General features: G+C 34.4%; 126 protein-coding genes, 1 tRNA gene and 1 pseudogene (2 of these 128 only partly in view). 47 read left to right on the plus strand and 81 right to left on the minus strand.

Annotated elements, in window-relative coordinates; genetic code table 11:
* Positions 1-97: the 5' portion of a hypothetical protein gene (locus tag OEM44_05245; protein ID MDH3516204.1), read on the minus strand. It extends 71 nt beyond the left edge of the window; 97 of the gene's 168 nt are visible here — the first part of the coding sequence; its start codon is at positions 95-97; its stop codon lies off the left edge, out of view.
* Between the two features lie 193 nt (positions 98-290).
* On the opposite strand from OEM44_05245, the gene OEM44_05250 reads away from it, so the two are divergent.
* Positions 291-413, plus strand: coding sequence for a hypothetical protein (locus OEM44_05250; GenBank protein MDH3516205.1), 123 nt, complete (start codon positions 291-293; stop codon positions 411-413).
* Between the two features lie 184 nt (positions 414-597).
* Here the strand turns inward: OEM44_05250 and OEM44_05255 are convergent, their stop codons facing one another.
* The 6 genes from OEM44_05255 to OEM44_05280 form a co-directional block, all read right to left on the minus strand.
* Positions 598-834, minus strand: coding sequence for a hypothetical protein (locus tag OEM44_05255; protein MDH3516206.1), 237 nt, complete (start codon positions 832-834; stop codon positions 598-600).
* Between the two features lie 90 nt (positions 835-924).
* On the minus strand, positions 925-1,953 hold the full coding sequence (locus OEM44_05260) for a hypothetical protein (GenBank protein MDH3516207.1): 1,029 nt from the start codon (positions 1,951-1,953) through the stop codon (positions 925-927).
* A gap of 379 nt (positions 1,954-2,332) precedes the next feature.
* Positions 2,333-3,208: a Fic family protein gene (locus OEM44_05265; protein ID MDH3516208.1), complete on the minus strand. Its 876-nt coding sequence runs from the start codon at positions 3,206-3,208 to the stop codon at positions 2,333-2,335.
* 191 nt (positions 3,209-3,399) lie between these two features.
* Positions 3,400-4,884, minus strand: a complete 1,485-nt coding sequence (locus tag OEM44_05270) for a DM13 domain-containing protein (protein ID MDH3516209.1) — start codon at positions 4,882-4,884, stop codon at positions 3,400-3,402.
* 70 nt (positions 4,885-4,954) lie between these two features.
* Positions 4,955-6,787: a YncE family protein gene (locus OEM44_05275; protein MDH3516210.1), complete on the minus strand. Its 1,833-nt coding sequence runs from the start codon at positions 6,785-6,787 to the stop codon at positions 4,955-4,957.
* A 182-nt stretch (positions 6,788-6,969) separates the two neighbouring features.
* The gene (locus OEM44_05280) at positions 6,970-7,548 is read right to left on the minus strand and encodes a hypothetical protein (protein MDH3516211.1); all 579 of its coding nucleotides are present in this window, start codon (positions 7,546-7,548) and stop codon (positions 6,970-6,972) included.
* 144 nt (positions 7,549-7,692) lie between these two features.
* Between OEM44_05280 and OEM44_05285 the strand changes: the two genes are divergently transcribed.
* The gene (locus OEM44_05285; GenBank protein ID MDH3516212.1) at positions 7,693-7,911 is read left to right on the plus strand and encodes a CbtB-domain containing protein; all 219 of its coding nucleotides are present in this window, start codon (positions 7,693-7,695) and stop codon (positions 7,909-7,911) included.
* Positions 7,912-7,930: 19 nt separating this feature from the next.
* Positions 7,931-8,662: a CbtA family protein gene (locus OEM44_05290; GenBank protein MDH3516213.1), complete on the plus strand. Its 732-nt coding sequence runs from the start codon at positions 7,931-7,933 to the stop codon at positions 8,660-8,662.
* Positions 8,663-9,695: 1,033 nt separating this feature from the next.
* Here OEM44_05290 and OEM44_05295 read toward each other — a convergent pair.
* Complete coding sequence (locus tag OEM44_05295; GenBank protein MDH3516214.1) at positions 9,696-9,866, minus strand: hypothetical protein; 171 nt, start codon at positions 9,864-9,866, stop codon at positions 9,696-9,698.
* Positions 9,867-10,006: 140 nt separating this feature from the next.
* On the opposite strand from OEM44_05295, the gene OEM44_05300 reads away from it, so the two are divergent.
* Positions 10,007-10,726 (plus strand): hypothetical protein, encoded by a 720-nt coding sequence (locus OEM44_05300; protein MDH3516215.1) that lies wholly within the window; start codon positions 10,007-10,009, stop codon positions 10,724-10,726.
* 12 nt (positions 10,727-10,738) lie between these two features.
* Here the strand turns inward: OEM44_05300 and OEM44_05305 are convergent, their stop codons facing one another.
* The 3 genes from OEM44_05305 to OEM44_05315 form a co-directional block, all read right to left on the minus strand.
* On the minus strand, positions 10,739-12,646 hold the full coding sequence (locus tag OEM44_05305; GenBank protein ID MDH3516216.1) for a hypothetical protein: 1,908 nt from the start codon (positions 12,644-12,646) through the stop codon (positions 10,739-10,741).
* 252 nt (positions 12,647-12,898) lie between these two features.
* Positions 12,899-13,204: a hypothetical protein gene (locus OEM44_05310; protein ID MDH3516217.1), complete on the minus strand. Its 306-nt coding sequence runs from the start codon at positions 13,202-13,204 to the stop codon at positions 12,899-12,901.
* Between the two features lie 37 nt (positions 13,205-13,241).
* Positions 13,242-14,342 carry a hypothetical protein gene (locus OEM44_05315; protein MDH3516218.1) on the minus strand — a complete coding sequence of 367 codons (1,101 nt, stop codon included), beginning with the start codon at positions 14,340-14,342 and terminating at the stop codon, positions 13,242-13,244.
* Between the two features lie 135 nt (positions 14,343-14,477).
* Here OEM44_05315 and OEM44_05320 point away from each other — a divergent pair, with 135 nt between their 5' ends.
* From OEM44_05320 to OEM44_05355, 8 genes are all read left to right on the plus strand, one after another.
* Positions 14,478-15,002, plus strand: a complete 525-nt coding sequence (locus OEM44_05320; GenBank protein MDH3516219.1) for a hypothetical protein — start codon at positions 14,478-14,480, stop codon at positions 15,000-15,002.
* 1 nt (position 15,003) lies between these two features.
* On the plus strand, positions 15,004-15,129 hold the full coding sequence (locus tag OEM44_05325) for a hypothetical protein (GenBank protein MDH3516220.1): 126 nt from the start codon (positions 15,004-15,006) through the stop codon (positions 15,127-15,129).
* Between the two features lie 161 nt (positions 15,130-15,290).
* Positions 15,291-16,106 carry a hypothetical protein gene (locus tag OEM44_05330; protein MDH3516221.1) on the plus strand — a complete coding sequence of 272 codons (816 nt, stop codon included), beginning with the start codon at positions 15,291-15,293 and terminating at the stop codon, positions 16,104-16,106.
* Positions 16,106-17,683, plus strand: coding sequence for a hypothetical protein (locus OEM44_05335; GenBank protein MDH3516222.1), 1,578 nt, complete (start codon positions 16,106-16,108; stop codon positions 17,681-17,683). The genes OEM44_05330 and OEM44_05335 overlap by 1 nt, the downstream gene beginning before the upstream one ends.
* Positions 17,684-17,864: 181 nt before the next feature.
* Positions 17,865-18,068, plus strand: coding sequence for a hypothetical protein (locus OEM44_05340; GenBank protein ID MDH3516223.1), 204 nt, complete (start codon positions 17,865-17,867; stop codon positions 18,066-18,068).
* 158 nt (positions 18,069-18,226) lie between these two features.
* Positions 18,227-19,639: an MBL fold metallo-hydrolase gene (locus OEM44_05345; protein ID MDH3516224.1), complete on the plus strand. Its 1,413-nt coding sequence runs from the start codon at positions 18,227-18,229 to the stop codon at positions 19,637-19,639.
* A 146-nt stretch (positions 19,640-19,785) separates the two neighbouring features.
* Positions 19,786-20,292 carry a DNA starvation/stationary phase protection protein gene (locus OEM44_05350; GenBank protein ID MDH3516225.1) on the plus strand — a complete coding sequence of 169 codons (507 nt, stop codon included), beginning with the start codon at positions 19,786-19,788 and terminating at the stop codon, positions 20,290-20,292.
* Between the two features lie 232 nt (positions 20,293-20,524).
* Positions 20,525-20,863 (plus strand): hypothetical protein, encoded by a 339-nt coding sequence (locus OEM44_05355; GenBank protein ID MDH3516226.1) that lies wholly within the window; start codon positions 20,525-20,527, stop codon positions 20,861-20,863.
* 13 nt (positions 20,864-20,876) lie between these two features.
* Here the strand turns inward: OEM44_05355 and OEM44_05360 are convergent, their stop codons facing one another.
* Positions 20,877-21,245, minus strand: a complete 369-nt coding sequence (locus OEM44_05360) for a hypothetical protein (protein MDH3516227.1) — start codon at positions 21,243-21,245, stop codon at positions 20,877-20,879.
* Positions 21,246-21,440: 195 nt separating this feature from the next.
* Here OEM44_05360 and OEM44_05365 point away from each other — a divergent pair, with 195 nt between their 5' ends.
* From OEM44_05365 to OEM44_05380, 4 genes are all read left to right on the plus strand, one after another.
* On the plus strand, positions 21,441-22,355 hold the full coding sequence (locus OEM44_05365; protein MDH3516228.1) for an NAD(P)-dependent oxidoreductase: 915 nt from the start codon (positions 21,441-21,443) through the stop codon (positions 22,353-22,355).
* Between the two features lie 528 nt (positions 22,356-22,883).
* Entirely contained in the window at positions 22,884-23,585 is a 702-nt protein-coding gene (locus OEM44_05370; protein MDH3516229.1) for a hypothetical protein, read from the plus strand.
* A 281-nt stretch (positions 23,586-23,866) separates the two neighbouring features.
* On the plus strand, positions 23,867-24,154 hold the full coding sequence (locus OEM44_05375) for a hypothetical protein (protein ID MDH3516230.1): 288 nt from the start codon (positions 23,867-23,869) through the stop codon (positions 24,152-24,154).
* The gene (locus OEM44_05380; protein ID MDH3516231.1) at positions 24,154-24,930 is read left to right on the plus strand and encodes a 2OG-Fe(II) oxygenase; all 777 of its coding nucleotides are present in this window, start codon (positions 24,154-24,156) and stop codon (positions 24,928-24,930) included. Before OEM44_05375 ends, OEM44_05380 begins: the two co-directional genes overlap by 1 nt.
* A 404-nt stretch (positions 24,931-25,334) precedes the next feature.
* On the opposite strand, the gene OEM44_05385 is transcribed toward OEM44_05380, so the two are convergent.
* The 3 genes from OEM44_05385 to OEM44_05395 form a co-directional block, all read right to left on the minus strand.
* Positions 25,335-26,267: a transcription initiation factor TFIIIB gene (locus OEM44_05385; GenBank protein MDH3516232.1), complete on the minus strand. Its 933-nt coding sequence runs from the start codon at positions 26,265-26,267 to the stop codon at positions 25,335-25,337.
* 554 nt (positions 26,268-26,821) lie between these two features.
* On the minus strand, positions 26,822-27,613 hold the full coding sequence (locus OEM44_05390; GenBank protein ID MDH3516233.1) for an adenylate/guanylate cyclase domain-containing protein: 792 nt from the start codon (positions 27,611-27,613) through the stop codon (positions 26,822-26,824).
* A gap of 226 nt (positions 27,614-27,839) precedes the next feature.
* A complete protein-coding gene (locus OEM44_05395) occupies positions 27,840-28,022 on the minus strand; it encodes a hypothetical protein (protein ID MDH3516234.1) in 183 nt (60 codons plus the stop codon).
* A 544-nt stretch (positions 28,023-28,566) separates the two neighbouring features.
* Between OEM44_05395 and OEM44_05400 the strand changes: the two genes are divergently transcribed.
* Entirely contained in the window at positions 28,567-28,695 is a 129-nt protein-coding gene (locus tag OEM44_05400) for an endonuclease Q family protein (protein MDH3516235.1), read from the plus strand.
* A gap of 136 nt (positions 28,696-28,831) precedes the next feature.
* Here OEM44_05400 and OEM44_05405 read toward each other — a convergent pair whose 3' ends face one another.
* The 4 genes from OEM44_05405 to OEM44_05420 form a co-directional block, all read right to left on the minus strand.
* Positions 28,832-29,272, minus strand: a complete 441-nt coding sequence (locus OEM44_05405) for a hypothetical protein (GenBank protein ID MDH3516236.1) — start codon at positions 29,270-29,272, stop codon at positions 28,832-28,834.
* Between the two features lie 148 nt (positions 29,273-29,420).
* The gene (locus OEM44_05410; GenBank protein ID MDH3516237.1) at positions 29,421-29,558 is read right to left on the minus strand and encodes a hypothetical protein; all 138 of its coding nucleotides are present in this window, start codon (positions 29,556-29,558) and stop codon (positions 29,421-29,423) included.
* Positions 29,559-29,830: 272 nt separating this feature from the next.
* Positions 29,831-30,451: a MarC family protein gene (locus OEM44_05415; protein MDH3516238.1), complete on the minus strand. Its 621-nt coding sequence runs from the start codon at positions 30,449-30,451 to the stop codon at positions 29,831-29,833.
* Positions 30,452-30,727: 276 nt separating this feature from the next.
* A complete protein-coding gene (locus OEM44_05420) occupies positions 30,728-31,117 on the minus strand; it encodes a hypothetical protein (protein MDH3516239.1) in 390 nt (129 codons plus the stop codon).
* 107 nt (positions 31,118-31,224) lie between these two features.
* Between OEM44_05420 and OEM44_05425 the strand changes: the two genes are divergently transcribed.
* Both OEM44_05425 and OEM44_05430 read left to right on the plus strand, forming a co-directional pair.
* Positions 31,225-31,632 carry a hypothetical protein gene (locus tag OEM44_05425; protein ID MDH3516240.1) on the plus strand — a complete coding sequence of 136 codons (408 nt, stop codon included), beginning with the start codon at positions 31,225-31,227 and terminating at the stop codon, positions 31,630-31,632.
* A 157-nt stretch (positions 31,633-31,789) separates the two neighbouring features.
* Entirely contained in the window at positions 31,790-31,951 is a 162-nt protein-coding gene (locus tag OEM44_05430) for a hypothetical protein (GenBank protein MDH3516241.1), read from the plus strand.
* A gap of 215 nt (positions 31,952-32,166) precedes the next feature.
* On the opposite strand, the gene OEM44_05435 is transcribed toward OEM44_05430, so the two are convergent.
* From OEM44_05435 to OEM44_05460, 6 genes are all read right to left on the minus strand, one after another.
* Positions 32,167-32,961: an adenylate/guanylate cyclase domain-containing protein gene (locus OEM44_05435; GenBank protein ID MDH3516242.1), complete on the minus strand. Its 795-nt coding sequence runs from the start codon at positions 32,959-32,961 to the stop codon at positions 32,167-32,169.
* Positions 32,962-33,484: 523 nt separating this feature from the next.
* Positions 33,485-33,706: a hypothetical protein gene (locus tag OEM44_05440; protein ID MDH3516243.1), complete on the minus strand. Its 222-nt coding sequence runs from the start codon at positions 33,704-33,706 to the stop codon at positions 33,485-33,487.
* Entirely contained in the window at positions 33,690-33,821 is a 132-nt protein-coding gene (locus OEM44_05445) for a hypothetical protein (protein ID MDH3516244.1), read from the minus strand. The genes OEM44_05440 and OEM44_05445 overlap by 17 nt, the downstream gene beginning before the upstream one ends.
* A 77-nt stretch (positions 33,822-33,898) precedes the next feature.
* Positions 33,899-34,111, minus strand: coding sequence for a hypothetical protein (locus OEM44_05450; protein ID MDH3516245.1), 213 nt, complete (start codon positions 34,109-34,111; stop codon positions 33,899-33,901).
* 277 nt (positions 34,112-34,388) lie between these two features.
* Entirely contained in the window at positions 34,389-34,850 is a 462-nt protein-coding gene (locus tag OEM44_05455) for a cyclin domain-containing protein (protein ID MDH3516246.1), read from the minus strand.
* Positions 34,851-35,219: 369 nt separating this feature from the next.
* Positions 35,220-35,555 (minus strand): hypothetical protein, encoded by a 336-nt coding sequence (locus OEM44_05460; protein ID MDH3516247.1) that lies wholly within the window; start codon positions 35,553-35,555, stop codon positions 35,220-35,222.
* Between the two features lie 288 nt (positions 35,556-35,843).
* On the opposite strand from OEM44_05460, the gene OEM44_05465 reads away from it, so the two are divergent.
* Positions 35,844-36,026 (plus strand): hypothetical protein, encoded by a 183-nt coding sequence (locus OEM44_05465; protein ID MDH3516248.1) that lies wholly within the window; start codon positions 35,844-35,846, stop codon positions 36,024-36,026.
* 633 nt (positions 36,027-36,659) lie between these two features.
* Here OEM44_05465 and OEM44_05470 read toward each other — a convergent pair.
* The 11 genes from OEM44_05470 to OEM44_05520 form a co-directional block, all read right to left on the minus strand.
* Positions 36,660-36,833, minus strand: coding sequence for a DUF1059 domain-containing protein (locus tag OEM44_05470; protein ID MDH3516249.1), 174 nt, complete (start codon positions 36,831-36,833; stop codon positions 36,660-36,662).
* A gap of 192 nt (positions 36,834-37,025) precedes the next feature.
* Positions 37,026-38,972, minus strand: a complete 1,947-nt coding sequence (locus OEM44_05475; GenBank protein MDH3516250.1) for an ATP-binding protein — start codon at positions 38,970-38,972, stop codon at positions 37,026-37,028.
* 43 nt (positions 38,973-39,015) lie between these two features.
* Positions 39,016-39,327 carry a hypothetical protein gene (locus OEM44_05480; GenBank protein MDH3516251.1) on the minus strand — a complete coding sequence of 104 codons (312 nt, stop codon included), beginning with the start codon at positions 39,325-39,327 and terminating at the stop codon, positions 39,016-39,018.
* Positions 39,328-39,500: 173 nt separating this feature from the next.
* Entirely contained in the window at positions 39,501-39,923 is a 423-nt protein-coding gene (locus OEM44_05485) for a hypothetical protein (protein ID MDH3516252.1), read from the minus strand.
* Between the two features lie 62 nt (positions 39,924-39,985).
* Positions 39,986-40,870, minus strand: coding sequence for a hypothetical protein (locus tag OEM44_05490; protein MDH3516253.1), 885 nt, complete (start codon positions 40,868-40,870; stop codon positions 39,986-39,988).
* A 41-nt stretch (positions 40,871-40,911) separates the two neighbouring features.
* Positions 40,912-41,595 carry a YIP1 family protein gene (locus tag OEM44_05495; protein ID MDH3516254.1) on the minus strand — a complete coding sequence of 228 codons (684 nt, stop codon included), beginning with the start codon at positions 41,593-41,595 and terminating at the stop codon, positions 40,912-40,914.
* Positions 41,596-41,655: 60 nt separating this feature from the next.
* Positions 41,656-43,128: a hypothetical protein gene (locus OEM44_05500; protein ID MDH3516255.1), complete on the minus strand. Its 1,473-nt coding sequence runs from the start codon at positions 43,126-43,128 to the stop codon at positions 41,656-41,658.
* Positions 43,129-43,191: 63 nt separating this feature from the next.
* Entirely contained in the window at positions 43,192-43,992 is an 801-nt protein-coding gene (locus OEM44_05505; GenBank protein ID MDH3516256.1) for an SIMPL domain-containing protein, read from the minus strand.
* Positions 43,993-44,613: 621 nt separating this feature from the next.
* The gene (locus OEM44_05510) at positions 44,614-45,087 is read right to left on the minus strand and encodes a pyridoxamine 5'-phosphate oxidase family protein (protein ID MDH3516257.1); all 474 of its coding nucleotides are present in this window, start codon (positions 45,085-45,087) and stop codon (positions 44,614-44,616) included.
* Between the two features lie 77 nt (positions 45,088-45,164).
* On the minus strand, positions 45,165-45,563 hold the full coding sequence (locus tag OEM44_05515; GenBank protein ID MDH3516258.1) for a VOC family protein: 399 nt from the start codon (positions 45,561-45,563) through the stop codon (positions 45,165-45,167).
* A 134-nt stretch (positions 45,564-45,697) separates the two neighbouring features.
* Positions 45,698-48,256: a hypothetical protein gene (locus OEM44_05520; protein ID MDH3516259.1), complete on the minus strand. Its 2,559-nt coding sequence runs from the start codon at positions 48,254-48,256 to the stop codon at positions 45,698-45,700.
* Positions 48,257-48,417: 161 nt separating this feature from the next.
* Between OEM44_05520 and OEM44_05525 the strand changes: the two genes are divergently transcribed.
* Positions 48,418-49,173, plus strand: coding sequence for a hypothetical protein (locus OEM44_05525; protein MDH3516260.1), 756 nt, complete (start codon positions 48,418-48,420; stop codon positions 49,171-49,173).
* A 173-nt stretch (positions 49,174-49,346) separates the two neighbouring features.
* On the opposite strand, the gene OEM44_05530 is transcribed toward OEM44_05525, so the two are convergent.
* Positions 49,347-49,571, minus strand: coding sequence for a hypothetical protein (locus OEM44_05530; protein MDH3516261.1), 225 nt, complete (start codon positions 49,569-49,571; stop codon positions 49,347-49,349).
* Positions 49,572-49,867: 296 nt separating this feature from the next.
* Positions 49,868-53,008: a type IV secretory system conjugative DNA transfer family protein gene (locus tag OEM44_05535; GenBank protein ID MDH3516262.1), complete on the minus strand. Its 3,141-nt coding sequence runs from the start codon at positions 53,006-53,008 to the stop codon at positions 49,868-49,870.
* Between the two features lie 703 nt (positions 53,009-53,711).
* Between OEM44_05535 and OEM44_05540 the strand changes: the two genes are divergently transcribed.
* Genes OEM44_05540 through OEM44_05550 form a run of 3 tightly spaced genes read left to right on the plus strand, consistent with a single transcriptional unit; the run spans position 53,712 to position 57,659 of the window.
* Positions 53,712-54,590, plus strand: coding sequence for a hypothetical protein (locus OEM44_05540; protein ID MDH3516263.1), 879 nt, complete (start codon positions 53,712-53,714; stop codon positions 54,588-54,590).
* A complete protein-coding gene (locus OEM44_05545) occupies positions 54,590-55,774 on the plus strand; it encodes an electron transfer flavoprotein subunit alpha/FixB family protein (protein ID MDH3516264.1) in 1,185 nt (394 codons plus the stop codon). Before OEM44_05540 ends, OEM44_05545 begins: the two co-directional genes overlap by 1 nt.
* Before the next feature lies 1 nt (position 55,775).
* On the plus strand, positions 55,776-57,659 hold the full coding sequence (locus OEM44_05550; GenBank protein ID MDH3516265.1) for an NAD(P)/FAD-dependent oxidoreductase: 1,884 nt from the start codon (positions 55,776-55,778) through the stop codon (positions 57,657-57,659).
* 1 nt (position 57,660) lies between these two features.
* Here OEM44_05550 and OEM44_05555 read toward each other — a convergent pair whose 3' ends face one another.
* From OEM44_05555 to OEM44_05565, 3 genes are all read right to left on the minus strand, one after another.
* Entirely contained in the window at positions 57,661-58,335 is a 675-nt protein-coding gene (locus OEM44_05555) for a hypothetical protein (GenBank protein MDH3516266.1), read from the minus strand.
* A gap of 293 nt (positions 58,336-58,628) precedes the next feature.
* On the minus strand, positions 58,629-59,192 hold the full coding sequence (locus tag OEM44_05560) for a class I SAM-dependent methyltransferase (GenBank protein MDH3516267.1): 564 nt from the start codon (positions 59,190-59,192) through the stop codon (positions 58,629-58,631).
* A gap of 296 nt (positions 59,193-59,488) precedes the next feature.
* Complete coding sequence (locus tag OEM44_05565; GenBank protein ID MDH3516268.1) at positions 59,489-59,866, minus strand: helix-turn-helix transcriptional regulator; 378 nt, start codon at positions 59,864-59,866, stop codon at positions 59,489-59,491.
* 63 nt (positions 59,867-59,929) lie between these two features.
* Between OEM44_05565 and arsM the strand changes: the two genes are divergently transcribed.
* Positions 59,930-60,688 (plus strand): arsenite methyltransferase, encoded by a 759-nt coding sequence (gene arsM / locus OEM44_05570; protein MDH3516269.1) that lies wholly within the window; start codon positions 59,930-59,932, stop codon positions 60,686-60,688.
* A 16-nt stretch (positions 60,689-60,704) separates the two neighbouring features.
* The gene (locus tag OEM44_05575; protein ID MDH3516270.1) at positions 60,705-61,118 is read left to right on the plus strand and encodes an arsenate reductase ArsC; all 414 of its coding nucleotides are present in this window, start codon (positions 60,705-60,707) and stop codon (positions 61,116-61,118) included.
* Between the two features lie 233 nt (positions 61,119-61,351).
* Here the strand turns inward: OEM44_05575 and OEM44_05580 are convergent, their stop codons facing one another.
* The 14 genes from OEM44_05580 to OEM44_05645 form a co-directional block, all read right to left on the minus strand.
* Positions 61,352-62,023, minus strand: a complete 672-nt coding sequence (locus tag OEM44_05580) for a hypothetical protein (GenBank protein ID MDH3516271.1) — start codon at positions 62,021-62,023, stop codon at positions 61,352-61,354.
* Between the two features lie 65 nt (positions 62,024-62,088).
* Complete coding sequence (locus OEM44_05585; protein MDH3516272.1) at positions 62,089-62,721, minus strand: winged helix-turn-helix domain-containing protein; 633 nt, start codon at positions 62,719-62,721, stop codon at positions 62,089-62,091.
* A 3-nt stretch (positions 62,722-62,724) separates the two neighbouring features.
* Positions 62,725-63,858, minus strand: a complete 1,134-nt coding sequence (locus tag OEM44_05590; GenBank protein ID MDH3516273.1) for a hypothetical protein — start codon at positions 63,856-63,858, stop codon at positions 62,725-62,727.
* Positions 63,846-64,574, minus strand: a complete 729-nt coding sequence (locus tag OEM44_05595) for a hypothetical protein (GenBank protein ID MDH3516274.1) — start codon at positions 64,572-64,574, stop codon at positions 63,846-63,848. The genes OEM44_05590 and OEM44_05595 overlap by 13 nt, the downstream gene beginning before the upstream one ends.
* A 316-nt stretch (positions 64,575-64,890) precedes the next feature.
* Positions 64,891-66,159 carry a dicarboxylate/amino acid:cation symporter gene (locus tag OEM44_05600; protein MDH3516275.1) on the minus strand — a complete coding sequence of 423 codons (1,269 nt, stop codon included), beginning with the start codon at positions 66,157-66,159 and terminating at the stop codon, positions 64,891-64,893.
* A 233-nt stretch (positions 66,160-66,392) separates the two neighbouring features.
* Positions 66,393-66,950, minus strand: a complete 558-nt coding sequence (locus OEM44_05605) for an AbiV family abortive infection protein (GenBank protein MDH3516276.1) — start codon at positions 66,948-66,950, stop codon at positions 66,393-66,395.
* A 174-nt stretch (positions 66,951-67,124) separates the two neighbouring features.
* Positions 67,125-67,589: a phage N-6-adenine-methyltransferase gene (locus OEM44_05610; protein MDH3516277.1), complete on the minus strand. Its 465-nt coding sequence runs from the start codon at positions 67,587-67,589 to the stop codon at positions 67,125-67,127.
* Positions 67,586-67,864 carry a hypothetical protein gene (locus OEM44_05615; GenBank protein MDH3516278.1) on the minus strand — a complete coding sequence of 93 codons (279 nt, stop codon included), beginning with the start codon at positions 67,862-67,864 and terminating at the stop codon, positions 67,586-67,588. Before OEM44_05615 ends, OEM44_05610 begins: the two co-directional genes overlap by 4 nt.
* Positions 67,865-68,032: 168 nt before the next feature.
* Positions 68,033-70,231 carry a phage/plasmid primase, P4 family gene (locus tag OEM44_05620; protein MDH3516279.1) on the minus strand — a complete coding sequence of 733 codons (2,199 nt, stop codon included), beginning with the start codon at positions 70,229-70,231 and terminating at the stop codon, positions 68,033-68,035.
* Positions 70,228-70,374 carry a hypothetical protein gene (locus tag OEM44_05625; GenBank protein MDH3516280.1) on the minus strand — a complete coding sequence of 49 codons (147 nt, stop codon included), beginning with the start codon at positions 70,372-70,374 and terminating at the stop codon, positions 70,228-70,230. The genes OEM44_05620 and OEM44_05625 overlap by 4 nt, the downstream gene beginning before the upstream one ends.
* Positions 70,371-70,763 carry a hypothetical protein gene (locus tag OEM44_05630; GenBank protein MDH3516281.1) on the minus strand — a complete coding sequence of 131 codons (393 nt, stop codon included), beginning with the start codon at positions 70,761-70,763 and terminating at the stop codon, positions 70,371-70,373. Before OEM44_05630 ends, OEM44_05625 begins: the two co-directional genes overlap by 4 nt.
* Positions 70,764-71,006: 243 nt before the next feature.
* Positions 71,007-71,165: a hypothetical protein gene (locus tag OEM44_05635; GenBank protein ID MDH3516282.1), complete on the minus strand. Its 159-nt coding sequence runs from the start codon at positions 71,163-71,165 to the stop codon at positions 71,007-71,009.
* A complete protein-coding gene (locus OEM44_05640; GenBank protein MDH3516283.1) occupies positions 71,162-71,401 on the minus strand; it encodes a hypothetical protein in 240 nt (79 codons plus the stop codon). The genes OEM44_05635 and OEM44_05640 overlap by 4 nt, the downstream gene beginning before the upstream one ends.
* Before the next feature lie 154 nt (positions 71,402-71,555).
* On the minus strand, positions 71,556-71,714 hold the full coding sequence (locus OEM44_05645; GenBank protein ID MDH3516284.1) for a hypothetical protein: 159 nt from the start codon (positions 71,712-71,714) through the stop codon (positions 71,556-71,558).
* Between the two features lie 167 nt (positions 71,715-71,881).
* Between OEM44_05645 and OEM44_05650 the strand changes: the two genes are divergently transcribed.
* Complete coding sequence (locus OEM44_05650) at positions 71,882-72,265, plus strand: hypothetical protein (protein MDH3516285.1); 384 nt, start codon at positions 71,882-71,884, stop codon at positions 72,263-72,265.
* Here OEM44_05650 and OEM44_05655 read toward each other — a convergent pair.
* A complete protein-coding gene (locus OEM44_05655; protein ID MDH3516286.1) occupies positions 72,259-73,176 on the minus strand; it encodes a hypothetical protein in 918 nt (305 codons plus the stop codon). The two genes, OEM44_05650 and OEM44_05655, sit on opposite strands and share 7 nt — an antisense overlap.
* Positions 73,177-73,739: 563 nt before the next feature.
* Here OEM44_05655 and OEM44_05660 point away from each other — a divergent pair.
* From OEM44_05660 to OEM44_05670, 3 genes are read left to right on the plus strand one after another with little or no spacing between them, the layout of a single operon-like run.
* Positions 73,740-73,913 carry a protein translocase SEC61 complex subunit gamma gene (locus tag OEM44_05660; GenBank protein ID MDH3516287.1) on the plus strand — a complete coding sequence of 58 codons (174 nt, stop codon included), beginning with the start codon at positions 73,740-73,742 and terminating at the stop codon, positions 73,911-73,913.
* A gap of 5 nt (positions 73,914-73,918) precedes the next feature.
* Positions 73,919-74,374, plus strand: coding sequence for a transcription elongation factor Spt5 (locus tag OEM44_05665; GenBank protein MDH3516288.1), 456 nt, complete (start codon positions 73,919-73,921; stop codon positions 74,372-74,374).
* Between the two features lie 35 nt (positions 74,375-74,409).
* On the plus strand, positions 74,410-74,889 hold the full coding sequence (locus tag OEM44_05670; protein ID MDH3516289.1) for a 50S ribosomal protein L11: 480 nt from the start codon (positions 74,410-74,412) through the stop codon (positions 74,887-74,889).
* A gap of 12 nt (positions 74,890-74,901) precedes the next feature.
* Here OEM44_05670 and OEM44_05675 read toward each other — a convergent pair whose 3' ends face one another.
* A complete protein-coding gene (locus OEM44_05675) occupies positions 74,902-75,333 on the minus strand; it encodes an Lrp/AsnC family transcriptional regulator (GenBank protein ID MDH3516290.1) in 432 nt (143 codons plus the stop codon).
* A 190-nt stretch (positions 75,334-75,523) separates the two neighbouring features.
* On the opposite strand from OEM44_05675, the gene OEM44_05680 reads away from it, so the two are divergent.
* Both OEM44_05680 and OEM44_05685 read left to right on the plus strand, forming a co-directional pair.
* Entirely contained in the window at positions 75,524-76,186 is a 663-nt protein-coding gene (locus tag OEM44_05680) for a 50S ribosomal protein L1 (protein ID MDH3516291.1), read from the plus strand.
* Positions 76,179-77,045, plus strand: coding sequence for a 50S ribosomal protein L10 (locus tag OEM44_05685; protein MDH3516292.1), 867 nt, complete (start codon positions 76,179-76,181; stop codon positions 77,043-77,045). Before OEM44_05680 ends, OEM44_05685 begins: the two co-directional genes overlap by 8 nt.
* On the opposite strand, the gene OEM44_05690 is transcribed toward OEM44_05685, so the two are convergent.
* From OEM44_05690 to OEM44_05700, 3 genes are all read right to left on the minus strand, one after another.
* Complete coding sequence (locus tag OEM44_05690) at positions 77,042-77,686, minus strand: trimeric intracellular cation channel family protein (GenBank protein ID MDH3516293.1); 645 nt, start codon at positions 77,684-77,686, stop codon at positions 77,042-77,044. The two genes, OEM44_05685 and OEM44_05690, sit on opposite strands and share 4 nt — an antisense overlap.
* A gap of 82 nt (positions 77,687-77,768) precedes the next feature.
* Positions 77,769-78,080: a 50S ribosomal protein P1 gene (gene rpl12p / locus OEM44_05695; protein MDH3516294.1), complete on the minus strand. Its 312-nt coding sequence runs from the start codon at positions 78,078-78,080 to the stop codon at positions 77,769-77,771.
* A gap of 67 nt (positions 78,081-78,147) precedes the next feature.
* Complete coding sequence (locus OEM44_05700) at positions 78,148-78,657, minus strand: hypothetical protein (GenBank protein ID MDH3516295.1); 510 nt, start codon at positions 78,655-78,657, stop codon at positions 78,148-78,150.
* A gap of 301 nt (positions 78,658-78,958) precedes the next feature.
* Here OEM44_05700 and OEM44_05705 point away from each other — a divergent pair, with 301 nt between their 5' ends.
* From OEM44_05705 to OEM44_05730, 6 genes and pseudogenes are all read left to right on the plus strand, one after another.
* On the plus strand, positions 78,959-79,837 hold the full coding sequence (locus OEM44_05705; GenBank protein MDH3516296.1) for a hypothetical protein: 879 nt from the start codon (positions 78,959-78,961) through the stop codon (positions 79,835-79,837).
* 242 nt (positions 79,838-80,079) lie between these two features.
* The gene (gene alaS, locus OEM44_05710; protein MDH3516297.1) at positions 80,080-82,767 is read left to right on the plus strand and encodes an alanine--tRNA ligase; all 2,688 of its coding nucleotides are present in this window, start codon (positions 80,080-80,082) and stop codon (positions 82,765-82,767) included.
* A 12-nt stretch (positions 82,768-82,779) separates the two neighbouring features.
* A complete protein-coding gene (gene leuS / locus OEM44_05715; GenBank protein ID MDH3516298.1) occupies positions 82,780-85,656 on the plus strand; it encodes a leucine--tRNA ligase in 2,877 nt (958 codons plus the stop codon).
* Between the two features lie 178 nt (positions 85,657-85,834).
* Entirely contained in the window at positions 85,835-86,065 is a 231-nt protein-coding gene (locus tag OEM44_05720; GenBank protein MDH3516299.1) for an Lrp/AsnC family transcriptional regulator, read from the plus strand.
* Positions 86,066-86,504: 439 nt separating this feature from the next.
* Positions 86,505-86,666: a hypothetical protein gene (locus OEM44_05725; protein MDH3516300.1), complete on the plus strand. Its 162-nt coding sequence runs from the start codon at positions 86,505-86,507 to the stop codon at positions 86,664-86,666.
* A 122-nt stretch (positions 86,667-86,788) separates the two neighbouring features.
* Positions 86,789-87,028 (plus strand): annotated as a pseudogene (locus OEM44_05730) (Lrp/AsnC ligand binding domain-containing protein).
* A gap of 916 nt (positions 87,029-87,944) precedes the next feature.
* Here OEM44_05730 and OEM44_05735 read toward each other — a convergent pair.
* From OEM44_05735 to OEM44_05755, 5 genes are all read right to left on the minus strand, one after another.
* Positions 87,945-88,373, minus strand: a complete 429-nt coding sequence (locus OEM44_05735; GenBank protein MDH3516301.1) for a universal stress protein — start codon at positions 88,371-88,373, stop codon at positions 87,945-87,947.
* Positions 88,374-88,428: 55 nt separating this feature from the next.
* A complete protein-coding gene (locus OEM44_05740) occupies positions 88,429-89,247 on the minus strand; it encodes a mechanosensitive ion channel family protein (protein ID MDH3516302.1) in 819 nt (272 codons plus the stop codon).
* Entirely contained in the window at positions 89,247-90,026 is a 780-nt protein-coding gene (locus OEM44_05745) for a DUF432 domain-containing protein (GenBank protein ID MDH3516303.1), read from the minus strand. The genes OEM44_05740 and OEM44_05745 overlap by 1 nt, the downstream gene beginning before the upstream one ends.
* Positions 90,027-90,433: 407 nt before the next feature.
* A complete protein-coding gene (locus OEM44_05750; protein MDH3516304.1) occupies positions 90,434-90,631 on the minus strand; it encodes a hypothetical protein in 198 nt (65 codons plus the stop codon).
* Between the two features lie 190 nt (positions 90,632-90,821).
* Positions 90,822-91,028, minus strand: coding sequence for a hypothetical protein (locus OEM44_05755; protein ID MDH3516305.1), 207 nt, complete (start codon positions 91,026-91,028; stop codon positions 90,822-90,824).
* 83 nt (positions 91,029-91,111) lie between these two features.
* Between OEM44_05755 and OEM44_05760 the strand changes: the two genes are divergently transcribed.
* Positions 91,112-91,345, plus strand: a complete 234-nt coding sequence (locus OEM44_05760; protein ID MDH3516306.1) for a hypothetical protein — start codon at positions 91,112-91,114, stop codon at positions 91,343-91,345.
* Positions 91,346-91,651: 306 nt separating this feature from the next.
* Here the strand turns inward: OEM44_05760 and OEM44_05765 are convergent, their stop codons facing one another.
* Both OEM44_05765 and OEM44_05770 read right to left on the minus strand, forming a co-directional pair.
* Positions 91,652-91,831 (minus strand): hypothetical protein, encoded by a 180-nt coding sequence (locus OEM44_05765; GenBank protein ID MDH3516307.1) that lies wholly within the window; start codon positions 91,829-91,831, stop codon positions 91,652-91,654.
* A 199-nt stretch (positions 91,832-92,030) separates the two neighbouring features.
* Positions 92,031-92,633 (minus strand): nitroreductase family protein, encoded by a 603-nt coding sequence (locus OEM44_05770; protein ID MDH3516308.1) that lies wholly within the window; start codon positions 92,631-92,633, stop codon positions 92,031-92,033.
* Between the two features lie 301 nt (positions 92,634-92,934).
* On the opposite strand from OEM44_05770, the gene OEM44_05775 reads away from it, so the two are divergent.
* Positions 92,935-93,948 carry an NAD(P)/FAD-dependent oxidoreductase gene (locus tag OEM44_05775; GenBank protein MDH3516309.1) on the plus strand — a complete coding sequence of 338 codons (1,014 nt, stop codon included), beginning with the start codon at positions 92,935-92,937 and terminating at the stop codon, positions 93,946-93,948.
* Here OEM44_05775 and OEM44_05780 read toward each other — a convergent pair.
* Positions 93,945-94,649, minus strand: coding sequence for a YkgJ family cysteine cluster protein (locus OEM44_05780; GenBank protein ID MDH3516310.1), 705 nt, complete (start codon positions 94,647-94,649; stop codon positions 93,945-93,947). The two genes, OEM44_05775 and OEM44_05780, sit on opposite strands and share 4 nt — an antisense overlap.
* A 39-nt stretch (positions 94,650-94,688) precedes the next feature.
* On the opposite strand from OEM44_05780, the gene OEM44_05785 reads away from it, so the two are divergent.
* Both OEM44_05785 and OEM44_05790 read left to right on the plus strand, forming a co-directional pair.
* Positions 94,689-95,006, plus strand: a complete 318-nt coding sequence (locus OEM44_05785; GenBank protein MDH3516311.1) for a hypothetical protein — start codon at positions 94,689-94,691, stop codon at positions 95,004-95,006.
* A 45-nt stretch (positions 95,007-95,051) separates the two neighbouring features.
* Positions 95,052-95,156 (plus strand) — tRNA-Gln (locus OEM44_05790).
* Positions 95,157-95,169: 13 nt separating this feature from the next.
* Here OEM44_05790 and OEM44_05795 read toward each other — a convergent pair.
* From OEM44_05795 to OEM44_05840, 10 genes are all read right to left on the minus strand, one after another.
* Positions 95,170-95,769: a 30S ribosomal protein S7 gene (locus OEM44_05795; protein ID MDH3516312.1), complete on the minus strand. Its 600-nt coding sequence runs from the start codon at positions 95,767-95,769 to the stop codon at positions 95,170-95,172.
* A gap of 7 nt (positions 95,770-95,776) precedes the next feature.
* Positions 95,777-96,214: a 30S ribosomal protein S12 gene (locus OEM44_05800; GenBank protein MDH3516313.1), complete on the minus strand. Its 438-nt coding sequence runs from the start codon at positions 96,212-96,214 to the stop codon at positions 95,777-95,779.
* Between the two features lie 3 nt (positions 96,215-96,217).
* Positions 96,218-96,682 (minus strand): NusA-like transcription termination signal-binding factor, encoded by a 465-nt coding sequence (locus tag OEM44_05805; protein MDH3516314.1) that lies wholly within the window; start codon positions 96,680-96,682, stop codon positions 96,218-96,220.
* A gap of 63 nt (positions 96,683-96,745) precedes the next feature.
* On the minus strand, positions 96,746-97,069 hold the full coding sequence (locus tag OEM44_05810; protein ID MDH3516315.1) for a ribosomal L7Ae/L30e/S12e/Gadd45 family protein: 324 nt from the start codon (positions 97,067-97,069) through the stop codon (positions 96,746-96,748).
* 75 nt (positions 97,070-97,144) lie between these two features.
* Positions 97,145-98,854, minus strand: a complete 1,710-nt coding sequence (locus OEM44_05815) for a tetratricopeptide repeat protein (GenBank protein ID MDH3516316.1) — start codon at positions 98,852-98,854, stop codon at positions 97,145-97,147.
* 51 nt (positions 98,855-98,905) lie between these two features.
* Positions 98,906-100,096: a hypothetical protein gene (locus OEM44_05820; protein ID MDH3516317.1), complete on the minus strand. Its 1,191-nt coding sequence runs from the start codon at positions 100,094-100,096 to the stop codon at positions 98,906-98,908.
* 49 nt (positions 100,097-100,145) lie between these two features.
* Complete coding sequence (locus OEM44_05825) at positions 100,146-100,376, minus strand: ribonucleoprotein (protein ID MDH3516318.1); 231 nt, start codon at positions 100,374-100,376, stop codon at positions 100,146-100,148.
* Positions 100,377-100,385: 9 nt separating this feature from the next.
* Entirely contained in the window at positions 100,386-104,177 is a 3,792-nt protein-coding gene (locus OEM44_05830) for a DNA-directed RNA polymerase subunit A' (protein ID MDH3516319.1), read from the minus strand.
* Positions 104,177-107,524 carry a DNA-directed RNA polymerase subunit B gene (locus OEM44_05835; protein ID MDH3516320.1) on the minus strand — a complete coding sequence of 1,116 codons (3,348 nt, stop codon included), beginning with the start codon at positions 107,522-107,524 and terminating at the stop codon, positions 104,177-104,179. Before OEM44_05835 ends, OEM44_05830 begins: the two co-directional genes overlap by 1 nt.
* Positions 107,525-107,776: a DNA-directed RNA polymerase subunit H gene (locus OEM44_05840; protein MDH3516321.1), complete on the minus strand. Its 252-nt coding sequence runs from the start codon at positions 107,774-107,776 to the stop codon at positions 107,525-107,527. It abuts the gene before it with no gap.
* A gap of 177 nt (positions 107,777-107,953) precedes the next feature.
* Between OEM44_05840 and OEM44_05845 the strand changes: the two genes are divergently transcribed.
* The 4 genes from OEM44_05845 to OEM44_05860 all read left to right on the plus strand — a co-directional run bounded on the left by OEM44_05845 (position 107,954) and on the right by OEM44_05860 (position 111,507).
* Positions 107,954-108,778 (plus strand): PEFG-CTERM sorting domain-containing protein, encoded by an 825-nt coding sequence (locus tag OEM44_05845; GenBank protein MDH3516322.1) that lies wholly within the window; start codon positions 107,954-107,956, stop codon positions 108,776-108,778.
* Between the two features lie 61 nt (positions 108,779-108,839).
* Positions 108,840-109,694, plus strand: coding sequence for a PEFG-CTERM sorting domain-containing protein (locus OEM44_05850; protein ID MDH3516323.1), 855 nt, complete (start codon positions 108,840-108,842; stop codon positions 109,692-109,694).
* A 62-nt stretch (positions 109,695-109,756) separates the two neighbouring features.
* Positions 109,757-110,626: a PEFG-CTERM sorting domain-containing protein gene (locus tag OEM44_05855; protein ID MDH3516324.1), complete on the plus strand. Its 870-nt coding sequence runs from the start codon at positions 109,757-109,759 to the stop codon at positions 110,624-110,626.
* Between the two features lie 107 nt (positions 110,627-110,733).
* Positions 110,734-111,507, plus strand: a complete 774-nt coding sequence (locus tag OEM44_05860; GenBank protein MDH3516325.1) for a PEFG-CTERM sorting domain-containing protein — start codon at positions 110,734-110,736, stop codon at positions 111,505-111,507.
* Here the strand turns inward: OEM44_05860 and OEM44_05865 are convergent.
* Genes OEM44_05865 through larC form a run of 3 tightly spaced genes read right to left on the minus strand, consistent with a single transcriptional unit; the run spans position 111,497 to position 114,685 of the window.
* Positions 111,497-112,666: a cysteine desulfurase gene (locus tag OEM44_05865; protein ID MDH3516326.1), complete on the minus strand. Its 1,170-nt coding sequence runs from the start codon at positions 112,664-112,666 to the stop codon at positions 111,497-111,499. The genes OEM44_05860 and OEM44_05865 overlap by 11 nt on opposite strands.
* Positions 112,663-113,463 carry an ATP-dependent sacrificial sulfur transferase LarE gene (larE, locus tag OEM44_05870; protein MDH3516327.1) on the minus strand — a complete coding sequence of 267 codons (801 nt, stop codon included), beginning with the start codon at positions 113,461-113,463 and terminating at the stop codon, positions 112,663-112,665. The genes OEM44_05865 and larE overlap by 4 nt, the downstream gene beginning before the upstream one ends.
* A complete protein-coding gene (gene larC, locus OEM44_05875) occupies positions 113,450-114,685 on the minus strand; it encodes a nickel pincer cofactor biosynthesis protein LarC (GenBank protein MDH3516328.1) in 1,236 nt (411 codons plus the stop codon). The genes larE and larC overlap by 14 nt, the downstream gene beginning before the upstream one ends.
* 89 nt (positions 114,686-114,774) lie before the next feature.
* Between larC and OEM44_05880 the strand changes: the two genes are divergently transcribed.
* Positions 114,775-115,343: the 5' portion of a malate dehydrogenase gene (locus OEM44_05880; protein MDH3516329.1), read on the plus strand. It continues 346 nt past the right edge of the window; the window shows 569 of its 915 coding nt (coding positions 1-569); its start codon is at positions 114,775-114,777; its stop codon lies off the right edge, out of view.

Here is a 115,343-nt window from a genome sequence, read left to right on the forward strand (position 1 = left end):
GTGCAGAGATTCTACTTGAATGATTTACAAACTTGTGAAGCAAGAATCCTAATGGTGTAACAAAAAACATGTTCCAATAGTTTGCAAAATCCTCCAAACGACAAAGTAATAATCAAACAGAGTTTGATACAAAATGAAAGCAGATCCCGAAAGAACTTGATAGATTGGGCAATAATTTAGATCCAGTTAGATGTAAAACTGATTATTGTAAACATTATTCTTTATTGACCTAGATCGAACCAAAAATCAATAAGATAATTCAAATTGTCTTTGTATGAGAGGATAGATCCATGGGCGAACTATTAAGATTCAGAGGTTTGTGTACAAAATGTCATTCTTCTGGTGTTGAACTTGTGTTAGATGATGAGACACTTGAGGCAGTTTGTGATGAGTGTAGAAATAATACAAATTAGTTTATTCATCAGTAAGATCTAAAACCCATGATTCTATCCACACATTGTAGTGTCTAATTCTATTCCAAAATGGTAAAATCAAATCATAGAGATCCAAGATATTTAACTAAATGTAGTTTTTAAAAGGAATTCATTAAAAGACATTACAGATGATTTTCTGTTTAAAAACAACCCGTGATATCTCTTAATTTTGGATAGTAGAATCTTGATGTCTGTATCTGGTCTGCTGATATTTACTAAGCATCCAATACATTCCAATTTCTAGATCCAATTTAGCATTATGCATATAATCAGCTACTACTGCTTTTCGTTCTTTGAATGCAGGTATGGAGTTTGCTTGTGAAATAGTTTGTCTTTCTTTTACTGGCTTATTTCCAACCAGATTCTTTAGAGCCTCAGATTGGCTGATGTTTTTTTGCATTAGTTGCATGAATGCTATAACGTAGAAAAATATTTGCCAATACCCTTTACTTTGTGGTATGCCATAATCGAATTAAAAAAGAAAAGGAGGTTATTTTGTAAGAACTATAGAGTAGCTTACAGTAAATGGTGTATCTTTCATGGTATGTAGTGCCAGTGCGTTACCTGAGAACTGTACTGAACCTGCAGCCTTTGATTCAACAAGTACTAATCCATAGTGTGTTTTACCATCTGTAGTCCATGTTGGCATGTCTGCTAGGTCACCTTTTACTATAGGACCAATTAGACTCACAATCTGAACTGGTTCAGATGCATCAAATGTGATGTATCCTCTGTATGGTTTATCATTTGGAGGTAACAACAATGCAAGCTGATGGGTCTGATGTCCTATTCCTGGGTCTTGTGAGGATGTAGTGGTTCCCATGATAACATTTTCACCATCTTTTACCAATTCTGTGTATGTGACAGAGTAGGTTACAGTAAATGGCTTAGAGTTTGTTGTATGCAATGCTATTGCATTACCTGAAAACTGCCAGAATCCTGCAGCCTTTTCATTATCTACCAATGTGAGGCCAAACTTTGTGTTACCATCAGTACTCCAAATTGGTTGTCCTTTATCCATACCTGCCTTTAGAGGGCCGTGTAATGCTACAAGCTGAACATTTTCAGATGCAGTATAGGTAAGATGTCCGCGATACGTGTTCGTATTTTGAGGAAGGATTACTGCCAACTGATGTCCTTCATGTCCTTGACCAGGATCTTGCACAGATGTAATTGTACCAGTTACTGTTTTTGGGACTTTTAATGAAGATTGTACTTCAGCTGTCTTCATTGTTTCTTCTTTATTGTCTTTCTTTGGAACTTCTTTAGCTTTTTCTACAGCTTCTGTTTTCTTTTCTTGTTTTACTTCTTCTTTCTTTTTCTCAGGAGATTTTACTTCTGATGGTTTTTCAGAACATAATCTATCGCCACAGACTTTTTTTGAATTAATCACACTTAATGAAGTGCCTTTACTTTTTACAGCATCAGCTGATTGAATTAATCCAATAGGGCCTGTAACCGTTCCTGTGAACAGAACTATAACTGCAAAAATTGCCATAATAGTTGTTTTATTTGTCATTATAATTTGCCGATTATAGCAGTAATTAAAGGGACTGAATTTAGTTAAGAGTCAATTTAACTTCTTAGTGAAAAATACAAGTTTTCACATAATGATGATACTTGAGGAAATAAGACCTTGTTACTAGGCCAAAATTACAATTTGATACTCCTTGGATTTTTGTCCTTCTTTTTTATGCTTATACGATAAACAATACCCAAAATATCCTGTAACACCTGGCTGCCATAACCGCTCTAATTATTGTTACAAGGTATCATGACTATCAAAGCCAGACAGTTAGAATACATGTAAAATCTCATTATTCATAAAGTTGGCATCTAGAATAAACGATGTTCTCATAATCTTGAGATGGTAATCTTTTTGTAATTAATTACAAATGTCATTTTAGAAATTTTTTATTGTCTCTGAGATATTTTGAGATAAACCATTTCACAAAGATCATCTCGTCATTTTTTACATATGATGATTCTAGTTTGTTGATGTAGGTCTGTTTTTCTTTTGGGTCAATGTTTGACATTGAATAATGATTCTTGTGTAAAATAAAGATCATCAACAGTCTTCCAATTCTGCCATTCCCATCAATAAATGGATGAATCAACTCGAATCTTTTATGAAATCGGGCCGATAGCTCAACTGGATTCATTATTTTCTTTTCTTTGTTGTACCATTTTATCAAATTGGAAATTTCATCTGAGACGTCACACCATGGAACATATTCAGTCTTTCCAAGATATGGTTGCACATCTTGTCTTCTAAAACTACCTGCATTGTTAGTATCAGTCTTTTGATATAGTTTGTTGTGCCAATTCAACATTAGTTTTTGATTAATATCATTATCTGTAACTAACATATCATCAAACAATTCTGCAAGCTGTTGAGCTTCGATAATATCTTCTAATGATGTATCCTTTGGAGACAATCCTGTCTCCAATAATTTACGGGTTTGACCCAATGTCATAGTACTTCCCTCAATTTTTTGGGTACTGTAAGTATGAATTATTTTAAATCCGTGATTCTCATTTTTAATAATTTTCTTGTCTGCAGTTTTGATATGTTCAGAATAATTTTGATGAATTTTTTGGAGTGAAATTCCTTTATCTTCTCTGTAACATTTTAATTCAAAATCCATTATTTTCTGATCTATGTCTTTTGGGATTTTGGTTCCAAGATATTTTTGTTGGGGGTTTTCCCTAGAGGAATATTTCAGATAGTAACGGGTTTGTCCTTTTTCCTTTCTTTTTATCAAACTTGTCATGACATATGTATGTCACTACAACATTATAAGATTTACAAATTATAGTGATTTTGTAGTGACATATAGGTGTATTTTTTTACAAATTAGTATTATGATTCTTCACTGCAGTACATTTAGGATTGGCTATAATCATCAAAAAATGCGGTTAGTGTAGTAATACTTTCATAATACCAAGAAAAAACTTTTCAAAATTATGGATTTTGCGGAATTGTTAACCAGAATGGGATTTTTCCTGTCTGAATTTTTTCTTTAATGTCAAAAGAATCAGAATCAATAACTAGAATCTCATTGGTTGTAGTTATTCCTACATACACTTTGGAACCATCCTCACTAGCTCGTATGCCATGTGGTCCCTGACCCACACTAATCTGTTTTATCAGTTCTAATGATTCTGCATCAATTACGTTTACCTTGTCTGCACCAATTCCAGACACATAGATTCTTGTTCCATCATTTGTGACATCTATCCCGTGATGTCCTGTACTAACCTTGATTCTCTTGATTATTTTCTTGTTTTCCAGATCAATTACTGCAACGTCACTAGTGCCGATGTTTGCAGTGTACAGGTATCTGTCATCAGGAGACAAGTCTAGATTATGTGGTAATTTCTCGACTGCAATGTAATCTGTCACCTCTAGATTACCTACATCAATTACTACAACCTTGTCTTCTCCCTGCAATGTAATATACGCTGTATCTCCTCCTTGTGAAGTAAACCTAATGTTGTGAGGTATTTTGCCTACCTCGATTTCTTTTGTTACTGTAAGTGAATCTACATCTATTACACTGATTGTTCCAGAATTTTCATTTGCAACAAAAGCCAAGTTTCCATCAGGATGAATCTTTACACCTTTTGGAGTTTGACCAACAGGTATCATTGATACAAGATTTCCAGATTCAAATGCATATACAGTATTAGAGCCGCTGCTAGTTGCCAAAACTAGTGAACCATCAGCATTGGAATCAAGGTATGTCATCCCTGATCCTGCATCTAATCTTGTATTGTCTAGCATACCCACCTGGTTGTCACCTTGCAATGTAAAAAACAAGTTTTGATTATCTTGCATTGTGTTAACATCTGCAGATACTAGTTTTGCCTGTCCAAAATGAACACCAAAGGGCTGACAATAAATCACAATGGTATCATATTTTTGCCAATTGACATCATCAAGCAGATAATTCTGGCTTCCCTTACTTCCTTTTAGTTTTTCAAGATGTAGTCCAGTTTTGACATCTCCATTATTGGTAAGATACACTCTCAAGTCAGGCCCATTTGTAACCTGAAAATCCTCAAATCTCAGATATACAGAATCTGAAACCTTGAGGATCTTTGCAATACCTGAAGCATCATGGCCTATCAGTCCTTGAAACTCTCCTACATGAAGCACTTGAAGATCATCAGAATCTGTCATCTCTTCAGATACACTTGTTGTCATAGTTGCAGCCTTTTGCATTATCATGTCTTGTACTTCAGAAGACATGGAATCTATGATTGGTTGACGTGCAGAATCATCCATTGATACAAATTTCTCAAAAGTTAGACCTTCTTCCATATCATTTAGTTTACCTGGAAGTGATTCATCTATACTTGTTTCATAAAATAATGGACTAGAAAGTCCTCCACCTATTGCTACTACAACGCCAACTATTATTGCAATCCATACGCCTTTTTTCACAAGTTTAGAAAGATTTTGGATTAATTATACATTTTAGAATCATAATCAGGATAAAAAAAGAAAAAAAAGATTATTGGATTGGATTTTGTTGCTCTAAAGTCAACTGATCCTTCCACACATCTGGTAGGTTCTGAACCCAACCATTGTATGGTATTGGAATCGCTAATACTCCTTGTCCTCCCATTCCATTACTTCCAACGATTGTATCATCGATTGCAGTAGTGGGCAATGAAACCAAGGATATACGACCTGCAATCAATGCATCTGATGCATCACCATCGTTGTCAGGATCTGCATCTACTACAAGTAATTCATTTGAGAACTTGCTTGAGACATATGCATAGTATCCCCCATCTTGTTTTGCTCCAAATTGAACCCCGTGACATCCAGGATCACATGGAAGCATAGCTACCAATTGATCTGTATCAGTATCAAGTATGGTGATAGTTCCTGTCAAAGTATTTGCAGTGACCATATAGTTTCCATCAGGACTTACTGGAGTCTGTATAGGCAATGCACCTACTGGACCTGTTATTGTACCGCTGATTGGGTCATAGTTTGCAATCAGGTTAACTGTACCAAGTACATCTCCAGATGAGGTTTCAATCACAGTCATTGTACTGTCAAGCAAATTTGCAACATAGTACTTGCTTGAATCAGGCATCATACCTGTTGCAATAGGATGAGAACCTACATCAGCTATTGCAGTAACAGAGTCTGAATCAAAGTCATAAATTGTTGAATCAGAATCAAGAACATTTGGTGTTACCATTGTCTTTCCATCATGGCTCATCCAGTGAGCATGTGGATGTCCTCGTCCAATGTCAATCTCTCTTTCAATTCCTTTTGCCAAAGGTTTTAGCTCAACTACAGATCTGCTGTCCTCCTCTCCGTTTAGCGTGACGTGAATCTGGTCAGTATCAACTCTAGTCATGACATGTGCGGGAGACTCACCAACGCTGATGTTTTTGACAAGATTTCCAGTAACTCTGTCAAACACTGTTAGTTTTGAATCAAACCATTGTGTTTGGTATATGAGATTCTGGTCTCTATCAGTCCACATGTTGTGAGGGTTGTTCATTTCAATCTGTGGTAGGGATACCTTTCTTTCTGGCTCCCATGTCTGAGCATTAATTACAGTAGCAGTACCTGGTTTCTCTTTTCCTGATGTTAGCTCAAATTGAGTGTCAACCCATACTTCGCCTACTCCGGGAGTTGATGGATTAAACAATCCTTCTAGGAAAATGTCATTTCCATATCTTGCATCCAAAACTTCAGGCAGATTTACCACGGCTCCACCAGTTATTCGAACATCCACATCTGGGTATGTTACATGCCATGGTGCAGATGATGTATAGTCTTGCCAGTTGTCAGGATTAGTTGCAATGAAGAATGTTCTCAATAGTCTTGTTGCAAGATCACTGCTTGTAGGAACCGTAATTCCATTAATTGTGGTTATCTCTTCTCCAAGATCAAGTCCTGCAGTTGAGGGGTCATCAATTATTACAGCTCCGAACATGTATGGGTGAATCTGGCAAGTAAATACGTAAAGGCCAGGAGTCTCCAAATCAACCTCTTCACTTCCCTTTTGTGCTTTTGTCTCAAAAGGCATGTTTGCTGCACCTGTAGGATATAGCAAACTGGTGTATGTGTGAACAGTGTTTGAATCTCCTCTAAATTTCACCTCTACGTCAGGAGTCGATACTGCAAGGGATCGAGTTCCTGCAATATCATTACCCGTATCAAACCAGTGTCCTGGATTATCAGTAACGTCAAACTCTATGCGATCCTCTCCGCCTGCTTCTGCACTGTTGATTGGACTAATTGTGAATAGTGCAACAGTCAGTACAGATAGTATTGCGGCAGTAAAGTACATTGATTTTGTTTTCTTTGTTAAAGTCATTGGTACAACTGTACAAAAAGAGTAATTAAGATTAGAGGTTATTCTATAATTGTAAAATATATCTTTGTTTACTCTTATGTGTAGAAACTTGAGCATTTATTAGAATTTTTTTAGATATATGCTTTATCATTTGTCAGAAGAAGATATTCTCAAGTAAGTCTTTTACACATGTAATTTTTTAACTAGTGTCTTTCATGAGACGCTAATGTCCACAACACAGAATTTATTGCAGATATCTTTGCGACAAATTTTTCATCAGAAGATCCAATGATGACAAGATCGTTTTCTTCTGGTTTCAGATTCTCTAGCAGAATCTTTTTTGTTTTTGGATCATCTTGTAGACAATCCTTTGTCTCTTTAGGAAAAACAAACCGATTCTTATCAAATGCTAATGTAGTTGCGCCTTTTGCCCCATACAGTATTGCATAGTCACGTTGCTCCATTCCATTGCCAATATTCATTGCATAATCTTTTAGAAGAACTGCGTGGTTATGTTTTTCTCTTGCAATGTTACACGGTTCAATAATGCATTGAGATGGAATTACATCAAAGAACTTTTTTGCAAAACGTATTCCCTTTTGTGTCAGAAACGTTCCTGCTCTGATAGAATCTGCAAAACCAGATTGTTTTAGATGCAGCACCAATGTTCTTGCAGCGCCTTCCCCAATGTGCAGCTCTTTGCAAAATGTTTGCCTGCTTGTGTATTTTTGTTTTGATAATAATTCCAAAGCCAGTAAAACATGTGGTGTACTAAACGTCAAGACTCTACTTGATCTCTTTCTTGTCACAATGCTTTGCAATATTTTGATCTGGTTGTGCAATTATGCCTAGTTATTCATTTTAATATATAAATTGGATGAATTATCCAATCGTTTAATAGCAAGAACAGTTTTTTGAACAATTACATGTCATCTTTACCAAGGCAGATTGCAAAGACAGACCGACATATTCCTGTTTTTGCAATTGCTGTCTTGGCTTTGATTTTTGCATTTGGTTTGTTTATTGTCGGTTTTGATCAAGGACACATCTTTAGTATTGCATTTGGTGAGCAGGCATTTGAGGATCTTTACATTCACGAGCTAACACACGACATGAGACATGCTGCAGGATTTCCCTGTCATTAAACTATAGAGGTGAAATGATTTGAGGACTGTCATATTCATTGTAATTGTCTTGGTTTCAGGTGCATTGGCTGGAACTATTCATGGAATGGCCAACCTTGCAATTGTAGAGCCATATCTTGATGAGGCAATAGGAATTGAAAACCAGAATATGTTTGCAGCAGGTGAGGAGGAAGACACTCCAGAGTTTTGGGTAGAGTATGACTCTTACAGGAACTGGCAGAAAGGCGGGCAGATACTGGCAGGTGCAATACTTGGAACATCAATTGGTGCACTGTTTGGAATTGTTTATGCGTTGTCAAGAGGAGTGTTACCACAAGGCAACGACATGAAAAAAATCTTTGTGTTGGCTGCAGTAATGTGGTTTTCAATGTACATCATTCCATTTTTGAAATACCCTGCAAACCCACCAACAGTAGGAGATGGGGAAACTGTAGTGCTACGTGCAATTTTGTATTTATCTTTTATTGCCATCTCAGGATTTGGTGTCGTTGGATTTTATCAGGTTTACAAGAGATTAGAGAAGAACAAAAAGTTTGTAGCGTTTGCAGGTTATGCTGCATTTATTGGAATCGTGTTTGTATTGATGCCACCAAACCCAGATGAGATTACAGCCCCCATGGATTTGGTCAACGGGTTTAGAGCAATGTCAGTTGTTGCAGTTACAATATTCTGGATAGCACTTGCCTTTATTATGGGTGCATTCTGGCATAAATTTAAGCCTGATTCTGAGGCCAAGGTGGAGAGACACTAGTCTTTGATTTAAGACTGATTTACGAAATTTAGCCTTTCGTTTGAGCCTGAGAAGAGAGTTACAGCAAGGACATGCTATTCCCTCATACCACAAATAGACATTGCAAGATGTGCATCGCTTGGCATTGTCTGAATACATTCTCTTCTCAGACCTGTATCTCTCACAAATTCCTCTACAAGTCATGCTGGATGATAATCAGATACAAAAAGACGTCTACAATCTGGACACAATTTTGAATTTTTTAGAATATAGTATGAAAATGCTTTACTGCAAGCAATGCAACACCTAATGGAAACTCCAAGAGACACAAATCTATTTTATTTGTACAAAAATTAAAACAAGATCCTCATTCTTTGATTTTATTCTAACGTCTTGGAATTATTATGATTGTGTTGATGCAACCTAATCTCATCAATGTTTTTGCAGTATTTACAGATTGTAGATACTACCATATTGCATTGTGGATAATTTTTGTATTCTTGTACATCACAACCACACATTTTACACAATTCATTTTTTAACATGTTGAAAAATATTTCAGAGATTATTTCATCAGATCAGCAATTCTAATGAATTTTAAACAAGATTTAGAGTCAAAAAACGAATTACAAGATAAATTGAACCTGCAGATGAAAAAAGTATTCATTAATCAAAAAATGATCAACTCACCCTAATTAAAATACAAATCCTAGAAACTGTTTATCAATTATGTTTTAGAACATTTTTCACACAGTACAGGTTTGTCTGTAGTATAAACTAGTTTTGCATCTTTCTCTGTAATTCCACACTTGAAACATTCTGCAACTCTTACCATTAGTATTTCTTGGTTTTTCCATTATTTCTCTTTTTCTAAATTTCGGATTGTTTCTCCAATAGTTCTGGGTTTTCATCAATCATTTCTTTTATCTCCTCACCAGTTTAGAATTCCTTACATCTTTTGGAAGTGGAGATACTACTGCAGCCATACAATCAACAATGACACAAATTAGTATTAATTTTTCATTGAATTTACATTTAGGATCAAGTCTGAAATTTACTGACTCTGCTCTATTTTGACATACTTTCTGCCAATTACAAACTTTAACTTTTCAGGATTTTCTAAAAACTCCAAGATAGGCTTTGGAATATTGCACTGAGTCCCTCTAGCATCATTATAATTGATAGATACTACAAACTCTTTTGCGTCTTTTTTCCATTTGGGCATATTTTCAGCGGTTTATCTCCAGTATTTATACTATCCACGTGGTTAATAGTAATAATTATATAATATCCTCGTGGATATAATAGATATAATATGAACAAAATCAATCAATGTCTTTTTATGCAAATGGAGTGTAATTATTCATGGGTAACACATTGACTCAAAACAATCCATACGTAAACAGATTCGAGGATATGCTAAAACCATTACAATCCAAACTATCAAAATTAGAGATAAAGTTGAATTCTATTGATGGTAATCATCCAGACAAACAGCAATCTACATTAAATGTTTTAGAAGAAATTAACAAAACCAAACAATATATTCAGATTGCTGAAAAGAATTTGGAATGTGCTAAAGAAATGATTCATGTAAGATCAGACAAAATTCCATCTAATGTTACATACCATAATGCTTGGAATGATTGTTGGTATGATGAGGAAAGAAAATTGTATGTGACTCATTGTAAATATTTCAAAGAATTATCTGATTCTAGAGAAAGATCTCATCAAATTCAATATGAAAAAGAAACTAATGATGATGGAATTGTCGCATTGGCAGACAAAGTTAAATTTAGATTTGGATATCCTTGTGTAATACAGAAAGATAAAGAAGAGAATCCAGTTTGGTATTTACTTCCAACTTTAACAGATAGTATGCTCACGGAAGAGATTGTTGTTACAAGATTAAGACCAAAATCGCATGAAGAATCTATTCTTTATAGAACAGAATCTGAACAATGGATAACAATTGGTACACAAGGATTACGATTATGTGAGAAGGAAAATGAGATTTCTGACAAATTGGAATTGTATCCTAAAGTTCCACTTGAAGAATTAAAGATGCTTTACGAGAAAAAATAAAAAATTTCTTATTTAAAAGTCTCCACTACTGTTACCAGAAACAGTTTCAACTTTGTTGATGTTACCTTTCATACTCTCAAACATCTTTCCAGCAGAACTTGGATGCTCATGCAATTGCTCCAATAATTTAGCATCTGCTTTTGCCTGAACATTTGGATTAAACCTCTCAAATCCCTTTATCTGATTGTGTTGCATATCCAAGTATTCTTTTTGTAATGATGGATTCTCCATTATGTTGTGACCAGTACTCACATATTCCATCTCATTTACAATAATTCCTGGATTCATGAGAATTGGTGCTGTTTGGCCAGTTTGTGGAATTACCGTTTTTTCAATGACTTGAGTGTATCCACTAGGCTCTAGTGATTTTAGATGACTATCCATAAAGTTGAGATTGTGATTTACAACTCCAGTCTGGCCAATTTCTGCACCCTTGGCATTTCCTGTTTCTAGTATGTTACCTGCAATTGGTCTTCCTATTTGCGGAATGTGCATTGCCTGAGTTGCAGCTTGTACTCCACCTGCTGCAAGTCCTGCAGTTCCACCTGCTAGTCCTGCTTTTGCATATGTCTTGAATTTCTCACCAAATGACATGGGGTTTTGCTCTACAGTATTGCCACCAAAAGCCATTGGTTGTGCACTTGCATGAGAAGATCCATTGCTAGTAATGCCTCCATCACTATTACTATTGCTACCTGCCAAACCCATCTGACCTGAAGATATAGGACCTCTTCCTAATCCTCCTAAAACATTAGCTCCTGCTGCACCTGCAGATCCTACCATTCCTGCTCCTGCCATAGTTGTAGCAGCTCCTGACATCTGGTTTGCAGCATTCTGTATTCCCCCAAGCGCTCCTTGTCCTGCTACTGCACCAACGACAGAGGATGCCATGATTGCAGTTGACATCATCTGCCCAACCTGTGTTGTAAGATTGCCTAGCATTGGTGCAAGCATTACTGGAACAAACACAGCTAGAAATCCTACTGCCAGACTTGCAAACCAGTCCTGCATTGCAGGCAATGTAGTAGAATCAAGATATGCAAGTCCAGTAGTCAAAACAAGTGCTGAAAATATAGGAGCCATGGAAAGACCAACCAGATTGGTAGTTATCATGTCCTGTAATTTTCTAAATATTGGAATCATTCCCAAAGTCAAAACTAGTGGAATTGACATTGCAAATACCATAGTCAGCATCATACGAATTGTAGATATTACAAACATCATTGCAGTCATGAACATTACTGCAAATCCCTTGAATAACCCCAAGAACACATCTTTCATTACTCCCTGTGCAAATGCTCCAGGATCAACAAATGCTGCTGCCCATTCTTCAGGATTAAATGCACCTGCAGGTATTGTACCGCCCATGGAATTCCATAGTGCAGCAGTTCTAGCAGCAGGATCCACTCCAGAGTTAAACGGATCAAGCAAAAACAATGAAAAATTTTCAATTAACATTGCAAAAATATCCCAAAGAAATGGAAATACTGCAAAAAATGGAACAAACAAGATAACTTTTCTTAAAATTTGCCAGGCAGTACCAGGTTGAATCCATTTTATTGATTCTAACATTAAAACTAAAACAGATACAATTCCCACTGCAATTAACACCAAAAAGGAGATCATAAAGAGAATCCAATACAAATCAATTCTTTCATTTGTCTGTGGGTTGCCTTCACCATCAAGAATCATATCACCTGTTACGCCATCATAGTCAAAGAATGTCGGCATGTCTGTAATTAGTTGAGGTACCAATGAACCACCTAGTGCAACTACAACTTGTGAAATAGTGATTAGTGCTGCTAAAATGATAATGCCAATTGCAAGCATCAAGGGAATGGTAAATACAAATCCGTGGTGAGAGGATCTCAGATTTAGTGTATTTTTAAATAAATGATATTTTTGATTGTTGGTTTTCAATACAATATAGAATATGGATTTTATTTAAGGAGTAAAGTAGTGTGATGAATAATTCAAATCAGATTGGAAGTACAACATACATGGGGCTATCTTGGATTTTTACTAGGACTAAGTTTTTCTGATTTGAGTACACAGTCATTTAGAAATTTTTATCTCCATTTTATTCAATATCCAAACTATGATTTATGAAGAAAAATTCTCAAGAAATACTTTCATGAAAAAATGTAAGCGTATTTCCTGAATCAAGGCAACTTAATCAAGAACAACTCTTCGAATATTCTCAAAAGGATTGAACTCTCTTTCTTGTTGCACTAAGTACGTTCCTTCTGGGATGTGTATGGTTTTATGCTCCTGATGTACAAGGTCTGCGGATGTTTTGACTTCAAAATAAAGAGCATCAATCTCTTGCTTGTATACAATAACATTTCCTTGTAACTGATGTCTGTGTCCTGTTTTTTCTCCTTCTGCTAAGATGTTCGTATTTGTCGGTTTTAAATTTTGAGGGATTTCCTTTATCTTTCTTATCAACAAATCCCCATGTCTTGCAATCCACACCATTATTTCACCTCCTTTTCATTTTTTATCAAAACGGACTTCATGTCTCAATATCCAAATTGTCGTATTCTTTTGGCGTAAGATGAAATTTCCATGCCATTGCATTGTCTGCAAAATGTATGTTGTCAGGTACAAAACTAAAGTATATTCTGTCAGTAGATGGACATTTGTACTTTAGAAGTTTGATTGATCTTCCACTGATGAGATTGTTCCTTAACACGTATAGTTCGTTTCCACGTTTTGATCTGTTCAAGAGTTCTGCATCAAGTTCATCAACCACAGTATCATATCCATACAATTGTATGGCAACATGTCTCTGCTCAATATTTTGAATTTGGAGCATCTCTTTGATCTTTAACTCCCTCCGGGTAACTTTCTCCCAAAGATTTTTCTCAAACATAACACCATGAATGAAATAGTCATTTTGGTCACCTTGCCAATGCATGGCAGCTTCTGATACTGAGTGTAATCTACCCTGATTATCTTTCTTTATTTTTTTAGGAGTACTACAAAGTATGGCAACATCCTTGAAAAATGATGCATGCCAAATGCCTCTCATCATCATGTTGGAATAACGAGTAAAGTCTTCTTTTATCGTGCTGTCATCCAAACATCCTATCCTGTCAAAAAAAGAACCAGTCATAATCCAAACTTCGGTGGAGAGGCCAAAGTCAGTTTGATGTGCCATGACTCCATTTAGATAATTCTGTCCGCTGCCGTTGAGTACATCTAAAACATCTCGTATTATCTTGTTTGTAAAGACCTGTTCAAGTTTTATCAATTCAAGTATCACGTCATTGTCAACGTTCTTTTCGATCAGTTTGGTTGTGTTTCTGACAAGTTTTTTTCTGAATTTTTTGTGTATGTTCTGATTAATTGGATGAGACAAAGAGAGAGTTTTCCTACTGGATGTAAATGAAGGTATTTTTTGGTATTCTGCAAAAGAATCAGCTGTTACAATTTTAGGTTTAGAAAAACCTGCAATGTCATACAGCCAATCAATATCTCTTTCTGTTTCTGGATTTGCAGGATTTTTGCCTGATACAGTAACTAATTCAAACCATTCTCGTTTTAGATCTGCCAGAATTCTTTTCTGATCAGAGTCAAGCTCAAGTATCTTCTTTTTCCCAAACAATTTCATACTATTTTGTTATCTTTTTTGAAACTAAAACTTGCATAGGCAAATTATCTAAAACTAGTCAAATTATCTATCAATCAGTATATTCTATTTCATTGCATTAATGTTATGATGTTCTTATGGGGAATACTTGTAATTTTGGCACTGGGTATTTTTTTGATTTTTCAGCCGTATGGAGACGAATACAAATTACTGTACTTTCCAATCGGAGTTGGTTTAGGATCATTGTTGATAACAGTAGATGATTTTGTTACACAGCGAAGGTTGTTTAAACGAAAAAGATGTTACAGATGTCATAGAATCAATACAGAACTAACCCATGTAATTGAGCATGGGTTGACAAAATATTACTTGTGCAATGACTGTCCAAAAAAACATCATTTTCTACTACGACGTGGAGGTTCAATAATATCTGCAGTTACTGTGATTATCTTCTTTGTGGAACCTATCTCGGCTCACATAATTTTCATAATAGGAATGCTGATTTTCAATATAAAAAGAAGTGATTATGAAAACAGATTGTATTCCGAACAAGGTCGTTGCTATGACTGTAAGAAAAATAATGATACAGTAAGACTAATGCAAACTCAACACATTCCAAAATACTTTGTATGTTTTGAATGTCCTAGGAAATATGATGCCATTACAACTTCGGAGGGATAGTTTGACTGAAAAGATCGACAGCATTTGTTCTTTTTGCGGTAACAAAGTACAGAGATATTGGGATTTGAGATATAATGGAATGCGAGGCAAGTGTGATTATTGTGACTCAAACTGGCCTGAATCGTGAATAATTTATGAATCACTAGTAATATTTGCTATTAGTAGATGAAGTTACTACTTATTGTCTTTAGGAACTTTGTCTAGTGTTATTTATGGTCGCAATATCAGAATTGTGCTTTATTTGCTTGACAGAAATTCAAATTACAGGATCAAATAAGGGTAAATAATATGGACAGTGATGAATACAAATCCACGCCTCACATGCCATTTTTTATCTTAGGCAATGGTCATAGATATGATCTTATCAGGCTATTGTTGCAACATGATAATCTAAAACCAATTCAAATGGCTGAAAAACTCGACATACCTCTACAAAATTTTTCAAGAGAAATTAGCACTTTGTACAAGCAATGGGGTTGGTTAACAAGAGACAAAGATGATAATTATCACCTAAAACCATGGGTCAAAACTATGTGCAAAGTTTTGTTTTCCACATCATCATTTATTACAAAAAATATTGAATATTGGGAAGATCACGATTTCGGAGATATTCCGGATTCACTCCTACAACAAATCGGAGTTTTTGATAATACTTATCACATAAGAGGTAAAACCAAAATTGCTGATAAATGGAAAAAGATATACAAAAATGCTGGTGTTTACATTTACAACACGTTTTACGAGGCAGAGTACTCAAAAGAAATAATGGATATAGTTTATGAAAAACTCAAAAATGGCATTCACACTAGAACAATTTTTTCTGATGATTCTCACACATTGTTTCCAGATGATCACGGAGAAGTTACAAAAAAATTCTCCAAATTTAAGACAAAGGGGCAAATAGAACAAAGAACAAAGAACAAAGTTTCAGTATCTGTGGTAATGACAGAAAAAGAGGCATTTGTCATGTTTCCAAGGATCAAAGGACAGACAGATATTGAAGAGGCGTTTTACAGTGGCGATAAAGATTTTCATTTATGGTGTCAGGAATATTTTGATCATTGTTGGAATAATGCAGAACAATTCAGAAATGGAGACAAATGATGTCTTCTCACATTGATTTTATATCGGTCATAGGATTCGATATCGTAAGATCAGCTGATCCTAGAATACCAGGTGAGATATTAAAAGAAAGAAAGAAAGCATTCCGTAATTGTTTGCATGATTCAAAAACATATCAGACCTTATTGCATTATGCAAACGAGATTGGTACAGGTGATGGGGAATTTTTCATTGTAGATACAAAGGATTCTACAAAATTACTTGACATTGTAAAAGAAGTACAAAAAAATCTAGAGAAATACAATGAGTCTGTAAAAAACTCTGATTGGCACGTCATGATTAGAACGGGAATAAATGTGGGGCCTGCAGAAGTTAAACGAGAAGGGGGGAAAATAATCTACACAAGTGGGAATGCCATAGATTATACTAAACGAATAATGGATATTGGTCAAGAAAGTCATATTCTTTTAACTTCTAGTGCAGTCACAACAATTTTAGCTATCGATCATACATATCATGATAAAATTCAGTATATTGGAGAATATCCATCAAAACACGGAGAAAAATTCAATGTACATAATTACTTTGATAAAGAAATCGGAAATCCAAAAAATCCTCCAAAACATGATCTATCTTTAGATGGAATCAGTGATGAATTCAGGAAAAAAATAGAAAAGGAGATCAAAGAAAAATATGAATCCAAAATTAATGAAAATAAGGAAGAAAATACCAAGTTTATAAAAAAGCTGAAATTCACTTATCTTGGAATTATTGTTGCAATTGTTGCAGTTTCAATAATTTCGCTTGCCATACTATATTCAAGTAATATGAATTCAGAATTATATCTAGATGATATCTACGATAATCAATACAATACTGTCAAAGTATCCATAACAAATAAGATTCAAAGTTTTATTGATGCATCACATATTTTAGAAAATATCGTCACTATGGGTTACATAGAAAATGAAAATAAAACCTTGTTTATCGATAAAAAAGTAGGGGAATTACAAAACTCAGATTTATTTGCAATAAATAAGAAGCCAATTCAGAATTCTCTTTATTTTTACATGTTGAGTCCATCCCCAGAATGCAAATTTCTTCTATATCCATTTAAAATAGACATGAGTAGAACCAACGCAGTAGGGTTAGAATCATGTGATCTTGTAAATCAAGATTTGTTTATTACAAACAACTATCCTTCTACAGGGTCTGGAACTTTTGTAAATACCGTATCTCAGAAGATAAGATTGACTAATGGAGAAGGGTACGATTTAACCACTGGTATTGCTATTGATTGGGATAGCATTTCTGAAGATATAAGAAGAACCAGCATCAAATCATCTGATGTAAAATTTGTACTTGTTGATAGAGAACAATTTCTCATCATGGAGTGTACGTTTGATAAATGCAAGAGTATGAAAAGCTATGCTGTAGAAAACAGTCCAATAACTAAAAACTCTACGTATGTCAAATATGATCCGATAAACTATGGTGATTATGTGCTTTACAAAGATGAGGTATTCCAGGATAAAGAATTTCACATGTATGATACATTACGAAATAGAATCTTAGATGGTTGGAGACTCATCATGTACGTAATACCATCAGATCCATGATATTTTAATGAATTAATTTGTAAAAAACATAACAAGAACTAATGAAATCAAGCCTGTTTTAAGAGAATCCTCAACATACTGTTGAATTTTTGACTGTTGTTATTTTGATAGGCATACAATGAGATTATGTTGTATGGGAATACTTTGAAGGTATTACTGCTCCTTTTGGTTTTTGTACCGTTTGTGCGGATTGGAAAGACCATTAAAAATAACCCCCGCCATTATAGGACTATCGGTAGATTCTATGACTTTTGTATTTGTCATATTTCCAGTAATGTTTATTCTTCCAGGATTTGTCTCAGCCATGTCTTTGATATTTGTTGGATATTACATCAACAAGTGGTCAGAGCAATGGAATCAGCAATGTTGGATAGTTAGAAAATGAAAACTAGATTTTTGATAATTGGTGTGATTTTGTCTCTTGTGACTATTAGGAGATAAATCTGCTGGAATCAAGGGATTGGTATAAGTAAATAATCAAAAACCCCAATTTTCAAACTCCAATAATTTTGAAATAAATACTAGATAGATAAAGTAATTCTTGTGAAAACTGGATTTTTTGTGATTTTGGTTTTTTCTGTAATGCTTGCTATTTCTATGAATGATAATTCTATTTTTGCATCCCATAATTCATCTCATCATGAAGAAAAAACATCGATGAAAAACAATGAGAAATCCACTCATCACATTCCCTACAAAGGCGTATGTGCACCAGGTTTTACATCATTAGGAGAAATCTGCGTTCTCAATGACAGATGTGGTCCTGGAGCATATCCAGGTAAGGTTTGTACAATGGATGGTAAGACACAACCATACCTAAAACCCATACATCAGGGACATGCAGGAATCTCTGCAGATAACATAATCTGTGCAGAAGGAAAACATTTGATGTTCAAACAGCATGATGCATCTCCTGCATGTGTAAATTCCCATTCTGTTGAAAAATTAAAACACAGAGGATGGGATATTGAAAAACCAGGAATTGCTTGCACCAAGGAATACAATCCCATCTGCGGTACAGATAACAAAACATATGGCAACATGTGCATGCTGAATGCAGAACATGTTGTAATGAAGCACAAGGGAGAATGTATGATGCAATCATCAACACCTGGAGTCTTTCCAGATGTGTTGAAATTTACCAAAAATGCTCCAACCATAGATTCAGAGAAAGGATATAGCGTCATAGAGATTGCAGACGGAGTATACTGGTTGATCGGAAGTGGTTACCAGACAATGTTTCTAACTACAGGGCAAGGAGTAATTGTAATTGATGCGCCACAATCAATTGGAGAAAAATACATTGCTGCAATAAACGAGGTAACTGATGAGCCAATAACACACATGATATATTCACACCATCACCAAGACCATACCGGTGCTGCAGGACAGATATTTCCTGCAGATATACAATACATCTCACACAAGCAAACTGCAGATGTATTGATGCAAGAAAATGATCCAAATAGACCAGTCCCAACTGTTACATTTGATGATGACATGCACACATTATCTGTAGGAGACAAAACATTGGAACTGTATTTTGTTGGAAACTATCACTCAAACGGTGACCTCATAATTACAATTCCAGATAGCAACATTGCAATGGCAGTGGATTTGCTAAGACCTGGAATCACACCATATCGAGCATTTGCTGTGACTCCTGACATGGACCAGTATCTGCAAACTCATGACATTTTGATTAATGATTTCGATTTTGATGTATTGGTTTCAGGGCATACAGGAATTCTTGCAACAAAGGATCACATCAAGCAGAACAAACAGTTTGCGATGGATGTAATGAACAATATCAAAGAAGCAGTAACTCTAGTTGGTGCAGATAATGCTGTTGAAAAATGTGTTAAAATAACTACTGAACAATGGCAAGGAAAACTCAACAATTTAGATGAGTACATGACAGAGCATTGTCAAGCCATGAAAGACTATGTAGGATAAAGTAAAAACTAAATCCATCAAAGTAAATTACTTGAAATTTTAAAACTAGATTGAATTCAGTCCAATACAACCCATGTAAAAGAGAAACTCCTGAAAAGATCACTGGACAAAATTGTTAATATGTGGTAAGTGATATTTCTCATACAATGGCACAGACAACAGATACACCAATAGAAAAAAATTTAGACATAGGAATTGCAGAGCAAGACCGTGAAGGACTAGTAAGCATCCTCACATTACAGCTTGCAGACGAATATGCGCTGTACACCAAAACAAGAAACTACCATTGGAACGTAACTGGACCTCATTTCAATGACTACCACAAGTTCTTTGAAGGACAGTATGGCGAGATTGAAGTATTTATCGACGATATTGCAGAAAGGGTGAGACAACTTGGCGGCAAAGCCATAGGAACACTTGATGAACTAAAGTCACACACCAGATTACCTGAACATCCAGGACAATACCCATCAGACAAAGAAATGCTATCTAACCTGATTGCAGATCATGAGACAGTTATCAGGAATTTGAGAGTAGATGTAGAAAAGTCTGCTGAAAGTTTCCATGATGCAGGTACGAGTGACTTTCTTACTGGTTTGATGGAAAGTCATGAGAAGATGACCTGGATGCTAAGGGCAACTGCAAATTCCTAATTTTTTTATTTTAAGACCCACATAGAAATAAAGGAATATCAAAAAATTGGATCAAGTTAATCTTTTCTCTAAACTATGTTATTTTAGACGTTTGTAGATTTCTTTGAATTCAGCTGCCCACGTCAAAAAAAAGAGAGTGATTCGGTTTAGAAGAAAAATCTCAATGAAAAAACAAAGTATCAATTTTGTTTAAGAATCAGTAATAAATGCAAACAAATTATTCATAGTAGCGATGAATGAATTGGAATTTTTCATGGATGTATCACCAGGTTGGTGGCTTAAGGCTAGAGAGGATGAGATTTTTCTAAAAAAATATGTCTTTGAAAAATTTGAGTATGACTATTATCCAAGAATTATCACCCAAGGAAAAAAGAAAATAGATTTGGATAAATCAGACCAACCAATTAAAAAACGTATTTTAAAAAATCTAGGGCTTGGAAATTTTAAGTATGAATTTTTACCCGAAGATGAGAGCATGAAAGAAAGCTATTTGATTTCAAATGGATCTGTTCATTTTCATCCAAGAAGGAAAAGAACTAACTCTCGTATTTTGATCAAAGTCAAAATTTAGATACGCATTGAAATCATTTTGTCTTCAATTCCAGATTCTTTCGATTCTTGAAAGCCATCATGTTTGTAATTAAAAGCAAACCCTGTAGCAGGTATCCTCCAACAATTAAGACTACTGCATTTTCAAGAGGCTGAAAGGTACTCATTATTTCAATATGTTTTGGAGAGGCAGTATTTCCAATGATCACAATTATTGCAATTATCATATTTGGGAAAAGCGTGTATTTTAATCTCCACAAGGAGAAGACAGTCAATACAACAAATGCAGATTCAAGTGCAATTGCATTTGTGATAAATTTTGGGTTGCCTATTGGAATACCAATAATACCCATTATAACTATAGAAACTAAAATCACAACGATTATTTTTTGTTGCAGATGCATCATCTACAAAAAATATCTAAGATAATATTAGATTGGCGATATAGTGAATGTGTCATCTCAATTCACGAAATTATAGGCAATACTATGACAAATGTATAATATCAAATTTTTGTTGCAAGATAGAAAAGATTCGAAAAGTTAGCACCAGATGTGATTCTTTTGAAATATTAAATGAGGTTGTTTTAGAAAGGCTACATGGGACAAATTCTAGTTACAGGTGCCACTGGTTTTATTGGTTCAAGACTTGTGTCTGAATTGGTCAGAAAAAGATATTCTGTATCAGCACTTGTCAGAAATGGAAAACACACAGAAGTAAAAACCGATGAAATTGTAGGAGATTTGACTGATTCAAATCTTAATTTTGAAGGAAGAGATTTTGACTGTGTCTTTCATTTGGCATCCCATACACCATTAGAGAAAAATTCCAAAATTTTAGAAAATGTGAATCTCAATGGAACAAAAAATCTTTTTGAAGCAATTAATGGAAAGACAAAGTCAGTCATATACATCTCAGGCTTGGGTGTATTTGGTGATTCGGGCGAGAAAATAATTGATGAATCTTACCCGCACAATGCAAATACCAAGTTTGTCAAAATCAGACTAGAAGCTGAAAAACATCTGAGAAAGAAATGTCAAGACAACGGGATTGATTTTTCTGTAGTTTATTTTGGAGATGTATACGGCTCAAAAGGATGGTTTTATGATATTCTAGTCAAAAGACTACAAAAAAAGTCCTTCAGGTTACCAAGTGGAGGGAAATATTTCAAAGGATTTGTCAATGTAGATGATGCAGTTGGAAGCATGATTGCAATAATGGAAAAACAAGCATTTGGGGAATCATTCATTGTGGCCGATTCCACCCCTGCACTTTTCAGAGACTTTGTCAACTTTACTGCTGATGAATTGGGGTTAAAGCATCCAGGAAATGTTCCAACATTTTTGGTAAAGGCAGTTTTGGGATCTGATCTGGTTAAACTCCTTACTACATCAATGAAGGTATCCAACAAGAAAATTTCAAAGATATATTCTTTCAAGTATCCTAGCTACAAAGAAGGAATCCCCAAAGTAATTTCTGAATTAAAAGAAAAATATCCTTTATTGAAAAAATAAAAAGATTTCATCCTTTACTATACTTTAAAACAAATTCCACAACGATATTTGAATTAGAGTGAGTCAGCAGATATCATTAAAACAAATAAAACAAGTCATATGCTGGCAATCACACTTTGAGATATCCTCAATTGCCAAGTCAGGGCAGAAATATTCTTCATTGCACTTGTTGCAGGTGTGAATCAAAGCTAAATCCTTTTGATCATCTGTTTCAGGAATACTACTAATCTCACTTCTGCTGCAAATCTTTTCAAATCTATGTTGATTCATTCTAATCATTAATTTGACATTATTTTTAATTCCAAGTATCTAAAGTGTATCTATCGATAATTTGTTAGAGGCATAATTTGGTTTGATTTGAGTGCTAAGACTACCTTTAATGTTGATTCTTCAAACAAAAATGGAATTACCATAAGAATAAAAGTGCAGGTTGTGCAAATTCCTGACAAATTAGACATTTTCTTGAAATTACCACCATGCAAAAATTAATAGAGACCCTTATAACGGATAAAACTTTGAAATCATTACTTGGCTAAAATTTCAAAAATAAAAATTACAATTCCAATACTTGCTGCTGCAAGCATTTTTGCAATTGCTATGATTTCATTTTCTCCAATTAATGCTAGTGCTGAATATGGTCAATCCCAAATCCCAGAAATTTCTGGAACCATTGCAATCTCTGAAGAATCTGATGGTTATTCTGATAAAGCAATAATTGCACTAAGTGTCGCAATGGCAGTATCTGAAAATTCTGTTGAAAACGCAAAGGCAATGTGGGGCAAACTTGATGTTGTTCAGGGATTTCTTGTTTACAAGGTTGGCGTATTGGCAAATGATAATATTTTTCATAAGGTTGTAGTTGATGCCGGAAATGGAGAGGCACTATATGTTTCAGAGGGAGTATCAAAAGATAGTTGGAAACATTCCAAACATTCTGATAAAGAATCAGACAAAAAATGGAAAGATCATTATGCGGATTTAACTCCAGAAGAAATAGAGACTAAAAAACAACAATGGGGTGAAGTTAAAGATGCATTCTTTGCATTATCCCTTGATGAAAGAGCAAAGATGATCATGCATTTTATGTCTATGAAAGTCCAGCTCGAATCATTGTCCGATGAGCAAAAAGACGCTAAACGATTTGAAATGAAGTCAATGATGCAAGAACTATTGCCTTTATCAGTAGAAGAAAAAACTCAAAAATTACGTGAATACGTAAATTCACTTTGAGTGAGATTTGTATAGATAACAATTTTTTATAATATACAAAATTTTCATCTAGGTAAACCCCAACCACTACATTCAAAAGAAATTTTCATAAAAAAAAAAGTACACAGATCTGAGCGAATGCTTTAATCATTTGGTTCTCCTCCCCTACGGCCTCATTGTAATTGTAAAAAATTTGAATATCTCAAATGTTTTAAAATCAATTATTTATGAGTAAATTATTCTAGTGCCAAAATAATTATCATGTAAGATATTCTAATATCTTAATAAAATCAAAACAAATCATGACTGACATAATATGGGGAAATGGTTCCAAAGTATTATCTGCCAATTCTTTTCTCCTTAATGTGACTCATAGAAAACAGGGAAACAAGCAGGATTATTCAGACTCTGAAAAGATAATTATGACATCAGCTGATCTGCCGGGATTGCCTCAAAATCAAAGCGATTGGGATGAGGAATCGCTGAAAACTTACATAATTGATGCATTTCTCAAGTGCGAGATAGAACAAAGAGATGAATCAGGAGTTATTTTGGCAAAAGTGTCCCACTCAGGGGCTGGTGGATACTAGTGTGGGAACCATTAGTGGTAAACTATTCACAACTCGATAAAGTTAGTTTTGAATCTATTCTGTCAGAGAAAATTCCTGCAATAGTAATTCGTAATTTTTACGATAAAAAAAATTGTCAAACTATAGCAAGTAGAATAAAAAATTACAATCATAGTGATTTTCAAAATGGGAAATTAAAACACATAGGCCCTTACCTAATGTCTAACACAACCAACAAGAAAAAATACTTTGAGGATGCAAAAGATGCTCAAAGGGAGTTTGAGAAGATCTTTGATGGGATAAAAAATCCAATAACGCATATCTATGAATCCATCGGTGACAAGTTTCCAGACCATTCTATTTCTCTTGCCAGGGAATTCAAAAATGATTATTCTCCAGCTATAATTCGAATACATGAAAAAGGAAAATCCATCCCAATCCATAAGGACAATGTCAGATATGAAGGAAAAGAGTATGCATTATCAGACGTAGATCATCAGATATCATGCATACTTCATCTGCAAGAATCAGAGAGCGGAGGAGATTTAGTCATGTACAACAAGCAGTGGAAAAAACAGGATGAGAGGTTTCGAAATATTGATTTTGGCTACACGTCAAGACTGATAGACTCAAGTCAAGTCTGCAAGATGTCCAACTTTAACGCAGGAGATCTAGTTGTTATGAACCCTAACTATTATCACAAAGTCACAGAAATAACTGGAAATACTCCGAGGTTTACTCTGGGTATGTTTTTGGGATTCTATAGGAAAAATTGTAAAATTGTTACATGGGCTTAAAATCATATAGTTATCATTAGTTCAATTCACTTTCTTATTCATTGCAAAAAAAATTATCTTTTTTTTAATTTTACAGTTCCAAGTGGGTATGAAATCCATTCACAAAAACATACCCCAATACAACTTGTATGGGAATATAGTTAGTATTATTACTTTCATCTCCAAGTGAAAAAACAAGATTAAAAAATACTCTCAAAAATTACATAGAAGAATTTATTTTATTTAATTTAGATGATTGAAGGTTTTTCTTTCCGTATGATTTGTCAACTAGGTTTTGCCTACAAACCTTGTAACGGCAGCTGCAGATTATTATCCAGAAATATAAACTATCTGAACAATCATTTGGTAGTTTATTTTTCACTCAAATAGTATTTTACTGTGTATGATAATTACCAATGATTATTTTACACTATGGTTAATGCCTTGTTTAACACAACGAGCGCCTTTCTGATCGAGGGTGAAGAGACATGAGTGTTCTTTGCAATTTTTATTTGTGAAATATTCTCGCCATTTGCAATACATGCAAGATACAGTGCGCCTGCGCATACTACTGCAGGTTTTGAGCCAGACATTATTCTCAAACTGTTTGCCCGTTGGAGAATCTCAAACGCATGTCGTTTTGTTTTTTCCCCAACATTCAGAGCACTACAAAATTTTGAAAGGCAGTCAAGAGGATTTGCAAGTTCTGGTTTTAGGTCTAGACGCCTGATCATCATCATATAGCATCTTGAAACTTTCTTTTTTGTAACATTTAGTGTGTCTGAAACCTCATCAAGAGATCTTGGTATTCCCTGTTCTCTGCATGCAGCATAGATTGAGGCTGCCATGATTTCAGGAGTACCCCTTCCTCGGATTAGACCTGCAGAAGACGCCTTTCTGTATAGGAATGCAATGTGTTCTGCAATAGTGTTTGAGAGCCCTAGTTTCTGCTTGACTCCATCTAGCAGCAAAAGTGCAGATATAAGATTCCGTCCAGTCGACTTTGTTTTGCTTCTACTGTCCCACACCCTCATGCTCTTGAATCTAGAGATGGTTTTGGAGGAGATTCTCTTTCCAGTAAAGTCGACATTTCTTGCACCAATGTTGGTGTAAAGTCCCTTGTCATATACTGTCAGTGATGATTTGGGGCCTGTCTGTGAGTTGTTCAAAAAACCATCAAGTGTATGCGTCAATATAGAATCAGAATTGCTAATACCTTCTGTAAGTACCTGGCCACAAGGTCTGCATATTATCTCTCCTCTTTCATCATCTGTAATCAATCCTTTTTCGTCATGATCACAGATTAGAGATGTGGATCCGTTTCCATTCTGAATTTGTTCTATTTTTTTAATTACCATTATCATCATCTGAAATAAACTATTTTTTTTAAATCTGTAAAAGAAATTTCTATTTTATTCCCCTAAGTTGTGACATCTATTACGTTGATGTAGTACTTAAACATGGTATTCATAATACAATGGTAGAATCAAAACACAAACCAGTTGATTATGTTTGGATTAAAGTCAAGAGGTTCATGTCTTAATAGGTTGAACATACAATACATTATGAGTGAATTCGTGATAAGTACAGCTGCGCTGTATTGTGTTTCATTGCTTCCTATTGGAATGCAGGTCTGCTTTCATGGGAATTCACTCGATGCAAGTTGTGAATAAAATCAATAGGGATCACTTGTTAATCGCGTGTAAACTGATTTTGTTAACATTTGAAAGTTGTGGATAGAGATTTGGTGTAAAGTAAATTCAATCCATAATTGCATGAAACTGACTTGCTTGATGATTTCCAATGAGGCATATTTTCAAAGGTTAATTTTAACATCAAATTGTATATGGTGGTTTTTTGCATTAAGGCATTAATCGACTGATTTGAGAAAATAAAATCAATTTGACAAAATTCACTGGGTTTTGTACCTGTAAACGCGGTAAATTTTATCGTGGTCATCTGAATAATGCTGTAAAGGATAATCCAACTCGTCTGTCATGTCTGAGAAAAACCCTTGCATGTATGGGTCTAGTTTATCATATGTGTCTTGGCCCACTATGATCTGATTTGGTTTTGCCAAATTTTGTATCTTTGATGCCACATTCATTGTAGGTCCTAGCAAATCAACATATGCCTTTTGTTTATCAGCACCATATCTGACTACTGTATTATTCCCAAAATCAATGCCGATTTTTACGCTAATCTCAGAAAGCCCTACTTTTTCAATTAATATGGGATTGATTCCTTGTTTTACGACTTTTATCATAGATTCTGCACAGGCCACCGTATTGTATATTGCAGGTATTTGGTCTGCCTCGTTTTCTATAAAATATCCTATCACCGCATCACCGACAAATTTTAGAACATATCCATGAAACTGCTCAATCACATAAGACATTTCCTGAGAAAATGAGCTTATTATTATAGATAGTTTGTCTGGTGGCAATGTCATACTCATTTTTGTAGAGCCAACAATATCCACATAAAGTACTGCCATGTTTATCTGCCCAAATACATTTTTTCTCAGGAATTTTTCAGACGAATCAATCACTCTCGTATATTGATATCCTTTTTCCAATGCCTTGTTGATTCTGTCTCGCACATTTTTTAACAGCGTGTCCGAATCAATTGTTTTATCCGGATTTTTGCTCAAGAGCATATCTATTATGTTAGGGGTGTGTTCTTTGTCTGGTTTGAAACTCATTAATTTTGTAATGTTTATCTAGTATATACGCCATAATCTTCTTTTATTTTTTCAGAATTGAAAAAACATGAAGTATTCAAGATAGCAGTAGTAGTCAAAACTATTTCAAAATAACAGTGTGTAGTTTGATTGGCATTGAAGCATATTTCAGAGCTAAGATATCTTAAGCCAGACTAGAGAAAACATACTTTATTCTAGTTTTGATGTTTTGCAATAATCTATAATCTTAGTCATCTTCCCAACTATTCTCCAAATATTGTGGTGCTGCAGAATCAATCTCTTTTGATTTAATCATGGGAATAAATTTGTGACAATTTGTGCATTCGTACATATCCTTGAGTCCTGCCATCCTGACTTTTGCATCATGAGGACAAGCATCTTGAGTGAATACTACTACTCCGTATGCCAAAATTGTTCCTTAAGGCTCCCAATGACAATCGCAGTTACAGCCTCGCTGGCAAGACACTCTCTTGCAGTCCGAACATATTTTTTGACCGTGTGATTGCATTGTATTCATAATATCAATGGTCCTTTCATCCTAATTAACCTAAAACAATATGAAACGCCATAACAAAATTGGTGTAATGCCAGTAAAGTAATGGTGGAATCTGCATATCTGCAAGAAAGGACTGAAATGACACTCAGATACGTATTGTTGTATTGTGATTGAAATTTTCTGTCTTTATAAGCCAGTAGCGACCTAGTTAAACATGATAAAAAATATTTTTGCAAGACTAAAAGGAAAACAAGAAAAGACATCAAATGACGTAAACGTGTTTGAAGAATCTGGAAAAGAGAAACCAGAGGATGTACAAAAATAAATGGCATACAGATGCAAGCAATGCAATTTTAGGTGGGATTCATGGGAAGGCAATTTTCAAAGAGTGTTAGACCATGAAAAAACTCATTTGAAAGAAAAGGCAATACACATTGCGGGAAAAATGGTATAAGAAATGATTGCAGTTGATGATTTGAGATCCTGTGAAAATTGTGGTAACGTGTTTTTGAAAAAAGTAGCAGACAAGTTAACAAGCAGATGTCCTGCATGCAATGTGTGGAAGAAGGAAATTATTCCTCAATGAAGTTAAGCATGTATTCTTATCTCAAGAAATTGCTGCATAAATTTCTGCACCACAATGTAGAAAAAAAGCATTATTGGTGGACTGAACAATAAACATACAGAATCCCATCAGCGTAGGACAATGTATGTTTCACAATTCATTTGATTGTGATTTTATATTTGCAAAGCAAGTCAACAAATAACTTCAGATCTTTTTTGTGTTCCTTTTTTGCCTCGTTTGATTCCTTGAGCAAGTCTTTGTAGTCATAGTCTGAATGTGATTTCATTGATTCCAGATTTACCTCGTTTTCTGAAATCCTTTTTTGGATTTGTTTGATCTTGTTTTCTCCGTATTCGATTATGGAGTTAATCTTCTGCATATGCTCGTCGGGACTTTGCTTTGAATTATCCTGCAGTTCAGTCATATTTGCAACTATTTCCTGGTTTTGCAGGATCTGATTCCATTCCTCAACAGTTAACGGATATTTTAGCATGCAAACTTCAGTCTCATCACGTATGTCTTTGTGCATGTATTCTGTAGTGTGTATTACCCTCTCTTCAGTCAATTTTGTTTTGTCAGCAGTATGTTCAAAAGTCATTATATTATACAATTATCCCCGATTTCTTTTGCTTTTTTTGCAACACATGAGGAGTATAATGTTTCATAGATCATCATACCAAACATCATTTACAAGTGTCAATTAACCATAATCCAAAAAGATATCTTCATGCTAGCGAAATGTTCCATCATTTTTGTTGACTTGTTCTGATATCTTTTTTTAATTCGTCATAGGATTTCAAATATTCTTTTTTCTTCAGATTCTCCGGAATTGTCTTGTTATTCTTGTTTACTTGTGGTTTTTTTTCTTTTTTTGATTTTGTCATAGTGTAAGTATGCGAATCTAGCATATATCGTTGATCTATTTGTCATGAGTACATAATCTCTTGAATTAAGCTTGTTTAATGCAAATAGAGGACTATCAAACCGCATCAAGAAAGTTGAGAAAAAAACTAAGGACAAGTTAAAAAATATAGAATTGGAAACATAGTAGAAGAAAGATTTCCATCAGTAAATGGAATTTAAAACCAAGCAAAACTAGATAGGAAAACCGACAAAAGAAAATCTCACAAATCTATTTAATGAAACTCAAAAGAATCTATTGAAAGATTTCACTTATTCCATTTATCATAAACTGAATTGCAAAAGCGGCCAAAAAAATCGCAAAGACCCTGGTCACAATTAATGATCCACGTTTTCCCAGAATTTTGTTAATCGGTTCAGAAGATAGCAACACAAGATATGTTATTGCAGTTACAATCAGGATTGCAATAAAAGTCACCAGACCTCCAGATGATTGAAATGATATTAGCGCAATAGTCAATGCCCCTGGACCAGAAAGCAACGGAAATGCCAATGGCACTATCCCTTGCTCTTGGTCTATTTTGCCTCCACCCATTCTCCATTCGCCATGGGTCAGAAATTCAATGGCAACTATGAATAACAGTACCCCTCCTGCTATCATGAAACTGGAGATTTGAATCTCGAAAATTGAGAGAATTTCATTTCCTGCAAATGCAAAGACTAGCAACAAAATTACCACCACCAGAACGGTATTTTTGAAAAGTGATCTTTTCTTGCTCTTTTCCATATTTTTAGTCACGCCAATTGTAATTGGAATGGTTCCAATGGGGTCAATCACCACAAAAAGGATGATGATCGTTCGGATTAGATCTATAGAAAAATTTTCTGGGATAAAAAACAGGTTCTCAAATGACATTCATTACTTACAATGCAATCAAGTCTATAAAGCAACCAGCATTTCGTGTTGTGAGTTATCAAACCAATACAAAATAGTTCCAACCAGTTGGGATTTAGTAATAAAACGATGGTTTAATCCGTATAGATTAAAGCAATATTCAACATTTTAAAACATATTTTTTAAATCCTTTTTATTTGCTATATCAGCATCAAGATCTATCTTGTCTTTGTGTCTTTAGATTTTGTCCTTAGAACATAACTGTACCACGGATAATATTTGCCATGATTTTGCGGTTTAACCGTTTTGCTCCAAATCTTTCAGAGTTTGAATTATCTCGTCTATTATTGATTCAACCTTTACAGTCGGTTCAGCAGAAATCAATACAAGATGATTGTTATTCATCGGAATCGTAATTATTGTAATATTCTTTCTTTTTGAGACGATATAGTCAAGAGGTCCCAAAGAGTCATCAAGATCCTTTTTCATGAACAACTCCAATGCATGCTCCATACACATCTTGTATTGGTTTATCTCTGCGATTGGAACAATTCCCTTTTTGTAATCGCCTACAACGAGATTACCCATGCTGTTTATGACTCCAACAAATCTAATTTCTGGAAAACTCAAAATGTACTTACTTACAGATTCCCAATGAGGTGTTTTTTCAAATGTTAATTTTGACATCAAATTGTATATGGTTGTTGTTTGTATTAAGGCACGAAGCAGTTGTGTTTAAACCAAACCAAATCAACTTCCAGTTACCTTAATGCCCACACTAACGGCATAGCTTTATGCAACAACTAAAACTTGTAGATCAAGAAAAATTTCTGAACAGCATCCTGAATATTTCGGGAAATATCAGATATGTTATGGTTTATGATTTGCAAGGAAATATAATCCATAAACGAATTATGGATGGGGTTTCTGATCATCTTAATGATAAAGAAAACATAATTGCATTAAAACACACCATTGAATCATGGAATTTTAGAAATTCTGTTTCAGAAAAAATTGGAAATGCAAAGTATACTTTACAGGTATATGATAATCTGATGAGAGTAATTTTGCCATTTGGTAGTAAAATACTTCTGATTGTTACCTTAGATAATACAGGCAAACCAAATGAGATTATCGACCGTATTCAGACAATATTGTCTGGTGGGAATACTAAATCAAAAGGAGGCGAAAAGAAGTTTTGAAATTAAAACAGCTCAGCATACCCAGACATGAAAAAACATACTATGCGTTTGTACTAGGATTATTGGCAATTGCCATCACAATGGCACTAGTAAACCAATAATTTCCATTTTTTTCATACACGTAAAATCAATCATGGCAGGATATCTGGGGGATAAATTGAATATGGTTGCTCATCACTTGGCGATGATGAAACCTGAATGTAAAATCTACTATGTAAAAAAAGTAGATAGAGTTTACTTTGTTCCAGACACATTGGATCAATCAATAAGAGAAAAATTTGTTACATGCAAATACTGTAATAGTGGTATACCAATCTAACTAAGACAAATTTTGTAATGGGTGAAATTATGATTCTGTATATCTTGAGTTTGTTGTATGCCAACATTACTTTAGGAAACCATATAAGCAATATTGACGTAATGTAAGTAACGTAGTGGTGTGAGTTTGCATATCTGCAAAGAAGGACTGAATTAACTACTCAGCTACGTATTGTGTGATGACTGATACTCTAATAATAATAAAACAGGAAAACATTATTCTTTTTTGTAGGCAAAAACACGGTAAATTTCACGAGAGTCTTTTGATGTGTACGCCCAATCACTCAAGCTGTCAGTGGTATCTTCAAACATTTCTTGTATACTTGGATGCAGTCTGTCATGGATGTTCTTTCCCACAACAATCTGGTTTGGTTGTGCAAGTCCCTGGACCTTTGCTGCCATGTTCATAGATGGCCCTAGCAGGTCAACAAGTGACTTTTTTTCATCTGAGCCATATTGTACCACAGTATTTGCACCAAAATCAATTCCAATCTTTATGGCAAGTTTAGGTAAACCCGTATCTTCCTCACCTAGAATTTTATTGATACCATCCTTTACCACTCTTAACATTGATTCAGCGCAACCAGCAGCATCATCTGCTGCTTGAAGGGAGCTTCCCTTGCCAACAAAATATCCGATAACTGCATCTCCGGAAAACTTTAGCACAAATCCTCCACACTGACTAATCACATATGACATCTCCTGAACAAAAGAACTGATAACAGTTGAGAGTTTTTCAGGTGGTAATCTTAGACTCATTTTCGTTGAACCGACAAGATCAACATAGATTACTGCCATTTCGACTTGCTCATACACATGTTTTCTTAGAAACTCTTCAGAAGCATCAACAATTTTTGAATATCTGTAACCATTTTTCAGAGAATCATGTATGCGCTTTTGAACTTCTTTTATCAGGGTTTCAGAGTCTAGGGTTTTATTCTCTGATTTGCCTAAGAGCATATCTACAATGCTGTGTGGTTTATCATCGTCTTTTTTTGAGCTTGAAGACACATTTTCAGATAAGAAATGTAGAAATTTATATTTTTATTATGTAATGGAAAATTCAAAGGAATCAGATTATTATCTAATGATTTATTGTTTATGGTGGTGGTGTTGTATCTTCTTACAAAATAATTAGCAGATAACATTTTTTATCATAGGTTTTAAAAATGCAATTTGTTTTGTATTTTTCCAATTTGGTATTGGATTGAGAAATTCTTTTTTCTGCTTAAATAATTTCAAACTATTTTTGATGGCATACTCTAAGACTATTTTGAGAATTCAACTACCAGGTTAATCTGTTCATTAAATTTTTGTCTATATTTTGATAGTTTTGGTTTTGTTCTTAGCATCATTTTACAGCAAGGGCAATATTGTCCATCCCGTCTAACAAAGATTTCACATACATTTTGCATCTTTTCTGACCCGAAGGTGCATTAGGATAATGTTGTATTCCCCCACTTGATCTTGTATCTATTGCATATCTCTTTGCAAATCATTTTACTTTGCAAACCATTTTACTTTACAAATCATTTTACTTTCCAGCCCTTAGTGCAATTTTTTCTTTCAGTCTTTCTTTGTAGAGTCTATTTCTAGACTGTAGTCTTAGTCTGCAGCCACAGCACGGACACCAAAAACCATCCCAGTTCAGAAATACAGTGCATGAATTGCATCTTTTCTGACCTGAAGCATAGCGACCCTCTTTAGGCTTTATTGCCTTGTGTCTAGTGCATATGCCTTTACAATGAAATGACATAAACACCTCCTCCTCTTTCTTCTTCTTCTTCTTCTCCATCATGTATGAAGAATTTCTCTAGTCGTGTTTTTGAAATATTATCATAAACACCAAAACTCGTTTTAGATTTTAGCATGCAAACATCTATGCCATTAGAGAAATCTATATGATAAATACTCAAAACAGTGGCGGCATTTTTTATTTTTTTTAAAATCATAGTTTATTTGCCAACATTTTGTTTTTGCCAGTTTTTGTTTTGACTGATCTAGGTCGTGTTCTTAATATTATACCACAACAAGGACAAGAGAAACCATCCCAGTTTACAAATAATTCACATACATTGCATCTTTTCTGTCCTGAAGCATATCTGAATTGGCTTGATGTCCACTTTGCCTTGTATTTGTGACAAATTCCTCTACACGCCATTTATGGAGATCTCCTTTTTTGCAGATTTTGAATGGAGGAATTTTTCTTTGTATTTTGAACTACGTGGTGCTAATCTTAGTCTGTTGTTGCAGCATGGACATCTCAACCCATCCCAAAAAAGAAATACACCACAAGAGTTGCACCGCTTCTGACCTGCTGTGTACCGTGTTGTGTTTCCAGGCATTAAGGCCTTGTATTTAATGCAAACATGATTACATGAAACACTCAATACAAAAAATCCTCACAATAGTTTTGTTTTGATCTACATCCAATCAACTCAATGCCTCAACTCATAAAGATCTCTGGATAAAGCATAGATGTCATTCTTCTCTGCCATATTTTTTTGTAGTAAATTCACATTTTTTTGCAAAGTCTTTTTGGATACAGGTAAATCAATATCTGAAAGGAAACATCTTTTTATTTTACATGCAAGAAATATGGAAGCACATGCAACACCAAGTTTGTTTTTTGGAATATAGTTTGTATTTTCAAATGTTGTAATGACTAAAATTTTTGCCAACTTGCAAACATGTTGATTGATGTTCAACTTTGTTCCAATTGATTCTATATCGTTTAATACATTTGGGATAAACTCATAATTGTGAAGATCAATTTGTAATTTTCCAGTTACAAGGTTTATCTGAGTTGCACATTTGTAACAATACCGCTTTGTCGTAGTTGACGTTGCAATGACATCATTTTCCTTAAAATTACAAAGACATTTTGCACAGTTAGCCATACCCTGATTTTGGAATTTAGTCAAGTTACCCTTGGTTAGAACATAGACTTGTTTGGAATGTGACAATCTCTTGCGAAACTTACCTCAAAATACTATCATCATCATCATTGAAAACCTTTTTTGCTTAGAAAATTATTTACCAATGAATGGTAATGATTGTCAATTCTGATGATCTAATTTTATTAGTCATGAGGGTGTAAAGGTTGGGAAAAATGATCTTGCAGATATCTAATAGTTTTTCTTCGAAATTTTTGGAAGAAATAGTTTGCATGTCATATAGAACAAAAATAAAGAATTATCAAACAATGATGTGATTAGCTGATTGATTGAACTCTTGGCAAAAAAAGCACACCCTATGTTACCTAGATCTTACTTGTTTTTCTCATGTGCTTCTTTGAGTTTTAGTACATCCTCAATAAAAGAGTCATTGATTTCTGGCTCAGTTGTGATATACAACAAATGTGCATAGTTCAGAGGAATGGTGAATCGTTTTATCTTGCCATATTTTGCCATTGCATATTTTCCATCACCAATTTTTTCAGAAAACTCGCTTCTAAGAAACCATGAATCAAGTGCATGCTGTATTGATTTTTTCTGCTCTGTCTCACTCAGATGATTTTTGATGCCTTCTCTTTGACCACCAAACACAACCGTTCCTGACTTGTCAAGTATGGTCACAAACCTTGTCTTTTCATCAAGATTCATGATAGAGTTGTAAAGGGTATAGTAATCTTTGATATTTGAAATCACAAAATATCATTTATTTTGTATCTTAAATAATTTTTATAAATTAATTTTCAAATAAATCAGGTACATCAGGTTTGTCTAAAAATATTATTTTAAAATATATCTGAAATTATCTATTGCCAATAATTACCATATATTGGTAATTATCATCAAACATGCCAATCCACAACATGTTTTTCAACTAGTATAAGTTACGGATTAGGAGAATATCTCAACTAGTTAGAAAAAATATGGAGGAAAAATTGATTGTCAAAACAAAGTAGAAGAAAGATCAAAGTAAAAAAGAACATACTTGCAAACCTAAAAAGATCTGGTTTGGCTACATGTGCTGTTTGTGAAAGAGATTTTGAAGAAAATGACACAATAGTTGCCAATTCAATAAGAAAGCGTTACTGTATGGATTGTGCAATCAAAATCAATATATTCTAAAAAAAAGTTAGAATTTTTTAAATTCTTTACTCAAAACTGGTTAATAAAAAAAATAATTGACTTGTTTGTATGTGAGTAGCATTTGTAAGTACTTTGGATGGGTTGTAGTAGGAGGGGAGAAAATAGTGGGATCAAGCCCACAATAATTAAAGGAATCTAGTCCTCGTAAAAAATCCAGGACAATCCCTGTACTTCTTCCCAGCTACTTGATTTGTTTTGATTAGGTTCATTGCTCATGGTATTGTATTGGTACAATTTGAATAAAAGCAAAACGAATGATTCGTTCATCTCATTCATCAGGTTATTTGTATGAACTAATAACTTACAAAAGATAATTTGAAAGGATGGGCAGAAGCTGGCCCGATCCCTTGTATGGTAGATAATGGTCGGTTTTTGGTTAAACGGTTAGAAAATGACTCCTCCGCATAATCCCAAATTACTAATTACAAAGTTTGCATAAAAGAGAGACGAATAATTCCTCAGTATGATCTAAATACTATTTCTGTAAAACTAGGACATAGATATATTGGATCTTTCACCAGATAACTGATCGTTGCTGGTCTTAAGATTCAACATTTTATAAAAAAATAATTTTTTTAGTATAAAATGCACTTGAATGCCAAAAAAATAGTTCTAGACCTCTTTTATCAGAGATTTTACTTTTTTCTCAAGATCTGGAGTGATGGTATCATGTCCGTGTAGTTTTGCATGTTCTGCAATCTTTTTCATCAGATCCTCTTCAGTATTCTCAGTTGCGCTCCATGAGCACTCTGAATGAACGTGTGAGCAGCTAAATGTTTTTGCCATAATTATGATTCATATCCATTCTATTTATCTTCAATTATGAGGAAGATAAGTAGTCTGCAAATAATTATCTTCAAAAAAAAGCCGTTTATACTCTTCTTCAAACATACATGACCTGTAAGCAACTTTGAGGCTACAAGATCTCAGATACTACACACCATAAGCTTGTACCATCAGTGATTTTTAGAATAGAGATTACTCCAGAGGTGTCGTATCAAACATCTCTTTTTCCTGTGCAGTAGGCTCAAACTTTGTAAATACTCGATGCTCTTCAGTTAGGAATAATGCCTGACCTTTACTGAGTCTCTTAAGATTCTCAGTTTCCTTCTCAGATAAATTAAGAACTTCTTTTGCCTTTTGTGCTGCCTGTTCATTTAGACCCAGCATTATCTTGGTTGCAATATTATCAATGATCTTGCCAATTCCTCCTTGTGATTCTTCAGAGATATCCTCTACTCTCTGAGATATGAACACAAACATGATGTTGAGTTTTCTTCCCATTCTCACTATCAGATCAATGTATTTGGCAGTATGTGGCATCTTAAACATGCGCCATGCCTCATCAACAACTAGAATTTTTCTAGTCGTTACAGGCAAGTCATGACAAATCTTAAAAATTTTATTTAATAATAATACGAGAATCATTGCTTCTGAATCAGTTGCAGTTGCACCACCCTCCATTGATACAACGATTCTCTTCTGAGTGTTGAGTTTAGGGTAACCAGACATGACTCTAGATAATGGTCCATCAATTAGATGATCAAGGTATTCTCTATCTTTTTTTGAGAGTTTTTTGTAAAACTCTTTGATAGATGAGGCCTTGTCACAATACTTTTGAAATTGAATACGTGTGGTATCAGGTGCGTTTGTGATTTCTGATAAAATGTCAGCTGCATCCTGTGCATCAAGTATTTGGAATGGATCTAGCCCCAACTCTTCATCACTTTTTGTTATGTTTAGTGTATCCATTCCAAAAAAATTAGCAATTCTGCCATACTCGTTTGTAGGATCTATAACATACACATGTGAATCAGGAAATTTCTGGTTCAGTCTATTTAATAGAATCTTTGCTGTAAATGATTTTCCTGAACCTGATGTTCCAATCACTGCAATGTTGTAATTGGTTCTTTTACCAATATCAAAAATTACTGGGCCTTTAGAGTAGATGTTTCTGCCCAACAGAACACCATTTGGAATTTCAAGCATGTCACCTGATGAGAAAGCATAAAGAATTGCACAACTACCAAGATCAAAAGTTAATTTTTTTCCAAACCCTTCCAGTAATACAGCTGCTTGTTTTGCAGGAACAACAGTAAATGATCCTTTCTCTCTTTTTGTAGTTTCCTTGAATTTTGTCTCAGCTTCTTTTAGTTTCTTTTTATCCATAGCTGCCACTGTACAATTGATGGTACACTCGTACAATCCCGTCTCTTGTCTGTCCAATAACTTTAGTGTGGAATCTGCCTTGTCATGTAACTTTTTAGAATTGTAATTTATTTTTGAATCCTCTGCAATTACACTCTTGAATCTATTTAGCCTAACTGCTGCATCCTTTTCATTTACGGGGTTCATCCAGATTTGTACCTGTGAGCAGGCAGAAAATATGTTGACAATCCATGAGGCGTATCTAGTTGCAGGTAATTGATACAAACAATAGCATTTGGCGTGAATTGTATCAAATTCTGTATTGATATTATCATCAGAATCTGAATTTGTCTCTAATAGTTCCAGTCCGTTGAAGAATTCCTTTTTTATTCTCAGGTTTGGTGGTCTCTCACCTGCAATGTATTCTAGTTTGATCTGCTCTAGTGTGTCAGATAGTGGCTCCATTGACTCTAGATGAACCTGCATTACAGGCATTGCCCTTAGTTGACCCTCAATTACTATGTTCATTATTTTTTTAAATATTGTAATTTTGATTTTATCTTCTATTACACGCAAAATATCCAAGAATTGTCCAATCTTTTTTGTTTGGTTTTCAGGTGATAGATTAACAAAGTTTGTTGGAATTATTCCATAACTATACTCAAAAGAGTTTTTCAGTTTTGTATCTGGTAATTTGTATAGTCTTTTTTTTATTTTCTTTGGAGTAGATTTTTTCTTTGCATTTGTTTTATTTTCAAATAGACTTGGCTTCTTCACAAAATAAAATAATTCATTTCTTTAAAAGGAAGTAAATTATATTTTATTTTTTTCCAGTTTGAGAAAAATTATTTCCAAGTACTTGCTTGATTGTCTTTTTATTTTGGTACCATGCAATAACATGTAACACACCAACTATTCCTCCAAGTATGGCAGAACCCGTCCAGTCCATCTTAATTGATGAACCTGCTTCTCGTATTGTAGATATTATAGGAAACAACATGATAAAGAATACTTCAATGAATAGTTGTAACATTACTGCAATTGCCGAATGCAGTTTAGTATACAAAATTCTAAAAAGAAAATTTGCCTCATGTCTTTTTATTTTCTCTTTTATTGACAAGGTACTTTTCATATCTAACAACAAAGACAAGATCCAAAATAGATAAAGAACAATCATAATTGTATAAGGAATTTCAGGTCTTTTCCAAACAAAATAAAAAAAGAGAGGAGAGAACAGCAATGAGAAAAACAAACTCTGATAGATTTTGGCTCTTGCAAACCACTCTCTGAATATACCAATGTTTTTCATTTTCTTTTATATGCTGTATCTAATATTGCTGTGTTTTTTGCAGGAGTGATTACATCTGCTACAATTCTATACCTTAGAGTCATTATTGCTCCAACGAGAATCATACCAACTGCCACTACCACAAGTAAGGTACTTACAAGATCGGCAACTATCGTCCTGACATTATCAGGCAAAAATACAGAGCCGCTAGCAGGTGGGCCTGTTGCTATACCATCACCGTCTACTTCACAGTGCAAAGTGGTGGTATCTGCAAACACAGATTCAGGCACGACACAAAGGTGGTTAATACTGACACCCAGAACGTTTGGCACGACTATAGTGACTATAATCAATGCAAAGATTCCGGCAATCAGCATGACTACAAACTTACCGATACCTCCTTCATCGCCCTTTGAGTCTTGGCTTCGAGTCTTTAACATAGTTCTCAAAAGAGAATAATGCTTTGCTTAAAAGGGACAAAAAATTATGTGTAAATCTAGCATTAAGATACAACGAGTGTCTCTTTGTTGCGCTCATCGATTACCATTACAGAATATTTTGAATTATTATAATTATCATTATGTAGTGGAATTGACACAGATTTGTCTTTGCTGTTTATTGTGTAATCTGTTGGAATAATCTTTGATCCATTCAAGTAAACTGTTATGATTTGAGGAATCATTTCATTTTGATTGTTGTTGTTTTTTTTCTTTGTAAACAGACTAAATATTTTATGTAACATATTTTGTTTTGGGAAATCAAAGTGATTATTGTCTTGGAAATTTGATATGTGTAAAACATTGTTTGACTGCAATGTTACATCTACTGAATATCTTTTCTCTTCTTGGAAATCATTTACTATATTGTTATCATAATTATTATTATTATTATTATCATCGTCATTAATTGTTTCTTCTTTTTCTTCTATCTGTTTATTTTTTTTATATGTTAATTGTTTACCAAACAATGACTCTATTTGATAAATTATTCGCCACACAATATTCTTGTTTTCAGTAGGAGTTTCTTTGTTTAATTGTATACTACTATCAACATTATCAGAATTTACAGACTTCTTTTTCTCATCTAGCATGTATTGTGGTTTTTTTGAAAGAGATGTTCCCCTTATCAAAAATAAAATCATACTTTTTATTATCTGGTCTAGTGTAAGGACTTTAGTACTAACCATTCCCAGCGCAACAAATATTCCAAAGACAATGACAGGATACAAAATTTCACCGGTAACTGAATATGCAATTACTGCGCCAATCATTCCTGCAGATAACATTAGTAGTTGCCGTAGTGAGACCTTACCAAATGGCAAAGATAATGCCTTTTGGTGCATTACAGATACGTTCTCAAATACTACTAACTCTATTTCTTGGGTCACTGTTATTTCAAATTATGATAAATGGTTTGCTTAAAAGTAGGTCACATGCCAAGCGGAGCAGTTACTAGTGAAGATATTATCATGACCAAAATTACAAGACCAAATGCCTTTGCAGTACTAAACCCACTTACTATCTTGAGTCCCTTGATTGAGACGATAAAAATCCACACAACAAACACAATTGCAACAAGTACCAACAAACTAGCATATCCTAATACAGGCATAACCAAGGAGAGTATCTCATCGTCACTGGCATCAGATGACATTAGATATGAAGGCTCTATTGCAACAAGGGAGCCCCACATGAGAAACACCAATACTGATATCACAATCATCATCGGAATGACTGGAACATAGGCATAAAACATCACAGAAAATACCTTCTTCCAGTTTGTGTTACCACCTAGTTTTTTTCCAATGAAATAAAACAACACATTTGAGATAATTCCAGTTATTATGCTAATTCCCACAAATAGTACAATGTCTGAGCCGCTTGTAGGAATATCAACATCGATGTCGTTTTCCTCAAAGGTTTCATAGTATGCATCATCAAGTGGCATCATAACAAATGGTGCAATCACAAGTAGGCCAATTACTGATGCGATAAGAAAAACCCCGATTGAAGATGCAAAGTATCTCTCCTCATTGTCTCTGATTTGTGCAAACGCAGAGTTTGGTGCAGTGATTACTTGTAAGAATACATTTAGATCAAAAGAAAACGACAAGATTAACAGTCTAGATTTAGAGTGTGTTCATAAACATTTTGGTTGTTTTATGATATTGTTCTAGTCTAAGATATTTGTAATGTTAATTGTAATAGAGTCATCAAATAAAATGGTCTTTGCTTTTGGAATTTGTGCTTTAGAGTAGATGTCATCTTTTCCAAATATATCATAATTTTCTTTTTTGTTTTTCTTAAATTTTTTGAGATAGACAAAGATGACTACTGTAGTTGTTGATACTAGTACAATTCCAATAACCAAAACTAACAGAGTCATCAAACTTGATTTCGGTTTGATTCTGTCTTCTTTTATTGTTACATCAATGTTGATTGTATCTGTGACATAATGATCATCATCATCGTGTTGATCCTTTGCGTTATCAACTGAATTATCGTTATTGTTTTTGATTGTATCATCAGTATTTATGATGTAACCATTATTTTGACTATTTGGGTTATCATCAGTAGAAGAATCGGTATTGTTATTATTATTATTATCAGGAAAAGTTAACTTAATTGTTCCAAACTCAATAATGATATTATCTGTTATATCATCATCATCTACTATAACATCTAGATTAATTGGATTATTGTTTTTTATCGTATTACTTGCATTAAAAAATGAAATTAACTGAAACTCATACTCCTTGAATGGCTCCACAATATGTGATGGACTAAAATATACTGCCTCCACAGGAAATGGAATATTTTGGTTTACAAGAAAGAAATTTGTAACATTGTTTGTGTCTTTTTTTGTTTGTTTTTCTATTACTTTATCAATAATATCAATCTCGTATCCTACCTTTGATACATTCAGTATGCTAGATATTGGTTCTAACCTGTTATAAATTGGCAGAAATGATTTCTGGACAAACAACTCTACTGTCTCAAATTTTAGATCATCATCTAATACCATCATGTATGGATTGATTTGTTTAGAGCCATGATATTCAGTCACCTCGCCCCACTTGATTCCCTCTTGCAGTAATTTTGATTCTTGTGCAGTATACTTTAGAATTGAGAATAGTGTATTTTCTATAGAGTCAGATAATCTAACAGTATCAAGATGGTAACGATGATTATGATTATCATTATGGATGATATCAGATGACTTTATGTTCCATGAATTAGCATCGATGTGAAATATTGACTTTCTAATCTCACCTGATGAATAGTCAATGATTGCAACATCAACAATCCAGGTATCTCCACTAATCTGATTTTCATCAGAAATTACGCGATCAATAAAGTTCAGATGTATTGTATAGCACATACTGGAGTTGTGCTCTAGATTCTTTGTAAAATAGTGATATGATTCAGCAGAATAGTTCTGTATGAAATTAAGATCACAAATCTTGTAGGTAAAAGAATCTCCTATCTTTAGGTTTTTTCCCAACTCCCACATGTTATTTTTTTGATTAGATACTTGGTCATTGTAAGAAAGAGAATAAGCATTTGGAATTATCACATCAAATGTCAATCCAATTATTAATACAAAAACAACAAACAGCGGCAGATAGATCTTTGTCTTTTTCACAAAAGACTATTGTGATTTATTTAAAAGAAGAAGAAAAGAAAAGAAAAAAATAGATTGGAAGGCTTAGTTGCTTCCAATCAGAAATACTACGTTTGCAGTTGTACTGACATCTTGATCAGATGAGAACACGGGTGTTGAAGCAAATGATCTTTCCATGCGTTCATCAAATGCCATGTTAAACATTGGCATTGGAGGTGGAGTCATTCCAAATTCTGATAGTGACACTGCCTTTACTCCTATAATTGAATACTCTAGTGGAGCAAGTGCATTTTCAGCTTTGGTCTTTGCATGTAGAATTGCTTGTTCAATTAACTCATCTTTGAGCTGCAGATGTTTTTCAGGTGACAATGTAAATGATACATTGTCTACTCTGTTTGCCCCTGCAGTTACAGCACCATCTATGATGTCAGCTGCCAAATCTAACTTTGTAGTCTCAACAGTTATGGTGTTTGTCACGCGATATCCTGTCAAGTCTTGCTTCCATCTTTTGGTAATTGGATCCTCATATCCATCGTATACAGGATAGATGTTGAATCTTGATGTGTTGATTTCATCTTCGACTATTCCAGTCAGATTGATTGCCTCTATGATTCCAGTCATTGCCTGGGAATTAGCATCAAGTGCTTGTTTTGCAGTAATTTCTTGGGTTTCCACTCCAAAGGTAATTACCAACAAGTCAGGCTCAACTGTGGTAGTTGCAGTGCCTGTAACTGAGATTGTTTTTTCCTCTGAGGATGTAGGTACCTCTTGAGCCAGTGCTTGACTGTTCTCCAGAGACATAGATCCTGCAGATGTGATAGTCATGACAGCAGCTATCAATACTGCTGCACTAATCACAAATGTCGTTGATTTTGTTGTTTTCATTGTATTAGAATAGGATAATCAGAAGATAAGGTTTGATTAAATTACAATTATACCGTAAATATTATAAGCTAAAAAAAATGAAAATGAAAAAAAATTATTCGTTACTATTATCATCAACGAATATCCAGGACAACCCCTGTATTTCTTCCCAAGTTGAATTGTTATCTTGATTCATGGTGTGACATTACAAAATTTGTATATAAAATTCAAGAAGGAATTGTTCATACAAATCATCAGTAAAGGTCATAAGAATTTTAAGATAAGAGTTGGGCCAAAGTTGCCCAACTCGGTATGGGACGTAAACTATCTGGTCGGTTAACAGATGAATAACTACTCCATCGTATTATGTACGGATAAACTATACAAAATTTGCATAAAAGGTAAACTGAGGAATCATCAGCAGGTCCTAAATACCATAATATCAAAATCAATTCAGTTGGAACTGTCACCGAGACAACAAACCATAATTCATCTCCCGTGCATCATGTATCGTTGTCGGTCTTAAGTTCCAATGTTATTGTTTTCTTTTTTTTGTTGTTTGCATTTAGAATAGTTTGATCTTAATTGTTCCAACATCATTCACAAAAGAAATATTACAAATTCTTTAAAACCAATCAAAAATTAGAAAGCATTACTGTGATCCCATGTTGCAAAATATTTTGGTTTTAGTTCCAAGAGTACAGAAGAGCCATTCTTGACTCCATCTAGCAAGAACTTTGCCACATTGTTTTTCAAATCTCCAGTATATTTTACCATAATTTTCTCTGCAATTGGAAGCATTGTAGAGATATCTTCAATTATTGTTGCCACGGCTTTGCCTCTGACTCCTTTGTATGGGATTTTCTCGTCATCTATGCAGAAATATACCGTATTTTTGCCGTTGCGAATGTTTTGAGCTTTCTTTGTAGTCTTGCTAGTCTCAACATACAGCTTTTCATTTTCATAAAGATACCAGACTGGATGGACATTTGGTTCGCTTTTTTCATCGATGGTTCCTAAAAGCAAGTTTAGAGTTGAATTTCTCAGAAAATCACTTACTTGTGATGAAGATAATGTTGAGCCAATTCCAGGACTTGCATGTGTAATTTTGATCATATTTCTTGCTTGCATTTGTCTTTATGATATAAAATATTACTGGAGCAAACTGCTTCAAATCATACTGGAAATTAAAACTATAGTCCGCCACCAGAGATTTCACTTAGCTCAATTTCATATCCGCTAGGATCTTTGATGTATACTGACCGTGATTTTTCAAATTCCACAGGACCATCATAGAGAACCTCTACATTCAATTCCTTGCATTTTTCCATAATATCTTCAAAGTTTGCAATATGAAAACCAAAGTGGGCAATTCCTCCACTATTTGCAGACATTTGAGGATCCTCATACAGACAAAGCTTGATAGAGTCATTGCCAATAATTTTTGAAGGAGCATCCAGCTTGTTTGGAGAATTATCTTCTTTTCTCACCTCAAACCCAAATAGATCTTTGTAAAACTGTATGCTTTGCTCCAAGTTCTTGACGTTCATATTTACATGATCCATGGATATGGCTTTGAGAAAATCACTCATAACATGTCTTCTAATCAATGTAATTAAGAATTTTTCTAAATTCATTTAATTAAAAAAATTAATTTCATCAAGATGAATTTCAGATAAAAAAATATTTTTTTGTCAATCATAATAATAATAGAGTTTATGATATATCATTGAATAGTTCTCCACAATTTCTTGTAGATTTTATACAAAACCCATCCAGTAAACATCAAAACCAATAGTATGACCATCCATTCGTATAACACCAAATCAAATATTGATGTGATCGGGTTGGGGGGTGAAGGATTCAGTACAGCTTCATCAATTTCTGGAAGTGTTGCAACAGATTTTCCACTCCAGATGTTAGTTGCAGTAATGTTTAGTTGTATTAAATATTCTGATTCAGGTAATGACACAATGCATGTTCTGCTAGATTTTATTTGGAAACATGATGGCAAAACATTTTCTCCATCAGTCTCACCACTGTCATATACAATACCGTTAATCTCTAATGTTTCTATTGTACCAAAGTTCTCATCATACTTGTAAATTAAAACACGTGGATTTGCAGGATCTCTTTTGATATCAAGTGTATTAGAGTCATCCATATTGATTTGATAAAAATAATCAATTGAGAAATCATACCAAGGATACTCAATTGTATTTGTTATCTCATGTATTCCATTATTTCCTGTAATCTCCAAGTCATATGGAGATAATGCATCAAGTCCAGTGGTCAATGGAATTGACAACAATGCATCTTTAGTATCTAGTAAATATTTGTCAGAGATGTCAACTACCTCATTTAGATCAAAGGTTTGGTCCAGTATAGTGTCATATTGAGTAAAGGATGATAAAACACGCCTAGTTTTTTCTAGTTTAACGCTTCCATTTCCTTCTATAGCCAGGTTGTCAAGAGGATAGATTTCATGATCATTGATAACTACAATATCATTTCCACTCATATCTAATCCTGAAATTATTTGGGCAAACCCATCATCATTATCGGTATCAAAGATAACTTTGTCATGGATGTACTGGTTTAGTTTAGTGGTACCGCCATCTGTTTCTTCTCTTGGAATTACATTAATTGAAATATTTACAGAATCATCTTCTTCTCCATCTGCATTAACTGCATTGACTTGTATGGTATTGTAGAAAAAAGATTCGGGATACATGTATTCATCATTTGTCAAAAAGAACACCTCATGTCCTGCAAAATAAGTAGATTCCAATGTGTTGAATACGGTTGTATTCTCATATCTTGGAATCTTTTTTTCTTGGTTTAATACTACATCTAGTATTCCATCATAGCTAAAGTTAATCTTACCGTATCCGGCCTTTAAGAAATTAGATGTTCCATGTTGTCCTACCTCATATGGAACAATTCCTGGAAACTCTGTTGCAATTAGATCACCTGCAATCTCTACAGACTTGCCAACTGTAACTTCATTAGCAATGATACCTACATGATGTGCCTCATCCCATGTTAATTCTATACTATCTGAGAATTCAGACTCTCCAATTGTTCCATCAATAAAGTTAAACTCCCAAGGATCTGCACCCCATGTAGAGTAAAAGTAATCATTTATTTTTGAACGTCTGTCCTCATGTATACCAATTACATCATCAGGATTTGCATCTGTACTTTCTGATCCAAAATAATGCAACGAGTAACCTATCCTATCATCAAATGCTAATCGTTTGTCATCTCTTAGTACAGGATACACATAACTCTCATAGATTGGAAAGTATTCTACCACAAGAGATGATGTTGAATTATAATTGATATCAATCTGTGGGGTAATGTTAAACAGCTTGGTATTGTATGATATAGTCTGATCTCCAATCAGTGATAGGTCAGTTGCATTGTACACGTTGTTTCCTCCACCGTAATCAAATGTACCAGTCCATGGTTGGAATCCTGGAATCATCATTGTGTTTGTGCATATTGCAAACTCACAGAAAAATTCATCTTCTAAAATTAATGGATCATGAGACTTTTCAATTTCTACAAATAATGTTCCAACTCTGTCATTTTTCCACTTGTATATTGGATTGTGTATCACGTTGATTGCATCCCAAACATAGTATGTTCCATCAAGATTTCTAGATGTGTAACCATCATCTTCAGTTAACTCATATCCATCTTTTTCTATTGTGACTTCTAAATGTGGTAAGATTACTGGTGGGAAATAACTTGCAGATGCAGAAACAGTTGGCCACCCACAATGCCATTTGCCGCCTGCCTTGTGGCATGTGTATTGTTCTGCAGAAGCTGTCTTTGATACTGAAACTGGTTCTGACTCTCCAATGTTTGAGGATATTTCTGCAACACCAGAATTAAAGGCAGAACCGTATGTACCGTCTGTGGGAGTCTCACTATCACCAGAATGACCGTGTATTACACAGTTTGGACCATTTTGTACACTAGTGATGCTTGGGGTGGATTGTATTGGACATGGTTGAAAATGACGACATCCATCTGTCCAAGTGTTAATGTTGTAATCAAACGCATCCCCAGGATAGAATGTCTTGTCAGGATTGTTTCTATGGTATGTATTGTGATGTGATGATGTGACTGTTATTTCTACGTGAACAAAGCATTTTTCTCTATATGTTGTGTCAGTTGATATGGTGTCACTTCCTGTAACTTGATGAGTAGTAAACAAGAGTTTTGGATCACCAAATGAATAATTGACATTTAATGGAACTACAAAAGTTCCCAAGAGAAATAAACTAACAAATAATAACGATATGAACTTCACTGTAGATTATAATTAATTTTTTAAAAAGGAAGAAAATTACTAGTCAGGTTATCCAAAATGAGGATAAATGAGACGCATAGACGTGAAAATACTTATCTGAATTGAATTCATGAAATTCTGTTATGGGTTTGTTGGATAGATTTAGTCGTACGTTTGACAAGCATGGATACGACCTAGATGGGTATGATAAAAATGGGTTTAATAAAAAAGGATATGACAAAAATGGGTACGATAAAAAAGGATATGACAAAAATGGGTACGATAAAAAAGGATATGACAAAAACGGGTTTAACAAAAAAGGATATGACAAAAAAGGATATGACAAAAGAGGATACAAAAACGGGTATGATGAAGATGGATTTGATTTTAAGGGTTACAATAAAGATGGATTTAACAAAAACGGGTTTAACAAAAAAGGATACGACAAAGATGGGTATGATAATCGGGGATTTTCTATAAATGGAATTCACATCGATACAAAAATTGCTTTTGATAAAGATGGGTTTAATAAAAAAGGATACAACAGAGATGGATTTAACAAAGATGGGTATGATAAAAAAGGATACAACAGAGATGGATTTAACAAAAACGGGTTTAACAAAGATGGGTATGATAAAGATGGGTATGATAAAAAAGGATACGACAAAGATGGGTATGATAAAGATGGGTATGATAAAGATGGGTATGACAGTAATGGGTACGATAGTAATGGGTACGATGAAAATGGATATGATTTAGACAGGTACGATGAAAATGGATATGATAGTAACGGATATGACAGACTAGGATATGATCACCTAGGTTACGACAAAGAAGGATACAACCAAGAAGGATACAACAAATTCAATAAAAAGAAAAACGAAGTACACAGTGATTAAGATCGGGAGACTTTTTGGTAGCTATTGCAGTCAAGCGTTATTTTCACAATACGTCAAACTATCTAAAATCAATTTCGAATTGCCATCATCTTCTTCTGGAGCCTCAATTATTATAATTTAACAAAAATCAGAAATTATCAGTCATGAAATTATCAAATATATCTATCAGTTGATTATTTCTTGAATGGTCTTATTGCCTTGTAAGTTCCATCCTTTAGCTGTATGAATAGCGGAGGATATCCCTTTAGGTTTCCACGCCTATATGATGAGAAAACCTTTCTGAATGTGCCTTTATTTTTTGGTCTGCAAATAGTAACTGCCTGAACTGGAGTGAATGGCTCTTTTAGCTTTTTTGAGGTTATTGCCTTTACTACTTTGGAGTATACTTGTGGTGCCATTGTATGATGTTTGAATAATCTTCAAGTTAATATCAATTTGGTTGTAATATACCAAGAGAATCACCCATATTTGGAATTATTTTTAATTTCGTCAGTTATTTGAAGGCATAATGATATTCATCTACATTGTACAATGTTTCAGTTAAATGATTCATTTCAACAAAGCCCATCCTGGTACGATAACAACATCAGAAAATAAATTAAGATAATTTTTGATCTGAGGTTATCTTAAAAAAATACTTGAACTGTAATAAATTACAACAATGATACTCCAATCCATTAGATGGGATAGATTTCTAAACTACAAATGCCAATACATTTTCTCTTTGTTCTTCTTGGTCTATATGAGATTCTAGTATTTCTTTTATTCTATAACTAGTTGACCAACCATGATACGCTGCAAATCCCATTTCTTTCCATTTTACCATGTTCTTCCTTGCAGCTTCTGGATGGGATGCAAGCTCGCTAGCTGATTCTATCTCCACTGATATTGCCTTGTCAGTCTCGTAACTGTACGCAATCAAGTCAGTTCTGTCCTCATCTTTTTTTACTGTCTGGTCTGCAATTGTTATGAAATATTTCTTTTGCAGATAGCTGTTCACTGCCTTTTTTGTAATATATGAAATGTCATCAGCTGAGCCAATCTTGATGCTATCAAATGTAAAATATTTAGATTTTGTATCCTCTGATAAAACATATTTTGTATTTCTGTTGTTCTCATCTACTACATCTAGTATCTTTTTTTTAACCATGTCATGTAACACATCAGACACATCATCTCTCTGGTTTGCATTTAGTTTTTCAGTAATTTGTCCCAGCTGGAGAGATACTGAATTGTTTTGGTGTAATAACAACATTATTTTCCATTGTATGTGTTCTGGAAGCGGTACAGTGATGTATCTCATCCATTTTATTGATTCAGTTTGTGCCTCTGATAATATTGATGTGGATTGTTTAACAGTACTGTACTTTCTCTTTTGAGATGCGATAAATTCTTGTAATTGCTCATCAGTGTTTGCTATCTCAGGTGGTATTGGTAGCCAGAACTGTATTGGAGTTGACTGTTCTTGTCCTGCTGTGACCCTCATCTTGTATGTCCAGTGAAAATCCTCTTGTGAGGCCATCTGTTGTGTTAACTCTTTTGAGAACTTTGTGTCCCATATGCTGCCCAATCTTGATGCATCCTTGCTTGAGATTTGTCCTGCAAATTGAGTGCCTGAATTTCCGACAATCTCTTCTAGTAGTTTGTCATCGATTTGTGCCATGGTCTGGTGAGCCAATAACAGTCCTAGGCGATATGATCTTGCCTGCGATAGTATCAAGGGTAAAATCTGCAAATCCTTTACAATTTGGAATTCATCCAGAGCTAGAATCACTTGGCCTCTGTCATCTTCTTTTGTGTTTGATGCTCTTTCTAGTATTGTAAACCATAGTTTTATGACAAAAGCTTGAATTGCTAATGGTTGTATGTGATGAGCCAGATTCAATGTAGATATTCTAACTATTGTGTAGTGACCAGGCCGTATCAACTCCTCAAAGGATACTGTACCATGTCTTTGGCAGAATACTTTTTTTAAAATTGGATCAGTTGCAAACTGTTCTACTCTATTTAGTAACGGAACAAAGGAATCAGGTTTTAGTGATGCAATAGATGAGAGTGCTTGCTTTAGATCATCGCCTGGCATTCCTAAAGCCTTGAACATTGTTTGTAGATATTTTACTCCCTCATCTTGCAGCTGGATGATAATATCATACATGTCAATAAATGTTGGAGAGTCATTTTTGTAATACATGTAAAATAATAAAACGCGAAATATTCTTTCCATCTGGACAAAGATCTGTTGTTGTCCGTACCATTCCTTTACCATTTCTAAAAAATATCCTACATAGCGTGATACCATCTCATCTCTTTTTCCTTTGGAATATTTTGGTAACTCAAGTGGATTAATTGAGAATCCAGTATCTAATGGTTCTAAATAATGGATCATGCCACTATTCATTGAATTGCCATTGCACTGCTGGATGAACTTTATAGAATCCTCACCCTTGGGATCAAGATAGATGAAGCTGTTTGGAAATACTCCATTAAGATTTGCTTCTTCGAGATGCTTTGCAATCACTCTGATTAATGATGTCTTTCCGCTGCCAGTTCCACCAACACAGTAGATGTGTCGTGAAAAGTCAATTGGCGATATTATTGCTGATTGTTCCTCAACTAGATTGCATTGTTTACCGTAAGAGATTTTTTTAGACTCTTCAAAATATCCAATGTTAAATCCTGTCTTGTTTACAAGTTTTGATGGCAATGATACGTTTCGTGTAGTTTGGATGTTTCTTGTGGTGATTGGATTTGGCAGATGAACAAACAAAGACAGTTCATTTGGATTCAAAATAAGAAATGGCATTGGTTTTCTTTTCTTGTATTGTGCTGCAAGTATAGTTTTTTTAAAATAATCTTTTATAGATTGCATCATGAATTTTTTAGGATTTGGAATTAATCTAAAATCAAACATTGAGAGTCTTGGATAGTTCTTTTTTGTGTGGTTTATGGTAATTGGCGAGCCTGACTTTTTGTATTTTGGATGATAAAATGAATTGTATCTGTAGAAATACTGTGTTAGATGGTCATGTTTTGATCTTATCTGATCAAAAGACAAACGAGGTTTATTATTATTATTATCATCTTTTGATTGTATCAATCCACGAATACTCAATACAATCTGTGTGTTCTGTGTCTTTTCTCTAGTGTCTTTTAGCAGATCCTTGTAGTTGTTGTAAAAGTCTAAACCATTTTCTGGATTCTCATATGATTGTGTATTTGTAATGTCATCTATCCATGTTCTATAGTTTTTACTTGTGATATTTTTGATTCTTGAATTTAATCTTCTTTGATGGTGTCTAAGATATGAGATGAAATTGTATGGTTCAAAGACAAACTGAATCCATGCGTTCTCATAGAGTTGAATAGAGTTTGATAAATTTGTAATCAGCTGATGATGTTGTTGTTGATTTGTTGCACTAGTATCCAGCATAGTTGAATAATGCCCATGTTGTAGTGATACATCAAATATTTCATAAGATGATTTTTGTGGAGAGAACCAATCAGGTGTGGTCTCTTGTTGAGATACAAAAGACACATTTGGATAAACATTCTGAAATGAAATTTTGTAGTTTGCTAAATCTAATTTGTTTTGGGCAGATAAAACATACTTTAGCTGCTTGTTTTTTCCATCCCACCAGACCTCAAATGATCTAATGACTTCAGGTGCAGATGAAATCAATCCAGGAATTGTTTGGATTGCAGATTTTACATCCATAGATATTGGAACTTTTAGGGAACAACAAGAGACGTTAGAGTTTGACTGTCCCAGAAAATTCCTTGTTTTGTCTAGTGAACCTAGTTGCTTTTCTTGTGATAATGACCAGAATTTGCCCATGTGAAATCAAAATAGTATGATAAATTTTGATAAAAGGACAACCTCCTAAAATATTCAGCAAAGTTTGTTAAACATACTCAGGCGTAAATTGCTAAATTAATTATTTATTTCTCTTCAGATTCATCGGCATTACTAATCTTTTTTTCAATGTTCTAGAGATGATGATCTCATTTTTTAAAATTATTTGGGAGAAATGAATTAGATTATGTAAAAAGCCCTTGAGAGTTGTCTAACTAGTTGGATTCCATTACATAAGATTCAAGGTATTAGAAAATTCGACATATCACAAGTACAAACACAATACACGTAATTGCAAAACAAAGATAATTATGGAATAGTAAGAGGATTCAATTCACACTTACATGCTTCTCTTTTACCACACCTAGGACAATTACAATCACAGTTTAGAAGAGGCGCCATACATTGGGAGCATTGTGTGTATTCTGCAAAATCATCTCTCAAATCAATCCCTCTAACAATAAACTACAATGATAGAACTTAACTAGAACATAATATTTCTTAAAATTCATTAAAATTTTAAATAATTTTTAAACAGACGTTTATTTGTCATTACATTATCAGAAAATTGATGATTGAATTCAGAAATCATTTTTTTGATTTCATTAGAAATTTCCATAATCTACATCATGACGTTATCAATCATCTCGGTTAACTTTAAGTGTACAGTAAATTGTAGTTACTCATGGGACAGCTAAACATTGCTGTAATTATAAAACTGGAACCCGATTTTTCAGAGGGAAATGTTAGTTACAATCCAGATGGCACATTAAACCGAGCTGAGACTAAAAATACTTTAGGTCCTCATAGTGCAATAGCTGCACACGCAGCATTTTTTGGTAGAGTGATGTATGATGCAAAGGTTTCAATTGGAACAATGGGACCACCCATTGCTGATTTGGCACTTAAACAAGCTCAACAGATTTCTGATGCTGAAGAACTTCATCTGTATAGTGATAGATTGTTTGCAGGAGCTGATACGTTAGGTACTGCAGAAGTTTTAAAGACTGGAATACATAAAATGAAAGAAAAAATGGATATTGTTTTTTCAGGGCATAGAGCTTCAGATGGAGAAACTGGACAAACTGGACCACAAACTGCATGGAAGTTAGGATTTACTTTTCTGGGAAATGTAATTAGTTATAGTGTTAATATGGAAAATAGAACAATTCGTGCAAAACGTTTGATCAGCTTGCAGGGCAGTTCGGATATTATTGAAGAAATCGAAGCGCCTCTTCCTGTATTCATATCAATAGATCCTACATACAAGTCTAATTTTGGTAAAGTATCTCAAAGACTTGCATTTCATAAATATAAAAAAGAAGCAGCAACTCGAGCTAATAACTATAAAGAATATTTTAAAATATTTAATGCTAAAGAGTTAGGAGTAGATGAAACTCTAGTTGGATTACCTGGTTCTCCAACTATTGTATACAAAGTTGAAAGAGTTCCAAAGTCTACTGCTACCAGACATGCAGAAGTAATTGATGGTTCAAATCTAGACCAAATTAAAAAAGTGGTGACACAAATGAAAGAGGCGTTAAACGCCATGGTGATTAAATAGTGGAAGAAAAATTTAGGCACCTATATGTTGTAATAGAACATGAAGGAGGGGAATTTCTTCCTGTTAGTCTTGAGATGGTTGGAGAAGCAAGGCGCCTCATAGACAATTTTAATTTGAAATATTCTTCAAAGGAAAAAGTGGTTGCAGTAATGTTAGGACATAACATAAAAAATGTCTCAAAAAAACTAATAGAATATGGTGCCGATGCTGTAATTTACTCTGACAATCCAGAATTAAAAGATGTTAGAAATACAATTTACACCAAAGTCATCAGTCAGATTGCACAAGACACTAAAACTTTAGGCGAGGTTGAATCAGAATATGCATCCGAAATACAGAGACCACGATACATGTTCTTTGCCGCAGATAGCATTGGTAGACATCTCTCATCTACTGTTTTAACTGAACTGGAATCAGGTTTGGCATCTGATATTAACCAACTAGTAATTGAAGATATTGAAATGTCTCACCAACAAAAAACTGGAGGAAAAAAAGAAATTTATGCAAAGACTCTAGAAATGTACAGGCCTGACTTTTCTGGATTTTTATGGACTACAATTTTATGTCTAGATAATCGTAATCCAGCTTTTCCAAGATATTATCACCCACAATCTTGTAGTATTATTCCTGGAGTTTTTGAATCACTTAAACCAGATTCATCTCGTGATGGAAAGATAATTGAATTCATTCCAAATATAGATGCACAAGATCTAAGAGTCAAAATACTTAGCCGTCAAGTTATTGAGAGTGAAGTTGATTTTGAGACTCCAAGAACAATTGTAAGTTTTGGCAGGGGGATTAAAGAAGAACCAGAACAAAATATCAAACTTGTAGAACAATTGGCAAAAGAACTAAACGCAGAGATAGGAATCACTTTACCAATATCAAAAAAACCATTCCCAATAAATTCGAGTTTGGATGCAAAATACATGATTCCAGACAGAGTGATTGGAACTAGTGGACACAAAACAAGTGCCATGCTTTACATCGCAGTAGGAGTTAGTGGGGCGATGCAACATGTGTGGGGAATGAAAGACTCTGGATTTGTTGTAGCAATTAATCCTGATGAAGATGCGCCAATTAAAAATGAATGTGATATTTTCATTAAGGGAAGGATGGAAGAGGTGATTCCACTATTAATTGAAGAGATAAAAAAACAGATACAAGTTGTGGAGACTGTCTAATTTGGAAAAGTATGATGTAGCAATTATTGGCGGAGGATCTGCAGGACTTGCTGCACTAAAGCAATTATCCAATCTTGGAAAGCAAGCAATTCTATTAGAAGCAGGCTCTGAGGTTGGTACAAAGAACCTTTCTGGCGGAATTCTTTACTCAAAAAAACCACAGAAAGGCACAGTGACAAACGTTGAAGAAATATATGAGAATTTTCTAGATGATGCTCCTTTTGAGCGTAAAATCACAAAATACATTTTACATTCAACATCAAAAGACAAGGTTTACTCTATGGACCTCACAGCAGCTCACGAATATCAATCAAATTTTGGTTACTCTGTTTTACTAAACAAACTTAATTCATGGTTTGCAAAACAAGCAATAGAAACGGCTGAGAAACTTGGGGGTGGAGTTATTCCGGGAGTTCATGTCAAATCAATTTCTTGGAATGAATTAGGCAACGCGATAATTCAAACTGATGAGTTGGATGATTTTGAAGTAAAGGCAGTGATTGCTGCTGATGGTGTAAATTCTGAAATAGCAGACATTGTTGGCGCAAGACCAAAGTTTACACCTACTCAATTGTATCAAGGAGTCAAAGTAATTATAAAACTGCCTGAAGAAATTATTGAAAAAAGATTTGGAGTTTCATCAGATGAAGGTGCGGCACATCTCTTTGCAGGAGATATTACACTAAATCATATTGGAGGTGGATTTCTCTATACAAATTCTGACACACTTTCAGTTGGAGCAGTATACCACTATCACTCACAGTTAGAAAATCCAACTGAGCCATGGGTATTGATTGATGCATTATTAAAAAATCCAATGATTAGTGAATTTATCAAAGATGATGTTCCAATAAAATCAAAAATAGATAAAAGCTTGCCACAAGAAGAACAACTTCGAGTTCGTTTTGCAGTTGCAAAACAAATTAAAAACTGGAATGAGATACGTTCATCATATTTTTCTTCTAGCGGGAAGAAACGTCTGATTGATTCAGGAAAATACAAGTCTGATGAGGACATTAAAACTAGATTAACTGAAATTGAAGACCAATTGAGAAGTTTAGGAGTATCTTTTGGTTCGGATTATGTTGAAGCAGAATATGGTGCAAAATTAGTTCCAGATGGGAAGAGATGTAGAATGCAAAAACCCTTCTTCAAAAATATTTTATTTGTAGGGGATGCAGCAGGTAGGGGAATTTTTGTAGGTCCAAGAATTGAGGGTCTTAATGTAGGAATTGATGATGGTGTAAGAGCTGCTAATGCTGTTGCACGAGCAATTGACAAAAATGATTTCTCTGAAAATTCTCTGGGCGAGTATTACTCTAAGGAGACAGAAAATAGTCCATATACTACAGATATGAAGCAGATCGATAAGAATTACCTAAAGATTTTCCTTGATGCAGCAAAAGATGTTCCAAAAGATATTATCGGTGCACGCTATGGGCCTATCTTGAAAATGATGTCAAGTGGAAAACTTTTAGGTATTACGGTCAAATTTGCAAATATTCTAGGCTATGAGAAACTGCTTCCAATGATAGAGTCAGAGGACACATACGTCAAAATTCCAATTCAACTAGCTGAACGTTTAGGTAAAACTGTATCGCAATCTTATTCTCCAAGCATTCAATCAATTGCAGATAGAATTGGGAATCTAAGTTACAATGATGATCATTTATCTCACATTAAGATACTAAATCCTAAAAGCGAATTTATAAAAAAAATGGTAACTCTTTGTCCTGCAAAATGTTATACAGAAGAGGAGGAGGAGGGGGGCGGAGGAAATGTCATCATTCAACATGAAGGATGTGTAGATTGCGGAACTTGTTCACAGGAAACAGAATGGAGACACCCTCGTGGAGAAAAAGGAATTCATTACAAATACGGCTAATCTAGACTTTAATTTTTAGCATTTTTAATTCATTATAGGCTTCTTTCATTTTAATGTAAAAATCTTTGACAGTTGGAGGAAAAATAGAAAATGCAATATAAAATTCCTCAGCTTCACTAATGTATCTAGAGACTTTTATCGAGTTAGGATTTTGTGAAATAAATTTCATGTTGTTTATCCTGTCACAGAGTTTTATAATCTTGACATCATAATCTGATTTTGTAAGTTCAATACAATAGTCTAAAAATCTTGCAGAATTTTTTTCAGATTCATTCTTGCCAGTATAGTTTTCCAATGGTTTAGTTTTCAAAGTATGACTTACATTGTATACATATTCCCCAAATCTGTGTCTAAAATATGCATCAAAGCCATAAGATTTTGAAGCATACACGTCTAAAATTTTCTCATCGTCTTCCATTATATCATGTAAAATAGATGAAACAATTTGAAGAGATGTAAGTAATCTATTAGTTGTATTATAATGACGGATCACATCAATTGTCACAGGCCAGATGTGAGTTTCAAGAAAAGATGATTTTTTATCCTCTCGCTTAAGATTTGAATGTACTTCCTCAGCCAAGTCTATGGCATTTTGAATAAAACTATCTACTTGCATGTGAGATTCATTTTCGATTACATTCAAAAGATCTTTTTTTGTTGCAGAATTAATTTTCATAATACCTATATTACAACATCATTGAAAAACATGATCTTGTAGACATTAACGTCTAGCCCTTAGATAGGAATCTCCAATTTTGAAAGCGGCTAGATATGTTTAGTGGGGGTTTTATATTGATAATTTAGTATTTTTCAAAAGGAAATTTTACCTAATGTTAGAAAACATTACTCTTTGGAATTTCACTTGAAGAAATTAAACGGTTTTAAACTAATTTTGCAAAATTTGTCTTCTACACCAGCCTTAAGAAATTTTTTGTCTGCTCTTTGTTGGCTTGTAGTGTGTATGATTTATTATTTTCTTCTCAAAACTGCATAGATAGAGTCATCTTTTTGATTCTCAGTGTAAACTTTTAATTCTAATATTTCAAAATCAGGCTCAAAAAGTTCCCTCAAAGAATCCAACTCATAATATACAAACAACAACCCTTCGAAATTCTCAGTTTTGTTACCTTTCCAAAAAGAATGAAATAATATTCCATTGGGATTAAGAAGGTCTTTTTGTTTTTTAAGAGATGTTTTCAAGTCATCAGTTCTCAAGTGATGTAAAACCTTGTTAGAGTATATGCAATCAAAAGTTCTCTCGGTAAGAAGAGTCACTGCATCCAGTTTTAACAAGTCAGCATTTTGATTTTGTTTTCTGTATCTATCCAAGAAAATTTGTGAGTTATCAGAGCCTGTAGCAGCAAAAGTTTTACTCAATATATCCAAGTCTTTTCCAGGACCCATTCCAAGCTCCAACACAAAAGATTTCTCAGGTAGAAATTTGTGTAAAATTTTAATCAGTTCTGCCCCATCAAATCCTTCTACCATTTTTACATATTCGTCTACGCCTTTTTCAGTATCAAAAAATCCCATAGTTTTTGGTTATAATGATTAGAAGTTTATAGCTAGCTTTTGTGTCAGGATTTATTTGATGATGATGATTTAGATTAAGATTTAGAGTTTGAATCTATTTTAGATATTAAATAAGAATAGAAAAAACATGTAAAAACTAGGAATCTTTGAAAATAGGAATCATCATCATCATGATGGTTAAAATTAGCAGTTACATTTACTAGATTTATTTAATTTAGAATTGTTGCATATTTTACAGTCTAGCAAACATTTGTCTTCAGGACAATAACCACAAAATTGCATTTTCTTCATCTTCATCATTTCTTTGACCATTTTCTCATCCATTCAAGCAGACCAGTAATGGATTCGATTAACTCTTGACCTTTTTTGGTTAGCTTGTATTCTACTCTTGGTGGAACCTCTGCAAATGTTTTTCTTTCCAATATTCCCTCAGATACTAGTTCAGATAACCTTGTAGATAGTGTCCTACTGCTAATTCCTTTAAGTGATTCTTTGAACTGCTTGTGTCTTACTGGTTTTGTCGTACAGCAAAGTGGAAAGAGAATCTCAAGTGTTGCCCTTTTTGTGATCAGTTCCCTGATTGTAAAAGTCTCTTTTAATAATTTTGAAGCATCATATCCTGCAAATTCACAATTGTTTTCAATTACTGCCAGCTTTTTTCCTTTAGTTTCCATAATTGCACTAACTGTAATGGGTTCTACTTGACAACTTTAATAGTTTACCTAGTAAACCATAACATGGAAAATTCAATTAAAGAAGACATTAAAAAAAGATATTCCAAGATAGTAGTATCTGGAAATGACAGTTGTTGCTGTATGCCAGGAGAATGCAAACCAGGAGATTCTCCAGTTGATGCAACAAAGTTGATTGGCTATGACCAAAAGGATCTTGAATCAATACCCCAAGAAGCAATTCTAGGCGTGGGGTGTGGTGCACCAATTAATCATGCCAGTCTAAAAGAAGGAGAAATCGTAGTTGATTTGGGTTCAGGGGCTGGAATTGACATATTCCTAGCTGCAAAAAAAGTAGGAAGTTTTGGAAAGGCAATTGGAATTGACATGACAGACCAAATGCTAGATAAAGCAAGAGAGAACGCAACAAAGGGAAACTATTCCAATGTTGAATTTAAAAAAGGAGACATTGAAAAGGCAATTCCGTTAGAACACAATTCAGTTGATGCAGTGATTAGTAATTGTGTGATCAATCTTACAACAAACAAGAAAAATGCATTCAAAGAAGTCTTTAGAATCTTAAAAAAGGATGGAAGGATGGTGATTTCAGACTTGATCACAGATGTAGAATTACCTCCAGAGAAAGTCAATTCAGATCAATGGTGTGAATGCATTGATGGAGCACTCACAAAAGAAAACTATCTTTTTTGCATGAGACAAGCTGGATTTGAGAAGATCAAAGTTTTAGAAGAGAGAGCATACATGCAAGGAGAAAATATCAATGGCAGAAAAATTACTAGTCTTATAATTAAGGCAGTAAAATAATTTTCATGAAACAAGAATGAAAAAAATTCTTTTTGTCTGTGTTGAAAATGCAGGTAGAAGTCAGATGGCTCAAGCATTTTTTAAAAAATATCTGCCATCAGAGTTTCAGCCAATCAGTGCAGGAACAAAGCCTGCAGCAAAAGTAAACTTAATTGTAGTGCAAGCAATGAAAGAAGTTGGAATTGACATTGAGGACAACTCTCCTCAAAGCATCTCACAGCAGATGATTAATGAGACAGAGATTGCAGTTAACATGGGATGCATTGACAAAGAGTCATGTCCTGCATTATTTTTAAAAAATGTGCAAGACTGGCAGATATCTGATCCGAAAGGAAGATCAATTGAGGAAGTAAGGGCAATTCGTGACCAGATAGAGCAAAAAGTAAAAGATCTCATAGTTTCTGTGACTAGAAAAAAAGAATCTATTTGATTATCAGCACAGGAACCTTTGAACTATGCACTATTGTATTTGATACGCTTCCAAGAAGCATATTTGTTTTATCGTCCATGTTGATAGCAACAGGAATAAAAAAGATGGAAAAGCATCCTAATGGGGAAGAAAATATTCTTTTAGATTTTATGTTAATCTCTTAATTTTAAATAATAATAGCAATAGTAGTAAAATAATCTTGTATCAATTATAAATTAATTTTATAATCTAAATTAAGAAAATATTGTATTCAGAATTTCAGGCAATAACAGTAGTAAAACTATTCCAATCATCATAAACACTACAAATGGTGGTGTATTTTGCACAAATCCTCCAGCTTGAGAGATTTCTTTGTTTCTTGATAGTATCACAAATGATTTTTGGTTTGGTAAAACTGAGTAATACTTTTCAGAGGATATAACAAATTTCTCGTAACTTCGTTTTCTATGAATGCAAAAAAATGCAAAGACCTTTCTGTATAATGGCTCTTTTACAAAATCACCAAATAGTTTTCTTTTTGATATTAAATCTGCTACATTCAGTGTCACACTGTATATTGTAACTACAGATACTGCAAGAACCAAAGCCAATAAAGTAGCAATTATTGGAACCATCACAAACTCGTAATGAACTGGTAGTATCACACTAACAGAAATTATACCAAACAGATCTGCCATTCCTACAAACTGTAGCCTGTACAAAACAAAACCAAAAAAGCATGAGGTTACAATTGTCACTCCATGGTATGCTGAAAACTCTTGATAGTCAAAGAGATACATCACTCCACCTATACTGACACCAACAATCCAGATAACATCAGGAACTTTTCTTGATTTATAGTCAAAAATAGATGCTATGCCAAACATTACTAGTATCAAAACTATTCTCAGTTGGAGAAACTCCACAACCATCCATCACAAATAGAATAAAACCAAAAAAGGATCCAATCAAAGTGGCATTTTTTGACACTCTAATTGGGTCCTTGCAATATACCACTGACATTAAAATTATTATTTTCAATTGTATGGCAAATGCATTTTTCATAAGTATCACTGCACCACAAAAATAATGATTCAAGATCTTTGTGATACTTTTTTAGAAATGCAATCATGGGGTTTGTCATTTTGATAAAATCCCCAGACACATACACTAGGTTTCTTGACGTCAAATGTTTGAGGGATTTTGAAATGTTTTGTCTGTGATATATTGCAATATATGTAAAATTCTCATCATAATCTTTCTCGTAACATTGCCTAAATGATGAAAACTGGTAAAAAAATTCTGGGTTGGAGTTGACCCTGTGATAAACTTCAGCCAATAAACATAATGACAAAAAAGATAATCCATCAAGCCTCTGACAAATGACAAACCACCTACCCTTTTGAGTAATAGAGTAGATTCCTCTGCCTTCTGACTCGAGATATCCAGAATATTTCAGTTCTAGGACTATTTTTTTGGTGTATCTATACTGCTTTTTGCTCATTTTTGAAATCTCAAGAAGAGAGAATCCTGAAATATCATATGACGATTCAAGAATTTTTGCCCCTGTAGAGTTTCTCTTTATGTTGCATCTATACAATAATAGATCTAGATTATTTTGCAAGTTTCATGAGGCATTCCAGAATACCGTATATCTCCGTGTTGCGTCTTTCTGGGAATCTACAAATGCTTTGAGGCAGTCAACACCTGTGATGTTTTTATGTCTGATTTGATCCTCCATTTCAAGAAAATTTACTACATCTAGTGGTATGGAATAAAGTTTCTTTGATGGAATGTGGCATGTCTTTATGATTTTTTTGTTTGCTGATGTATCTATTTTTGATACTGTGCCCGTTTTTTTATCTACTAGAATTTCTGGGTTTCCTTTCTCATCTGGGATGACTAGCATATTTGGAATGGCCTCAAGAATTTCTCTAGTCTTTTTTGATGATGATGATGTTTTTGGTTTTTTGTTTTGATGTAATGATGATTCTTTTATTTCTCCTAGCTTCTCAGATGATATAAATTGTGCAACAGTTGATTTGTCTTGCCTATATTCTGTACGAGTTGCATTTTGTCTTATCATTTGAGTTATAGAATCAATTTGTTCAGGCGTCATCCAGAAAAATCTTGAATCACTTTTTGGTCTTAGATCAGATGCAATAAAGTGTATCAACTGAAGTTGTTGTGATTCATCAGAGATTCGAGATATCTTTTCTAGAACATAAATTGGAGTGCTTGCCTGGATTGCAGTTAGTCCTTTTCTCTTTGAGAGTTCTGTTACTAGTTCTTCTAGCTTTGAGATTGCAGCTTCTGAGATACGATTAGTTGCCATCAACAACCTGCAATACAGGAGTTTGTCTATTCCCAGAATTTTTAGAACTGTAACCTTGTCTGTTTTTAATTTCTCTTGGAGTGAATCAACTAGATTGTAAACTAGTGGTGTGTTGAGTATATCACTAGATAGTATATCACAAAAATGCTGTACTAAAACATCTGAGAGATTTTTAAACTCTTCAATGGTACATTGTACATTATTTTTTGATTGCTTGCATCCAAGAACTACATCATAGTGATTTATGGCATATAATTTGTCATTTACTTTTCCTAGTCTAACTATTGGAAGGTTTTTGGTTTTCATTGATGAGTATTTTAAAATATTTGTCTCCATCACAATTCCAATATTTTCTGAAAGCAACACAATTGAGTCAGGAGAAATGGTCTGAATCATATTTTGAGTTGAGATGTTTAATTCAAACACCTCAGTCTTGCCATCTCTGTTGCCTTTTTGGCCAGGGTCTTGTAATCTGAGTTTGGAAATGACTCTATTAGCATATTCATATAATTTCTAGAATTTTTCTGTAATGTAGATACATCAGAGATATCATACTGATTTTGTGCCTGTTTGATTGATAAATTCAGGTAAAATCTCATCTTTACCTCCTTTGAGGTAAATGCTGAAGAATTAGTCTTGAATTGTATCCCTCTAGGGCCTGATGCGTTTTTTACACCAAGGCTGCAGCAGACAATATTTTGGACCATATTTTCATCATATGGAATTGCATTGTTTTGTAGAGTCTGGTATATTGCACGACATATCTTTTTTGCCTTTGTCAGATTTGTGGTATCATGGCAAAATAATTTCCAGGAATCCTCTGAGATGGTACTGGTAAGGGATAGTTTGCGGCATACATCAGAGAATGCCAAGAGGGAATCTGACTCTGTATGGAATTTTGTAGATGTTATCATCATTTGCTCATCACGTGGATCCCCACCTACTTGCTTTCTTTGATGGAGGTTAAGATTTGTCTTGCAGAGCATCTCGTGTGGTACTGTTTGCTCTATATTGTATGATGATTCATTGTTTGGTAGAACCACACCACATGTTTTACAGACAGTTTCGTTTTCAAACGGGAGAAAAATAATTTCCGGTTTTGCACAATAACAATTTTGTGCAGAAATTAAATTTTGTCTCATAATTTGGCCCCATGTAATTGATTAATAAGGTTATTAGAGAAAAAATATTTTTGTGATTATTATTTCATCATCCTATGTAATATTATAAAACCTGAAATTTAATTGAAACAAATTCTATTTCTTTGCCAATAGTTCTTTTAGAGAATCTATTAACTCATTACAATTTTTTAGACATTCAGTGATGTAATCAACAAATCTAAGATATTCTTTTTCAGATTCTTCTAAAGATTTACGACAGCCGTCATGTTTACACGACTAAAACGGAGGATTTCTATTTTTATCGACAAAGAGTAAAAATCAACATTATTCTGTTCTTTTAATCCCGCGTTATTTTGTCAAATACACAACAGGCGGTAAGATCTCCCGTAACATTTACCATAGTTCTAATCATGTCCAAAATTCTATCTACAGAAATCAACAACAAGATTCCAACAGGAGGAATGCCTACAGTAATCAGTATGGTGGACAAGACGATTACTCCTGCGCCAGGTACAGCAGGGGTTCCAATAGAAGCCAAAAGAGAGGCTATGATTATCACCAATATAGATATCATACTTAATTCGATTGCAAAAAGCTGTGCCAAAAAGAAGACAGCTATAACCTGGTATAGCGCAGTTCCATCCATATTCACAGTAGCTCCTAAAGGAATAACAAATTTTGAAACTCTAGTATCTATTCTCAGATCATCTTCTGCAGTCTTTAATGTTATTGGCATTGTAGCCATGGAACTGGCTGTTGAAAAAGCCAACGTTTGCGGATTACGGAATTTCGAAAAGGTAGAAGATATTGATCTTTTTGCTACGAATTTTAAGAACAATGTGTATACCAGTAACATAATTCCAAGACCTAGAACAACGGTTCCCATGTATGCCCCCAATCCAACCATTGTTCCCACACCAACTGTTGCAACCATTCCAACAATCAATCCAAAAACTGCAAACGGTACAATCTTCATAGAAATCAAAAGAATGTGCAGTGTAATTTTTTGGATTGATTCTAGTACACCTAGCAATGGCTTGATTGATTCTTTTGGAAGAACTGCCATGGATAGACCTACAATGAGTGCCATCACCAAGATGCTAAACATTTGCCCTTCAAGATACGAAGAAATAGGATTTTTTGGAATTATATTGGATACGGCATTTGGAATATCATCTAATGAAAAGCCATCTTTGATTTGTAGATCATCATCTGAAAGATCATGAGATTCCTGAAGAGAAGTAAGATCAAGAATACTACCTGGAGAAATAATTGATGCAAGAAACACAGCTACAAGTATTGCGATTGTAGTAGTGATCACAAAGTAAGTGCCGACACCCAATCCTAGAGTTTTTAGTTTATCTTTTGCTCCCAGATTAGTAATAGCCACAACAATAGAGGCAAAAATTAGCGGGACAATAATCATTTGAATTATACTCAAAAATATGTTGGCAGGAATTTTCAGATAGGATGATAAAGAATCTAAAGCGTTATCATCTATCCCAACACCTACATCATCACCTAAAACTAATCCCACACAAAGTCCTATGAGTAAAGACAATACAACCTGAAGCCACAAATTCTTGAAAATATAATTTTTAAACATCATTTTATTCACTTTAAAACTAATTTTATGTTAAAATTTCTCTGAAAAATTCTAGACATGTAGAAATAAAACACGCCTTCCATAAAAGGGATTAAATCCAAAGTAGGCACACGAACAAAGGATTTTTCAAGAGAATCATTTGTTATATTTTTTTGATTTACGTTCTTTCTCAATTAGATCCCATGCTTTTTTTAGTTTCAGTAGATTGTAATGATTTTTTCTACCTTTTAGAGTCAATAGGTATTAAATGAAGAAGGATATCCAGTTATGATTTCATGCAATGGTTTGATGAGTTTACTAAAATCTACTGAAGGTTTTTGAATTTTAGGTTCATTTGTGATAGGATCAAAATCAATATATGAACTAGCGAGTCGTATGTCATGACCTTGTTTTCCAGTATTCTTTAATTCAATTTCTTTTTTTATAATATTTGAAATTGTTGACAGATCAAGTGAATAATCAAATCCACTATATCCGCCTAATAACAAATCTTCTGCCATTTCATCTGCTAGTTCATCACTTCCATCTAGTTCAATCAATGAAACTGCCTTTTCCATTTTTGTTAAATGTGAATAGATACCATCTTTAGAGGATAGGAGAATTTTTGAATTACTCTGTTCTATTTTATCATAAATGATTTTTGCCTTTCCAATCTCTTCCATCGCAAATTCAATTGGGATTGCCAAATGGTCTGTTCTATTATTTGAAACATACATGTCAGCATCATTAAGATATGACCATGCATTATCAAGACACATTGTAATAGCTTTTTCTGCTTGTTCTCGAGTCAATTCATACGTAGTTTTGTTAGTCATTATAGATTTAGATAAAAAAAATTCGTTATAATGATTCTCTAACAAATCATAATCTACGTAATTACCTAGACATCATTCTAACATAGCACAATTTACGCCTAGAAAGGGGGATTTCTATTTTTATTCTTTATCAATAAACTCGTTCACACTTTATTTCACTCTGTCTTTTTTAAAAACAATCCAGCAACTTGGATACGGTGCCACATTGCAAGTTGGAATACCTGATTCATCTAAAAATCTAATTCTGCCCTTGATAAAGTGAATACTAGATTTACCTTCCACAAATTTGTGCCACCAAATAGTGTCTGTCTTGGAATAAGTCAAAATCAGGCAAGACACATTGTTTCTTGTGTGTTGCAAATATGCAAATTCCATAAACTCTGAGACTCGTGAATATGGTGGATTCATAAAAAAATCTTGAGTTATAGAATATTCAAAACAATTCTGTTCTTTTGTGATGTAATTTGGTAAGACATGGTTTACGTCACTTGCACATATATCAATTTGTGGATAAATGTCATGTTTTTTGCAGATATTTTGAAACAATTCCTTGGGAGTACCATACTCATCTTGAACATTAATAAAATGAAGATGCTGGACTGATCTTGGATTCATTTTTGTTTGTCCCGTCTTTTGTGACGAACTCTTCTTCCACAACATATGCAACATATTCTATATTCATCATCATGATCAAACCACACCCTACAATAACTGCAAAACCTCAATCCTAATTCATATTTTTTTTGTCCCCACTTTGTCTTGATTGCATATCTTGTACAGATTCCACGACAAGAACCTCCTGCAAGCAATCCTGTGCAACCTCTGCCATTTTTTGGTGGTCTATTCTTACAAGTAACAACAAAAGACCTTTCAAGGTATGATTCTCTCAATTTTCAGCCTCCAGAGTTACTAATTTTTGTCTGGTATGACAAGTTTTGAGTGAGGTAAATTGGTAACTGATGGTTCTTACTTTTTTTTCTACTAGAAAGACTAAGTAAAGAGAAGAGAAGTTCCAGGAAAAAAGAAACTTGACAAACTTGGTTACTGAGCTACTAGTATTATACATCAAAGTCTTTTAGCCTCCCTTGGATGTGTTGTTTTTTTAATTCAATGTCAATCCAGAACTTTTTGTTGATTCCACTAGTATCCTTTCTCTGATCAGTTTCGTAATATTCACCAAATATCATTCCAAACTTTTTGATTGTAACTAATGGAATTTCATTATCTATGCAAAAATCACAGTACCTTGAATAGACCTCACGCTTTGATACCATAGAGCCTTCCTTTTCAATTACAACTTCATTGATGAACTGTATTACAGGATCACTGTGATGGTTCCATTGTTCGCGCAGTTTCTCAATGTTGTCTTCATACTTGAATCGTCCACGCTCTGAAAGATTTTGTGCAATTAACACAAGTAGTGAGAAGACTCTGTCTTTTTCTTTTTTGTTTTGGGTTAATTCATCTCTTAATTTTGGATTCTTTTCATCACCCAAGAACTGTCGTTTCCATTCAACAATTACAAATCTTCTAAAAAAACCATCAGACTGATCATGAACATAAGGAAACCTGTTTGCAGAAAATATCAGTTTAGTGTATGGCCTGAACTTGAATGGATGTCGATGTTTCTTTTCAGCAGTTATAGAGTCCCCTGATATGATAATTTTTAGATTACCTGTCTTTTTTAGCTCGTTGCTTTCAATGTCTGCAAAGACATTTGCCATCTTACCAAACAGCTCAGCCTTTGAGAATCGTTCTAGCTCAATGTCATGTATGGTAATATTTGAGACATTTTCTGCACCCAAAATAGATTCAATATAGTCTAGTAGTACAGATTTACCATTAGAACCTGATCCAATAAACATGAATGCTTTATCAAACTGTTTTTTTATGATACAGCATGCCATTATTTCAAGTACCGTAAAGAATTGTTCTCTGTCTAGTGTATCATTAATTGTAAAGCATGATGTAAGATATTTCAGAAATAGTGTGTCTTTCAAATATGATAAAATGGAATCAACGTCTATCTTTGTAATATCCAATGGATGGTACGATACTGGCAACATCACACAAGACAAATTTGATGGTGAGTGCTCTTGAGTTTCCAGTGTTTTTAGGTTCAAAATGCAGTTTTGAACAGTGATAATGCCAGGATCCGAGTCAAACTTTTCCCTATCCTCATAGTTTATGGCCTTTATCTTGTTGATTACCTCGTGTCGCTCTGTGGTGCAGCAGTTTTCTATCCACTTTTCACATTCTTCTTTGATTAGCGGTTCTGCAACGTTTGGCTGATATATCATTCCATTATACCATAACAGATCATCTGAGTCTCGCAGACACTTGAAGTGATTTGTTTTTTGTATTGTTGATACAGTGATTTCAACTATATCTTTAGGATTCTTTTTGTTGTTGTCCTCTTCTTCTATTGATTTGAAATATTTTTGTTCAGGATCATTTAGATTCTTTTGAAACTGTGAATGCGCATCATTTACCCAACGTTCTACTTCAACATTTCCATGTGGAGGGTTACAAGAATTGTTTATCTTTATTGCCTCATGTAAGATATCTTCGTATTGCCAGTTCATGTGGAATCGTCGTAATGCCAGCTTGAATCCATTGTTGTATCTTTCACCTGCAGACCAGTTACCCTTTTCAAGTTCAGATGTTGGAATGATTATGTGGTGACCGTTTCCATTTGTCTGGTGTTTGGGAGTCCATCCATTGTTTTTTAGTTTCTCAATTAGTTGTTGACCTGTTGCATTTACATCACAAATTGTAGTGGTGTTTGAAATTATTGTATATTTTTTTCCAGTTAAGACATAGTTTCCTGACTCGTCTTTATCATAGTGATTACTTGATGCGCCAACAACATACGCACCGTTACTTTTTACCTCCATGCTGTATGGACCTTTTGAGAGAAAGGTGTTTGCCTGGTTTGGTAGTTGATTTATTTTAAAGTAAACGTGGTATCCATCACCTGTTCGCACCACAAGTGTTTTGTTGAGAACATTGTCTTTCATCATGTTTATCTCACCAATATCATCACAGTTATCAAAGTCTAGTACGATTAGATTGCCTGAAATTTTCCCAAGAATTACTGCAAAGTCTTGATCATCTGGAATTTCACCAGTAAACATTTCATACTGGTATTTGCTCCAACCAGTCCTGATGTTCAGCGCTTTGCCAGATCCCTTTGGAATTGGAACAATGTTGATTCCCTGCTTTTTGTAAATTTCTTTTATTGTAATATCACTCATCTTCTTGAGATCTTCTCCCTTGAGCAATTGCATCCTGCAACAAAGCAGCCATACCAGGAACACGAATCAAGACCACATCTCATGCAGACTCCAATTCCCACATCTTTTGTAAAACCATTAGCACATCTGCACCTTTTCTTCAAGATGTAACCTCCTCCAGTTTCTCTTTTAGCAAGAATATCCGAAATCCATTCCTGGAGATAATACCAGTACACCTCATACAGTAAAACAAGTCAATTGGCCGTCTACCCAGTTTCTGATATGCTAGTTTGTATGCAACCTCATTGCAATGTGTACACAATACATGTTTCCTATGATCTTCTTTTTTGTAGGTGCATTTCCCACACTTGCCATACAGTCTCCAGCATAATGCAGCAGTGTTGTTACTTGTGTTACCACACTCAGGACATTTTTGTACATTGTAATAATCTGGATTACTTCTCTTGGCACAGTTTACACATTGTCCCCATAAATCCCATGATTTACCATATCTCTGGCTGACAACTCCGCAACTAATGCATGTGCGATTCATTTCTTTTTCCATATCTCTGCAAAACATGAATTGCATATTGCAGGTGTATTGTATGTGAAAATCTCTTTTTTGCAAGACATACAGAATATGGTTTTGATGCGACTCAATTATCAGGCATCTCCCATATTCTAAATTCGGATATCTTTTGATGTGTTGTATCATCACTGCAATTGAATCGATCCATTTTGCAATACAATACGTCTTGTTCCCTCACACAAAACTCACACATACACAATCCCAATCTTATTCGCTCTCCTCTGAAAAAATTACCTCATTATGATGATGACTAGACAAGTCATCTTCTAGAAATGATGTACCGTGTCTTTGTAGTTCTTTAATGGAAAAATAGTTTGAATTGTACCTTGCACAATAATTACAAAACATACATCTTGCAAGAATCATTGTGAGGCAACCTCTACAAACTTGTCATCTGTTTTTTCTTCATTGATTATATTTTCATTAAAGTCCCAAAACTTTATTCCAAGTTTTTTGGGATCATCATCATCATGTAAATTGATAATCTGCGAGACTTCTTCTATTGTTTTTTCTTCGATAAACTTTTGCCAGTATGCATTTTTTCTATATGCAATACAATCTGCATGACCACAACTCTCATCATGAAATTCTTTTATTGTCATGATATGATCTTCTCCTTGTTTGAAACTTTTGAAAAATAATAGATACACTTGTTTTTGATAAATTTTAAACCGAGTTTACAAACTAGTTTTGAAATGATACCATCCATGAATTGGACTTTGATAGTTGGAATACAACAACAATAACAAGGAAAAGTCATTGCTTGTTTTCCTCACTTAACAATTGCAGCAGATACTTGTATGCATCATCAGTGAATCTTGAATAACTAGAGTACTGCTTTCCATCTCCAACAAATCTGCAGGCTTGTCTCTTCCAAAACTCTGAGACCTTAACTGGAACTTGGTTGTTAACCATTGGTTACCTTTTAGGTACCTCAAATATTAAAGAGTTACTGATTAGGTACCTGTATAGTTACTTGATGGTCACCTTTAAGTAATTCAGTGCTCTAGACTAGCCATGCCATTAGAACAAACAGGAGTAAAAACAAGAATGGTCAGAAAATCAAAAAAGAAGATGGGATAATGCCAACAGACGAGACAATAAACCAAGCACCTGTAAAGATAGACAAGATCCTAAAGGAAAAGATACAGGAATGGGTCAAGACAGAGCAAGCTCATAACCTTGGATTTTATTCACTAGCAGAGTTTGTTACAAAGGCTTCAATGGAGGCATTTGAAAAATATGCAAAAACAAACGACAACCCAAAAAGATTTTTCATGCCAAATAATGAAAACCATTTACTGGATCTTGATTTGGATTTTTATCTAGAATCAGGAAAAGTTGTATGCGTTACATGTGAATCAGAAGACTGCATTCATATCAAAACAATCCAAACTGATAGAGTTGTAAAAAAACACATATCAAAATTTCTCAAATCAGTCAAGAAGAAAAGAAAGGATCAATAAGTGGGATCACCCCATGGACTTTTAGTTAGTATAGGTGCAACAAATTTAATAATCAAACCTATGAGACCTGCCAATCCTATTCCTGTTGCTGCCTGAGTTGTAGTATCTTTTTGTATCGACTCTACATATTGCTCTATAATGTTTGGTGCAGCAATAATAACATCTGTCTTTTCTTTTCTGTCTGCTGTAAGTATACCATACCCTGCATCCTTTTTGTTTTGTTTCCAGTCCTCATCAGTGTATTCAAAGTAGAACAAATCCAAACCTAGCTTGTTTATCTCTCCAATGAATTGTAATTGCTCTGTTTTTGAAGACTCTATAGTAGACCAACCTGTTTCATATACAATATGCTTGTAGGGATATCTCTGGGTTAGCAATTCATTTATTTTTTGAATCTTGTTTGCAGAATCTGCTGGAGTAATCTCATCTGTAAAAACATCAGTAAAGATAAAGTCTACTGACATGGCCAATTCAGGATTATCAAGCCAAACCTTTGGATTACTCAATGTTGTGATTGGAATATCAGTCAACTGCTTTGCCTCTCTTATTTTGGAGATTAACTGCTCTTGGTTGATGGTTAGATCTTTTGAATTAATTATTATGGACTCTATGGTTCCAGGATATTTTGCATCAAGTGATATGACTTTTGAGACATCATCTGTCTCAACTGATAATTTCAAATCATAGATATGAGCGTATTTTAGTATGGGCTCCAAATTAGAGTCTGAGTATACTCTGAGTTTACTGGACATTTTTGATAATACCTCCATGTCCTCTCTTATCTGCTCATTTGATGGGAGAATCCCTTCTGGAGATTGACCTGTTCTAAATGGGGAATAGGAATAATTCTCAGCGTATACTGTAGAGATAACAACACTAGACAGTAATAGAGCAGCAAGAAGAATTCTCACTATATGAGAATAGCAACATTATTGCTAATATGATTTGCCTATCTTAAACTCTCAACTGGGATCCAGTCAGGAATTATCTCTTTATCATACATCTCTGAAAAAGGTCTTCTTCTTTTGGTGTTCTTGTTTTTCTCTTTGGAGATATAGTCGATCTGTTTTGTCCTTCATCATTCCATTCCTGCATGTTTTCTTGCAGATTCTAATGTATGAGATGATGACATATTCTTCTACTATTCTTTGAGCATCTTTTGCGTCTGAATTGTGACACAAGTGAGATTGAGTCTAGCTATGCATGTGCAAAAACATCTTTTCTGCAATGGTGGGTAAAATCCCCTACAAGACTCAAGTGCAGTCTTTCTAGATTCAAGATGTATTTCTCAAGTTTTGTAAAAACCAAAAACCTCTCAAGATATTGGCATGGTTACTTCTCTGTGACCTCAGATTTCTGCTTGCCAAGAAAATCTTGATAATATCATTTCCTAATACATGTAAAATTAGTACAAGTTATTATACAAGCCATGCATGGCCTAAGAGATATAAAGACACATTATTAATTTCAGGCAATGAATCCAAAGCAGACGTTTAGGAACATGGTCAATACTATGAAAATGGCCAAAAAACCTGATAAAGATGAGTATCAACAACATCTTAGGCTTGTATTATTGGGAATAGCTGGAGTAGGAGCTATAGGTTTTACAATACAGTTTGTCTTTTCGGTATTAACATTTGGTAGGTAAAAAAAATGTCTGAGGAAATAAAATCACACTTGTTTGCAATTAGAACTACAGGAGGCCAAGAGAAAGTAGTAATGAGATTATTGGAGGCAAAAGCAAATGCAAATCAAGTTAATATTCAATCAGTTTTACTAGTTGACAATCTAAAAGGATATGTCGTAATTGAAGCAGTAAATCCTAGCGATGCATACATGGCAGTAGAAGGAGTCAGACACATCAGAGGTCAGCTAAGAGGCGAATTAGAATTCAAAGACATTGAAGGATATCTTATCAAAAAATCAACAGTTTCACAATTAGCAGTAGATAATGTAGTAGAGATTACAGGAGGTCCATTCAAAGGAATGAAGGCAACAATTACTAGAATAGATGTTGACAAAGAAGAGGCAACCGTAGTTTTACTAGATGCATCATATCAATTACCAGTAACAGTAGACGCAAACTACCTAAAGCTAAGTGAGGCTTAGCAAGGATTAAATTTTTCATACTAGAGTGAATAATCATGGGAGAACAAAAAATATCATCACTTGTAACTGGAGGAGGAGCATCTGCAGGTCCACCATTGGGTCCAGCATTGGGTCCTCTTGGAGTCAACATTATGGAAGTAATTCAAGCTATCAACGATAAAACTAAAGATTTTGAGGGAATGAAAGTTCCAGTAACAGTAATTGTTGATACAGATACAAAAAAGTATGAAATTGAGATTGGTATTCCTTCAGCTGCGGCACTCATCATGAAAGAGGCAGGAATCTCAAAAGGCTCAGGTGCATCAGGTACAGAGTGGGTAGGAGATGTTACACTAGATTCAGTTATCAAAGTAGCAAATACAAAACTTGACAAATCTTATGCTACATCACTAAAATCAGTAGCAAAGACCATCATTGGTACATGCTTAGCATTAGGAGTTAAAGTGGAAGGAAAGACTCCAAAAGAGATTACAGCTGAGATCAATGAAGGCAAATGGGATACAAAATTTGCTTAATTAGATAATTAATTAATGAATTAGATAAACAGGATCCTTGTTTGTTTTTTGCAGTTCTACAAAAGTCTCAGAGTTTTGTACACCTTCAATTTTACCAATTTTTTCAATTACAATAGAGTGAAGTTCTTCAAGGTCCTTTGCATAAACGTGAATCATAATATCAAATCTTCCTGTCACCTCAGAAATTGAGACTACCTCTATAACCTCTAAGAGTTTTTTATGAATCGAGTCCTTAAACTTTGGATCTCGATTTACTCCAACAGTAGCCTTAACGCCTATTCCCAAAAGAGAGTCATCTATCTCTATTGTGAATTTCTTGATTAGTTTTTTCTTTAGCAGTCTTTTGATTCGGCTATACAGCACAGAGGCATTGACTCCTAGTTTTGCAGAAAGCGTAGGTACAGTAATAGAGCCATCACGTGTTAGTTCAAAAAGCAGTTTCATATCTAATTCATCGAATCGGTGCAAGATATTAGAAAAAGTTGATTATGATTTAATATATGTAGGTTTTGAGCAAAAGCCATTTGAATTTTTAAATATTTTACTAAAAAAATGTAATTTCTTAGAATTAATGATCGAACAAAATCACAATCTCTAAACGATTTTAAGTAGGCTTTCTAAAAAAATCTTCGTAATGATTACAGAGTCTCAGCTAGTTGATATGATTAAAAAGGCAAAAAGTGCTACTAAACAAAAAAAGTTCAAGCAATCAATTGAGTTAATTATGAGTTTCAAAGATATTGATGTAAAAAAGGGATTTGCCATCAATGAGGTAATTCAACTGCCAAAGACAGATTCTCCTGCAAGAGTATGCATTATTGCCACAGGAGATATGAGTGAAAAGGCAAAACAAGCAAAGGCAGATACTGTTATTGGAACGGCTGAACTAGAAAAGTTTGGAGCAAACAAAAGAGAGTCCAGGAAATTTATCAACAAGTATGATTTCTTTTTGGCAGACACTAAAGTAATGCCAGTTGTTGGTAAGACTTTGGGTCAACTTTTAGGTCCAAGGGGAAAGATGCCAACACCGGTTCCATTTGATGCATCAATTGAGGCTTTCATACAAAGATTTAGATCATCAATTAAGGTTAGAACCAGAGCATCATTGTCAGCATCATGTAAAATTGGTGATGAGTCAATGGATGATGCAGATTTGGCAATCAATGCACATGCAATAATTAGTGCAATTGAGAAAAAACTACCAAACGGTGAGAAGAACATGAGAAGAATTATCATAAAAACTACAATGGGCAAACCAGTTAAACAGATTCAAGAGGTCAAGAAGAGACATGCATGAGAATAGAACAGAGTATCCAAAAAGAAAGACTCAGATGTATCAGAATCTGCAAGAACTTCCAAAAAAATACAAAGTAGTTGCAATTATCAAAATGGACAAGGTACGTTCATCACAAATTTTACCATTAAGAAAAACTCTCAAAGGCGAAGTACAGTTTGTAAGTATCAAAGACAAGGTTGCACAATTAGCACTAAACAAATTAGATATTCCAGGAATCAAAAAGATTGCTGAAGACTTGAAAGGACAATGCATGTTCATGTTTACAAACATGTCACCATTCAAACTCAATGTTTTACTAGCTAAAAATAAAATCATGATGGCTGCAAGAGGTGGAGACGTTGCAAGCATTGACATTGTAGTACCTGCAAAGAACACAGGTATTGCACCAGGTCCAATGCTTACAGAATTCAAAGAGGCAGGCATTCCAACTAAGATTGATCAAGGAACAATTTGGATTTCAAAGGAGAGTACTCCAGTTGCCAAAGGCGGTGTAATTAATGAAAAACTAGCTTCACTTTTAGGTAAACTAGACATCAAGCCAGTAGAGGCAGGAATTTCACTTTATTCAGCATTAGAAGACGGAGTAAAGTATGCCGGCGAAGAGATGGTAATTGATGTCAAGAAAGTAAGAGAGCAGTTCTCACAAGCACACCAAGAAGCAGTCTCACTATCTATTGAGGCAGCATATGTCACAGCAGAGAACATTTCACTAATTCTCAGCAAAGCAGCAGGACATGCCCGCTCATTATCTATTGAATCAGCATTTATGACAGACGAGACAAAAGAGCAAATTTTGCAAAAAGCAGATGCTCAAGCAAGAGCAGTTGCAGCACAAGCTAAAGATTACACACCAGCCTAAGAAGAAGACTCTCGTACCCTTGGAAGATTCCACTTGTACCTCATTGCAAGTAGTCTAATTCCAGTGGTAACAACTATTCCAATAATTGATGAGACTTGAGCATCAACACCAGATGACAAGACTGCAAAGAATATCACAATACCTACAATTGATGCAACAGCATACACTTCTTTTACAAATACAATTGGAATCTCTCTGACAAAGACATCTCTGAGAATTCCACCACCTATTGCAGTAATCATTCCTGCAAACAACATTGGAAGAAACTCCAATCCAACTATTTGATGTGCAATTGATGCACCTAAAATTGAAAACACACCTAAACCAATGGCATCAAAGACCAACCATACGCTCATCTGTTTTCTTAGCTTGGCATAAAGAAAGAACATTACAACTCCAACTATAACAGTCAGGCTAACATAGATTGGATCAGAAAACGCTGCAGGGAATCGCCCAAATATCACATCGCGGGTTATTCCACCTGCAACTCCAACTACAGTTGCCAAGACAGTTATTCCAAAGATGTCTGCCTTGTGTGAGATTGCTTTAGAAGAGCCAGTTACTGCAAATGCAATTGTTCCCAAATAGTCCAATATGCTAAGAAATCCATCAATTGGAAAAAAAGAAGAATCTGCTGCCATCAAATGCAGACTAGGCTGTATTGTTAATTAAGAGTTGATAAAAAATATTGAACAAAATTAGATTGGAAAAAAGTAAAGTTGTTTAGCCAAATAATGAAGACAATCCTTCCATGGCTGCTTCTTCGGTTTTACCCATATCTTTTGGTTCCTCTTTCTTTGCTTTATCACCACCGGCTGCTTCAGCTGCTGCGGCTGGTGCAGCTGCTGCTGCGACTGCTACAGGTGCAGCTTTTACTGCCTCATCGATGTTTACATCAGCTAAGGCTGCAACTAGTGCTTTAACTTGGGCTTCATTAACATCTGCTCCAGATGCTTTGACAACTGAGCTGATATTTGCCTCGTTAACTTCTTTGTCTAGCTTGTGAAGAAGTAAAGCAGCATAAACATATTCCATTATATCGAGTTTTTCTTACTGGATAATATAAAACTATGGAGAACTTACGCCTGAAAAAAATTTAAAATCAGTTTAGAATTTTGAGACTTCTGCAAACAGCGTATAGTGTTCGCTTTAAAGTTGGATCTACCAAAGTATCCATTCGGTGTTTTAAAACTCGCTTTGCCTCATCCCTTTCAGTCCCAGGTGGCAATGACAAAACAGTATTGATGAATTCTGGTAAAGACTCTCTAATCCACCCATCAAGCATTCCATAAATTTTGGGAGGAAGTATATCACATTTGTCAACATCAAGATCTAAAATATCTGTAAAGTTTTCATGCTCTACTCTATACACTAGAGCCAAAACAACATTATCAGGAGTTGGATTCTCTAGGATTTCTCGTGAACGCTCCCCTGTTTTTCCTTGAGTAATTTTATTTTTCAGACCAACAGGATTAACGATAACACCATTAACACCTACTTTTCTTCCATCAATGCCAGTTACCACACCAAAGATAAAGTCCTTAAACTCGCCATTTTTTTTGACTGAGAATATCTGAGTTCCTTCTTTCAGAGAAGGTTTTCTTCCAAACATAAGTAGGTTGAATAGTGTATTCTATTTATTCCTGCCCAATAGGACATAATTCCGGCAAATCATATTAATGCACAACAATACCTAAACTCATTGGAGCATAAAAAATTCCAAAGAGATTTTTCTGAGTTGAAATATTTTAACTCCTAGTGATTTTTCATATAGCCTGGTATAGTAAATTTACAGATACAGAATTATTATTTTTTTATTATATCAAGTATGAAAAAATTATGTTTTTCGTATTGTATGAATACGATGCAAGAAGAAGAATAACAATAATAACGACTACAGCACTTTATTAGCATTGGATGAGAGTGCATATTCCAAAGAATTTCTAAACGAAGAGACAACAGTTAAGCGACGAGAGGAGATTGTAGAGAACTTTCTTAAACTAGATGTTGAAAAAATCACTTCCAGATGGAAAGAATATTTTGATATAGATAACAAAGACAGAGAGAAATTCTGGGAGAAGCTAAACGAACTACAGTCAAAATCCAAATTCATTAACACTGCAAGACATCTTACAAACACTCAAAAAATTGATGTATACAACAAGACTCCATTAAAGTATCAAGATGTTTTTGTAAAGGAAGTAATTCCAGATATCAGTACTACCAAGTCTGCAAAAAAGCCCTTGATTACAGTAATTGCAATTTATCTAATTGCATTCATGATTGTTAATTTGGTATTTTTGTTACCCATTGTTACAGTTGACATTCCAAAAGAAGAGATTCTTGTGATAAATAACATGACTTCTCAGATTGCACTAGTTCCATCAGACGGCACAGTAACTTACAACTTTGGATTATTGGATGGCAAAACATTTGACATTGACACTCACTTTATTTTCCTAGTTGTCTTGGCAGGATCCTTAGGCGCATTAATTCACGGATTGGCCAAGATTTCACAAAACACACAGGAAGGCTCAGTTAGAAACAGAGATACGCTGTGGTATGTAGGAAGACCATTTTTGGGTGCTGCACTTGCAATTGCAGTATACATGACACTTCGGGGTGGACTGCTTACCACATCAAATATTGAAATCCTCAACCCATATGGAGTAACTGCATTATCTATCATAGTAGGACTATCAACAAAACAAGTAACACAAAAGCTAAAAGATCTGCTAGATTCGGTATTTCCTACAAAAAATCCAGATGAAGATAATAGTAAGGAAAAATGAGTTTTACAGTACTGAGATAAAATATTCATTTCTTGGATTGGCAAAGAGTATGATGATACAGACTTGCAGCAGAGAAGAGATTAGGAAAATAATAGTAATAATAAATTATTAATTTTATTATTATTATTGCCAAAATAAAAAAAGTACACAACAGAATTGATAATCAAAAAATAATTATTTCAAATTATTTAGCATATTATTAATCGACAATTCTTAATATTGGGTCAAATGAGCCTTCATCGTTGGATAAAAAAGAGATTCTAAAAGAATTTTCATCAAATCCGGATAGATACTATAAGGTAAAGTTGTTTGAAGAGCAAGGATTTCTCAGAAAGTCCTGCTCAAAGTGCGGCAGATTCTTTTGGACTCTAAATGCTGAGCGAGACTTGTGTCCTGATGATGCAGATGACACGTATTCATTTATTGGCGATCCGCCAACAACCAAAAGATTTGACTACACACAGGCATGGAAGCAAGTCGAAGAGTTTTTTGTAAAAAACGATCACACATCAGTTAGCAGATATCCTGTTGTATGTAGATGGCGTGATGACTTGTATTTTACAATTGCATCAGTTGTTGACTTTCAAAGAGTAATGGGCTCAAAGGTAGTCTTTGAATTTCCTGCAAACCCACTAGTGGTCCCACAAACTTGCCTGCGTTTCAAAGATTTAGAAAATGTAGGAGTAACTGGTAGACATTTTTCAAGTTTCTGTATGATAGGACAGCACAGCATTCCAGAGGGAGACAAAGGATATTGGAAAGACAAGTGTGTTGATTTGGATTATAGATTACTTACTGATCAGTTTGGAATTAAAAGAGAAGAAGTAGTTTTTGTAGAAGATGTTTGGGCAGGTGGTGGCTCTTTTGGTCCATCACTAGAGTATTTTGTCAGAGGTTTAGAACTAGGAAATGCAGTCTTTACTGAATTTCAAGGAGAACTAGGAAAGCATACAACACTTGACCAGAGAGTAATTGATATGGGTGCAGGTCTTGAGAGATTTGCATGGATTACAATGGGAACGCCTACTGCATACGATTGTTGCTTTGGTCCAATCAATCAGAAATTATTTAACACAATTGGAATTGATTCAGATTCAGAAGTTTTACGAAGATACTTTACAGAGATTGCCAAAGCACTAGAAAAATTTGAGGATCTAAACGATGTAAGACGTCATGCAATAAAGAAAGCTGGACTAACAGATGACAAGATAACTAAAATGATCACACCGCTTGAAGGAGTATATCTAATTGCAGATCATCTTAGAACTTTGATATTTGCAATTACTGATGGTGCATTGCCAAGCAATGTTGGTGGCGGATACAATCTAAGAATGATGTTGCGAAGAATCAATGCAACAATTAGCAAGCTAAATCTCAAACTAGACATTGATGATCTAATTGATACGCATATTGATTATCTCAAGGACACATATCCTGAGCTTGATGAGAAAAGAGAAGATGTCAAGAAAATTCTCAAGATAGAATCACAGAGATATGAAGAATCCAAAGTCCATATGAAGAAAAAGGCCGAAAAGATTCGTGAAAAAGGTGTACCTAGTGTCGATGATCTCATCACATTGTACGAATCAGATGGAATCACGCCTGAATATCTCAAGGAGGCCAATGCAATCTCTGAGATTCCATCTTCATTTTACTCCAGACTGTCAGACTTGCATCAATCTGAAAACAAAAAAGCAGTTACAGAATTACCAGTAGACCAACTGCCAGAGACAGATGCTCTGTTTTACAAAGATGATCCAATGGAGTTTGAGGCAAAGGTAATCAAGATTTTTGATGACAAGGTTGTACTAGACAAGACTTCATTTTATGCAAGAGGTGGAGGGCAAGAGCCAGATCATGGAACCATTGCAGGATTTAATGTAATTAATGTAGACAAGCATGCACACATTATCGTTCACCAGCTAGAAGGTGGAGTTCCAAAAGAAGGAGATACTGTAAAGTGTGTTGTAAATGCAACAAGGCGTGCAAACATTACTAAAAACCATACCAGCACTCACATCATTAACGCATCAGCAAGAGGAGTGTTGGGATCATGGATTTGGCAGCACTCTGCATTCAAAGACGATGATCATGCTAGACTAGACATCACACACCATTCATCATTGACTGATGAGCAGGTAAAGCAGATTGAAGATGCTGCAAATAGTATGGTAAAACAAAATCTTGAAGTCTCCATTGAATACTTTGATAGAGGAGTTGCAGAGCAAAGATACGGATTTAGAATTTACCAGGGAGGAGTAGTTCCAGTAAAGGCAGTAAGAATTGTTTCAATTCAAGACAAAGACATTGAGGCTTGTGGAGGAACACATGTCAAAAAGACTGGAGATATAGAACTAATCAAGATTACAAAAACTAAACGAATTCAAGACGGCGTTGTTCGCATAGAGTTTGTCTCAGGCCCAACTGCATTTGAGTACATCAAACAACAAGAGATAGAACTAAAACAAAAAGAGCAAGAGAATGCACAAAAAGAGATACTAGCAAAAAGAAGAGAAGAGAATAAACAAAAAGCAAGAGAAAAGATTCCAGTGTTGCTTGAAACAATTTTAGATGATGGAGAATCTGCTACTGCTGGTAGTGAAATTGATGAAATTATAATCAAAGATAAGCTATGCTTTACTGCAAGTCAACAGTATGATGAGTATTTTCATCAGAACTTTGGCAAAAAACTTGTAGTCAAGGATCCAAAGACTGCATTTTGTGGAATCTTTGAGTCAGGCCCAACTATTAGAATTATGGTACATGCAGGAGAGCAGTCAGGAGTCAACGCAGGCGTGATTGCCAAAGAAATATCATCAATTTTAGGTGGTTCAGGTGGGGGGGATGCCAAATTTGCCCAAGGCGGTGGAAAAGACACATCTAAAAAAGACGCTGCAATAGCCAAAGCAAAATCAATGATTTTAGGATAACAAGTGAGATTTATGACAATTAATTGGAATGAGATTGAAAAAAAATGGAGGAGAAAATGGGATGAAACCAAGGACTTTGATACAAATCCTAATGATAACAAGGATAAAAAATTCATAACAGTTGCATATCCATATCCCAACTCACCGCAGCATATTGGACATGGTAGGACATATACACTAGCTGATGTTCATTCAAGATTTTACAGAATGCAAGGATACAATGTATTGTTCCCAATGGGATTCCATTATACAGGAACGCCAGTACTTGGCATGGCAAAGAGAATTCAATCTCAAGAAAAGGAAATTTTAGATGGATTAAGAAACATCTACCACGTTCCAGAAGAGGACATCAAAACATTTGTAGAGCCAATAAAAATTGCAGACTATTTTCATGAAGAGATAAAATCTGGCATGATCGAGATGGGGTACTCCATTGATTGGCGTAGAGAGTTTACAACAATAGTTCCAGGCTATCAAAAGTTTATCGAGTGGCAAATAACTACTCTAAAAGAAAATGGCAAGATAATTCAAGGATCACATCCAGTTGGATGGTGTCCACGTGATCAAAACCCAGTATCACAACATGATACAATGGGTGATGTAGAGCCAAAGATTGATGATAAAAACTATCTAGTCAAATTCAAGTTAGATGATGATTACATATTTCCAATTACAACACTCCGACCTGAAACAATTTTTGGAATAACTAATCTCTGGGTCAACCCAAATACCACATACAAAAAGATCAGAGCAGACAATGAAAGATGGATAGTATCACAAGAGTGCGCAAAGAAACTAGAGTTCTTTGAAAAAGAGATTTCAATTGAAGGAGACATTGCAGGAAGTGAGTTAGTTGGCAAATATGCAATTGCATTACATAATGAATCAAAAATCCCAATACTTGAGGCAGACTTTGTAGAGCCAGGTGTGGGAACAGGTTTGGTAATGTCAGTTCCAGCTCATGCACCAAAAGACTATCAGGCATTAATGGATCTAAAGGCCAAAAATCATGAACTAGCCTTAAAAATTGAGCCTATTCCAATCATAACTACAGAAGGGTATGGCAAAATTCCAGCAAAAGATGTCTGTGAGAGACTGGGTGTAACTGATCAATCCGATAAAAAACTAGAAGAGGCAACAAATGAGCTATACCTCAAAGAGTTTACCAGCGGAAAATTAAATGACAGATGTGGGAATTTCCAAGGCATCAAAGTAGAGTTTGGACGAGATAAGGTAAGAGAATGGTTGCAAGAAAATAATCATCTAGAAAAATTCCCAGTACTTGAGAACGGTCCGGTAAGATGTCGTTGTGGAACTGAGTGTGTTGTAAAGATACTATCAAATCAATGGTTCTTAAACTACGGAGATGAAGAGTGGAAAGAAAAAGCAAGAGATTGTTTTGATGAGATGAACATTCTTCCTGGCAAAATCAAAACAGAGTTCAAAGATGTCATCAACTGGTTACATGAGCGAGCATGTGCAAGACAGCAGGGACTAGGAACAAAACTTCCATGGGACAAAGATTGGATAGTAGAGAGTCTATCAGATAGTGTCATCTATATGGCATATTACACTATTTCACGATTTGTCAATGAAGGAGTAGCAAGTCCTGATAATCTCACCAAAGAATTCTTTGACTATATCTTTTTAGACAAAGGAGACATTGACTTGGCTATTCAGACTTCAAAGTTATCAAAAGATGTAATTGAGATGATCAAAAAAGAGTTTCAATATTTCTATCCAGTTGACTCTCGCCATTCAGGCAGAGATCTGGTTCAGAATCACTTGTCATTTTTTGTATTAAATCATGTTGCAATATTTGATAAAAAATACTGGCCAAAAGAAATTGTAGTAAATGGCTCTGTAATGATGGATGGTGCTAAAATGTCAAAGAGCATGGGAAATATCATTCCACTTCGAGCAGCAATAAAAGATCACGGCGCAGATCCAATTAGACTGGCAATAATATCATCAGCTGAGCTATTACAAGATGCTGATTTTAACATGGAGTCAGTCTTGGGTATTCAAAACAAGCTAGAGTCACTTCTTGAGGAATGCTCCAAGGTAAAAACAGGAGAAATTAACAATTTAGAGGCAGAAGACAGATGGATTTTATCAAAAACTCAGAGTCTGATATCTCAGGTGACTGATGCAATTGAGAAGATGAGGCTGCGTGAGGCTTTGCATGATATTTTATTTTCATTTGAATCAGACCTAAGTTGGTATCACAAAAGAGTAGAGGCAAAGAAAAGAGAAAACATTTCAGGAATTTTGCACAAGATAAATTCTATACGAGTTTCAATGTTGTCTCCGTTTGCACCACACATAGCAGAAGAAATGTGGCAAGAACTCGGATACACCAATCTAGTATCAAAATCATATTGGCCCAAATATTCCAAAGAAAGTGTTGATGCCGTATCGATTCAATCCGAAGAGTTGCTTGAATCAACAATTAATGATATTGCAAATATTCTCAAAGTAACAAAAATCACTCCACAAAAAATTGTAATCTATGTTAATTCAGACAAATTCAAATTAACAGTGTATCGCAAGATACTAGGAATTATGGTAGGGGGTCAAAACAACATGGGAGTTGTAATGAAAGAGTTGATAGCAGATCCTCAAACTAGTGATGCCAAAAAGATGCCAGAGTATGTACAAAAAGTAATCAAAGATTTACACTCAGAGTCAGAAGTAATCAAAGAGATGAAACTAGAATCAAAGGATTTTGATGAAAAAGATTTCTTATATAAGGAATTAAAATCCATAGGCAAAAAAGAGTTTGGAGTAGAAATAAAGGTGTATTCAGAATCAGATAGCGACATTTACGATCCTAAAGGAAAGGCAAGACATGCAAGACCATTCAAGCCTGCAATTTTGATAGAGTAATTATCAAGACATCAAAGAAGAAGAAGATTAGAGAATTTTTTTGCAATCAACAAAATCTAATGATGATATGTACCATAAGGAAATCCTCAGATTAAAGAGATCTCAATTAGAAATTAAAAAAATATGTTTTAAAAAAGAATAAAGTTAAACTTAATACATAAAATCACACATATCTTATATGAATACAGCATTTGTTTTAGTTAATTGTGATATGGGATATGAGATGCAGACAGTCAAGAGACTCAAAGAGTTATGTGATGAAGTACAGGGAACCTATGGACTGTATGATTTTATCTGTAAATTAAAGTATGACAGTATAGAATCTTTTGAACAAACTTTACAAAACATCAGACGTCTTCAAAACATTACACATACAATTACCATACATACAATTCCAGAACAATCATAGAATAAGAAGAAGAAGGAATAATTGTTGTAATATTTTTCAAAGATATTATTATTAAAAAATACATATTCAGAATATAGATATTTTTTTCCTAAAGTCATTTCATAGCAAACAATTCAACAAGACGAATCTTTTGCAGTAACACAGGGCAAGTACTACACATATTGGAGTTTCATCTGAAATTCACATCATCATTCAAGGGTTTCAGGATGTCCTTTTCCACGAAGTCCAAATAATACTACTGCCAGAGTAATTCATACCCCATTACAGAACCATATGCTGCAAGTCCAGCTTCTGCCATGAACTGCTTTACACAGAATTAACAATAAACATGACGGTATCAAAATAAAAAACTTGTTTGATTTAATGTTACAAAATCTGACAAGTTTTCATTATTGTATTGCTCTACTTTATTGAGGATATAACCAATACTAGTTTTAGATTGAACATATACGATACAAGATCAATTTCATGTGTAGGCTGTGGAAAAGCAATTGGTGAAGTTGATTATGATGCAGAGATCATTCGTCCAAAGTGTGGTCAGTGCTCAAATCCTACTCCTGATATCAAAGATAAAATGCCTTATTTGATCTCTCACCAGTAGCAAAATTGCCTTAATGCCACACAAATAAACAATTTTCAAGTGTTTGTTTTTCTAATCAATAATCAAATAATTTTTAAGTTATTCTATCATTTACTTAAATATTTTTTTGATATATCTGCTTCATGGAAACAGCTTATGTTTTACTAAATTGTGATCTTGGTTCTGAAGTAGATGTTGTAGAAGGGCTAAAACAAATTGATTCAGTCAAGGAGATCCATGAAACATTTGGCGCATATGACATAATTGCAAAGATACAGAATTCAGAAAAAGATAAGATTAGAGAAACTATTATTTGAAATGTAAGAAAACTTGAACATGTTCGCTCAACTCTTACTTTGATGGGAATTCAGGGGCAAAATTAGAAGTACTACTATTACCACGTTAATTGAGATCTTCTTCTTTTTTGAGACATCTAGCATTTAATTACAATACATTTTCTTCAAATATTTTACAAATTCTTCTGAGATATCATTGCACTTGCAATTACTTGATGGAAATAATTATTGTGGTATATTCTGAAAAACAACAAAAAAAACTTCAGATCTTATTACACAGATATCCGAAATTCAAACTGATCAATGGGAATATGAGATAGGAAAACAGAATTGGACTTATAGAGAAATAGAATTAGGCTTGCTTGAAACCTACACCAAAATAACAAATTCTATTGAATTAATAACAAAAATCAAAGAATAATTAGTAAAATTAAAAGATGAAAAAATATTCCTCAAGATTTTGACCAAATTAATTCTAATATAGATGAATTCATCAACAACATACAAACAATTAGGAATTTTTCAGATCGATGTTCTCAGCTTTTCGAACGATTTGGAAATATATTGGACATAGAAATACAAAACAAAGTCAAAAATTATTTGATGAATTTGAATTAGATGTAGTTGATCATAACATTGAGAATATACAAAAATCAACCAAAACATAACTGGAAATGTAGAAAAAACAATAGAAAATATTGAAGAAAAATGGAAAAAAGTATTATCTATTAATCATCCCGACTCAAGGAACTTAGAATCTTGACTGACGAGGAGTTTGTCAAGAAAAAGAAGAAAATGCTGGGCAGAATTTGATTTAAATGTCAAAGAATCTGATAATTTCTGCACTATCTATTATAATTGTAATCTTGGTTGGGATTTTAATAATTACAAATTACAATTGGTTCTCACAAGAATGGTTGATTGGATTAGGTATTATAATGGCAAGTATGGCAAGAGGCTGGCATCTTGGCATATTTCAAGATAAGAAGATGATTTCATCTCATTATTTTACAATCAATACAGGAATCTTCGATGTGTGGAGTATGTGGTTTGCAACACTTCCCAAATATGGTTCATCAGATGAACCAGCACCCTTTGAACCAATTACAATTAGATCATAGTTCCATCTGTTTGCAAAGTTAAGAATATCTTTTTTGGCAGAACCATGAATTATCTCACTATTCATGTCTGTGCCGTTTTTGGCAGCAGTATTTTTTGCCTTTTCTAAAAACGTATCAATTTGCTTTCTTTTAAAAGAATCCAGATCCTCGATGGTATCAAATCCATATCTTGATGGCTTTTGACTGATATACAGTCCTGTTAGTGTCGCATCACATTGTCTTGCAAAATAGATTGCCTTTTCCAATCCCCTAAAGGAGTTTTGCGAGCCATCAAGTGGAACTAGTATTTTTTTGATCTCGTAGGATTGCATCTTTTTTCACATGTTCTTAATTGTTAATTAACCAATTGAAAAATCATGCCTGTCACTATTCATTTGAACTACCCTTCCACACTACCCTTTGCGGGAATGGAATCTCAATTCCTGCATCATCTAAAGCGTTTTTGATAACTTTGAGTAAATTGGGCATTACTTCTGCTAGATCATCACGAGGATGCCATACACGAACCAATATGTTGACACTGTTATCTCCAAGTTCTGAGATCCAAAACTCAGGAGCAGGCTCCATGAGAGAATATACTACATTTTTCTCAATTGCATTTTTTATGGTTTTAATGGCATTATCCACATTTTCACCATATCCTATTCCCACTGACACCTCACTTCTTCTTACCTCAGAAAGTGAGAATGTTCTGAGATTAGATGTAAACATTTTTTCATTAGGAATCCTAACAACAGTACCATCAAATTGTTGAATCTTTGATGAAAATGTATTAATCTCAATTAACCTCCCAATAACATTTACATCTACAACCTCAACATTTTCACCCTGTCTAACAGGTTTCTCAATGAGCATAAACACACCAGAAATCATATTGGATACAACTGATTGAGCAGCAAATCCAATCACAATTCCTAAGAATCCTGCACCAACTACTAATGCGCCAACATCTATTCCTTGACTTGCAGTTGCAGCAAGCAAGAAAATTATGATTATTCCATAATAGATTAGTTTGTCAAAGGTCTTTACTGTATCAACTGGCAAATTAGGTGCAAATTTTTTCTTAAATATCATACGAACTATTTTGGCAACTATGACACCTGCAAATACAATAATTCCAGTAACAAGTAAACTCCAAATTGAGATTCCTTCAATTATTTGAGTGTCTAAAATTTCAAAGACCATTAATTAAACCCCTTATCCATTGTGTAAATACTATCATCAGTAGTGAGATATGAGACTAATTTCAAACCAGCACCTTTGTTCACATAACCTTTACGTTTAATGTCAATCAGTGATATTTTTGATTCCTGTTTTAGAGTCACTTCAATGTCATCAACATGTACCTCTGAGGAACCTTCTGAATAGTAAAAATTATGACTTCCAATTGGAAATACTAACTTACCAATTAATTTTCCCTCGTCCAAATTATTAGAAATATCTACCTTCATCCGTGCAAAAACATATGGATCCACATCATTTTTTTCTAAAAGTTTTACTTTTGAATACATACAAAGATTACCCTTCTCAGGAGTTCCATATAATGCAAATCTAGAATGCATTGGTTCGCAAGTAAAGCAATCAAAAAGATCTTTTGTTTCATCTTGATTAATTATGTAAATCCCAATTTCCATTGGAAACTGTATCAGAATACTAGTTGTGGATTTTTTTTCAACAAAAATTGATTCTGCCAACCGGAGAAAAATTAAATCATTTGTCTTTTTTGCAGGAAGATTCATGGGTAAAATAGGACATAATTCAATCTTGATTTTTCCACTTGATTGTGGGATCGATTTTCTTATTTCTTGATCTTCGGAGTTTTTTCTGTAATATGAAAATCGGTTACCCTCTTTAATTTCAATATTGATCTCTGTTTTTGGCAATCTCAATTCTAATTTTTCTGAAATGTCATATTGACCAAATCCAGAATAATCATTTTTTTCCATGTTTATTTTAGAACTCACAATTAAAGAGTTAATACAATTAATAACAATATTGATGCTTAGATAATTGTTCCATAATTGAAACGGACAACCCCCATTCCATTTAATGATGAAATAATTTGAGCACAAATTCATCAAGTTCTCATGTCTTGACAGAAAGTCTAAGATCCTCTTTAGGAGGATCGGAGGGAAATCAAATGGTTAGTACAAGTACTAGCCCTATCTACTGACATAGTGTGATAGATTTTCTTTGGAAATCAAATAGATTCTATTTAGGAGAATACAAGTGGAAGTTTCTGTAACTACACGTAGTATGGTGATATCATGAAAAATATTTCCTCTGAATTAAATTTAGAAATTCTTCTCTAGTTATTCCACAGTCACTTAAAATTACACCTAATCCAACCCAAAATTTTAATTGTCTAATTTTATTTCATTCCTTTCTCTAGTTTGATCTTTGCAATAACGTCTCTGACTAATTCATCATCTTTTAGAACTAATTCTTGCAGTTTTTTCTTGTATGTATCATCACCCCATTTGTCTTGACTAAACATTTCTTTGACTAAATTTACAATGTCAGATTTATTTCTCTGATGTTCACGTTTTGCAATTTCAGAGTCTTCCATGAATTCCTTAAAATGGTTTTAAACTTAAGCGTAACTGTATAATTTATGGTTAAAGTCAGATCATCATCTCTATTTGTTTCTTTTTTTCTAATTGTGATAGTTTCTCAGGCTTGACTTTCAAGATGCAAATTCAAAACCAAATATCAACAGTCCAATGAATTATGTAAATTGTAATTATATTGGCAGAGACCTATTTTTTCTTTAATTTTTCAATGGCCTTGTTTATCTTCTCAACGTTTGAACTCCAAATCTTGATCATTTTCTCTTCTTGTGCGATGTCTTTTTCTGATCCCATACCTTTGAGTTGTTGCATCTTGTCCAAGTGTGTCTGAAGATTGTCTTGTGCTTCTGCCAGTTTCTTTTGTTGATACTCTAGAACCTTATCTGTAAAGCCCATGGTTTTCTTTATTGATTATGAGTCTTAAGCGTATTGGGAAAACAGTCCAACATTCTTAAGACCACAATTTAGAGAAAACACAGATGACATTATTTTGCAAGCAATGCGATGGTAGACGACTACCAAAGTATATTCAAGCAGAAAAAAACACACTATGGCTATGCGAAAAATGTAAGAACTTTACAGATATTAATGATATCATTATTCGTGAGCAGACAGATGAAGAAAGAGAGACAGTTAAAAGAAAAGACAAAGAATTCGAAGAATCTACAAATTTTCCAAAAGCAAATTTGAATAGAAGAAAGGGCGTAAACTAGATCAATAATAACAATACAAAAAATTCAATAATTTCATACAAAATTTGGAATTAATTTTAGATACCCTTGTAATAATTGAAAATTGCTCTTGTTGTGTATTAATGATTCTAGAAATCAAACGATAGATTGTCTGAAATCTTTTAGATATTTTTTTTCTTCTACCTTGTATCTAGATCTAGTTGTTTTTTATTCAAATCAATGGTTGCTCTAAGTCCTAAAATTGTATTTTTAAAAATTATTATTTTTTGTTCTTTTGTTATCATGTTATACTAATAGGCAGTTCATCATAGATAAAGATGACATATTCTAAACTCCAAACGAATTAGACTTACAGTTAGGACATTGAGAGCCATCTGTTTGCAATCCGCACTTTACACAGCGAATATTAACTCCCACTATATCATGTCGACTAGTTTTTGATACCTTGACAATGAGAACTATAGCTAGTAAAACACCGATTGCAAGTCCTATCCATATCAGTACCATGATTGATATTCTATACCCTTTATGCCTTAAAAACCAGTGATTATGAAATTATAAACAAAAAAAATCTAAAGACAGAGTTGCAGTATTTCTTTTCTCTATCTAGATGGGCACGCCAACAACAATAATAACATGTAAGACATCACGACAATGAAATTCAGTCTTTCAATGAGGATGATATGATATAGGATATATGACAAATTTAGAATGTGTTCTCAAAAACTACATCAGATAGAGGTAATTGCCCGCCCCTTGCAGATGCTTCCTTGGTTTTCTTTCCCACAACTACCATCATAGATATGACATAGTCTGGTGGCAGGTTAATCATATTTCCAACTGCATCATAGTCAAATCCCTTCATAGGACATGTATCATATCCCATAGATTTGGCTGCAAGCATTATAGTCTGAGCTGCCATTCCACAAGAGCGCATTGCCTCGTCTCGTTGTTGTTGAGGCTTTCCATTATACGAGTTTCTAATAGATTTAACTAATGCATTACGTGACTCTAGTGGTATGTTTGCCCAGTATCTCTCAGGTTCTTTGTCCCAGGAATTCAAGTCAGCACATAGAATTATCACAAGTGATGCATCAGATACTTGTTGTTGTCCATGAGAGAGTTCAGATAGTTTATCTTTGATTGCCTGATCAGTTACTGTAACAAATCTCCAGTTTTGTATGTTGTATGATGTAGGAGACAAGACTGCAAGTTCCAAGAGTTTATCAATCTCATCTTTTGTCATCTTGTAGTTTTTATCAAAATTTTTCACAGAGCGTCGTTGATTAATTGCATCAAATGTATCCATAACACATCAAAGAAGATATTTACCAAATTTAAAAGATGATCAACATTAAGATTGGCACTAAAAAAAAGATTGTTAACGAGAGAAACATAGCTTAAGACCAGCGACGTTGTGTCTTCTGATGACAGCTATTATCTTAAGGTCTGAAACGTTTGTATTCAGACGACAGACTATCTCTCAAATTGTACTATGTGAATTTGATATTTAAGCAGCGCTATTTTTTCCTACTACTAGTAGAATCAATTAACACTAGAAAAATTACCAGATAGTGTATTTATTAGGCATGAGGCGATCGCAGATCATCGTGAAGATTGCAGTAATGGGAATGGGTGTTGCAGGCTCTTATCTCATGGCCCGACTAAAAAATTCTGAACATGAAGTAGTAGGTTATGAGAGAAGTGTTGAAGAAAAGCATGATTCTATTTGTGCATGGGGAACAATCAAACCAGTACTAAAAGAGTTTTGTAAAAAGACAGGAAGAGACTTTGATGACTTTTTAATTCATGATGGAAAAAATATGCATGTCAAGATGAACAATGATGTAAAATTTGATATTGGATTGAAGGGATTATGCACATATAACAAACTTGGATTAATCAAGGATTTCATAAAAGACTCTAAGATAATTTATGGTAAAGCACCAAAGCTAGAAGAATTAGAAAAAGAATATGACATGATAGTTGACTGTACTGGATTTAACAGAGTATATCTTCCAAAATTAAAAGAAGATTTTTTCCTGCCAACATATGAGTACAAAGTAGAGTATGAAAATGGCGTACCATATGATGACTTTTACATTGAGCCATTTCCTGGAATGTCAGGATACTTTTGGTATTTCCCACTTGGTGAGAAAACAGCACACATTGGTGCAGGAGATTACAATAAACAACACATCAAAGCAACTGATGAATTTTTGAAAAAACATGGAGGCAAAGTAGTTGCAACAAAAGGACGTCCAATTAGACTTGCAACACCAGATAGATGCAAGCCATACTATTCAGGCAAAGTAGTGGGGGTTGGTGAATCAATTGGAACAGTTTATGCGCTGCTAGGAGAAGGAATCATACCATCAATGCAGTGTGTTGAGATATTTTTAGAAAACATGAATGACTTTAAGGCATATGAGAAAGCAGTGGAGAAACATTACAAAGTGTATGCTAAGGTGTTTAATTTTGTCAGGGCAAAAATTCACAAAGACTTTAGTTTTTTCAAGGCATTGCCAGACTTTATTGCAATATTTAGATACATGAAAAAGAATGAAGACAGGTTTGGAATGGATATTAAAATTGCCGACCTAATGAAAGTAGCTAAAGCCTAGCTGAAACTAATTGAGCTGAATCCTTCTCTGCTTGTTCTGTTTGAGGCCATGTTGTAATCATAGATTGTCTTTGAGTACGCCTTGAACTCATCTTTCATAGGATCTAAATTTTCTGCCAAGTAAAATCCAGGACAATCACCTGTAAACTGATAAGTTGCATGTACACGAGCCTTTCCCTTTTCATTTTCAAGCCAGCTGGAAAACGGATACAGATAACATACACCAGGTCTGTCTGGATGCATGCTGCATCCTCCCTCTTCATCTAAAAATCTACAAGAAATGTGTGTTCCATCCTCAGATTCAGTCTCATCAGTCTTTCTTTTTAGATTAATTGTAGTCATTGTAGTCATCTGACCAGAGGGGCCAGGTTCCTGATAGGTAGTAGTAATAGTTTCATTTTTTATAAAATCAGATGGCTTTTGGTATTTCAATCCTTTCCCAATTGTAATCAAGTCATCAGATGTTAATGGTAGTCTCCCTTGTCTATCACAGCAATTATGACAGTCAGGCCAATAGCATTTCCACAGAATATATTTTTTCTCAGAGTTAAGATAAGGCACATGAAACACCACATCTTTGACTTTGATTGGATAGTCAGATACATCTGTAATTTTACCTAGCATAAATTGGCGCAGAATTGGATCTACAGTCCAATCTTTTTCTAACAAATTCAGGGATTCTTCAATTTCTTTTTGTGACAACTATTAAGTTATAACATCATTTGCAGATGTTATTAATGTTTGAGTGAAAAAGGAAAGTATGCCTCAGCGACAGAGAATAGGAGATTTGTGTGGAGTGAAATTATTTGGCCTTTGATTTTAGAAATCAATGATATTACATTCTCATTAAAACAATTTCAAAAAAAGAGAGATCAGATATGTAAAGAAAAGAACATAACAATTACAATTCCATCAAGAGGACTTGCATCATTGATTCAGAAAGGGATATTATTAAAAGAAAAAAACATGTATTCAATTCACTATAGATTGATTCCATATATGCGATTAAAAGCAGACTGTGACTATGGAACTGCAATTCATGAAGTTAGAGTAAAGTAGTTGCAGCAAATGATTATATGCTAAAACATTTGGATTTTGTTTAGTAGCCCGATAGTCTAGCGGTCAAATAATATTTTAGATCAAGGATTCTGCCCTCTGGATCTCAAGAGTGGATAGGCGGAGACGGCAGTTCGAATCTGCCTCGGGCTACTGGAAAAATTTTCTATCTAGATGCTTGTGCTATACGCTCTAATTCGTTTTTCTTTTTTACGGAAGGGGCATTAGGATCATTGGCTGCTGCAAGCATTAGATGCTCTGCCATGTGCTCTTCGATTGGTTTTGGATTTGAAAACGTTGCTTCTTTAATTGCATCTGCAATAAACTTCAAGGCCAAGTCAACTCTTCTGAGAGGGGCAACATCAACTGATACATGGTAAACTGTACCACCATATACAATTCTGGTTGTATCCTCGTTTGGTGCAGAAAATTCAACTGCTCTAACCAGAACTTCAACTGGATTTTGGCCAGTTTTAAGGGCAATAATATCAAATGCTGTTTTTACAGTATTGAGTAGTTTTGTTTTTTTACCAGTCATTCTACCAGTGTTCTTTGCATACTTTTTTCCAAAGTGCATTGTTTTGTTGATTAATCGCTCAACGATATTAACATCAGCTTTGTTGAATCTCTTTAGTGCAGAGCGACCATAAGTATAAGGTAGAATTTGTTTTCTCAAAGAGATAGCAGTCTTTAGTCCAGGATCTTTTATCTCTATGTTAGATAAATCCCATTTTCTAAATAATAATAAATTTTTAGTTTCAGCCATTTTCTATCTATCTCCTTGGTTTCTCCTTCTTTCCAATCACCAATTCATGAAGTGATGTACCGTTAACTTTGAAAACTTTGAATCTAACACCAGGAATATCTCCCATTGCACCACCTTGAGTTGCACCCATACCTTGAATATGAACCTCGTCGTGTTCATCAATAAAGTTCATGGCACCGTCTCGTGGTAAGAATGCTGTAACTGTTTTACCGTTTTTAATTAATTGAACTCTAACACATTTTCTGATAGCAGAGTTTGGCTGTTTTGCTGCGATACCAACTTTTTCTAGAACAATACCTTTTGCTTGCGGAGCTCCACCAAGTGGATCAGCCTTTTTATCAATACCAAGTTTTCTTCTTTTGTAAGTTGAGATGGCCCAGCGTTGTGTCTTCTTTTTTGAAGTCAAAACTCTGCCAGCAAATAATCCAAGTGGTGATTTTCTCATGTCTTACATCTCCAAAGTTGCGCGTTCAGGACTGTTAATCAATACGCTACTAATATCAAAATATCGTTTTGCAAGTAATCTTGCTTTCTCGGCATTTCTGCCTTCTCTTCCAACAACTATTCCTTTTTTTCTCGGGTCGACCATGACTATTGCTTGTTTTGATCCATCTGCTCGTGTATTTATTTTTACTTCTGAGATTAGTTTTGAATTAAGCAAAGTTGATAAAAATTTGGCCGGATCCTCATCAAATTCAACTAATTCAACATTTCTTTTAACAATATTTTGTAAGGATTTAATGTGAACACCGCCCTTACCAATTGCAAGTCCCATTTTACCAGAATTAACCACAAAAATTACTCTATCTTGTTTTTCATCTTCCACACAATCACGAGCTGTTGCACCTGTTACGTTTTGGAAAAGAGACATCATACGCATCTGATCAGTTGTTAGTTTAATTGATTGTGTCATTAGAAGTCCTATCTCACTCCAAACAAGAAAGTCTCATTTAAACTTACATTACAGAAAATACAATTATTCATGTTTTTCCTCAGCTTCTGTATCTTTTAAAATTGATTTGATGTTTGCGTCATCGATTGATGTAAATGATATTGTTGAAATTCTAAATTGTAAGCCGCATAACCTACCTAATGCAACTGATGTTCCTTGAAAGTTTACTAAAGGTATTTTTTCTTTTTTTGCATCTAATTCAATTTTCTCGAGTGTTTCTTTTTTTACCGAACGAGACAATACAATTAGCCTGGAATTTTTTAAAGAGTTCAAAACTTGTCTAGTACCTATTGTTAACGCATCTTCTTTATGCGCATCTCTTAATGATTTTTCAAGTATCTTACTCATGTTGTTCCCTTATGTCGATGGTCATTACAGGGCTTTATAGGTTTATTGAAAAACTATACATCTTTTAAAATAAAATCAGTTCAGAAATCCAAATAGAGAGCCCAAAGTAGAAAACACACGACCTATTTCGCCAATAAAGTCAGCTGACTCTTGTGTTTTCTGATTGTTTTGAATCGTTTTTTTAGATGATTCTACAAAAACAAAATTTTCAGCATCAGAGTTTGTTTGTGTAGAAACTAAATTATCAGTATCCATATTTAACAATAAAACAGTATCAAGATTTTTTTTGGCAGTTAGATAATCTGGACTTTTCTCTAAGATTTCATTATATAATAAAATGGCAGCATCATAATTTTGGAGATTTGCAAGGGCGTTTGCCTTGTTATTTTTAGCAGGCAGAAAATCAGGATCAAGTTTTATGGCCTGATCATAGTATGCTATTGCCTCAGAGAAGTACCCTAATTTACCCAAGGTAGAACCCTTGTTTGTAATAACTTCTACATCATTAGGGTTTTTGACTAATGACTCATTAAAAAAACTCAGAGAACTATCAAATTTACATAGCCTATACAAAGCAGGACCCATTCCATCATAATATGAAATAGTATCAGTTAAGATACTAGAATCACAATTTAAATTAATTTCATTTAGCATTATTCCAAGTTCTATATCTTCAACAGATAGATTGTTTTGTTTGTTAATTTCTTTATTGTTATTAATTTTGTTATTAGTATTTTTTTCATCAATAGTTTTTGTTTCAATAATTTTAGAATCATTTGTTTTTTCAGATGTAATGTTTTCTGAAGGGGTTTTAATTATTGGATCATTAGTTTTTGATTTGGGATCATTTGTAATTGAAATATTATTGTTATTATTTTTATTATCAATTTTTTCAGATAATGTAGTAGAAGAAGAAGATTTAGGGATAACATCAACACTGGTTTTAGTTGTTGGTACTTTGGTAGACTCTTTTTCTTTTTCTTCTACTACTGTGACATCATCTTGAGTCTTTGTAGTTGTGTCTTTAGTTGTGTCTTGAGTCTTTGTAGTTGTGTCTTGAGTCTTTGTAGTTGTGTCTTTAGTTGTGTCTTGAGGAGTTGCATAATAATCAAAAAAAGATACTTCTTCTGTTTCTCCATAGTGAGCTTTAATCGAGTATGTTCCTTCAGCTACAAAATTAACTCCAGACTTTACAAGAAAACTTGTAGAAAATTCCAGATTAGAATCAACTGTACCAAAGTAAAATCCTCCTGGCATTCCAGATGGATCATAAATTCCAATTAACACAGATGGAGAATCTAGCGCAGAGACCAGACCCGTAATTTCAATTACATCATTGTTAGTATATTTTTTTTTATCAGTGTATAGTAAAATTATTTCAGGGTCCTCAAAGGTTTCAATAACTATTTCAGGTTCTTCAATATCAGAGTCATCTATGAGAAAAAAATAATCTTCAGAGATTTCTCCATAGCTTACCTTTACCATGTATTCTCCAGACTTTTTATAAAATGGAGAATCCAAAACAAATTTTTTTGAAAATGTATTGTCAGGCAAAATTTCTAAATCATCAGTAGATAGTATTTTTCCATCAGGATCATAAATGCTCATGGCAATTACTGGCATTCCAAAGTCAAGAATATCACCTGATATAGTGATTGAATCGCCAGTACTGTACATTATCTTGTCAAAAGTTATAGTAAATGATTCAGCAAATGCATCTTCAAAAATCAATGGAGATAAGATGACTGCTAACACTAGGGTAATTGCTGCAAAGTACACTAACACATAACTAAAAACATAATTTTCTATTTAATAATCACGTAGAAATTATACTATTCAATCAACTGCTATTGATGTAGACATTAGATCAGATAGAGGTGTTGGATCATTTAGTGAATTCCAAACAAACGTTTCAACATAATATTCTCCAGATTTATCAGGAGTCCAAGATTGTGAAACATCTAAACTTTGTTTTGGTGAGAGTTCACCTTGAATCCACGAAATTGATTCTACTGAATTATTTACGTTCTTGACTTGAAAGATATAAACAAAATTTTGGTTGTACTCTTGGTCATTTTGTACGGTTCCAACTATTTGCAATTGGCTATTTGCTGAAAATGACTCAAGCTTGTTTGAAAAGCTGTCAGAGAAAGTAATTGGCAAGCTAGTCAGTCGTTGAGTTGAAGGAACAGATGAATCAACCACAGCAAAGGTTTCAATTAGTTGATTATCAGATTTGGAGAATGGCTTTGGCAATGTATGATCATCGTATTTTGCAGATATCTTATCTCCAGGTATGGCATAAAGCCTATTTCCACTAGAAGGCGAGCTTTGAGATAATAATACTGTTCCAACAAAAGAGCCAGACCTTTCAGATGTTTCTATTCCCTCAATTTCAATTCCTGCTGAATCCGAACTTGAGAATAATTGTATTGGGACATGATCCAAGGCCTCAGGATTCAGATTCATGTCAGGATCAACTACACTGATCATTACTGAAGAATTAGACAAGAGATTTTCTTTCAGAAATGAGATAGAACCAATATTCCAACTGACAGGAACAGACTTGACTAGTACTACACCATCTGCAAATTCAAATGATATGGTAACTGAAGAATCTCTATCAGCTTCTAAAAATCCACTGGTAGGACCACTACCTATTGTTCGTGGGGTGGTGTCAATCTTTCCATCACCATTTGCATCATGAGTAAAACCTGTAAGAGTAACCTCAGCAGTAAAGATTCCAGAGTTTACATCGGTCTCAGTGAATCTATAAGAGTCCAGAGAGTTCTCAGATGTACCAACGTTAATTGCGTGGTGTGTGCTACCACCAATTGAATCAATCAGATGTCTATCAGTATTCCAACTAGGTGAATGGATTGTCATCTTTATTTTATCAGTCCAAGAGTATACTGGCTTGTCTGTAAAAATTGGAGCATACGGATTATTATAATCTGGATTTGATTGAGCAAATGCAGGAAGAAAGATTAGTGGTAGGAATAATAATAATAAAAAAAACAAGTGCATAATAAAAAATACTGTTCTATAGAATTTAATGTTTGACGAATAATACTAACTAAGAGTTCTCTTCAGGCAAGGATATTGCCAGTATATTGTCACCACGGAGTAAAATTTTCCCGAGTTTTTCTACTTTGTCTTCAGAGACGTCCTCAGCATTTTCCAGAGTTAGATTCATGTGAATATCAAAATCAATCAAAGCACCCTGAACGGTTCTTGTGTTTCTCAGTCGGAGTAAAACGACCTTACCTTTACTGTTATTCATTAATGTTGTAATTTCATCTGCCATAATTATCACCTATTTCTTCTTGCTTACTTGCATGTACAGATCAACTGTACCACTTCCAATTGGAATATTACTTCCAACAATAACGTTTTCAGTGATTCCTTTGAGACTTTCAATCTCTCCACCAAGTGCAGCATGTGCAATTGTTGGAACTGTAATTTCGAATGCTGCTCTTGCAAGAACACTATCTTTAGTACCTGCAATTCCGTGTCTACCAATTTGTTGCATGTAACCTCTTGAACACATCAGATCAGATACTAGCATAATGTATCTATTATCGACTTCTAATCCTTGGTCTCCCAAAGTATTGTTAAGCTCATCAATCAATGAATTTCGTGCAGCCTCAATGCCCAAAGTTCCTGCAATTTCAAAAACGTTGTTTGTTCTAACATTTCTTTTATCAATTCCTTTAACCTCTAATACTTTGGCAACATTAGAACCAGTTGTTTGTATCACCCATTCATCATCCTTTTGAACTAGTGTGACACGTTCAATATCTGGAACTCCCTTTACGGTAGTATTTAGAACCTTATTTCTAATTGCAATTACAGTTGCAGTATCAGACTCTTCAACTAGTTTTAGTGTGATTAATTCGCCAGTTGTCTCTGTTTTGAATTTCTTGTTAGATGAGAGTGAAGCCTCTACTTCAGCTATGGAGCATCCTCTTTCTTTGAGTCTGTTTGGACTTAGAATTAATGTAATTTGAGTAGAATAGTCAGTCTCGCTGTTTGAGATCAATGCACTTACTTTTGTTTGTAAAACATTTCTTGCTACTTCAATTGCTTTTTCTCTAGACTTTTTTGATTCTTCATTAAGGTAGATATCCATAGTTGGAGTAACTGGTTTCTTTCTTGCATCAACTAATTCAATTAGTCTTGGCAATCCTAATGTTACGTTTCTTTCTTTAATTCCTGCAAAGTGGAATGTTCTCAAAGTCATCTGAGTACCTGGCTCACCAATTGACTGTGCAGTGATAATTCCTACTGCTTGACCAGGTTCTACTTTTGCTTTATCGTATAATGAAAGTCCTTTCTTACATACAGCCTCTACACCTTCTTTACTTAGATTTGAGTGAAGCAATGCATCAGTTACAAGTGAAGTTAGTCTTGGATTGAATGTCTTTGTATATTTCTTGGTAAGTGTCTCTATCTCAGCTTTTGTTGCCTTGGCTCCAGAATCTGTAATAGTTTGAGATTCTGCCAATCTACTTGGATTAAATGCCTCACCATGATCACTTTTTTGCACATCTATACCATCCTCACCATAAAGGAATTGAATGATGTGTCCGTGTGGATCTCTTACAGTTCCATCATATTCTAGTCTAATGTGTTCTAATGCGTTAATCAATCTACGTTGCATGTAACCACTTTGTTGTGTTCTAACTGCAGTATCTACAAGTCCTTCACGACCTCCCATTGCATGGAAGAAGAACTCTAATGCCGAAAGACCTTCTCTATAATTTGATTTTACAAATCCATGTGCGTCAGGATTACTATCATGTTCTGCAAAGTGAGTTAATGCACGGTTTTGAAAACCATCATGTAATCTGTTACCTCTTCTTGATTGTTGACCCAATGCGCCTGCCATCTGTCCAATATTCAAAGATGAACCTCGTGCACCAGTAGTAGCCATGATTCTTCCAGCATTGGTTTGATCAAGGGATTGATCTGCAGTAGAACCAGCTTTGTCTCTTGCTTTACCTAATTCATTAACAATGTATGCCTCTAATGCTTCTTCAGCCTTCATACCTCTAGTAAGTTTGAGAGTTCCTTTCTCATATTGGTCAGTCAAATCAGAAATAATGTCATAAGTTTCTTGAATGTCAGTTAGAATTTGTTGTCTTTCTTTTTCTGGAACTTCAAGATCACCATATCCATAACTAAAGCCATAGTGTGTAATGAATTGTTTTACCATAATCAGAATAGAGTTAAGGAATACTTTTCCTACACTGTTACCATAGTCTTTAGTAATTCTATGAAGAACACTTTCTGGCTCTTCTGCTCCGATTGAGGCTTTGTCAATTACACCACTGATTAATTGACCATTTTTAATTACAACGTCTTTTTGTGCGCCTTGTGTACCCTTTGACCATTTGGATGTGAGGACATAGTTGAAGTCTTTTGGAAGGAATAGTGAGAATAGTTGTTTTCCAGTATATGCAGGACCGTCTTTTGTTTTGGTGGCAGGTTTTGGAAGAGCATCAGTATAACCGCCAAGCATTGCATAGTTGGAAAATTCTTGAACAGTCAAAACGGTATCGTCCTTAGTTAGAAGGTATGCTCCTGTGACAAAGTCTCTTAGTGCTCCAATAATTGGACCACCATATCTTGGAGAAATAATTTGATCTTGAACTCGCATCAAAAGAATTGCTTCTGCTCTAGCTTCCTCACTTTGAGGAACATGGAGGTTCATTTCATCACCATCAAAATCTGCGTTGTATGGAGGACATACAGATGGGTGTAATCTGAAAGTCTTACCAGGAAGTACACGAACATAGTGTGCCATGATAGACATTTGATGCAGTGATGGTTGTCTGTTAAACATAACAATATCACCGTCTGCCAAATGTCTTTCAATTAAATATCCAATCTCAAGGGATTCGGCTATAATAGAACGATCTTCAACAAAATCTAATCTAATCTTTACACCATCAGGTCTGACGATATAGTTTACACCTGGGAACTTCTCAGGTCCGTTGATTACTAGTTTTCTCATTCTATCAATATTCCATTCTGTAACAATTTCAGGAATGGTTAATTTCATTGCAACTTGTTCAGGTACACCAACTTCAGACAGATCTAAGTTTGGATCTGGTGAAATTACAGTTCTACTTGAAAAGTCAACTCTTTTTCCAGATAATGATCCTCTGAATCTGCCTTCTTTTCCTTTTAGTCTTTGTGTTAATGTTTTAAGTGGACGGCCAGAGCGATGATGAGCTTGTGGGATTCCAGAAACTTCATTATCAAAATATGTTGTAGAGTGATATTGTAATAGATCAACTAAGTCTTGAACAATTAGTGGTGGAGTTCCTGCTTCCTTGCTTTCCTTTAGTCTTTGATTTACTCTAATGATATCTACCATTTTGTGTGTCAAGTCATCTTCAGATCTAATTCCTGTTTCAAGAATTATTGATGGTCTAACAGTAACAGGTGGAACAGGTAATGCTTGCAGAATAAACCATTCTGGTCTAGCAGTACGAGGATCATATGACAATAGTTCTAAATCAGCATCAGAGATTTGTGAGAATCTCTCTCTAATTGTAATAGGAAGTAATCTGTGTTCACCAACTTCTGTCTTTTCAACAAAGATAGTTGGCTTTGTAAAGACTAGCTCGTATTGCGTTTTTCCACAGTGTGGACATTCTTTTGCTTTCTTTGCTTTTTCTATAATTTGTTCTGGAATGCGTTTTTGTGAAATTACAGTATAAGCTGCATGTTTATCTTTAATTTTTTGGAATGTTTCTAAATCTTCTTGAGGAACTTTGAGTCTTGCACAAGAACGACATGTTGATTGGAGTAGTTTGTAGATGTTATCAATAAATGCAATGTGCAGTATTGGTTCTGCAAGTTCAATATGTCCAAAGTGTCCAGGACATCTTGCAGCAGTATTTCCACATGTAAGACATTTTTGACCTGGCTCAAGTGTGCCCAGTCTACCATCCATAAGACCTCCTTGAACTGGCATTCCATCTTCATCATATGTTTCAGGAGCAGTAACTTCTGCAACAGAATATTTTCTTATTTCAGTTGGAGACCATACTGAGAATTGAATACCATCAATTGCTTTAATTGCTTGAACAGACATTAAATTTTCTCCTTTATCAACAAACGTGGTGCAACATTAAGACTTTGCATTTCTTGTAATAATAATTTGAATGCATATGCTACAGATACAGATGAGACCTTAGCTTTATCTCCACATACTCTACAGACATATTTTCTTTGTTTAACATCATGATAGGCTACCAAACCACATCTTTCACATACAAAGATATCAGATTTATCAGACTCATCTAGTAATCTATCCTTTAAGATCATTGAAGCACCATAAGCAATCAAACAGTCTCTTTCCATCTCACCAAATCTCAATCCACCACCTCTTGCTCTTCCTTCAGTTGGTTGTTTGGTTAACATCTGAACTTGTCCACGAGCTCTTGCATGGATTTTATCTGCAACCATATGATGAAGTTTTTGATAGTATACAACTCCAATAAAGACTTCAACTGGAAATGGTTTTCCAGTTCTTCCATCATACATTATTTCTTTACCAGAATATTTGAAGTTGTGTGCATCCATTACTTCTTTGACCTCATCCATTTTCTCTCCAACAAATGCAGAGCCATCAAATCGTTTACCACGAAATGCCGCAGCTTTACCACAGATTGATTCCATCATCATTCCAACAGTCATTCTTGAAGGGAATGCATGTGGGTTAATCAAAACATCAGGTGATATTCCTTCTGCAGTGTATGGTAAGTCTTCAGCTTTTGCCAGAATTCCCAGTACACCTTTTTGTCCGTGTCTTGATGCAAACTTGTCACCAATCTCAGGAATTCTCATATCTCTTGCTCTAATTTTATACATTTTTCCACCTTCATTAGATTGAGTCATAACTATAGTATCAATTACTCCAGCTTCAGATGGTCTTACACCAATAGAAGTATCTCGTCTATATGGACCAGATGATTCAAACTCCCTGTATTCTTCCATAAATCTAGGAGGGCTTGTTTTTCCAATCAAAATATCTCCTCCTTTAACTGGAGCTTCGGATGCAACTACTCCATCCTCTTCAAGTAATCTGTATGCACGTTCTCCTTTGTAGCCTCTAATGTTATCTTCAGCATTAGGAATTTCAAAGGCATCACGCATTCCACCTGGATATTGTTTTGCCTCAGCATCATAGATTCTATAGAAGAAAGTTCTTCCTAATCCTCGATCAACTGATGCTTTACTCAATACAATAGCATCTTCAATATTATAACCGTCAAATGGTAATACTGCAACAACACAGTTCTGTCCTGCTGGTCTGTCTTCTAGTCCTAAGAGTTTCATTGCTTTTGTATTAACGATTGGGACTTGTGGATACAGCATAAAGTGTTGTCTAACGTAAGTACTTGTGTTCATCATAGGTGTAGAGAAACCTAAACTCTGTTTTGCCATTGCAGATTCGTAAGTATTTCTTGGAGATTGGTTATGTTCAGGATATGGAATGATAGAAGCTCCTGCACCAAGAATTGCTGGTGAAAATACCTCTAGGTGAGTGAATTTCTTTGTGTCTTTATCATCTAGTGTAACATAACAATTTTCTTCCTCATTTGCATCAATCATTTCTAGCACACCCATTCTCAAAAGATCAACCCAAGAAAGTAATTTTTTTGAAATTTTATCTAACAGTTCTGCTGTTAGTAGTGGCTTGTTATCTTTGATAATTATTAACGGTCTTAAAACTCGCCCTGCATTACAATTTACATAAAGTCTTCTTGTGGATCCTTCAATATCGGATTTATGATACGAGATTCCAATGTGAGGATGAATCTTTGAGTTTCTTCTTAGGTCTCTAAGTGACTCAGCTAGTTCAGAGCCATCTTTGTAATATCCAATTAAACGTCCATCAACAAATACTCTAGTTCCATCTTTTTTGAGATCTTCTTTTGCATCAAAGAAATGAACTGTTCCAAGATCGTAGATTTTTTCTATGATCTCTTCAGAAGGTACATTAATTGATATAATTCCAGATAGTGCCAAATTTTTTACCAGACCACAATTAGATCCTTCAGGAGTTTCACTTGGACAGATTCTTCCAAAGTGTGTTGCATGCAAATCTCTTGCCTCAAAGTTTGGTTGAGTTCTACTAAGAGGAGATTGAATTCTTCTCAGATGGCTAATTGTTGAAAGATAATTAGTTCTATCAAGTAATTGAGTAACACCAACACGTCCACGTCCCCAGTTACCAGTTGCAATAGCATTGTTTAGTTTATCAGTAATTATTCCAGGACGAATGGCTGCTGCAACTGCATTGATTCCACGTTTTTGACCAGATCTTTCTAATTGGTATTTCATATCTCTAACTAAATTTCTAAACGCAGTTCTAAACAAATCTGCTAACATCTGTCCTGCAAATTTGATTACTTTATTTCCATAATGATCCTTATCATCAGGAGTAATCCAGCCAAGTTTTAATTCTAATAATTTACATGCTGCTTCACCTAAGAATTGTGCTTTCTCTTTTCTATTTTCAGGATGTTTTCCTAAATGTGGTAATAATCCCCAATCAAGTAAAGTCTCAGCACGTTTAATTTGGAATTCTTCTAACATTCCAGGTGCAATTCTTTTACTGATGTAAACAATAGCATCTTTTGATGTTGGAACATCTCCTGCTTTTTCAAATGAACCTTCCAATTCATCTTGAAGATCATCAACTAATGAAACGACAGAGGCAATTTCTCTATCAGACTCTAATCCAAGTGCTCTCATCAAGGTAACAACTGGAATGTCAACAGGTGATCCAGGAATTCTAGCAACAATCAAACCATCATTTTTCATTACAAGTTCTAATTTTGCACGATAACCAACAATTGATGAATACACTTTAGCTTTGAAAACAATATTTCCACCAACAGTTTCTCTATCAACAATTATTTTGTTGTAAGAAAGATCTTCTAATCCAACAATAACTCTTTCAGAACCATTAATGATAAAGTAACCACCAGGATCATTTGGATCTTCACCGTGTTCAATTAATTTTTGAGTGGAGAAATTATGTAAAATACAAGCATTTGATTTTGCCATTACTGGAACGTCTCCAACGTGGACAAATCTAGATTCTAAAATCTTTCCATCTTCTACAACACTAGCTTCCATCATTACAGGTGCAGAGTATGAAACATTTCTTAGTCTTGCTTCAGCTGGTGTGATGTGAGTGATAGAACCATCTAGTTCCATCATTCTTGGTTGTTGAAGTTTTACTTTACCTAGTTGAATCTTGTAAGGATATTCAGCATTTTCAATGTCAATTTGTCCGACTTCGTTAATGATACTTTGTAATCCTCTTTCTAAAAATTCATCAAATGAATTCAAATGTTGACGTGCTATACCTTCACGTTTTAAAATATCCTGAATTACTGGCCAACGTTTAGTTGAAGGATCTGTCATTTAGATTTCCACCACATATCTGTAATAGAGACTTTCACCTGCAGTTGGACTTTTTCGAGTGATCTTAATCATATCTCCAGGTTTAACACCTAGTCCCAAAATAGCAGGATCATTAACAAAGATTAATGGTAACTCAGTTGGTTTACAATTGTATTTTTTTAAGACATCTTCAGCCTCTTGTTTAGAAATAATTTCATGTATTGGAACATAGATATGATCAGGTACTAGGACTTGGTTTTTCTTAGTTGCCATTTAGAATACCTCCAGATCGAACATTAAATGTAACAGAGAATAACACACACAAACTATAAAAAATCCACGCTCAGGTTAATATATATCTAATCTGAAATTCGTTAAAAAATCTGTTTTTCTATTTTGTCAACAAATTTTATCACAACCTTAAATAGGATAAATTTAGGCGTAGAATTGATGAAAGATCATCTATCGGTGTTTGCCCTATCTGCAATTTTAATTGCAAGTATTGGTATTGCACCAGCATTTGGACAAGTACAAAACTCAATTGTTGTTACTACAGACAAATCATCTTACTTAGAAGGTGATGTTATTTTAGTAACAGGAGAAGTAAGAGAGCTGTATTCAGGAACTCCAGTAAGTTTGATAATTCAAAACGACATGGCAGTTGTTGCTCTTGCTCAACTAACAGTAGGTGCTGATAAAAAATTCAGTACTGAAATTACTGCAGGTGGAACAATGAGAGTATCTGGAACTTATACAGTGGAAGTCACATATGGAAGCCAAAATCGCATGGCAACAACAACATTTGAATTCCAAGGATCTACAATTAAACCAGTTGGTAATCCAAGAATAACGGATACCACAGTTGCAATTGAAGGTTCTAGTGATTTGATAGGATACAAGATCACAGGCGGAAAATTACTCGATATTATGCCTGACGTAAAAGCAAAATCATTGATCGTATCTATTGATGCTACAAGCGACGGTTCGTTGACCCTTACAATCCCAAGAACCATATTGGATTCAACAATGAATGGTGAAGATGACGACTTTTTCATCTTAATTGATGGAGAAGAAGTAGACTTTGATGAAACAATAACATCAAAAGACAGAACACTTACCATAGCATTCCAAGCAGGTGCTGAGGAGATTGAAATAATTGGTACATTTGTAATCCCAGAATTTGGTACGATCGCAGCTATGATTCTAGCAGTGGCAATTATCTCAATAATTGCAATATCTGCAAAATCAAGACTTAGTATTATACCAAGATACTAAATTTCTTCTTTTTTCTATTTTTAAATATACATAAATAGCAATAATGCTGGATTCAATTAAGATGGAGTTTAAACGTTCTACAACATCAATGGCAATAGCCCTTATGGCCCTGTCATTAATTTCTATGACCTCAATTCAGCAAGATGCTTTTGCTCAAAGTGCAGGCATGTCCATTACGGCAACAGCCGATAAAGGATCAAACACCATTGTAGTTACAGGTAAGACAGTTTCAAAATTCACAGATGTTACATTTTCTGTAATATCACCAAGTGGAAGTAATCTTGTAGCTGCATGGCAAGTTACACCAGATGCTAGCGGTAACTTTGGTACTGAATTCAAAGTTGGTCCAACATGGACTGAGAATGGATTCTACATTATAACAGCAAAACAAGGCAGTTCATCACTATACACACTAGATGTTCCTGTCGAAATAGCAAATGGTAAGACTGGAAGAATTTCTGTAACTGAATCTAATTTACAAGGAATTTTCAAACCAAATGTGAATAATGCTGGAACATACAGAGGAATCACACTAGACGAATTAATTGTCGTGGAGGGTTCTACAATGTTTGAGGTTACTGGAGTGACAGACAGAGTGAATCAAGATATCACATTAAAGGTGATCGCACCAAATGGAAATGTGGTAAAAGTAGCTCAATTAACACCAATGCTTAGTGGAGAATTTGCTACCGAAATCACAGTGGGTGGACCATTATGGAAACAAGATGGATTTTACACTGTAACAGTACAACAATTTGAGGATCCAAAATATACTGCTTCAACTAAAGTAGATATCAAAGATGGCGTTGTGGTACCAGAATTTGGTGCAATTGCAGCTATGATTCTAGCAGTAGCAATTATCTCAATAATTGCAATCTCTGCAAAATCAAGACTTAGCATTATGCCAAGATACTAAGTTCACAACTTTTTTCTCTTTTTAAATATACATAAATAGAGACAGGTATAAAACGCAACAAGATGAACAGCCGTACGTCGTTCGCGCTACTAGCCATTTTGACTGCAGTCGGTACCTTAACTATATCAACAGCATATGCCGCAGAAGATCTTCCTCAAGCATGTGTAGGATGTTCCATGGAAGATGCTAGAGTAACAGCCAATGAGATGTTACTTAGAGATATTCCAATATCAGTATGGGCAGATAAAAAAGAGTATAATCGAGGTGATATGATTATGGTAAAAGGCCAAGTAGCAAATACTTCTGGATTTCCAGTAACAGTAACTGTTGTTAGTCCAACAAATGTTATTTCTGCAATTGATCAACTTGTTGTAGCAAAAGATGGAAGTTTTATGACTACAATAAACACAACAGGTCCATTGTGGAAGTATGACGGTACCTACACCATTAAAGTAAACTATGGCAATTCTGAAAAAAGTAACAGAGTCAAAGTTGAAATGACTGGTGGAGTTGTAACAGGTCCAACACCAAGTAACCAATGCAAAATGAATGAACTTGCCATAATTGGTAATTGTGTACCATATAGCATAACTGGTGGAGTGGTAACTGGTGCAACTGTCAATACTAATGAAAACTCAATTGTCATTAGCATCAACGCTAAAGAAGATGGACAATTAACCATCACCCCATCAAAAACAGTTCTAGACGGTATCTTCATGGTATTAGTTGATGGAGAAGAATCAAATGATGAGGAAATTGTTGGAAACAAAGTAACAGTAATGTTCCCAGCTGGCACTGAGAAAATTGAAATAATTGGTACCTATGTGATTCCAGAATTTGGTGCAATTGCAGCCATGATTCTAGCAGTGGCAATTATAACAACAATTGCAATATCTGCAAGATCAAGACTTAGTATTATACCAAGATACTAAAATCGCACAACTTTTTTCATTTTTTCATTTTTGATAGTAAGAGAAATATACAAATTCATAGTCGTAAGTTTGTGGAATTAAAAATATTTTATAGTATCATAACGATAATGTTGATTTCAATTGGAACTGCGTTTGCACAAGAGTCACTAATTTCAGTTCAAACTGATGACAACAATTATGATGAAGGAGATATAATTTTAATCTCTGGAAAAATATCTACAATCGTAGGTGTTACACCTGTAACATTACAATTGTTTTCTCAGGGTAATTTAATAGACATAGCACAGATAACAGTAGCACAAGATGGAAGCTATTCTCATACAATAATTGCAGAAGGTCCATTGTGGAAAAAAGAAGGAACATATATAGTCAGAGTTTTATACGGAGATGGAAATTCTGCAGAAACTGAATTTGATTATTCTCCAAGTTCAAGTGCAATTGGGGCAACAACCAATTTCGAAGTAGATGCTGGAAGTCATGGTACATTTGATGTAAAATACACAATCAAAGGAGGAACAGTCAAGAACATGATAGTAGATGCAAATATTTTTGCATTAATAGTACAAATAGATACAATAGATGATGGGGTAATCACACTGGAATTACCCAGAGAATTCATAGATGCTGTAAAACAAGATGGTAAAGATGAAAAATTTATCATTCTAATTGATGGAATGGAAGTGTCTTATGAAGAACAACCTATAACGACTTTAGAATTTAGAACAATCACAATTAACTTCGAAGAAGACGATTCAGACATCGAGATTATTGGAACCTATGCGATTCCAGAATTTAGTTCCATAGTAATGATGATTTTAATTGTCGGGATTATGATAACAATTCTAGCCACTAAAAATAGACTCCAAATTACTAAGTTTTAGAAACAAAAGAATATTTTTCTTTGAATGGTGAAAATGATCTAAGTTCTTCAACGATTTTTTTGAGAATATTTACTGTTTCATCAATTTCATTCTTATTATTAAAAATCCCAACAGTTAATCTCAGAGAACCTGTTATCTGTTCATGTGAAAATCCCATGGCTTGTAATACATGTGAGGCTCTTTGTGTATTAACAGAACATGCAGATCCCGTTGATGCCGCAATTCCATGTTCATCAAGTTTGATAATAAGATCTTCACCGTTTATGCCAAGAAATGTAAAGTGAGCATTGTTTGGAAGTCTTAATTGAGGATTGCCATTCAAAGTTGTTACTGGAATTTCATCTAATATTCTCCTAACAAGAAGGTCTCGAAGTTCTTTCACATAAGACGTGTTAGCATCTAAATTATTTTTTGCAATTTCGCATGCCTTACCAAATCCAACAATATTTGCAACATTTTCAGTACCTGAACGTAAACCACGTTCTTGCCCTCCACCTAAAATAGCAGGAACAATATTGATGCCATTTTTTATGTATAATGCACCAATCCCTTTTGGTCCATTAAGTTTATGAGAAGACATTGACAATAAATCAATACCATATTCTTTAACATCAATTGGGATTTTACCAATTGCTTGTACAGCATCAGTGTGAAATGGAATCTTTCTTTCATTACAAAATTTAGCAATTTCTTGAATTGGCTGGATTGTACCAACCTCGTTATTTCCAAACATGATAGAGACTAAACATGTTTTATCAGATAGTTGATTTTTCAAATCAGATATAGAAACCATACCAAATTTATCAACTGGCAGATAAACTACATCTATTCCATTTTGAGATAATTTTTTACAAGGTTCTAGTATTGCGTCATGTTCAATTGACGATGTAATAATTTGACATGATGTGTTTTTCATAGATAGTCCTGCCAGAGCAGCATTGTTAGATTCAGTACCACCAGAAGTAAGCAAAATCTCAGAAGGATCGGCGTTGATTAATGATGCAATTTGTTTTCTTGCTTTTTCAACAGCTTTGCGAGCTAATCTACCATATCGATGAATCGAAGATGGGTTTCCATATTGCTCCTTAAGATATGGAAGCATTGAATTTAGAACATCTTCATGAATTTGAGTGGATGCAGCATTATCTAAGTAGATCAATCTGCAATCACATTTATTTTTCCAGGTCTATATCCTTCTTGATCTACTTTAACATCAGTAAAACCAATCATCTTTAATTTTTCAGTAATATGTTCCAAGATTATATTATCATCAAACAAATAGATCATTTCCTTATCAACTTCAATTTTTGCTAAGCCATTTAGATCACGTACTCTAACATGATCTAGATTTGTGAGTTGTTTAACAATGCCTTCTGCTAATTCAATTCGAGTTAACTTTTCAGCAGTAACCCTTTGACCCCAAGGAATTCGCGAAGCTAAACATGAATTTGATGGCTTGTTAAAAACAGATAAACCTACAAATTTTGCTGCTTCTCTAATTTGTGATTTTGAAAAGTTAGTCTCCACTAGTGGACTTCTAATCCCATTTTGTTTAAGAGCTTCAATTCCAGGCCTATAATCTCCCAAATCATCAATATTTGTTCCATCAACTATAATCTCAACATTATTTTCTTTTGCCAACTTTATCAAATGATCACCTAATTCCAGTCTACAATGAAAACATCGTTTTAAATCATTTTTTGCAAAGTCTTCATTTTTTAGTTCATCATAATCCAACAAAATTTGTTGAATTCCAATCTCAGAGCATATCTGTTTAGCAGTTTCAAGTTCTTCTTTTGAGAGTGTTTTATAGTCAGCAGTAACTGCAATAGCAGAAGAGCCTAATTTTTTAAATGCAGCATATGCAACAAGAGCGCTATCAACACCGCCAGATAAAGCGATCATTACTTTGTTTTTACCCTCAAACCAATTTACAAGATCATTAAGATGAGTCATTAGAATTCTCCAATTTTTCAATCTCTTTTCTTAATAATAATTCTGTTTCTTTGATAGATTTATCCAAAATACTAGATATTCTTTTTAAATCATCAAATTCTATTTTAAAATTAGTTTTTTGTTTATATGAAAATTGTTTATAACGCACCTGAAAAGATTGTCCATCTAAAATTATAGAAACATCATAGATTTTTCTAGGAATAATAAAGCGGTTAGAATCTAAAACCCTTATTCCCAAAGTGCCAGTTTCCATCACTAAGATATCAATAATTTTATCAACATTTTCCTCAGTGCAGATTACAGAAATAAGGTTAGTAGGTCTTCCTTTTTTAGAGATTCCAGTATAAATTGAAACATCTCTTGCTCCTTTTTCCATCATTGTTTCAATTAAATTTCCTAGAATTTCTCCTGAAACATCATCTACATTTGTTTCAAGAATTTTTACAGTATCGATTTCAAAATTATTTTCAGAGCCTAAAACAATTTTAAGCACATTTGAAAAAGTTTCAAAATTTTTCTGGCCTGCGCCATAACCAATTGAGTTAATCTTCATTTGAGGATAATAATCAACAGGTGTTATGGCTAAGTTTACCAAAATACAAGCACCTGTAGGTGTGGTTAATTCTTCATTTGCATTGTTTCCTTTTATAATTAAATTTGAGTTTTTAAAAATTTCAAGAATAGCACTTGCCGGATTAGACATTGTACCATGCGAAAATGTTACAGAGCCACCACCCACAGATACTGGAAGACAAACTATTTTGTGATCAAATAATGCCAAATCATCTAATGCAATTGCAATACCAACAATATCTACAAGAGTATCAATGCTAGAAGATTCATGAAAATGAACCGAGTCTTCAGGAATCCCATGAATTTTTGATTCTGAAGAAATAAGTGTATCAATACAAGATTCTGCAAACAATTTTGCTTTTTCAGAAAGTCCAATGGCTTGTGTAGAATCATTAATTGCTTTTTTGATTTCCAAACCTTTTCTTTCATGAACATCTTCGTTAATTTCTAAAATTAGTTGAATAGAGTCAATTCCATGTTTCTGAATTTTTTGAAAATTAATTTTCATTATAGAAGAACCAGCAAGAAATTTTTCGGCCTGTTTAATTCCATCAAGTATTCTATTTTTGTTAGCACCTAAATCTACTAGGCTACAAAGTAGCATATCTCCAGAGATACCAGCGATCTGCGGATCTATTACGAGCACCATGATTCAAAATTATCAAAAATGTTTATAAATTCGCCTAATTGTTGGCTAATTTCATTAGATTTAATAAATCAAAATCAACGAGACTTTTCATGATCACAATTATTGGTTCTGGAAAAGTAGGTGGAGATGCAGCATTATTCTCAGCGTTAAAGAGGTTAGATGATCAAATACTGTTGCTAGATGTTGCTAAAGGACTTCCACAAGGAGAGGCAATGGATATCAACCATATGCTATCAGAACAAGGAATTGATGTAGAGGTAAAGGGTTCTAATAATTTTGAAGATATGAAAGGTTCAAACGTTGTAGTAGTAGTTGCAGGCTCTGGAAGAAAACCAGGGATGACAAGAATGGATCTCTTAAAAATTAATGCAACAATTGTAAAAAGTGTAGTTGAAAATATCAAAAAATATGCAGACAATTCTATGATCATTCCAGTTACAAATCCACTAGATCCAATGGCATACATCACATACAAAGTGTCAGGATTTGACAGAAGTAGAATTTTTGGAATGGGTGGAATGCTTGATTTATCAAGATTTAGACAATTTATTCATGAGGCAACAGGCCATTCTCGTGATTCCATTAGAGCACTAGTAATTGGAGAACATGGCGAAAACATGTTGCCATTGCCAAGGTTTTCATCCGTATCAGGAATCCC

The sequence above is a fragment of the Nitrosopumilus sp. genome (assembly GCA_029862745.1).
Classification (GTDB): domain Archaea; phylum Thermoproteota; class Nitrososphaeria; order Nitrososphaerales; family Nitrosopumilaceae; genus Nitrosopumilus.

What these genes read in the sequence shown, in the direction of transcription:
- OEM44_05250 (MDH3516205.1), top strand. Translation starts at nt 291, where the DNA reads ATGGGCGAACTATTAAGATTCAGAGGTTTGTGTACAAAATGTCATTCT.
- OEM44_05255 (MDH3516206.1), bottom strand. Translation starts at nt 834, where the DNA reads ATGCAAAAAAACATCAGCCAATCTGAGGCTCTAAAGAATCTGGTTGGA.
- OEM44_05260 (MDH3516207.1), bottom strand. Translation starts at nt 1,953, where the DNA reads ATGACAAATAAAACAACTATTATGGCAATTTTTGCAGTTATAGTTCTG.
- OEM44_05265 (MDH3516208.1), bottom strand. Translation starts at nt 3,208, where the DNA reads ATGACAAGTTTGATAAAAAGAAAGGAAAAAGGACAAACCCGTTACTAT.
- OEM44_05275 (MDH3516210.1), bottom strand. Translation starts at nt 6,787, where the DNA reads ATGACTTTAACAAAGAAAACAAAATCAATGTACTTTACTGCCGCAATA.
- OEM44_05285 (MDH3516212.1), top strand. Translation starts at nt 7,693, where the DNA reads ATGTCATCTTTACCAAGGCAGATTGCAAAGACAGACCGACATATTCCT.
- OEM44_05295 (MDH3516214.1), bottom strand. Translation starts at nt 9,866, where the DNA reads ATGCCCAAATGGAAAAAAGACGCAAAAGAGTTTGTAGTATCTATCAAT.
- OEM44_05300 (MDH3516215.1), top strand. Translation starts at nt 10,007, where the DNA reads ATGGGTAACACATTGACTCAAAACAATCCATACGTAAACAGATTCGAG.
- OEM44_05310 (MDH3516217.1), bottom strand. Translation starts at nt 13,204, where the DNA reads ATGGTGTGGATTGCAAGACATGGGGATTTGTTGATAAGAAAGATAAAG.
- OEM44_05315 (MDH3516218.1), bottom strand. Translation starts at nt 14,342, where the DNA reads ATGAAATTGTTTGGGAAAAAGAAGATACTTGAGCTTGACTCTGATCAG.
- OEM44_05330 (MDH3516221.1), top strand. Translation starts at nt 15,291, where the DNA reads ATGGACAGTGATGAATACAAATCCACGCCTCACATGCCATTTTTTATC.
- OEM44_05335 (MDH3516222.1), top strand. Translation starts at nt 16,106, where the DNA reads ATGTCTTCTCACATTGATTTTATATCGGTCATAGGATTCGATATCGTA.
- OEM44_05350 (MDH3516225.1), top strand. Translation starts at nt 19,786, where the DNA reads ATGGCACAGACAACAGATACACCAATAGAAAAAAATTTAGACATAGGA.
- OEM44_05355 (MDH3516226.1), top strand. Translation starts at nt 20,525, where the DNA reads ATGAATGAATTGGAATTTTTCATGGATGTATCACCAGGTTGGTGGCTT.
- OEM44_05360 (MDH3516227.1), bottom strand. Translation starts at nt 21,245, where the DNA reads ATGCATCTGCAACAAAAAATAATCGTTGTGATTTTAGTTTCTATAGTT.
- OEM44_05365 (MDH3516228.1), top strand. Translation starts at nt 21,441, where the DNA reads ATGGGACAAATTCTAGTTACAGGTGCCACTGGTTTTATTGGTTCAAGA.
- OEM44_05375 (MDH3516230.1), top strand. Translation starts at nt 23,867, where the DNA reads ATGACTGACATAATATGGGGAAATGGTTCCAAAGTATTATCTGCCAAT.
- OEM44_05385 (MDH3516232.1), bottom strand. Translation starts at nt 26,267, where the DNA reads ATGGTAATTAAAAAAATAGAACAAATTCAGAATGGAAACGGATCCACA.
- OEM44_05390 (MDH3516233.1), bottom strand. Translation starts at nt 27,613, where the DNA reads ATGAGTTTCAAACCAGACAAAGAACACACCCCTAACATAATAGATATG.
- OEM44_05400 (MDH3516235.1), top strand. Translation starts at nt 28,567, where the DNA reads ATGATTGCAGTTGATGATTTGAGATCCTGTGAAAATTGTGGTAACGTG.
- OEM44_05405 (MDH3516236.1), bottom strand. Translation starts at nt 29,272, where the DNA reads ATGACTTTTGAACATACTGCTGACAAAACAAAATTGACTGAAGAGAGG.
- OEM44_05410 (MDH3516237.1), bottom strand. Translation starts at nt 29,558, where the DNA reads ATGACAAAATCAAAAAAAGAAAAAAAACCACAAGTAAACAAGAATAAC.
- OEM44_05415 (MDH3516238.1), bottom strand. Translation starts at nt 30,451, where the DNA reads ATGTCATTTGAGAACCTGTTTTTTATCCCAGAAAATTTTTCTATAGAT.
- OEM44_05420 (MDH3516239.1), bottom strand. Translation starts at nt 31,117, where the DNA reads ATGTCAAAATTAACATTTGAAAAAACACCTCATTGGGAATCTGTAAGT.
- OEM44_05425 (MDH3516240.1), top strand. Translation starts at nt 31,225, where the DNA reads ATGCAACAACTAAAACTTGTAGATCAAGAAAAATTTCTGAACAGCATC.
- OEM44_05440 (MDH3516243.1), bottom strand. Translation starts at nt 33,706, where the DNA reads ATGTCATTTCATTGTAAAGGCATATGCACTAGACACAAGGCAATAAAG.
- OEM44_05445 (MDH3516244.1), bottom strand. Translation starts at nt 33,821, where the DNA reads ATGCTAAAATCTAAAACGAGTTTTGGTGTTTATGATAATATTTCAAAA.
- OEM44_05450 (MDH3516245.1), bottom strand. Translation starts at nt 34,111, where the DNA reads ATGGCGTGTAGAGGAATTTGTCACAAATACAAGGCAAAGTGGACATCA.
- OEM44_05455 (MDH3516246.1), bottom strand. Translation starts at nt 34,850, where the DNA reads ATGGCTAACTGTGCAAAATGTCTTTGTAATTTTAAGGAAAATGATGTC.
- OEM44_05460 (MDH3516247.1), bottom strand. Translation starts at nt 35,555, where the DNA reads ATGAATCTTGATGAAAAGACAAGGTTTGTGACCATACTTGACAAGTCA.
- OEM44_05470 (MDH3516249.1), bottom strand. Translation starts at nt 36,833, where the DNA reads ATGGCAAAAACATTTAGCTGCTCACACGTTCATTCAGAGTGCTCATGG.
- OEM44_05480 (MDH3516251.1), bottom strand. Translation starts at nt 39,327, where the DNA reads ATGAAAAGTACCTTGTCAATAAAAGAGAAAATAAAAAGACATGAGGCA.
- OEM44_05485 (MDH3516252.1), bottom strand. Translation starts at nt 39,923, where the DNA reads ATGTTAAAGACTCGAAGCCAAGACTCAAAGGGCGATGAAGGAGGTATC.
- OEM44_05505 (MDH3516256.1), bottom strand. Translation starts at nt 43,992, where the DNA reads ATGAAAACAACAAAATCAACGACATTTGTGATTAGTGCAGCAGTATTG.
- OEM44_05510 (MDH3516257.1), bottom strand. Translation starts at nt 45,087, where the DNA reads ATGATCAAAATTACACATGCAAGTCCTGGAATTGGCTCAACATTATCT.
- OEM44_05515 (MDH3516258.1), bottom strand. Translation starts at nt 45,563, where the DNA reads ATGAGTGATTTTCTCAAAGCCATATCCATGGATCATGTAAATATGAAC.
- OEM44_05525 (MDH3516260.1), top strand. Translation starts at nt 48,418, where the DNA reads ATGGGTTTGTTGGATAGATTTAGTCGTACGTTTGACAAGCATGGATAC.
- OEM44_05530 (MDH3516261.1), bottom strand. Translation starts at nt 49,571, where the DNA reads ATGGCACCACAAGTATACTCCAAAGTAGTAAAGGCAATAACCTCAAAA.
- OEM44_05535 (MDH3516262.1), bottom strand. Translation starts at nt 53,008, where the DNA reads ATGGGCAAATTCTGGTCATTATCACAAGAAAAGCAACTAGGTTCACTA.
- OEM44_05540 (MDH3516263.1), top strand. Translation starts at nt 53,712, where the DNA reads ATGGGACAGCTAAACATTGCTGTAATTATAAAACTGGAACCCGATTTT.
- OEM44_05555 (MDH3516266.1), bottom strand. Translation starts at nt 58,335, where the DNA reads ATGAAAATTAATTCTGCAACAAAAAAAGATCTTTTGAATGTAATCGAA.
- OEM44_05560 (MDH3516267.1), bottom strand. Translation starts at nt 59,192, where the DNA reads ATGGGATTTTTTGATACTGAAAAAGGCGTAGACGAATATGTAAAAATG.
- OEM44_05565 (MDH3516268.1), bottom strand. Translation starts at nt 59,866, where the DNA reads ATGGAAACTAAAGGAAAAAAGCTGGCAGTAATTGAAAACAATTGTGAA.
- arsM (MDH3516269.1), top strand. Translation starts at nt 59,930, where the DNA reads ATGGAAAATTCAATTAAAGAAGACATTAAAAAAAGATATTCCAAGATA.
- OEM44_05575 (MDH3516270.1), top strand. Translation starts at nt 60,705, where the DNA reads ATGAAAAAAATTCTTTTTGTCTGTGTTGAAAATGCAGGTAGAAGTCAG.
- OEM44_05595 (MDH3516274.1), bottom strand. Translation starts at nt 64,574, where the DNA reads ATGAGACAAAATTTAATTTCTGCACAAAATTGTTATTGTGCAAAACCG.
- OEM44_05600 (MDH3516275.1), bottom strand. Translation starts at nt 66,159, where the DNA reads ATGTTTAAAAATTATATTTTCAAGAATTTGTGGCTTCAGGTTGTATTG.
- OEM44_05610 (MDH3516277.1), bottom strand. Translation starts at nt 67,589, where the DNA reads ATGAATCCAAGATCAGTCCAGCATCTTCATTTTATTAATGTTCAAGAT.
- OEM44_05620 (MDH3516279.1), bottom strand. Translation starts at nt 70,231, where the DNA reads ATGAGTGATATTACAATAAAAGAAATTTACAAAAAGCAGGGAATCAAC.
- OEM44_05630 (MDH3516281.1), bottom strand. Translation starts at nt 70,763, where the DNA reads ATGAATCGCACATGCATTAGTTGCGGAGTTGTCAGCCAGAGATATGGT.
- OEM44_05635 (MDH3516282.1), bottom strand. Translation starts at nt 71,165, where the DNA reads ATGATTCTTGCAAGATGTATGTTTTGTAATTATTGTGCAAGGTACAAT.
- OEM44_05640 (MDH3516283.1), bottom strand. Translation starts at nt 71,401, where the DNA reads ATGACAATAAAAGAATTTCATGATGAGAGTTGTGGTCATGCAGATTGT.
- OEM44_05645 (MDH3516284.1), bottom strand. Translation starts at nt 71,714, where the DNA reads ATGGTTAACAACCAAGTTCCAGTTAAGGTCTCAGAGTTTTGGAAGAGA.
- OEM44_05650 (MDH3516285.1), top strand. Translation starts at nt 71,882, where the DNA reads ATGCCAACAGACGAGACAATAAACCAAGCACCTGTAAAGATAGACAAG.
- OEM44_05660 (MDH3516287.1), top strand. Translation starts at nt 73,740, where the DNA reads ATGAATCCAAAGCAGACGTTTAGGAACATGGTCAATACTATGAAAATG.
- OEM44_05665 (MDH3516288.1), top strand. Translation starts at nt 73,919, where the DNA reads ATGTCTGAGGAAATAAAATCACACTTGTTTGCAATTAGAACTACAGGA.
- OEM44_05670 (MDH3516289.1), top strand. Translation starts at nt 74,410, where the DNA reads ATGGGAGAACAAAAAATATCATCACTTGTAACTGGAGGAGGAGCATCT.
- OEM44_05675 (MDH3516290.1), bottom strand. Translation starts at nt 75,333, where the DNA reads ATGAAACTGCTTTTTGAACTAACACGTGATGGCTCTATTACTGTACCT.
- OEM44_05680 (MDH3516291.1), top strand. Translation starts at nt 75,524, where the DNA reads ATGATTACAGAGTCTCAGCTAGTTGATATGATTAAAAAGGCAAAAAGT.
- OEM44_05685 (MDH3516292.1), top strand. Translation starts at nt 76,179, where the DNA reads ATGCATGAGAATAGAACAGAGTATCCAAAAAGAAAGACTCAGATGTAT.
- OEM44_05690 (MDH3516293.1), bottom strand. Translation starts at nt 77,686, where the DNA reads ATGGCAGCAGATTCTTCTTTTTTTCCAATTGATGGATTTCTTAGCATA.
- rpl12p (MDH3516294.1), bottom strand. Translation starts at nt 78,080, where the DNA reads ATGGAATATGTTTATGCTGCTTTACTTCTTCACAAGCTAGACAAAGAA.
- OEM44_05700 (MDH3516295.1), bottom strand. Translation starts at nt 78,657, where the DNA reads ATGTTTGGAAGAAAACCTTCTCTGAAAGAAGGAACTCAGATATTCTCA.
- leuS (MDH3516298.1), top strand. Translation starts at nt 82,780, where the DNA reads ATGACAATTAATTGGAATGAGATTGAAAAAAAATGGAGGAGAAAATGG.
- OEM44_05720 (MDH3516299.1), top strand. Translation starts at nt 85,835, where the DNA reads ATGAATACAGCATTTGTTTTAGTTAATTGTGATATGGGATATGAGATG.
- OEM44_05735 (MDH3516301.1), bottom strand. Translation starts at nt 88,373, where the DNA reads ATGCAATCCTACGAGATCAAAAAAATACTAGTTCCACTTGATGGCTCG.
- OEM44_05740 (MDH3516302.1), bottom strand. Translation starts at nt 89,247, where the DNA reads ATGGTCTTTGAAATTTTAGACACTCAAATAATTGAAGGAATCTCAATT.
- OEM44_05750 (MDH3516304.1), bottom strand. Translation starts at nt 90,631, where the DNA reads ATGGAAGACTCTGAAATTGCAAAACGTGAACATCAGAGAAATAAATCT.
- OEM44_05755 (MDH3516305.1), bottom strand. Translation starts at nt 91,028, where the DNA reads ATGGGCTTTACAGATAAGGTTCTAGAGTATCAACAAAAGAAACTGGCA.
- OEM44_05760 (MDH3516306.1), top strand. Translation starts at nt 91,112, where the DNA reads ATGACATTATTTTGCAAGCAATGCGATGGTAGACGACTACCAAAGTAT.
- OEM44_05765 (MDH3516307.1), bottom strand. Translation starts at nt 91,831, where the DNA reads ATGGTACTGATATGGATAGGACTTGCAATCGGTGTTTTACTAGCTATA.
- OEM44_05770 (MDH3516308.1), bottom strand. Translation starts at nt 92,633, where the DNA reads ATGGATACATTTGATGCAATTAATCAACGACGCTCTGTGAAAAATTTT.
- OEM44_05795 (MDH3516312.1), bottom strand. Translation starts at nt 95,769, where the DNA reads ATGGCTGAAACTAAAAATTTATTATTATTTAGAAAATGGGATTTATCT.
- OEM44_05800 (MDH3516313.1), bottom strand. Translation starts at nt 96,214, where the DNA reads ATGAGAAAATCACCACTTGGATTATTTGCTGGCAGAGTTTTGACTTCA.
- OEM44_05805 (MDH3516314.1), bottom strand. Translation starts at nt 96,682, where the DNA reads ATGACACAATCAATTAAACTAACAACTGATCAGATGCGTATGATGTCT.
- OEM44_05810 (MDH3516315.1), bottom strand. Translation starts at nt 97,069, where the DNA reads ATGAGTAAGATACTTGAAAAATCATTAAGAGATGCGCATAAAGAAGAT.
- OEM44_05820 (MDH3516317.1), bottom strand. Translation starts at nt 100,096, where the DNA reads ATGCACTTGTTTTTTTTATTATTATTATTCCTACCACTAATCTTTCTT.
- OEM44_05825 (MDH3516318.1), bottom strand. Translation starts at nt 100,376, where the DNA reads ATGGCAGATGAAATTACAACATTAATGAATAACAGTAAAGGTAAGGTC.
- OEM44_05830 (MDH3516319.1), bottom strand. Translation starts at nt 104,177, where the DNA reads ATGTCTGTTCAAGCAATTAAAGCAATTGATGGTATTCAATTCTCAGTA.
- OEM44_05835 (MDH3516320.1), bottom strand. Translation starts at nt 107,524, where the DNA reads ATGACAGATCCTTCAACTAAACGTTGGCCAGTAATTCAGGATATTTTA.
- OEM44_05840 (MDH3516321.1), bottom strand. Translation starts at nt 107,776, where the DNA reads ATGGCAACTAAGAAAAACCAAGTCCTAGTACCTGATCATATCTATGTT.
- OEM44_05845 (MDH3516322.1), top strand. Translation starts at nt 107,954, where the DNA reads ATGAAAGATCATCTATCGGTGTTTGCCCTATCTGCAATTTTAATTGCA.
- OEM44_05850 (MDH3516323.1), top strand. Translation starts at nt 108,840, where the DNA reads ATGGAGTTTAAACGTTCTACAACATCAATGGCAATAGCCCTTATGGCC.
- OEM44_05855 (MDH3516324.1), top strand. Translation starts at nt 109,757, where the DNA reads ATGAACAGCCGTACGTCGTTCGCGCTACTAGCCATTTTGACTGCAGTC.
- OEM44_05860 (MDH3516325.1), top strand. Translation starts at nt 110,734, where the DNA reads ATGTTGATTTCAATTGGAACTGCGTTTGCACAAGAGTCACTAATTTCA.
- larE (MDH3516327.1), bottom strand. Translation starts at nt 113,463, where the DNA reads ATGACTCATCTTAATGATCTTGTAAATTGGTTTGAGGGTAAAAACAAA.
- larC (MDH3516328.1), bottom strand. Translation starts at nt 114,685, where the DNA reads ATGGTGCTCGTAATAGATCCGCAGATCGCTGGTATCTCTGGAGATATG.